The sequence below is a fragment of the Mycobacterium sp. NGS45 genome, from assembly GCF_059812645.1.
Genome location: NZ_JCALDB010000003.1, coordinates 168840 through 264069 on the forward strand (window position 1 = coordinate 168840; position 95230 = coordinate 264069).

Consider the following 95230-nt stretch of genomic DNA (forward strand, 5'->3'; position numbering starts at 1 on the left):
GGTCGTGGTGTGGGTTCGGCGGACAAGTTCTCCGTGGTCGAGGAGCTGGCCGACTCGCTCGGAGCCGCCGTCGGTGCCTCGCGTGCCGCGGTCGACTCCGGCTACTACCCGGGTCAGTTCCAGATCGGTCAGACCGGCAAGACCGTGTCGCCGCAGCTGTACATCGCGCTGGGCATCTCCGGCGCCATCCAGCACCGGGCCGGCATGCAGACCTCGAAGACCATCGTCGCCGTCAACAAGGACGAAGAGGCGCCGATCTTCGAGATCGCCGACTACGGCATCGTGGGTGACCTGTTCAACGTCACCCCGCAGCTGACCGAGGCGGTCAAGGCTCGCAAGGGCTGAGCACTTCGCACTGAACCGAAGTCTCCCATCTCCGAGCGTGGAGGTGGGGGACTTCGTTCTTGCGTTGACATAGAGCTGAGGTAGGCCTCCAGGCGCAGAACGCCTACCTGGACGCTGACTCAATGTGGGCGAAATGGTCACCTGACGCTCACCGACGCGTCACGCCGCGCTTGCCGCGTTGCCGGCTGGCTGCGTCAGCGTGCTGGCCATGAGCACAGCATCGGTACTCATCGCCCCCGATCGCCGCACCGTTTCGACCGCCGCGCCGCGCTACTCGCTGCTGCTGTCGACCGACCCCGAGCTGATCGTCGCCGCGCAGCGGCTGCGCCACGACGTGTTCTGCTCCGAGCCGGGATTCACCCTGGCCGGGGCCGCCGACGGCCTCGACGCCGACCGCTTCGACGAATTCTGCGACCACCTGCTGGTCCGCGAGGACGACTCCGGTGAGCTGGTGGGCTGCTACCGGATGCTGCCCCCGCCGGGCGCCATCGCAGCCGGCGGGCTCTACAGCGCAACCGAATTCGATCTGCGCGCCCTGGATCCGCTGCGGCCCTCGCTGGTCGAGATGGGCCGCGCGGTGGTGCGTGCCGACCACCGCAATGGTGCGGTGGTGCTGATGATGTGGTCGGGCATCCTGGCCTATCTGGACCGCTGCGGCTACGACTACGTGGCCGGCTGCGTCTCGGTGCCGGTGATCGACCCCACCGCGGTGACCGCGCCGGGCAGCCAGATCCGCGGGGTACGGGACCTGGTCAACCGGCGCCACCGCGCGCCGGCCGAACACACCGTATACCCGTACCGCCCGGTCATGTGGGACGGCCGCACCCTCGACCAGATCGCCGCACCGGCGCGACCGCAACTACCGGCACTGATGCGCGGCTACCTGCGGTTGGGCGCGCGGGTGTGTGGTGAGCCGGCCCACGACCCGGACTTCGGGGTCGGTGACTTCCCGGCGCTGCTGGGCAAGGCGACGGCCGATCAGCGCTACCTGAACCGGCTGCGCTCGGCGGCCGCGGCGGCCGAGGTCGCCCGATGAGCACCACACCGAGCCCGTGGCTGCCGCAGGCCAGCTGCGGTGAGCACTGCATGCGGGCCGGGGCCGCGCCGAGCGGTGGCCTGCTGCGGGTGACGTTGCGGGTGAGCCGTCGGGCCGCGGCGCTGGCCCTGCTGCTGCCGACCATGCCGATCCTGGCGATCCGGCTGCCCGGCCGGGTGCACGTGCAGCGCAGCTACTGCCGGTTGCTGTTGCGCGCGCTGGGGACCCGGATCTCGGTCGCGGGCGATCCGGTGCGCAATCTGCGCGGCGTGCTGGTGGTCAGCGACCACGTCTCCTGGCTGGACGTGTTCGTGGTCGGTGCGGTGCTGCCGGGTTCGTTCGTGGCCAAGGCCGAGCTGCTGGGCTGGACCGGCATCGGACGATTGGCGCGTTTGGTCCGGGTCATCCCGATCGAGCGGGCCAACCTGCGCCGGCTGCCCGAGGTGGTGGCGGCCGTGGCGAGCCGGCTGCACGGCGGGCACACCGTGGTGGCCTTCCCGGAAGGCACCACCTGGTGCGGGTTGGGTCACGGAACGTTCCGGCCGGCACTGTTCCAGGCTGCGGTGGACACCGGTCGTCCGGTGCAGCCGCTGCGGCTGAGCTACCGGCACGCCGACGGGCGCACCTCGACCGTGCCGGCCTATGTGGGACAGGACACGCTGGCGGCGTCCATCCGGCGGCTGTTGGTGGCCCAACGCACCGCGGTGCGCGTCGAGATCGCCCCACTGCAGTTGCCCGGCACCGATCGCCGGGAGCTGGCGCGCCGCTGTGAAACCGCGGTGGGCCGCCCGGTTGCCGCGCCGGTCGAGCATCAGCGCCCGGTGGCGGCCTGACCGCAGTCCCGGGTGGACCGGGCGGGCAAATCTGGATTCGGATCCGGCTCTGTGCTGCGGGTACCCTGGGTGAGCCATGAATCCCAGCCAGCCGGCGTATCTCGATCACGCCGCCACCACCCCGATGCATCCGGCCGCCATCCAAGCGATGGCGGAGGTCATGGGCACGGTGGGCAACGCGTCCTCGCTGCACACCTCCGGGCGTGCTGCGCGACGCCGGATGGAGGAGTCGCGCGAGAGCATCGCCGACGCGCTCGGCGCCCGCCCGTCCGAGGTGATCTTCACCGCCGGCGGCACCGAGAGCGACAACCTGGCGATCAAGGGCATCTATTGGGCGCGCCGGGACGCCGACGCCCGGCGGCGCCGGATCATCACCACGGCCGTTGAACATCACGCGGTGCTCGACGCGGTGAAATGGCTCGGCGAGCATGAGGGCGCCGAGATCACGCTGTTGCCCACCGAACCCGACGGGTCCGTCACCCCCGCGGCGCTGCACGCCGCGCTGCAGGTGCACGACGACGTCGCGCTGGTCTCGGTGATGTGGGCCAACAACGAAGTCGGCACCGTGCTGCCGATTCCGGACCTGGCCAAGGTTGCCGCGGATTTCGGTGTGCCGCTGCACACCGACGCGGTGCAGGCCGTGGGCCAGTTGCCGGTCTCGTTCGCCGACAGCGGCTGCGCGGCGCTGAGCGTCACCGCGCACAAGTTCGGCGGGCCCACCGGTGTGGGTGCCCTGCTGCTGCGCCGCGACACCGAATGCGTGCCGCTCGCGCACGGCGGCGGTCAGGAACGGGACGTGCGTTCCGGAACACCGGATGTCGCCGGCGTGGTGGGCATGGCCGCGGCGCTGCGGATCGCGGTGGACGGTGTGGACGCCCATGCCCGCCGGTTGCGTGTGCTGCGGGACCGGCTGATCGACGGTGTGCTCACCGAGATCGACGACGTGGTGGTCAACGGATCCCGCGAGCATCGGCTTCCGGGTAACGCGCACTTCACCTTCCGGGGTTGCGAGGGTGATTCGCTGCTGATGCTGCTGGACGCCAACGGCATCGAATGCTCGACCGGTTCGGCCTGCACCGCCGGGGTGGCGCAGCCGTCGCACGTGCTGTTGGCGATGGGTGCCGATCCGGACACCGCGCGCGGATCGATCCGGCTGTCGTTGGGGCACACCAGTGTCGACGGCGACGTCGAGGCCGCGCTGCGGGTGCTGCCGGCCGCCGTCGAGCGGGCCCGGCAGGCCGCGTTGGCCAGTGCGGGGCAGGTGCCCTGATGCGCGTCCTGGTGGCGATGAGTGGCGGCGTGGATTCTTCGGTGGCCGCGGCCCGCATGGTCGACGCCGGCCACGACGTCGTGGGCGTACACCTGGCGTTGTCCTCGGCGCCGGGCGCGTTGCGCACCGGATCGCGCGGGTGCTGTTCGCGGGAAGATGCCGGGGATGCCCGCCGGGTGGCCGACAAGCTCGGGATCCCGTTCTACGTCTGGGATTTCGCCGACCGGTTCGCCGAGGAAGTGATCGACGACTTTGTCGAGTCCTACGCCCGTGGCGAAACCCCGAACCCGTGCGTGCGGTGCAACCAGCGGATCAAGTTCGCGGCGCTGTCGGCGCGCGCGCTGGCGCTCGGCTTCGACGCGGTCGCCACCGGGCACTACGCACGGCTGCAGCAGGGGCGGCTGCGCCGGGCCGTGGACGCCGACAAGGATCAGTCCTACGTGTTGGCGGTGCTGACCGCAGAACAGTTGCGGCACGCGGCATTTCCGATCGGGGACACCCCCAAGGCGCAGATCCGGGCCGAAGCCGCCGAACGCGGCTTCGCGGTGGCGACCAAGCCGGACAGCCATGACATCTGCTTCATCCCGTCCGGTGACACCCAGGCGTTCCTGGGTGCCCGGATCGGGGTGCGGCCCGGCGCGGTGGTCGACGCCGCGGGCACCGTGCTCGCCGAACACCAAGGCGTGCACGAATTCACCATCGGACAGCGCAAGGGTCTGGGCATCGCCGGCCCGGGCCCGGATGGTCAGCCCCGCTACGTCACGGCGATCGACGCGGCCACCGGCACCGTGCAGGTGGGTTCGGCCGCCGACCTCGAGGTGGACGTGGTGGTCGGTGAAGCACCCATCTTCACCTCGGGTGCCCCCTTCGACGGTGTCCTGGACTGCCAGGTGCAGGTCCGGGCCCACGGTGGAATTGCCTCGGGCACAGCACGATTCGTCGACGGCAAGCTGCGGATGCAACTGGATTCGGCGCTGCGCGGGGTGGCGCCCGGGCAGACCATGGTGCTCTACCGTCCCGATCCGGCCGGCGACGAGGTGCTGGCCAGCGCCACCATCTGCTAACTGGCCGAGCGTCGTCGGATGCCGCGTTCCTGCGGCGTCAGAGCACCCCAGATGCCATAGGGTTCCTGCGCGGCCAGCGCATAGCTGCGGCATTGCTCCAGTACCGGACAGGCCCGGCAGATCGCCTTGGCGTTCTCCTGATGCTCGCGCCGGCGGCGCCCCAGATCGGCTTCGCCGGTGAAGAAGACATGGTCGGGCATGCCCCGGCAACGGGCCTGCAACTGCCATTCCCGGATGTCGGCGCTGGGCCCGGACGCGAGCATCGGCACTCCTTATTGGAAACGATTGTCATTAGTCCTCCGACCGTACCGCGCTGCGACGGCTTTGTCGAAAATCGTTTTCAATAAGCGTGCCCAGGTCGGGGCGGCTACGGCTGCACGGTCACCTTGATGGCTTCGCCGTTCTTCACGATCTGGAAGGCGTCGAGCACCCGGCTCAGCGGGATGTGCTCGGTGATCAGGTCCTTGACCGGCACCTGGCCGGTCGAGATGTACTGCAGTGCGCGCTTGTTGTGCTCGGGTGCCGAGCCGTTGGCGCCGTGGATGTGCAGCTGGCGGTAGTGCACCAGGTTGGAGTCGCAGGTGATGGTCGGATTGGTCTTGGGCAGTCCGCCGAAGAACGAGATCCGGCCGTTGCGCGCGGCCATCGCGATGGCCTGTTCCTGGGCGACGTTGGCTGCCGTCGCGGTGATCACCACGTCGGCACCGCGGCCACCGGTCAGCTCCAGCACCCGGGCCACCACGTCGACCTGCGAGCTGTCGATGATCTCGTCGGGGGAGACCGCCTGCGCCGACATCGCCAGCCGCTGCTCGTTGACGTCGACCAGATAGACCGGGCCGCAGTCATGTACGCCGCGGGCGATCCGGATGTGCATGCAGCCGATCGGACCGGCACCGAAAACCACTACGGTGTCCCCTTTTTCGATGCCCAACAGTTCCTGGGCGTTGATCGCGCAGGCGAACGGTTCGGCCGCCGAGGCCTCGTCGAACCCGACGTTGTCCGGGATCCGGTTCAGCCCATCGACTTTGAGCACCTGGCGGGGCACGATCATGTACTCGGCGAACCCGCCGTCGTACTGATAGCCCATCGAGGTCTGGTTCTGACACACCGCCATCCAGCCCTTGCGGCATTCGTGGCAGTCGCCGCACGGCACGGCCGCGATCACCTGGACCCGGTCGCCGGGCTTCCAGTCGCTGCCGTAAGTGGCGTTGACGTCGGCGCCCACCTCGACGATCTCGCCGGCGATCTCATGGCCGATGGTCCGCGGTGGGGTCAGGTTCTGGTGTCCGTTGTAGAAGATCTTGACGTCGGTGCCGCAGGTCGAACAGTTGCGGACCCGCAGCTTGACCTCGTCGGGTCCACACTGCGGTTCGGCGACCTCTTCGAGCCGGACGTCTTCGGGTGCGTAGAAGCGTAGGGCCTGCATGTGGGTCGTCCTTTCGTGGAGCTTGACCGGCCGCCGGGGGCCGTCGCAGTGCGGGTGGCTTTGTGCACTGTAACCCGCATCCGGTCATAAAACCACTAAATTCATTGCCCATATCTGCCCGAATGCTTGCATTGCTGCCCGGTTGTCCGGTTTACTAGGGCCCATCATGTGATCGGCATCACTTGTCGAGACCCGGAAGGTTCCCGCCATGTCGAAACCAGAAGTCAGTGCGCCACCCGCCGAGGACGCTGCGGCCAACTCCGCTACCGCGCGCACCGGAATGCGGGTCCGGGTGCAAAAGCTCGGCACCTCGCTGTCGAACATGGTGATGCCGAACATCGCGGCGTTCATCGCCTGGGGTTTGATCACCGCGCTGTTCATTGAGGCCGGCTGGCTGCCCGGGTTGTTCGACGCGCTGCGCGACCCGAACGGTCCGGTGGCCCGGATCGGCGGCTGGGGGGCCTACGCCGACGCCGGGATCGTCGACCCGATGATCGCCTACCTGCTACCCATCCTGATCGCCTATGCCGGCGGCCGGATGGTGCACGGCAACCGCGGCGCGGTGGTCGGCGCGATCGCCACCATGGGGGTGATCGCCGGCGCCGACGTACCGATGTTCATGGGCGCGATGATCATGGGACCGCTCGGCGGGTGGTTGATGAAGCGCTGTGATGCGCTGTGGGAGGGCAAGATCCGGCCCGGCTTCGAAATGCTGGTGGACAACTTCTCGGCCGGCATCCTCGGCATGCTGCTGTCGGTGTTCGGTTTCTTCGGCATCGGGCCGATCGTGTCCGGTTTCACCCGGGCGGCCGGTAGCGCGGTGAACTTCCTGGTCGACCACGACCTGCTGCCGCTGACCTCACTGTTCATCGAGCCGGCCAAGGTGCTGTTCCTCAACAACGCGATCAACCACGGTGTGCTCACCCCACTGGGCGCCAATCAGGCCCTGGAGACCGGCAAGTCGATCCTGTTCCTGCTGGAAGCCAATCCGGGACCGGGCCTGGGTCTACTGCTGGCGTTCACCGTGTTCGGCAAGGGTGCGGCGCGCGCCTCGGCGCCCGGCGCGGCGATCATCCAGTTCTTCGGCGGCATCCACGAGATCTACTTCCCGTACGTGTTGGCCAAGCCCAAGCTGATCGCCGCGACCATCCTGGGCGGCATGACCGGGGTGTTCCTCAATGTGCTGTTCGGTTCCGGGCTGCGCGCGCCGGCCGCACCCGGTTCGATCATCGCGGTGTACGCGCAGACCGCCAGCGGCAGCTTCCTGGGTGTCACGGTCTCGGTGATCGGGGCGGCCGCGGTGTCGTTCCTGGTGGCTGCGCTGCTGCTGAAGACCGACCGCGGCGCCGACGAGCCGGATCTGGCCGCGGCCACCGCCGAGATGGAGACGCTCAAGGGCAAGAAGTCATCGGTCGCCGGACTGCTGGGCAGCGCGGCCCCGCAACGACCGATCACCGCCATCGTGTTCGCCTGCGACGCCGGCATGGGTTCGTCGGCGATGGGAGCCTCGGTGCTGCGCAAGAAGATTCAGGCCGCCGGCTTCGCCGACGTCAAGGTCACCAACCAGGCGATCTCCAACCTCACCGACAATTACGGCCTGGTGGTCACGCACCGGGACCTGACCGCGCGGGCGACCCAGAAGACACCGTCGGCGATCCAGGTGTCCGTTGATGACTTCATGGCCAGCCCCCGTTACGACGAGGTGGTCGAGTTGCTCGGCCGGACCAACGGCCCGGCGACGGCCGCGCCCGTCGCGCACGAGCCGCCGGCGCCAGAGCCGGCCGCGGCGCCGGCCGAGGACGTGCTGGCGCTGCAGTCGATCGTGTTGCACGGCACGGCCCGAACGGCCGAGCAGGCCATCGAGGAGGCGGGCCGGTTGCTGGTGGCCGCCGGTGCGGTGGACGAGTCCTACGTCGCAGCCATGCACGAGCGGGAGAAGTCGGTGTCGACCTACATGGGCAACGGGCTGGCGATCCCGCACGGCACCAACGAGGCCAAGGGGGCGATCCGGCGCACCGGCATCTCGTTCGTCCGCTACCCCGAACCGGTGGACTGGAACGGCAAACCGGCCGAGTTCGTCGTCGGCATCGCCGGCGCCGGCAAGGACCACCTGGCCCTGCTCACCCAGATCGCGCAGGTCTTCCTGAACACCGACGAGGTGGCCAAACTGCGGACCGCGGACAGCCCCGAACAGGTCGCGGCGGTGCTGACCGTCGCCGATCCGGCGCAGTGAGGCGGCCGCGCAGCCGATACGGTTGACGCTCGTGAATGCCTTTGCGACGGCGACCGGGATCGGTTCCTGGCCGGGCACCTCGGCCCGGGAAGCCGCCCGGGTGGTGGTGGGGGAGCTCACGGTGCTGCCGCACCTGGTCGAGCTGCCCGGCCGCGGAGTGGGCGCGGACCTGATCGGGCGCGCCGGTGCGCTGCTGGTCGACATCGCCATCGACACCACGGTGCGCGGCTACCGGCTGGTGGCCCGTCCGGGGGCGGTGACGCGACGGGCGCGCAGCCTGCTCGACGAGGACGTCGACGCACTCGAGGAAGCCTGGGAGAGCGCCGGTGCCGCCGCGCGCACCGTCAAGGTGTCCGCACCCGGACCGGTCACGTTGGCTGCTGAACTCGAACTGCCCAACGGTCACCGCGCGCTCACCGATGCCGGTGCGCTGCGTGATCTGGCGGAGTCGCTGGCCGAGGGGGTGGCGGCGCACCGCGCCGAAATCGCCCGCCGGCTCGGGGTGCCGGTGGTGGTGCAGTTCGATGAGCCGTCGCTGCCCGCTGCGCTGGCCGGCCGGCTGTCGGGGGTGACCAGGTTCACCGGGGTGTCTCCGGTGGACGAGTCGGTGGCGGTGGAACTGCTCGATCTGTGCGCTGCCGGCCAGCCCGCCTCGGTGCACTGCTGCTCGGCCGACGTTCCCTGGAAGGTGTTGCAGCGCAGCACCATCCAGGCGGTGTCGGTGGACGCCGCCGGTTTGCGCGCGCAGGACCTGGACGGCATCGGCGAATTCGTCGAATCCGGCCGGACCGTGCAACTGGGCGTGCTGCCCACGCTGGCTCCGGCGCACCGGCCCGCGGTCGAAGAGGTGGCCAGAGCCGCCGCGGCCGTCACCGACCGGCTCGGCTTTGCGCGCGCAGTGCTGCGCGACCGGATCGGCATCACCCCGGCCTGCGGGTTGGCCGGCGCCACCGCGGCGTGGGCGCGCACCGCCGTCGGGCTGTGCCAGCAGGCCGCCGACGGTCTCGCGCAGGATCCCGACGCGATCTAAGGCGTCTCGAGCTGCTTGATCAGCCGCTTGGCGGCGGTCAGCCGGAACGAGGCGTCGAGTAGCTCGGCGACCTCGTCCCAGTCCACCTCGGCGGCGGTCAAGTCCAGGCCCAGCCAGCCGAACGGGCCGAAATATGCCGGGACGAAGAACCGGTGGTCCTGCTCGAGCGCCACCCGCTCGGAGTCGTCGACCTTGACCAACACAGAGTGCGGGAAGGCCACCATCTCGCCGGTGGCCTTCGAGTTGCCGCCGTACATCGCGAACATCTTCGGCACGCAGAACACCGGCCGGCCCCAGGAGACCTTCTCGAACACCTCGGGCAGCGCCAGCGCGATGCGGCGCACCTCGGCCAGCCCGAAGTCGTCGTCATGGAACATGATCGGATGCGGCACGTCGGCCAGCCTACGGTGGACAGCCCTGGTGGCTGCACCAGGCGCCGGCACCAGCACGTGTTGTCCGCCCGTTTCGCTAGCCTTTCAGGGTGAGCAGAGCCGACCGGGTGGATGGCGAGTCCGTCGAGGCAGACCAGGATGAAGCCGAGTTGCGCCGGCAGTGGCAGGAACTGGCCGACGAAGTGCGTGACCACCAGTTCCGCTACTACGTGCGCGACGCCCCGATCGTCTCCGACGCCGAGTTCGACGAGTTGCTGCGTCGATTGCAGCGCCTCGAGCAGGACCATCCCGAGCTGCTCACCCCGGATTCGCCGACTCAGCTGGTCGGCGGCGCCGGCTTCGCGACCGACTTCACCCCGGCCGCGCATCTGGAACGAATGCTGAGCCTGGACAACGTCTTCAACGCCGACGAGCTGGCCGCGTGGACGTCCCGGCTGCAGGCCGAGATCGGTTCCGACGAGCACTTCCTGTGTGAGCTCAAGATCGACGGGGTGGCGTTGTCGCTGGTGTACCGCGACGGCCGGCTGGAGCGGGCCGCCACCCGCGGGGACGGGCGCACCGGTGAGGACGTCACGCTCAACGCCCGCACCATCGAGGACATCCCGGCCAAGCTGACGCCCAACGGCGAATTCCCGATCCCGGCCGTGCTGGAGGTGCGCGGTGAGGTGTTCTTCCGGGTCACCGACTTCGAAGCGCTCAACGCCAGCCTGGTCGAGGCCGGCAAGCCCCCGTTCGCCAACCCGCGCAACAGCGCGGCCGGCTCGCTGCGGCAGAAGAACCCGGCGGTCACCGCGCGCCGGCGGCTGCGGATGATCTGTCACGGCCTGGGCCGCGCCGAAGGCTTCCGGCCGGACAGCTTGCACGACGCCTACCGGGCGCTGCAGGCCTGGGGGTTACCGGTGTCCGAGCACACCAGCCGGGTGCAGGGACTGGCCGCCGTCGAGGAGAAGATCGCCTACTGGGGTGAACACCGCCACGACGTCGAGCACGAGATCGACGGTGTGGTGGTCAAGGTCGACGAGGTCGCGCTGCAGCGCCGGCTCGGGTCGACGTCGCGGGCGCCGCGCTGGGCCGTGGCCTACAAATACCCGCCCGAAGAGGCCACCACCAAGCTGCTCGACATCCGGGTCAACGTGGGCCGCACCGGGCGGGTCACGCCGTTCGCCTACATGGAACCGGTCAAGGTGGCCGGCTCCACCGTCGGGCTGGCCACGCTGCACAACGCCTCGGAGGTCAAACGCAAGGGCGTGCTGATCGGCGACACCGTGGTGATCCGCAAGGCCGGCGACGTGATCCCCGAGGTACTCGGTCCGGTGGTCGACCTGCGCGACGGGTCCGAACGCGAATTCGTGATGCCCACAACGTGTCCCGAGTGCGGCAGCCCGCTGGCCCCGGCCAAGGAAGGCGACGCCGACATCCGCTGCCCGAACTCGCGGTCGTGTCCGGCGCAGCTGCGCGAGCGGGTGTTCCACATGGCCGGCCGCGGCGCCTTCGACATCGAAGGCCTGGGCTACGAGGCCGCGGTGGCGCTGCTGACCGCCGGGGTGATCAGCGACGAGGGCGACCTGTTCACCTTGACCGCCGAGGATCTGCGGCGCACCGAGCTGTTCACCACCAAGGCCGGTGAGCTGTCCGCCAACGGCAAACGACTGCTGGCCAACCTGGACAAGGCCAAGACCCAGCCGCTGTGGCGGGTGTTGGTGGCGCTGTCGATCCGACATGTCGGGCCCACCGCGGCGCGCGCACTGGCCACCGAATTCGGTGACCTGGACGCCATCGAAGCCGCCTCCGAAGAACAGCTCGCGGCGGTCGAGGGCGTGGGACCGACCATCGCCGCGGCCGTCGAGGACTGGTTCACCGTCGATTGGCACCGCGCGATCGTGGACAAGTGGCGGGCCGCCGGGGTCACCATGGCCGATGAACGCGACACCTCGATCGAACGCACCCTGGAGGGACTGTCGATCGTGGTCACCGGATCGTTGACCGGCTTCTCCCGCGATCAAGCCAAGGAGGCCATCCTGGCCCGCGGCGGCAAGGCCGCCGGTTCGGTGTCCAAGAAGACTGCCTTCCTGGTGGCCGGCGACGCCCCGGGATCCAAGTACGACAAGGCCGTCGACCTCGGGGTGCCGATCCTCGACGAGGACGGTTTCCGGCAACTGTTGGAGCAGGGCCCGCCGGCGGCGCCGGACGCCGACGCCGAAGGCTGAGTCAAGCCAGGATGGTCGCGACGATCCCGGCCAGGTAACCCAGCCGGGCCACCTCCGACGGCCGGAAGTCCGGACCGCCGGGACGACCCAGCACCAGCGCGGTGTGCGCATCGCCCAGCGGTGCGGCAGCCAGCGTGGTGTCCATCTGGCGCCAGCTGTCCGGCACCCACTCGGCCTCGCCGTCCAGTGCAGTGGCCTGCTGCAACGGCAGCCAGGGCGCCGAACCGGCCTGGGTCTCCGGAGCGCTGTGGCTGCCCGCCACCCGGCCCAGACCGTCCTCGCCCAGCCGGGTCACCACGGCCCAGCCGACCCGCAGCACCCGTGGGGCCTCGTCGACCAGGACCTGGAGTCGGGCTGCGCCGCTGGCCGCAGCGACGTGGTCGATCAGTTCGAGTTCCCGGTGGGCTTCCAGCAGGCCGGTGTGCGGCCGGATCGAATCCACCCGCACACCGGAAAGCGCTTCGGCGGCGGTGATCAGGACGTCGGGCATGGCACCGGCCGGCAGGTCGACCACCAGATCGTCGATCGCATAACCCGGTGCGCGTTCCACCACGTCCAGCGACAAGATGTCCGCGCCCACCGAGCCGAGCGCCACGGCCAACGAGCCCAGGCTGCCCGGTCGGTCCTCGAGTCGGACCCGCAGAAGGAAGGAACGCACGCGGACACCTTTCCACAGCCCGGCCCGACCAGCACGTTGGGTCCGGCGCGGTTCAGCGCCGCAGATGACCCGCGCACGGCGACGAGCGGCAGGCGAACACCGGTTCAAAAAGCTCGGCGTGCCGGCGCACGGCCCGGCCGGCAGCGGTGTCGTCACCGACGATCAACAACCGCACCCGCGGGTCGATGACCAGCTGTTCGACGTCGTCGTCGCCGGCGTCCGGCGGCACGAACAACACCCGGCCGGACAGGTCCGAGGGCCAGGCCAGATAGGGCAGGTCGGTGCCGACGTCGACCACCGTCAGCTCACCGGGCCCCACCTGCGCGACAGCATCCCGATAGCCGGCGGGGGAGCCGTCGGCACCGACCGCGCGCTGCCGCTGCGCGGGCGACATCGCCGGATAGTCGGACAGCGGCGGGCCCTCACCGGTCAAACCCGAATAGCTGAGCATCAGGTTGCCGGCCGCCACCGCGGCCAACCCCCAGAGCACCGCGACCTGCAGACGTGGTCGCAGCAGACTCAGCGCTGGGGCGGCCAGCGCCAGCACCAGACCCGCGAAGGCCAGCACGTAGCGCGCCACCGACGGGTCGGGCGTCGCCAGGGTCGCCGCCACACACGCCAACATCGGCACCGGCCGGGCGCGCAGCACGCACACCGCGGCCACCGGCAGCGCGATCAAGAACAGCAACCCCAAACCGCCGATCCGCATGTCGAACACCGGCGCCGGCGAGATCACCGTCGTCCAGGACTGCGCCACCCGACCGGCCAAGTTGCCTTGCGGACGTGGCGCATTCGCGCCCGCGGCCAACAGCTCGGCCAGCGGTTTGGGGCCGGGCAGCCGAACCGGACCGACCTCGACACGTACCGGCCACACCGGGTTGCCGTGCCGGATCCACAGCTGCAGGTAGCTGCGCGCACCCAACAGCAAGGCCACCAACCACGCGGCCGCAGTGGCCACCCGGGCCCGGGCGCGCCAGCCCAGCACGGCCAACACCACCAACAGCACCGCCGCGGCCGGCGGTGCCTGCGGCTTGGCGGCCAGGAACAAACCGATCGCGGTGCCGGTCAACAGGATCCGGTTGGGGTCCAGGTCGGAAAGCAGGAACGCGATCGCGGCCAACGCCAGCGCCGCGGCGGCCACGTCGGTGTAGTTCGTCGGCAGCTGCAGGAACACCGCGGGCAGCGTCAACCAGGCCGCGCCGATGGCAACCGCATGCGTGCTCGCAGCGCCGCGGTCGCGGCCGATCACCGCGATCGCGACCGCGCCCAGCAGGCCGAACGGCAGCTGACCCAGATCTACCAACCGGTCATCGGGCAGCAGCGCGCGCCAGGCCGTGAACACCCACTCGGTGGTGTGCGGATAGGTGGACAGGTAGGGCACGTCGGCCGGGACATCGGCCAGCCGGCCGTCTTGCAGCACCAGGTTGACGAACGGCAGGTGATAGCCCAGCGCATCCCACTGCCACACCGGCAGGTAGTAGGCCGCGAACGCGGCAAGCACCAGGGCGGCCGCGGCGACCAGCAGCAGCGGCGCGCCGGCCAGGTCCAACGCCGCGCGCCAGGACAGCTGCCAACGCATGCCCCGGCGCAGCGCCGAAACCCCGACGGCCGCGGCGGCCACCGCCCACAGGGCGAGCAGGGTCGCGGTGTTCAGCACGCCGACGGTCGCCAACAGCTCGGTGCTCACCACCACCAGCGCCACCGTCAGCACCGCACCGGCCAGCAGCCGAGTCAACCCGTCGGCGCGCGGCAACGCGAGCCCGCCCAGCCCCATGGTCAACCCGGCCAGCAGCGCAAGCCCCACCGCCAGCAGACCCCACGCCACGTGCAGCAGCTTTACACGCAGGCTCTAGGCTTGACGTCCGTGTCGCAAATCTCCCGAGACGATGTGGCCCACCTGGCCAGACTGGCGCGGTTGGCGCTGACCGACGATGAACTCGACAGCTATGCGGGCCAGCTGGACGCGATCCTCGAGCACGTCAGCCGGATCCAGGCCGTGGACGTCACCGGCGTCGAAGCCACCGACAACCCGCTGAAGGACGTCAACGTCACCCGTCCCGACGTCGTCGCGCCCAGCCTGACCCAGGACCAAGCCCTGGACCAGGCGCCGCGCGCCGCCGACGGCCGGTTCGAGGTTCCGCAGATCCTGGGGGAGGGCGAATGAGCGACATCATCCGGCTGAGCGCGGCCGAGCTGGCCGGCAAGATCGCCGGCAAGGACCTGTCCTCGGTCGAGGTCACCCAGGCCCACCTGGACCAGATCGCCGCCACCGATGCGCAGTACGGTGCGTTCCTGCACGTCGGGGCCGAGCAGGCGTTGGCCGCCGCGGCCGAGGTGGACGGTCTAATCGCCGCCGGCGAGGCGCTGCCCTCGGCGCTGGCCGGAGTGCCGCTGGCGCTCAAGGACGTGTTCACCACCACCGACATGCCGACCACCTGCGGATCGAAGATCCTGGAGGGGTGGCGTTCGCCGTACGACGCGACCGTCACCGAACGGCTGCGCGCGGCCGGCATCCCGATCCTGGGCAAGACCAACATGGACGAGTTCGCGATGGGCTCGTCCACCGAGAACTCGGCCTACGGACCGACCCGCAATCCGTGGGACACCGAGCGGGTGCCCGGCGGCTCCGGTGGCGGTAGTGCGGCGGCGCTGGCCGCGTTCCAGGCGCCGCTGGCGATCGGCACCGACACCGGCGGCTCGATCCGCCAGCCCGCGGCGCTGACCGCCACGGTCGGGGTCAAGCCCACCTACGGCACGGTCAGCCGCTACGGCCTGGTGGCCTGCGCGTCGTCGCTGGATCAGGGTGGGCCGTGCGCGCGTACGGTGCTCGACACCGCGCTGCTGCACCAGGTGATCGCCGGGCACGACCCGCGCGATTCCACGTCGGTGCAGGCCGCGGTGCCCGACGTGGTCGGCGCGGCCCGGGCCGGTGCCGGCGGTGACCTGAAGGGCGTGCGGGTCGGTGTGGTGGCCCAGCTGCACCGCGGTGAGGGGTATCAGCCCGGGGTGCTGGAGTCGTTCAACGCGGCCGTCGAGCAGCTGCGTGCACTGGGCGCTGAGGTCAGCGAGGTGGACTGCCCGCACTTCGACCACTCGTTGGCCGCCTACTACCTGATCCTGCCCTCGGAGGTGTCCAGCAACCTGGCCCGCTTCGACGCGATGCGCTACGGCCTGCGGGTCGGTGACGACGGCACCCGCAGCGCCGAAGAGGTGATGGCCCTGACCCGGGCCGCCGGTTTCGGTCCAGAAGTCAAGCGCCGCATCATGATTGGCACCTACGCGTTGTCGGCGGGCTATTACGACGCCTACTACAACCAGGCCCAGAAGGTGCGCACGTTGATCGCCCGCGACCTCGACGAGGCCTACCAGAAGGTGGACGTGCTCATCAGTCCGGCCACCCCGACCACTGCGTTCCGGCTCGGCGAGAAGGTCGACGATCCGCTGGCGATGTATCTGTTCGACCTGTGCACGCTGCCGCTGAACCTGGCCGGGCACTGCGGCATGTCGGTGCCGTCCGGACTTTCGGCCGACGACAACCTGCCGGTCGGCCTGCAGATCATGGCGCCGGCACTCGCCGATGACCGGCTGTATCGGGTGGGTGCGGCTTACGAAGCTGCGCGAGGACCGCTGCCAACCGCCGTCTAACCGGGTTAGATGGGCGCCATGCGAATTGGCGTGCTCACCGGAGGCGGCGACTGTCCAGGGCTCAACGCGGTGATCCGGGCCGTGGTCCGGACCTGCGATGCGCGCTACGGCTCTTCGGTGGTCGGCTTTCAGGACGGCTGGCGCGGCCTGCTGGAAGATCGCCGGGTGCAGCTGGTCAACGACGACCGCAACGACCGGCTGCTGGCCAAGGGCGGCACCATGCTGGGCACCGCGCGGGTCAACCCGGACAAATTGCGCGCCGGGCTGGACCAGATCAAGGCAACCTTGGACGACAACGGGATCGAATGCCTGATCCCGATCGGCGGTGAGGGCACGTTGACCGCCGCGCGCTGGCTCTCCGACGAGGGTGTACCGGTGGTGGGGGTGCCCAAGACCATCGACAACGACATCGACTGCACCGACGTCACTTTCGGGCACGACACCGCGATGCAGGTCGCCACCGACGCGATCGACCGGCTGCACAGCACCGCCGAGTCACATCAGCGGGTGATGCTGGTCGAGGTGATGGGCCGGCACGCCGGCTGGATCGCGCTGAACGCCGGCCTGGCCTCGGGCGCGCACATGACGTTGATCCCCGAGCAGCCGTTCGACGTCGAAGAGGTGTGCCGGCTGATCAAGCAGCGCTTCCAGCACGGCTCGTCGAGTTTCATCTGCGTGGTGGCCGAGGGCGCCAAACCAGCCGAGGGGTCGATGGAGTTGCGGCTCGGCGGCACCGACGAATTCGGGCACGAGAAGTTCACCGGCGTGGCCCAGCAGCTGGCGCTCGAGGTCGAGAAGCGGATCAAGAAGGACGTCCGGGTCACGGTGCTGGGACACGTGCAGCGCGGTGGCACCCCGACCGCCTACGACCGGGTGCTGGCCACCCGGTTCGGGGTCAACGCGGCCGACGCCGCACACGCCGGCGAGTACGGCATGATGGTCAGCCTGCGCGGCGAGAACATCGGTCGGGTGCCGTTGGCCGACGCCACCGCGCATCTCAAACTGGTGCCGCAGAGCCGCTACGACGACGCCGCGGCCTTCTTCGGCTGAGCGATTTCGGTGCGTTCAGGGGCGTGTGGCGCCCCCCAACGCACCGAAATCGCACTCACTAGGATCAAGGCATGACTGCTGCCGCAACCGCAGACCTGCTCGACTACGACGACGTGCTCGCCCGCTACGACCCGGTGATGGGTATGGAGGTGCACGTCGAGCTGTCCACCGCGACCAAGATGTTCTGCGGCTGCGCCAACCGGTTCGGCGGCGAGCCCAACACCCAGGTCTGCCCGGTGTGTCTGGGTCTGCCCGGCGCGTTGCCGGTGCTCAACCAGGCCGCGGTGGAGTCGGCGATCCGGATCGGGCTGGCGCTGAACTGCCAGATCGCGCCGTGGGGCCGGTTCGCCCGGAAGAACTACTTCTACCCGGACCAGCCGAAGAACTACCAGATCAGCCAGTACGACGAGCCGATCGCGGTGAACGGCTACCTCGACGTCCCGCTCGACGACGGCAGCACCTGGCGGGTCGAGATCGAGCGCGCGCACATGGAGGAGGACACCGGCAAGCTGACCCACCTGGGCAGCGACACCGGTCGGATCGCAGGTGCGACGACGTCGCTGGCCGACTTCAACCGCGCCGGGGTGCCGCTGATCGAGATCGTCTCCAAGCCGATCGTCGGGGCCGGCGAACGGGCCCCCGAGGTGGCCCGCGCCTACGTCACCGCGCTGCGGGATCTGCTGCGCGCGCTCGGGGTCTCCGATGTCCGGATGGATCAGGGCTCGATGCGTTGTGACTCCAACGTGTCGTTGATGCCCAAGGGGGCAACCGAATTCGGTACCCGCACCGAGACCAAGAACGTCAACTCGCTCAAGAGCGTCGAGGTTGCGGTGCGCTACGAAATGCGTCGGCAAGCCGCCGTGCTCGAAGCCGGCGGCAGCATTCGGCAGGAGACCCGGCACTTCCACGAGGACGGCTACACCAGTGAGGGCCGGGCCAAGGAGACCGCCGAGGACTACCGCTATTTCCCCGAGCCCGACCTGGAACCGGTGGCGCCCAGCGCGGACCTGGTGGAGCAGCTGCGCAGCACGATTCCGGAACTGCCGTGGTTGGCCCGCAAGCGGATTCAGCAGGACTGGGGCATCTCCGACGAGGTGATGCGGGACCTGGTCAACGCCGGGGCGGTCGAACTGGTCAGCGCGACCGTGGCGGCCGGTGCCCCCGCCGAAGCCGCCCGCGCCTGGTGGGGAAACTTCTTGGTGCAGAAGGCCAATGAGGCCGGCGTCGAGCTCGACGAACTGAACATCACGCCGGCCCAGGTGGCCGCCGTGGTCGGGTTGGTCGCCGACGGCAAGCTGTCCAACAAACTGGCCCGGCAGGTGGTCGAGGGCGTGCTGGCCGGTGAGGGTCAGCCCGAAGCGGTGATGACCGCCCGCGGCCTCGCGGTGGTGCGCGACGACTCGCTGATCCAGACCGCCGTCGACGAGGCACTGGCCGCCAATCCCGATGTCGCCGAGAAGATCCGGGGCGGCAAGGTGCAGGCTGCCGGCGCGATCGTCGGCGCGGTGATGAAGGCGACCAAGGGTCAGGCCGACGCCGCCCGGGTCAAGGAACTGGTACTGACCGCCTGCGGCCGAGCCTGATCGGCCAGGTCCTGATCAGTCCTTGTCGTCGTTGCGCGGGAACCCACCGCTCGGGAACAGCGGGAAGACGACGTCGTCGTGCTCGCCTGCGTCCGCGAAGCTGCGGTTGACCGTGGCGCCCCAGACATTGCCGTCCGGCGACAGCGCCATCGCCCAGGCGTGACCGTGCTGACCGTCGCGGACCACTTCTGGATCCCCGGTCACCGCACCGGTTTCCGGTGCCAACCGCACCGCCACGGTTTGCTTGGTGTTGACCAGGTTCACCAGCACGGTGCCGTCCATCGCGGTGCAACCGGCCACCCCGGGTTTGTCGGCCCAGATCCACACCGTGGAAGTCTTGGAGTCCTTGGTGATTCGCTGCAACCGGTCACCGGTGGGCGTGCGGTCGGTGATGTAGAGCGAGCCGTCGGCGGCGTCGACGCACATGCCGCCGGCCGAGCCCAGCCCGCTCAGCGCGGTGGTGTGCGGAGCCTGATCCACGGTGGTCGGCGCCTCGATGCGCAGCACCTTGCCCGCGGTGGAGTTGGGGTCGTTGGCCAGCGCCGGATCGCCGGCATCGCCGGTCTGCACGGTCAACGTGGTGGGGCTGGTGAAGATCAGCGCGCCGGCATTGCCGGTCGCGCCCTTCGGGATCCCGGTGAGCAGCGGCTTGGGGACGTCGCCGTCGGCGACCCGGACCACCCGGTTGTCGGTGGGCGTGCTGATGTAGGCGTACATCAGCCGATCCTGCTGATAGGTCGGTGACAACACGATGTCGAGCAGGCCGCCGTCGCCGGAGCCGTCGACCGGGATGACGGTCTTGACCTTGGGCTCGGCGGCGATCGCGATCTCCTTGACCGCGCCGGTGGTGCGCTCGCCGACCAACGCGTTCTTGGGGCTGCGCATGATCAGCCCGCTGGTGCTCTCCAGGCAGCCCTGCATCACCCCGGGCGCCGGGCAGGCCTTGGGGAACGGGGTGCCCGGCAGCGGCGGCGGCGGCGTGGTGGTCGTGGTGGTCATCGCACCACGCTCGGGTTCGGTGGTGAACGGCTGTGACATCGAGTCGTCGAACTGCGCGCACCCGGCGAAAGCGGGGATCAAGGCCAACGCAGCGGACGCCGCGGTCAGCGTTCTCCAGACCGAAGGGCGCATCAGCATGCAGCCAGGTTACGGATCGCGCGGCGATGCTTGCCACGCACGGTCGCCGCGGAACCGCTCAACTGGCGCATAACCATCTGATATACCTCGGCCAAAGCCGCCCGCAAATACCGGGTTATCTGCTCTGTTGGACCTACCCTGGCAGCTGTGACGAGTCCAACGCATGACCCACGCTGGCAGCGCCCGGAGGATTCGTCCTCAGCAGCCGGCTCGCCACCTGGCAGCGCACGCCTGGTCGACCCGGAAGACGACATGCCCTCAGACACCTACGGCGGCGACTTCGAGACCACCGCGATCCCGCCGTTCGACGCCGAACGATCGGCCCCGTCCGAAACCGGATACAGCCTGCTCAACGAGCCCGAACCGCTGCCCTACGTGGCGCCACAGCCGGATCGCGACGGCGGCGTCGGCCCGGCCGCGATCGAACCCGAGGACTACGACGGTGCGGTGCGCTCGGCCGGCCGGCGCGGAACCCAGGACCTGGGCCTGCTGCTGCTGCGGGTCGGCTTCGGTGCGCTGCTGATCGTGCACGGCCTGCAGAAGGTGTTCGGCTGGTGGGGCGGCCAGGGTCTGGGCGGCTTCAGCGACGGGCTGTCGGCGCTGGGCTACCAGCACGCCGACATCCTCGGGTACGTGGCGGCCGGCACCGAGATCGCCGCTGGGGTGCTGCTGGTGCTGGGCCTGTTCACCCCGCTGGCCGCGGCCGCCGCCCTGGCGTACCTGATCAACGGGCTGCTGGCCGGCGTCGCCAACCAGGAAGATCCCCGGCAGTTCGTGTTCTTCCTGCCCGACGGCCACGAGTTCGAGCTGACCCTGATCGTGGTGGCCGCCGCGATCATCCTGATCGGTCCCGGCCGCTACGGCTTCGACGGTGGCCGCGGCTGGGCACGCCGGCCGTTCATCGGCTCGTTCATGGCCTTGCTGCTCGGCATCGGCGTCGGCGTCGGCGTGTGGGTGCTGCTCAACGGGGTCAACCCGCTCGGCTGACCTGCTATTCGTACGGGTTGGGCACCCGGCCGCCGCTGGCTGCGGTGATCACCGGCAGCGTCGCGAACGTCACGGCCGGCAGCCGCACCTGACTACCGTCGTCGAGCTGGGCACGTCCCCAGCGGGAGCGGATGAACCGCAGCCCCTTGATCTGGGCCCACTGCATCCGGGTGCTGCCGAACACATCACGTGCGGTCAGCCCGTCGGCGTCGACCACGGTGCGCAACCGCACCACCAGCGCCGAGAACGCCAGCGGGAACACCAGCAACACACCCAGCCACGGCACCGCCGGCGTCATGGCCAACAGCAGGAAGGCCAGGAAGCCGGTACCGACATGGGCCATCGGCGAGATCTTGATGACCACCGGCCGGGACGGTTGCTCAGGGGATGCGGGCACACCAGCATCTTGCATCACCGCGCCGACGGGCCGAGTGTGCAGGTCAACGAATTTGACGTCTGTCCTGTGCGGGGGCTACCGTCATGTGCTATGACCACCCGCGGCATTCTCGTAGTACTTAGTCGGCGCGTTGGTGCCGCGTAGAAATCTGCGAGGCCTCCAACAGGCTTAGCCTACGAGCATCAACGCGCAACCCTCGTGCAGCCAAGACGCTGACGGGGGTTTTTTGTTGCCCCTAGCCGTCCATTCGCCCAGACCAGCAGAAGGATCCGACATCGTGAGCGCACCGACCACGCGACCACCCGCACAGACGGCGGTCCCCAAGCCCAGCAACGGGAAACCGGCCCCGGCCGGCAACCGCGTCGAGCCGCAGCAGATGACCGGAGCCGAGGCCGTCGTGCGCTCGCTCGAGGAACTGGGCGTCGACACCATCTTCGGCATCCCCGGCGGCGCGGTGCTGCCGGTCTATGACCCGCTGTTCGACTCCACGAAGCTGCGCCACGTGCTGGTGCGCCACGAGCAGGGCGCCGGGCACGCGGCCAGCGGCTACGCGCACGCCACCGGCAAGGTCGGCGTGATGATGGCCACGTCCGGCCCGGGCGCCACCAACCTGGTGACCCCGCTGGCCGACGCGCAGATGGACTCGATCCCGGTGGTCGCGATCACCGGCCAGGTCGGTCGCGGTCTGATCGGCACCGACGCCTTCCAGGAAGCCGACATCTCCGGCATCACCATGCCGATCACCAAGCACAACTTCCTGGTCCGCAGCGGCGACGAGATCGCGCAGGCGATCGCCGAGGCGTTCCACATCGCCGCCAGTGGACGGCCCGGCGCCGTCCTGGTCGACATCCCCAAGGACGTGCTGCAGGGTCAGTGCACGTTCAGCTGGCCGCCGGTGATGGACCTGCCCGGCTACAAGCCCACCACCAAGCCGCACAGCCGGCAGCTGCGCGAAGCCGCCAAGCTGATCGCGGCCGCCCGCAAGCCGGTGCTCTACGTCGGCGGCGGCGTGATCCGCGGTGCGGCCCACGAGGAGTTGCGTGAGCTGGCCGAGCTGACCGGGATCCCGGTGGTCACCACGCTGATGGCGCGCGGTGCGTTCCCGGACAGTCACCCGCTGCACATGGGTATGCCCGGTATGCACGGTGCGGTCGCCGCGGTGGCGGCACTGCAGCGCAGCGATCTGTTGATCGCGCTGGGCACCCGCTTCGATGACCGGGTGACCGGGCAACTGTCGACGTTCGCGCCGGAAGCCAAGGTGATCCACGCCGACATCGACCCGGCCGAGATCGGCAAGAACCGGCACGCCGACGTGCCGATCGTCGGCGACGTGAAGGCCGTCATCACCGACCTGATCGCGGCGCTGCGCCGCGACGAGGTGCCGGGCGCGCTGCAGATCGATCAGTGGTGGGAATACCTTTCCTCGGTGCGCGCCACCTACCCGCTGAGCTATGGCCCGCAAAGCGACGGCAGCCTGAGCCCGGAACTGGTCATCGAGCGGTTGGGTGAGATCGCCGGTCCGGACGCGGTGTACGTCGCCGGTGTCGGTCAGCACCAGATGTGGGCTGCGCAGTTCATCAAGTACGAAAAGCCGCGCACCTGGCTCAATTCCGGTGGTCTGGGCACCATGGGCTACGCCGTCCCGGCCGCGATGGGCGCCAAGATGGGCCGTCCGGACGCCGAGGTCTGGGCCATCGACGGTGACGGCTGCTTCCAGATGACCAACCAGGAGCTGGCCACCTGCGCCATCGAGGGTGTGCCGATCAAGGTGGCCCTGATCAACAACGGCAACCTGGGCATGGTGCGGCAGTGGCAGACGCTGTTCTACGAACAGCGGTACAGCCAAACCGATCTGGCCACGCACAGCGCGCGCATCCCGGACTTCGTCAAGCTGGCCGAGGCGCTGGGTTGCGTCGGATTGCGGTGCGAGCGTGAAGAAGACGTCGACGACGTCATCGCCCAGGCGCGCGAGATCAACGACCGGCCGGTGGTGATCGACTTCATCGTCGGCGCCGACGCCCAGGTCTGGCCGATGGTCGCCGCCGGCACCAGCAATGACGAGATCATGGCTGCCCGCGACGTCCGTCCCTTGTTCGACAACGAAGATCAGGTCTGAGGAACAGGTCCACGATGACGACTACCCACACCCTTTCGGTCCTGGTCGAGGACAAGCCCGGCGTGCTGGCCCGGGTGGCGGCGCTGTTCTCCCGGCGCGGCTACAACATCGAGTCGCTCGCGGTCGGTGCGACCGAGCACAAGAACATGTCGCGGATGACCATCGTGGTGTCCGTCGAGGACTTCCCGCTCGAGCAGATCACCAAGCAGCTCAACAAGCTGGTCAACGTGATCAAGATCGTCGAGCAGGACGAGGAGCAGTCGGTGTCGCGGGAACTCGCGCTGATCAAGGTGCGCGCCGATGCGGGCACCCGCGGCGAGGTGATCGAGGCAGTGAACCTGTTCCGCGCCAAGGTCGTCGACGTCTCCACCGAGTCGCTGACCGTCGAAGCCACCGGCACCCAGGAGAAGCTGGCCGCACTGCTGCGGATCCTGGAGCCGTACGGTATTCGCGAAATCGTGCAATCCGGCATGGTGTCGCTGGCCCGCGGTCCGCGCGGCATCGGCGTCAAATAGCGTGTAACCCGAGAAACGAGAAAAGGAAACAAACAAGTGGCAGTTGAGATGTTCTACGACGACGACGCGGACCTGTCGATCATCCAGGGCCGCAAGGTCGGCGTGATCGGCTACGGCAGCCAGGGGCATGCGCACTCGCTGTCGCTGCGTGACTCCGGCGTGCAGGTCAAGGTCGGCCTCAAGGAGGGCTCGAAGTCCCGGGAGAAGGTCACCGAGCAGGGCCTCGAGGTCGACACCCCGGCCGAGGTGGCCAAGTGGGCCGACGTGATCATGCTGCTGGCGCCCGACACCGCGCAGGCCGAGATCTTCAAGAATGACATCGAGCCCAACCTGCAGGACGGCAACGCGCTGTTCTTCGGTCACGGCCTGAACATCCACTTCGGTCTGATCAAGCCGCCGGCCAACGTCACCATCGGCATGGTCGCCCCCAAGGGCCCGGGCCACCTGGTGCGCCGGCAGTTCGTCGACGGCAAGGGTGTGCCGTGCCTGGTCGCCGTCGAGCAGGATCCCAAGGGCGAGGGCCTGGCGCTCGCGCTGTCCTACGCCAAGGGCATCGGTGGCGCCCGCGCCGGCGTCATCAAGACCACGTTCAAGGACGAGACCGAGACCGACCTGTTCGGTGAGCAGGCCGTGCTGTGCGGTGGCACCGAGGAGCTCATCAAGACCGGCTTCGACGTGATGGTCGAGGCAGGCTACGCGCCCGAGCTGGCCTACTTCGAGGTGCTGCACGAGCTCAAGCTGATCGTCGACCTGATCTATGAGGGCGGCATCGCCCGGATGAACTACTCGGTGTCCGACACCGCCGAGTTCGGTGGCTACCTGTCCGGCCCGCGGGTGATCGACGCCGACACCAAGAAGCGGATGCAGCAGATCCTGTCCGAGATCCAGGACGGCACCTTCGTCAAGCGCCTGGTCGCCAACGTCGAGGGCGGCAACAAGGAACTCGAAGGTCTGCGCAAGCAGAACGCCGAGCACCCGATCGAGGTCACCGGCAAGAAGCTGCGTGACCTGATGAGCTGGGTGGATCGTCCGATCACCGAAACCGCTTAGCCCCAACGCCTTTGCCGCTCTACCGTCTCCGTCCCGCTCTGCAGGCCCAGCGAGCGGGAGGTAGACGGTAGAGCGGCGATTGGCTGTCTAGGCGCCGAGCTCCGGCACCTCGAGACCGAATTCCCGTTTCAGCATGGTGCGCGCCGCGTGATAGCCGGCCATCCCGTGCACCCCGCCATTGGGTGGGGTGGCCGCCGAACACAGATAGGCCTTCGGAATGGGGGTGGCCCACGGATTCCAGCGCGGGGTGGGACCGGTGATGGCCCGCCACGCGCTGTTGCCGCCGGCGGAGATGTCGCCGCCGGGATAGTTCGCATTGTGCGCCGACATCTGCGCGGCCGGGATGCTGCGCGCGGCCAGCACCAGGTCACGGAATCCGGGCGCGAGCCGTTCCATCTGCGCGGTGACGGTCTCGGCCTGGTCCACCGGCGAATCGTGCGGCACGTGCACGTAGGTCCAGAACGGCCGTCGGCCTTGCGAATCGACGCGATTCGGGTCGGCGACGTGTGGGGAAGCGGCCAGCGTCATCGGCCAGTCGGCGTGCCGGCCGGCCGCGATCTCGGATTCGGCGTGGACCATCTGCGCGCGCGAGCCGCCCAGATGAAAGGTCGGGACCTCGGCCAGTCGCGGATCGGTCCACGGGATCTCACCGGACAGTACGAAGTCGACCTTGGCCACCCCGGGTCCGAACTTCACCCGGCGCAGCGCCTTGGCGTACCGGCTCGGTAGCGCCGAGCCGTAGATGTCCAGCAGCGCGGCTGCGGTGGTGTCGTACAGCACGACTCCGGGTGGCGGCGTGGTGACCTGTTCACCGAGCACCAATTCGCCTCCGAGACTGAGCAATTCGGCCATCAGTGCATCGGTGATGGCTTGGCTGCCACCCACCGGCACCGGCCAGCCCACGGTGTGGGCCAGGGTGGCCAGCATCATTCCCGCGCCGGCCGAGGTGAGCGACGGCATGGTCGAAATGGTGTGCGCGGCCACGCCGGTGAACAGCGCCCGGGCATCCTCACCGCGCAACGTGCCCCACAGCGGCGTGCCCTGCAGCAGCATCCGCAGTCCGAGGCGCAGCGCCACCACCGGGTCCGACGGCAACGAACGCTTGTCGCCCAGTACGAAGCCGACCGCGTCGTCGGCGTGCTCGACCATCGGGCCGAGCAGTCGACGCCAGGACTCACCGTGAGTCAATTCCGCGCTGGTGCGGTCCAGGTCGCGGTAGGCCAGCACCGCGGGCCGGCCGACCAGGGGACTGGCGTAGGAAATGTCGGGCACCGCCAACTCGATCCGTTCGGCCATGCCGAAGGACCGGAAGAACGGTGAGGCCAGCGCCAGCGGATGGATCGCCGAGCAGATGTCGTGCCTGACGTCGCCGAATTCCGGGTCGGTGAACGTGCGGGCACCGCCACCGGCGCTTGCCTGGGCTTCGATCACCCGGACCGACAAACCGGCCCGCGCGCAGAGCACTGCGGCACTGAGCCCGTTGGGGCCGCTGCCGACGACGGTGACATCCACGCTTCCAGTAGACCCGATCGCACCGGCGCGGGTCGACACCGCCCGCATGTGAGCGGGCCGACACCATTAGGCTGTCCGGGTGAGTTTGCCTGTTGTACTGATTGCCGACAAGCTGTCCGAATCCACCGTGGCCGCCCTGGGCGACCAGGTCGAGGTCCGTTGGGTGGACGGCCCGGACCGCGAGAAACTGCTGGCCGCGGTGCCGGACGCCGATGCGCTGTTGGTCCGCTCGGCCACCACGGTCGACGCCGAGGTGCTCGCCGCCGCGCCCAAGCTCAAGATCGTCGCGCGCGCCGGCGTCGGGCTGGACAACGTCGACGTCGGCGCCGCCACCGAGCGCGGCGTCCTGGTGGTCAACGCACCCACCTCGAACATCCACAGCGCCGCCGAACATGCGCTGGCGCTGCTGCTGTCGGCGGCCCGCCAGATCCCGGCCGCCGACGCCACGCTGCGCGACCGCACCTGGAAGCGGTCGTCGTTCTCCGGTACCGAGATCTTCGGCAAGACCGTCGGTGTGGTCGGGCTGGGCCGGATCGGGCAGCTGGTCGCCGGCCGGCTGGCCGCGTTCGGCACCGAGGTGATCGCCTATGACCCGTACGTGCCGCCGGCCCGGGCCGCCCAGCTCGGCATCGAGATGCTGCCGCTGGACGAACTGTTGGCCCGCGCCGACTTCATCTCGGTGCACCTGCCCAAGACGCCGGAGACCGCCGGTCTGATCGGCGCCGAAGCGCTGGCCAAGACCAAGCCCGGCGTGATCATCGTGAACGCCGCGCGCGGCGGTCTGATCGACGAGCAGGCGTTGGCCGACGCGATCCGCAGCGGCCACGTCCGCGGCGCCGGGTTGGACGTGTTCGCCACCGAGCCGTGCACCGACAGCCCGCTGTTCGACCTGCCGCAGGTCGTGGTCACCCCGCACCTGGGGGCCTCCACCGAAGAGGCCCAGGACCGGGCCGGAACCGACGTCGCCGCCAGCGTGCGGTTAGCGCTGGCCGGCGAGTTCGTGCCGGACGCGGTCAACGTGGCCGGCGGCCCGGTCGGCGAAGAGGTGGCGCCGTGGCTGGAGCTGGTGCGCAAACTCGGCGTGCTGGTCGGCAGCTTCTCCAAGGAACCGCCGGTGGGTGTGACCGTCACGGTGCGCGGCGAGCTGGCCTCCGAAGAGGTTGAGATCCTGCGGCTTTCCGCGTTGCGCGGGTTGTTCTCCACCGTGCTCGACGACCCGGTCACCTTCGTCAACGCCCCGGCGCTGGCTGAGGTGCGCGGCGTGGCCGCCGATCTGACCACGGCCAGCGAGAGCCCGAACCACCGCAGCGTGGTCGACGTCCGCGCGGTGCACGCCAACGGCACCGCCGTGAACGTCACCGGCACGCTGTCTGGGCCGAATCTGGTGGAGAAGGTGGTCGGTATCAACGGCCGCAGCTTCGACCTGCGCGCCGAGGGTTTCAACCTGATCATCAACTACTCCGACCAGCCGGGCGCGCTGGGCCGGATCGGCACCCTGCTGGGTGGTGCCGGGGTCAACATCGAGGCCGCCCAGCTGTCCCAGGACGCTGCCGGCGACGGCGCCACCATCATGCTGCGGGTCGACCGCGACGTGCCCACCGACGTCCGCGCCGAGATCGCCATGGCGGTCGCGGCCACCACCCTGGAAGTGGTTGATCTGTCATGAAACTCGCGATCATCCCCGGTGACGGCATCGGACCGGAAGTCATCGCCGAGGCCGTCAAGGTGCTCGACGTGGTGCTGCCGGGTGTGGAGAAGACCTCGTATGCATTGGGCGCCAAGCACTATCACGCCACCGGTGAGATCCTGCACGACGAGACCATCGCCGAACTTCGCGGCCGCGACGCCATCCTGTTGGGCGCCATCGGCGACCCGTCGGTGCCGCCGGGCCTGCTCGAGCGCGGTCTACTGCTCAACCTGCGCTTTGCCCTCGATCACCACGTCAACCTGCGGCCCTCGCGGCTGCATCCCGGCGTGGCGAGCCCGCTGGCCGGCGCCCCCGAGATCGACTTCGTCGTGGTCCGGGAGGGCACCGAAGGTCCCTACACCGGCAACGGTGGCGCGTTGCGGGTCGGTACCCCGCACGAGGTGGCCACCGAGGTCAGCGTCAACACCGCCTACGGCGTCGAACGCGTGGTGCGTGATGCGTTCACCCGTGCGCAGGCCCGGCGCAAGCACCTGACCCTGGTGCACAAGACCAACGTGCTGGCCTTCGCCGGGTCGCTGTGGTCGCGGATCGTGAAACAGGTGAGCGCCGAGTTCCCCGACGTCGAGGTGGCCTACCAGCACATCGACGCGGCCACCATCCATCTGGTGACCGACCCGAGCCGGTTCGACGTGATCGTCACCGACAACCTGTTCGGCGACATCATCACCGACCTGGCCGCCGCGGTGAGCGGTGGAATCGGGTTGGCGGCCAGCGGCAACATCGATGCCACCCGGACCAACCCGTCGATGTTCGAACCGGTGCACGGCAGTGCACCCGACATCGCCGGGCAGGGGATCGCCGACCCGACGGCGGCGGTGATGAGCGTCGCGCTGCTGCTCGCGCATGTCGGTGAGCACGAGGCGGCCGCCCGGGTGGACGGTGCGGTGGCCGAGCACCTGGCCACCCGCGGTGAGGCCACGCTGTCCACCGCCGAGACGGGCGACCGGATCCGCTCGCTGCTGTAGTCAGGCCGTCGCTGCCCGCAGGCCGTGCACGTAGGTGGTCAGGTACTCGTCGATGAACGGACCGCGAATCGGTTCGGGAACGGTGATCAGCAGCGCATAGAGCCCGACCAGGAACGAGATGCCGTTGTGCATCACGTCGACGTCGGCGGGGATCTCGCCGTCGTCGCGGGAGCGTTGCAGATCCTGCACCACCGCGACGATGAACGGATGGCTCTCCCATTCGTTGCTGGGCGGTCGGGTCGCCGAAAAGTGCAGGGCCAGAAAATCTTTGAAGAGGTGACTGCCCAGCCGAAGCTCCAGCTTCTGCAGCACCCGCACAGCCTGGCCCAAGGTGGTGCGAACATCGTGCGGGGCGGTCAGGGCCCGGGCGAGTTCGGCGGCCATCCGCTCCTGCTCGCGGCGCTCCAACTCCAGCAGCACATGCTCCTTGGTGGGGAAGTGGAAGAAGAACGTGCCGTGCGCGACGCCGGCCGCCGACACGATCGAGGCGATGTCGGCCGCGGCCATACCCGCGCGTTTGAACTCGGCGATCGCGGCGCCCAGTAGGCGTTCCCGGGTCTGCAGGCCCTTGCGGCTGCGTTCCGCGGTGGTGGGGGACTTCGGCACTGTGCTCGGCTCCGAATCTGGTGGGGGTACTTCCCGGCGCAGTCTACGACAGAAAACTGACCAGAATCAGAAATGCTCTTCCCATCCGGGGCCGCTGCGGTTACCGTGCCTGGTGACGGCGAAACTGGTCCTTGACAAGGTGATTGGGTCGGCATAGCTCCTGGGCCCAGATCACCGAGCGGGCCGCACAGCGGCGCGAAAACTCTGACCGGAGTCATATCGGAGGGTGTAGTGCAGATTCTCGAGCAGGTGCAGGACCTGCCGAAGGCCGGCAACGTGAAGGCCCAGTGGGTCAGCCTGTGGACCGGCCCGGCGGTGGGTGCGGTGCTGCTGATCGCCGCGCTGGCTTTCCCGGCCTTCTGGCCGCCGATGTCACCGACGCTCAGTGCCGAGCAGGTCGCCGCGTTCTACGCCGACAACACCGCGTGGATCCGGTTTTCTCAGGTGACCTTCAACCTGTGCGGGATCATGGTGGTGCCGTTCTTCATGGTGATTGTGGTCCAGATGAAGCGGATGAAGAACCAGAGCCACGTGTTCGCCTACTGCTTCCTGACCGCTGTGGTCAGCGGCGCCACCTTCTTCGCCTTGTCGAACATCTTCTTCCTGGTCGCCGCCTTCCGGCCGGGGCGTAACCCCGAGCTGATCCAGCTGCTCAACGATCTGGGCTGGATTGTGTTGATCGCGCCGGTCGGCATGCTGATCTCGCAGTTCGTGCTGCTGGGTCTTTCGGTGTACTTCGACGACCCGCAGGATCCGATCCTGCCGCGCTGGGTGGGGCACTACTCGATGGCCACGGCCGTGGCCATGGTACCGGGTGCGGCCGCGGCCGTCTTCCAGACCGGGCCGCTGGCCTGGGACGGGCTGCTGGCCTTCTGGTTGCGCAACGGCGCGCTGGCGTTGTTCGTGATCGTGATGTTCTTTGTGCTGCGCAAGGCAATTCACCGGCAGGCCGTCGACGACGGTGTGGTGGCCGGATGAGCGCACCGACCCTGCGGCGGGTGATTCCGTCGGCGCCGGGCGGCGGTAAGCGCGACGTCCGGTGGATGACGGTGTTCTTCCCGGCCTGGTACGCGGTGTTCGGGGTGATCATCTGCCTGCTGACCCGGGTGACCCCACCGCCGCGCCCCGACGTCGATACCGCCGGCAAGGTGGCCTTCTTCGAACAGCATCACACCACCATCCAGATCGGCTTCGTCCTGCTGCTGATCCTGCTGGGCGGCGCGGCCATGACCAACGGTCTGGTGGCCTACCAGATCAAGCGGATGTCGGTGGGCTCGGTGTTCGCCTACGGCTACATCGGCGGCATGGGAGTCGGCGCACTGCCGGGCTTCATGTTGGTCACGGTCTGCTTCCTGACCGCAGCGTTTCGCCCCGACCGGGACCCGGAGCTGATCGGCTTGCTCTACGACCTCGGAATGCTTTCCTACAACGGATCATTGGGCTGCTTCACGGCGGCCTACCTGGTGCTGGCCATCGCGATCCTCTACGACAAGAACGAGATCTTCCCGAAGTGGTTCGCCTACGTCTCGATCTGGCAGATCGTCACCGAGGTGATCGCCACCCAGATGTTCGTGTTCGACGCCGGCCCGTTCGCCTGGAACGGATCGCTGGCCTTCTGGCTGGCGGTCGTGGTGTTCTCGGTCTGGCTGGGCGCGCTGATCATGCTGCTGCGCAATGCCGCTGCTCGCGAGCCGGCTGACGCGCCGGCCCTGGACTGAGACCGACTCTGAGGAACCTTCGATGCCGCAAGCAGATTCACCCGCCTCGACCCAGACGGTCGAACAGGAGGTGAAAGCAGTACCTGCACAGCGCAGTTCCGGCCGGTTGCCCGGGGACCGCGACATGTGGGTGATGGTGCTCGGTGACCTGATCATCTTCGGCGGTTACTTCATCATCTTCATGATCTACCGCAGCATGGACCCGCGCGGGTTCCTGGCGGCCCAGCAGCATCTCGACATCAACATCGGTGTGGTCAACACCGCGATCCTGTTGACCAGCTCGTGGTTCATCGCGCGCAGCGTGCTGGCCGCACGCGCCGGAAACCACCGGCAGGCCATTGCGCTGGTGTACTCCGCCGGTGCGTGCGGGGTGGCGTTCATGGTGCTCAAGGGCTACGAGTGGGCCGCCAAGATCGGTGCCGGCCATACCAATTCGGACACCTTCTACTCGTTCTACTACGTGATCACCGGAGTGCACCTGACTCACGTGTTGATCGGACTGATCGTGCTCGGGGTGGTGGTCCGCGAACTGCGCAACCCGGCCCGGCGGCGCACCTCGATGGTCGAGATCGGTGCCACCTACTGGCACATGGTCGATCTGCTCTGGGTGATCATCTTCGGCCTGCTCTACGTGATGAGGTGACCATGACCACTGCCAAGACCGACGACAGCGGTACCGCCGCCACCGGCGAGCCGCACACCTCGGCGCGCGCCCTGGCCGGGGCCTGGATCCTGCTGCTGGCCGTCACCCTCGGATCGTGGTGGCTGGCGCCGGCGCACTTCACCGAGACCGTCGCCCCCAACACCGCCGTGACCGCACTGGTGCTGGTGCTCACCTACGTCAAATCCCGGGTGGTGATCCGGTACTTCATGGAGGTGCGCTCGGCGCCGCGTTGGCTGCGGGTCAGCACCGACGCTTGGTTGGCGGTTCTGCTAATCGCGGTATTTGTGATCTACCTGATTTGATCGGCCGAGCGCCGGGTGTCGGGGTGGGCATTGCGGACCGGATCGCCGTGCACCGGAACCAACGGCCAGGCGGCCAGCGGGAACAGGGCACACACCGCGAAGGCCACCGGGAAGCCGGCCGCCGCGATCAGCGCACCGAAGGCCGGCGGCACCACCCCGGTGGCGAACAGTTGGCTGGTGTTCTGCACACCCAGGGCGCGGCCGCTCCAGAACGGCCCGGCGATCTCGGCGATCGCGGTGAACGCCAATCCGTTGTCGGAGACCGTCAACGTGCTGGCGAACACCAGGATCACCACCGACACCGCCACCAGGTTCAACTGGTCGGTGAGCGCCAGCAGGCCCATCGCCACGGCCGCTGCCACCGCGATGATCCGGATCGGATGCAGCCGTGAGCCCACCACGTCCGACCATCGGCCGGCGGCGATCCGGCCGCCGGCGCCGCACAGCTGCGCGACGGTGACCATGGTCCCCGCGCTGGCTGCGGTCCAACCCCGGTCGGTCATCAGCCACACCAGGGTGAAGGTCCACAGCATCGACTGAGGGACCACCAGCAGGACCGAAACCACGTGGATGCGCCACAGCAAGCTCGATCCGCGGTAGGGGTTCGTCAGCTCGGCGGGCGCGGCGTCGCCGCGCGGCGGCCGGGGCGGGTCGAGTACGCCGAAGCCGGTGAGCACGGCGGCGATCGCACACACTACGGCCGGGAACAGCAGGGCGGCCGAGACACCGTGGGTTTCGGCCACCTGCGGAATCACCAAGGCGCCCAACCCGACCCCCAGCGGTTGCGCGGTCTGGCGGATGCCCATGGCCAGGCCGCGCTGTCCGGGGGGAAACCAGCCGACCACCACCCGGGCGCTGGCGGTGTTGCTGCTGGCGGCAGCCATCCCGCCGAGGAAGAGGAACACGCCGACGGCGACCAGCGAGTCGACCGAGGCGGCCGCGAATGCCGCGGCGGCGGTCAACGCCGATCCGAGCACGAGGACGAACCGTTCGCCGATCCGGTCCACCACGTAGCCCCAGGCGAACAGCGTGACCACCATGCCGAAGCTGGGCATCGACACCATCAGACCGGACTGGGCCAGATCCAATCCGCGTTCGCTGTGCAACGTCGGGATCAGGAACGCCGCACCGTTGATGAAGACATTGGCGAAAAGCGTGGCGGCCAGGGCAATTGCCAGCATCGACCACCGTCGCCCGGGGGAAAGCGTGGTGGCGGCCATACCACCATCCTGACACCGGTATCTCAGAACGTGAAATGCAATCTCAAAATATGAGAATCACCCGGTAGCGGCCAGTGTGTCGTGCCGGCGGTAGGTGCGGTCGCCGCCGACCTGGTCGACCGCGCGCTGCACCAGGGAGCGCCGGGTCCGCTGACCCAATTCCTCGCTGAGCCAAGTCATCCCGGGAATGACCCGGCGGTACTCGAGCACCCGGTTGATCGCCGAGGAGGCCAGTACCGCTGCCTGCAGCGGCTTGCTGTCGAGCAACCCGAGCTGGTCGGCGTTGGACTTGCCCAGGATCAGCCGACTGTAGGAAGACAGGTAGCCTCGCGCGAATTCGACGACGGGACCCTCGCCGCGGTCGGCGTGCAGCGCCTCGGCCAGCTTGCGAGAGTCCTCGTCGGGCAGGAATTCGGTGTCGGCCTCCAGCCAGAACAGCCGCCAGGTGTCGGCTTCGCTGGTGGGCACCAGCTCCGGGTGCACGCCCATCAGCAGACCGACGTAACGCCAGAAGTGGAACACCGCTTCGCGTTCCTTGTCCGAGAAGTGCATGCCCATGGCCTGACAGCCGGCCAGGTTTGCCAGTGAGAACAGCATCAGGGTGCCCGCCAACTGCACCTGGTTGACCGGGGTGTCCCACTCGTCGTAGTCCCAGTCCTCACGGCGGTGCATGGCCGCGCGAACCAGGACGTGCATCAAGCGCACCCGCAGCGTGCCGGTGAACCCGTCGGCGAACCGGTCCAGGCCGCCCGGCGAGGTGACGTCGATGTACCAGGTCGCGGTCTCGTTGAGCCGGCGCGGCGCCATCCGGCGCAGATCACCGGTACCCATCAGGGGTTTGTCGGCACGCGAGGCCAGATAGCCACCGGTCAGCGCCAAGCCGGGCAGCGCCAGGCCGATGCCCACCAGGCCGGTCCGCATGCTGACCCGGGCGGCCAGGTCGAGCTTGTCGTGATCCAGCCAGTACGGCTGCTCGTCGACCTGGTCGAAGAACGCCACCAACTCGGCGGGGGGATTCGGCACGGCCTCGATGCCCTCACTGACCGCGATCTCGAACATCCGGCGGCCCTCACCGGTGGGCAGCCGCTGGATCATCTCGACCAGACCGTCGGCCAGCGGGTCGCCCAGATCGGCCCACTTGCGGAACGACTGGCGTTGGCCGGCGGTGGCGCGGATGTCCCCGTCGGCCAGGAACCGGGTGAACAGGTTGAACGGAAACTCGGTCAGAGACTTGGGATTAGGCAGTTTGTCCTGGCGTGCAGCCATGTGCGCCGTCCTTTCGGGGCTCGCCAACCATCTGGTGACAGTGTTCACCAGATATCGGAGGCGGTCAAGAGTGCGACAGCGGCCACGCCGTCGACAGTGCGACAATGCCGGTATGTCGGCACGTGCCCGGACCTACGCCGGTGCCACCTCGAGTGAGCGTCGCAGCAAGCGGCGCGCTGCTCTGGTCGAGGCCGCGTTGGACCTGATCGCCGCCAACGGCGTCACCGGCCTGACCGTGCGCGGGGTGTGCAGCGCCGCGCGGCTCAACGATCGCTACTTCTATGAAAGCTTCCGCAGCACCGACGAACTGATGCTGGCCAGCTTCGACGAGCAGGTGCTGAACGCCTCGGCCGCGATGGTGGGCGCGATTGCCACCAGTCCGGCGGACCCGCTGCTGCGGGCGCGCGCGGCGATCGGGACCGGGCTGGCCTACCTCACCGACGATCCGCGCCGCGGCCGGCTGCTGGTGGAATCCCAAGCCACCGAGGCGCTGCGGGCGAGGCGCCGCGACGTGATCAGATCGCTCGCCCAGATCATGGCCGAGCAGGGCCGGGCGTTGTTGGCCGGGCAGGAAGCGCTGGATCCGGACCTGGATCTGGCCGCGCTGACCCTGGTGGCGGGTGGCTTCGATCTGGTGACCAGTTGGCTGCGCGGCGAGTTGGAGATCGACCGGGCGCACCTGGAGAACTTTCTGGTCGCGATGGTGACTGCGCGACGGGTGAATTGACCGCCCGCCGCTCCTGCGGCCCGTGCGCCGAGCCGAGCAGGGGAGTCTTGGGTCACATCACTACGCTGAACGAATGCGCCTGGGACGAATTGCCAGCCCCGACGGCGTCGCCTTCGTGAGCATCGAAGGTGACGAAGCGGAGGCCACCTGCCGAGAGATCGCCGAGCATCCGTTCGGTACCCCCACCTTCACCGGCCGGAGCTGGCCGCTGGCCGATGTCCGGCTGCTGGCGCCGATCCTGGCCAGCAAGGTGGTCTGCATGGGCAAGAACTACGCCGCGCATGCCGAGGAGATGGGTGGTGTGGCTCCCGAAGATCCGGTCATCTTCCTCAAGCCCAACACCGCGATCATCGGACCGAACGTGCCGATCCAGCTGCCCGCCGACGCCGATCCGGTGCACCACGAAGGCGAGCTGGCGGTGGTGATCGGACGGCCGTGCAAGGACGTCCCGGCTGCGCGGGCCGCCGAGAACATCCTGGGCTACACCATCGCCAACGACGTCTCGGCTCGCGACCAGCAGAAAAAGGACGGACAGTGGTTGCGGGCCAAGGGACATGACACCTTCTGCCCGCTCGGCCCTTGGATCGTCACCGATCTGGACGCGTCCAACCTGGACCTGCGCACCGAGGTCAACGGCCAAGTGCGCCAACACTCCAACACTTCGCTGATGATCCACGACGTGGGCAAGATCATCGAGTGGGTCTCGGCGGTGATGACGCTGCTGCCCGGCGACGTGATCTTGACCGGCACGCCTGAGGGCGTCGGCCCGCTCGAACACGACGACACCGTCGCGATCACCGTGTCCGGTATCGGCACCCTGTCCAATCCCGTTGTGCGCAAAGGAAGATGATGGCTTCGCAGAATCAACAGGTTCGGGTCCGGTTCTGTCCCTCACCGACCGGTACGCCGCATGTCGGGCTGATCCGCACCGCGCTGTTCAACTGGGCCTACGCCCGGCACACCGGCGGGGCGTTCGTGTTCCGGATCGAGGACACCGACGCCGCCCGGGACAGCGAGGAGAGCTACGCCGCGCTGCTGGACGCGCTGCGCTGGCTGGGCCTGGATTGGGACGAGGGTCCGGAAGTCGGTGGACCGTACGGTCCGTACCGGCAGTCGCAGCGCCGCGACGTCTACCTGGATGTGATCGACCGACTGTTGGCCGCCGGTGAGGCCTACGAGGCGTTCTCCACGGCCGAAGAGGTCGAGGCGCGTCACCTCGCGGCCGGGCGCAACCCGAAGTTGGGCTACGACAACTACGACCGCGACCTGACCGATGAGCAGCGCGCGGCCTTCCGCGCCGAAGGCCGCAATCCCGTGCTGCGGCTGCGGATGCCGGACACCGACCTGACCTGGGTCGATCTGGTGCGCGGCGAAACCACCTTCCCGGCCGGCAGCGTGCCGGACTTCGCGCTGACCCGGGGCAACGGTGATCCGTTGTACACCTTGGTCAATCCGGTCGACGACGCCTTGATGAAGGTCACCCATGTGCTGCGCGGTGAGGACCTGCTGCCGTCCACGCCGCGGCAACTGGCACTGTATGCGGCGTTGATCCGGATCGGGGTGGCCGAGGCCACGCCCGAATTCGCGCATCTGCCATCGGTACTCGGTGACGGCAACAAGAAGCTGTCCAAGCGCGATCCGCAGTCCAACCTGTTCCTGCATCGTGATCGCGGATTCATCCCCGAAGGCCTGCTCAATTACCTTGCGCTGCTGGGCTGGTCGATCGCCGACGACCGCGACCTGTTCTCGCTCGACGAGATGGTGGCCGCGTTCGACGTGGCCGACGTGAACTCCAACCCGGCCCGATTCGACCAGAAGAAGGCCGAAGCGATCAACGCCGAACACATCCGCCGGCTCTCCGAGGACGAGTTCACCGCCCGGTTGCGCGACTACTTCAGCACCCACGGCCACGACACCGGTCTGGACGACGCCGGTTTTGCCGAGGCGGCCCGGTTGGTGCAGACCCGGATCGTGGTGCTCGGCGATGCCTGGGGTCTGTTGAAGTTCCTCGACGACGCCTCGTTCGCGCTCGACGAGAAGTCGGCCGGTAAGGAACTCAAGGCCGAGGCGGTGCCTGTGCTCGAGGCCGCGGTCGCCGCCCTCGAGCAGGTGGAGCAGTGGAGCACCGCGAACATCGAATCCGCGCTCAAGGCGGCCTTGCTCGACGGTCTCGAGCTCAAGCCGCGCAAGGCGTTCGGGCCAATCCGGGTGGCAGCCACCGGGGCCTCGGTGAGCCCGCCGTTGTTCGAGTCGCTGGAGCTGCTGGGCCGAGAGCGCAGCTTGGACCGGTTGCGTGCCGGACGCGAACACGCGGCCGCTCGCGCCACCGACTGACACCGGAGCCGACCCGGCGAGCGCCGGGACCGGGGTTGGTAAAGCAGCCCGGAAATCTTTGGTAGTCTGCTCGTCGGTCCGGAAACGCTGCGGGTGATCCTCCAAGCCAGGAGGTGCTCACCCGGACGGGTTCCGGAAATGCCTTTGACCAGCGGTTACAGGCAGCCAATGGGGTATGGTGTAATTGGCAACACAGCTGATTCTGGTTCAGCCATTCTAGGTTCGAGTCCTGGTACCCCAGCCAACCGGAGCAACGTCGGCGATTAGGTCAACATGCACAGCTGAGCTATGCTGACGCTCCGGAAGTTCTAGCCCCCGTCGTCTAGCGGCCTAGGACGCCGCCCTCTCACGGCGGTAGCGTGGGTTCGAATCCCATCGGGGGTACACCACGAATCAGCCCCGCACTTCGGTGCGGGGCTGATTCATTTCTGTGGCCCCACCCGTCTTCGCTCTTCCGTCTACTTCCCGATCGCCGGGCCTGCAGAGCGGGAAGTAGACGGAAGAGCGAAAAAGCCAGGGCGCGGGGTTCAGTCGGACTTGGGTGCGGTGGACCCGGACAGCGGCATGGCCGGCATGCCGAGCTTGCGGTGATCCCAGGACCGGGTCCGGGCGCTGACCAACCGCACCGCGACGCGCTTGTTCATCATCATGTCGACCCCGTCCTTCATCTCATCGGTGTACGGGCCGGTGTAGCGCTCCCACACACTGACGCCGACCCGGAACAAGGTGTCGGGGTCGTCGATGATCTCGGCGGTGCCCTCGAACGACACCCCGCGCAGCGTGTCGTAGGTCTCGCCGGCTTCGATCAAGAAGGTGAACCGCGGATCTCGACGCAGGTTCACCGCCTTCTGTGACTTGGCCTTGGTCTCCAGGTAGATCTCGCCGTCGACGATGCCGAACCACATCGCCACCAGGTGCGGCTGTCCGTCGGCGCCGACGGTCGCCAGGGTGCCGGTGCGGCTGTTGGTGACGAACTCGGTGATCTCGTCCTCGGACATCACGATCTGTGCGCGTTGCTTGGTTCCCATGCCGGTCAGTGTGTCAGGCGGGTGCGGCGCCGGTGCACCGGACGTGGCGCCAGGTCACAGCCGCCGGGTGATCGCCTCGGCGGCGGCCAACAGATCGTTGGCCCAGCGCTCACCGGGACGCCGGCCCATTCGGTCGATCGGGCCGGACACCGAGATCGCGGCGATCACCACACCACGGGTGTCGCGCACCGGTGCCGAAATGCTCGCCACGCCGGGTTCGCGTTCGGCGGCACTCTGCGCCCAGCCGCGTTTGCGTACCTCACCCAGGGCGCGGTCGGTGAACTTGGCGGTGGGCAGCAGGGCCTGTTGGGTGGCGGCGTCGCTGTAGGCCAACAACACCTTGGCGCCGGAGCCGGCCGTCATCGGCAGCCGGGAGCCCACCGGCACGGTATCGCGCAGTCCCGCTGGCGGTTCCAGTGCCGCCACGCAGATCCGGGCGGTGCCCTCGCGTCGATACAGCTGCACGCTCTCGCCGGTGAGTTCACGCAGCCGGGGGAGCACCACGGCGCCCGCGGCCACCAGTGGATCGTTGACATGGGCGGCCAGTTCGGTCACCGCCGGACCCAACCGCCAGCGGCCCTCCGAGTCGCGGGCCAGCAGCCGATGGGTTTCCAGTCCGGCCGCGATCCGGTGCGCGGTGGCCCGGGGCAGCCCGGTGCGTTCGCACAGATCCACCAGCCCGCACGGGGACTCGGCGATCGCGTGCAGCACCCCCACCGCTTTGTCCAGCACGCCGATGCCGCTATCCTGTCTCACAGAGAGATACTAACGTCCCGCATGTTGAGATGGCTACTTCAGCCCCAGCCGTCATGCTGCGGGGGAATCGAGCACTGATGGCCACTCCGAACCAGCCCGCTGCCCGGCCACGCACCATGGCCGAGAAGGTGTGGGCCGACCACGTCGTCGCTTCCGGTGACGGTGAACCTGACCTGATCTACATCGATCTGCACCTGGTGCACGAGGTCACCAGTCCACAGGCCTTCGACGGGTTGCGGATGGCTTCCCGCCGGGTGCGCCGCCCGGATCTGACCATCGCGACCGAAGACCACAACGTGCCGACGGTCGACATTGACAAGCCGATCGCGGATCCGGTGTCACGCACCCAGGTCGAGACATTGCGGCGCAACTGCGAGGAATTCGGCATCCGGCTGCACCCGATGGGTGACGCCGAACAAGGCATCGTGCACATCATCGGACCGCAGCTTGGCCTGACCCAGCCGGGTACCACGGTGGTCTGTGGCGACAGCCACACCTCGACGCACGGTGCGTTCGGTGCACTGGCGATGGGCATCGGCACCTCGGAGGTCGAGCACGTACTCGCCACACAGACGTTGTCGCTCAAGCCGTTCAAGACCATGGCGGTCAACGTCGACGGCGACCTGCCCCCTGGGGTGAGCGCCAAGGACATCATCTTGGCGGTGATCGCCAAGATCGGTACCGGCGGTGGGCAAGGTCACGTCATCGAATACCGCGGCAGCGCCATCGAGGCACTGTCGATGGAAGGCCGGATGACGATCTGCAACATGAGCATCGAGGCCGGTGCGCGCGCCGGGATGGTGGCCCCGGATGCGACCACCTACGACTTCCTGCGCGGTCGTCCGCACGCCCCGACCGGCCAGGACTGGGATGACGCGGTGGCCGCCTGGGATCAGTTGCGTACCGACGAGGGCGCCGAATTCGACACCGAGGTCCACATCGACGCGGCATCGTTGAGCCCGTTCGTGACCTGGGGCACCAACCCGGGCCAGGGTGTGCCGCTGTCCGCTGCGGTGCCGGATCCGGAGTCGATGACCGACGACGACAGCAAGCAGGCCGCCGAGAAGGCACTGGCCTACATGGGATTGACGGCGGGCACGCCGATGCGCGACATCGCCGTGGACACCGTCTTCGTGGGTTCGTGCACCAACGGCCGGATCGAGGATCTGCGGGTGGTCGCCGAGGTGCTGCGCGGCCGCCAGGTGGCCGACGGGGTCCGAATGCTGGTGGTGCCGGGCTCGATGCGGGTGCGGGCCCAGGCCGAATCGGAAGGTCTGGGTGAGATTTTCACCGCTGCCGGGGCCGAGTGGCGGCAAGCCGGCTGTTCGATGTGCCTGGGCATGAACCCCGATCAGCTCTCGCCGGGTGAGCGCTGCGCATCGACGTCCAACCGCAACTTCGAAGGCCGGCAAGGCAAGGGCGGCCGCACCCACCTGGTCTCGCCGGCGGTCGCAGCCGCCACCGCGGTCCGGGGAACGTTGTCGTCGCCGTCGGATCTGCCGGCCAACTAAGAGTCAGAGGAGCCCAAGGATGGAAGCCTTCCACACCCACACCGGGATCGGCGTTCCGCTGCGCCGGTCCAACGTCGACACCGACCAGATCATCCCCGCGGTGTATCTGAAGCGGGTCACCCGAACGGGATTCGAGGACGGTCTGTTCGCGGCGTGGCGCACCGATCCCAGCTTCATCTTGAATTCAAGTCCCTTCGACCGGGGATCGGTTCTGGTGGCCGGACCCGACTTTGGCACCGGCTCCTCCCGCGAGCACGCCGTGTGGGCGCTGATGGATTACGGATTCCGTGTCGTCATCTCATCGCGATTCGCCGATATCTTCCGCGGGAATGCCGGCAAGGCCGGATTGGTCGCCGCCCAAGTCGCCCAGGATGACGTCGAACTGCTCTGGAAACTGATCGAGCAGAGCCCGGGGCTGGAAATCACTGTGAATCTTCAAGATCGGAATATCATCGCCGGAACGGTGGTGTTGCCGTTCAACATTGACGATTACACCGCCTGGCGGCTGCTCGAAGGGCTCGACGATATAGGCCTTACGCTGCGGAAACAGGATGCGATCGCAGAGTACGAGGCGGCCCGGCCGAGCTGGAAACCGCGCACCCTGCCGGCTCCCTGAGTCGGCCCAAGGGCCGAATCCGCGCTCCCCGAAGCCCCTTACCGACCCGGTATCCCACTATCCAAGCGCCCCAAAGGGTTCTGAAAATAGTTCGCCAGAATCACCGAAAATGCGCGTGGTTCTTGGAAATCAGCCTTGCTAGGGTTTACCGTGTCCACTAGTCGGTCCAGAGCGGACCACTGGCTTCGGAGGTTTCATTCATGAACAAAGCAGAGCTCATCGACGTACTCACGGAGAAATTGGGCTCAGATCGTCGACAGGCCACCGCCGCTGTCGAGCATGTTGTCGACACCATCGTGCGCGCCGTGCACAAGGGTGACAGCGTGACGATCACCGGCTTCGGTGTCTTCGAGCAGCGCAAGCGTGCGGCTCGGGTGGCGCGCAATCCGCGCACTGGCGAGACGGTCAAGGTGAAGCCCACCTCCGTGCCGGCATTCCGTCCGGGCGCGCAATTCAAGGCAGTTGTCTCTGGGGCGCAAAAGCTCCCGGCCGACGGTCCGGCTGTGAAGCGCGGCGCCGTGGGCGGTCCCGCCAAGAAGGCGGCCAAGAAGACCGCCGCCAAGAAGGTCGCCAAGAAGGCTCCGGCCAAGAAGGCGGCGCCGGCGAAGAAGACTGCAGCCAAGAAGGCTCCGGCCAAGAAGGCCGCGGTCAAGAAGGCAGCGGCGGCCAAGAAGACCGCAGCCAAGAAGGCCGCACCGGCCAAGAAGGCCGCAGTCAAGAAGGCCGCACCGGCCAAGAAGACTGCTGCCAAGAAGGCTCCAGCCAAGAAGGCCGCAACCAAGGCTCCGGCTCGCAAGGCCGCAGCCAAGAAGGCTCCCGCCAAGCGGGGCCGTCGCTAGATTCGAGCACGAATGCGCTGCGGGAACGCGATTCCCGCAGCGCATTCGCGTGTTCAGCCGCCGTTGGCCAGCGGGCTCGGGATGTGGTCGGCGGCGATCAAGGTCTCACCGGCCAGCGACATGACCCAGGTGCTGCCCTTGCGGTTGCGGGACTTATCCGGCTTGACTCCGGCCTGCTCGCACCACCATTCGATGAGGTCGGGGATCACCTTGCCTTGGCTGCACACCACCCGGGTGCCGGATTTGGCCGCGATCTGCTGGATTCGGCTGCGGGCCCGCTTCTTGTTGTCGGCGTAGGCCTCTTCAGTGAGCACGGGCTCGTCGTGGATGCTCACGCCGAGTTCGTCGGCGAGCGGTTCCAGGGTCTGCCGGCAGCGGGTGCGGGAGGCGGCATGCAGGTCGCTGGCCCCGAAGGCCAACAGCAAGCCGACCAAGGACTCGGCTTGCGCACGGCCGTGCTTGTCCAGCGGCCGCAGCCGGTCATCACCGCGGTACCGGCTCCGTCGGCCGGCCGTCGCGTGCCGCACCACCAGGACCGTGCGGGTATCAGCCGGCTTCTTGGCGAACTGCCGCAACACCTTCCGGTCCTGCGGATACTGCAGTTTGGCGAACGCGTCGTCGACCGGCAGCCAGCGCAGTTCGTCGACCTCGGGACCGGAGGTGAACTCACCGTCGTGGGCGCGCGCGGCCCAGTACTGCACCTGTTTGATGCCCTGCTCGACGGGATAGCGCACGGTCGGCAACGCCCGGCCGAGGACGGCGGCAAACCCGGTCTCCTCATTGATTTCGCGCACCGCGGCCACCGGCGCCGACTCGCCGGGGTCCAGCTTGCCCTTGGGCAGCGACCAGTCGTCGTAGCGCGGCCGGTGCACCACCGCGATGTGCGGATTCCGGGGCCCGTCGGGCCCGGGGCGCCACAGCACCGCCCCGGCAGCCAAGATCGTCGTTTGCTTCGGCAGGTCAACTCCTGTGGCGTGTTTCACCGTCGAGGATGCGATGTGCGGGGCGCGGCTAGTGTCGACGCTTTTCCATCATCGACACCTGGTGATCACGCACCTTCTGGCCGGCCTGCGGTCGTGCGGTCCAGGAGCCGTCGGAGCCGAGTTCCCAGCAGCGGGTGGCCGGATCCAGCGCCGAGGTGAACACGTCGGCGAGTTGGGCTGTCAACCGCGGATCCTTCACCTGCGCCATAACCTCCACCCTTCGGTCGAGATTACGATGCATCATGTCGGCGCTGCCGATCCAGAACTCATTGATGGCATTGAAGTGAATGATTCGGGAATGTTCGAGGAACCGCCCGAGAATTGAGCGCACCACGATGTTCTCGGACAGGTCTTCGGCGCCGGGGCGCAGCGCGCAGATGCCGCGCACCACCACCTCGACCCGCACGCCGGCCTGCGAGGCCCGGTAGAGCGCGTCGATCACCTGCTCGTCGACCAACGCGTTGGCCTTCAACCGGATCCGGCCCTCGGCACCGTCGCGGGCTGCGATCACCTCACGCTCGATGCGCTCGATGATGCCCTTGCGCACGCTGTGCGGGGCGACCAACAGATTGCGGTAGCTGACCTTGCGTGAATACCCGGTCAGCGAGTTGAACAGGTCGGTCAGGTCCGCGCCGATGTCCGGGGCGGCAGTCAGCAGACCGACGTCCTCGTAGAGTCGCGCGGTCTTGGGGTTGTAGTTCCCGGTACCGATGTGGCAGTACCGCCGGATGATCGAGCCCTCCCGACGCACCACCAGACAGGTCTTGCAGTGCGTCTTGAGCCCGATCAGCCCGTACACCACGTGCACCCCGGCCTGCTCCAGGGCGCGGGCCCACTGGATGTTGTTCTGCTCGTCGAAACGCGCCTTGATCTCGACCAGGGCCACCACCTGCTTGCCGGCCGCGGCCGCGTCGATCAGCGCGTTGACGATCGGCGAATCACCCGAGGTGCGGTACAGAGTCTGCTTGATGGCCAACACGTTCGGGTCGGCGGCGGCCTGCTCGATGAAGCGCTGCACCGTGGTGGAGAACGAGTCATAGGGGTGGTGTACCAGCACGTCGCCGTCGCGCAGCGTGGCGAAGATACTCTTCGGGGTCTCGCGTTCACCGAACGCCGGCGGGGTGGCCGGCACGAAAGTCGGGTCCTTGAGCGCGGTTCGGTCCACACCGTAGATCTGCCACAGCGACGACAAGTCCAGCAGACCGGGGACCTGGATGACGTCGCCGGGGTCGACATCGAGTTCGCGCAGCAGCAACTCGAGCATGTGCTCGGTCATGTCGTCGGCGACTTCCAGGCGCACCGGGGAACCGAACCGGCGCCGGGCCAACTCCCGCTCCAACGCCTTGAGCAGATCCTCGTCGCGATCCTCTTCGACTTCCATGTCGGCGTTGCGAGTGATCCGGAACGCGTGCTGCTCGACGATCTCGAGGCCGGGGAACAGCACCGGCAAAAAGTTCGCGATCAGCTCTTCCATCGGCAAGAAGCGGTAGCCGCGGCGGCCGTTCGCGGTTGGCGGGCCGGGCAATTCGACGAAGCGGTCGACGTTGTCGGGCACCTTGATGCGGGCGAAATGGGTGGTGCCGTCCTCGGGTTGGCGCACCGTGATGGCCAGGTTGAGGCTCAGCCCGCTGACGAACGGGAACGGGTGCGCGGGATCCACGGCCAGCGGAGTCAGCACCGGGAACACCTGCTCGTGGAAGTAGGTGGACAACTGGGTGCGCTCGTCCTCGTCCAGGTTGGCCCAGGTGACGATCCGGATGCTTTCCTCGGCCAGCGCCGGGGCCACCGACTCCAGGAACACCTCGGCGTGCTTGCTGGAGATCTGTTGGCTGCGTTCGGCGATCCTGCGCAGCTGCTCACGCGGGGACAGCCCGTCGGCCGAGCGCACCGACAACCCCATTTCGTCGCGACGCTTCAACCCCGCGACCCGGACCATGTAGAACTCGTCCAGGTTGGAGGCGAAGATGGCCAGGAACTTCAACCGCTCCAGCAACGGCAGCGACCGGTCGGCCGCCAACGCCAAGACCCGGGCGTTGAAGTCCAGCCAACTCAGTTCGCGGTTGAGGTAACGATCCTCGGGCAGGGCATCGACGTCCACCTCACTGGTGGCCGCAGGTGGTGCATCGGGGGTCGACGCAGCGAGCCCCGAACCGGCAGCGTCACCGTTCGACGGGCCGCCGGGGGCAGTCACGTCGGACTGGGCTGCCTCATCTGTCTTCGTCACGCAGTCGATCCTTCCCTATCCCGGTGGCCATCGCTACCGGGTTCGGCCCCGCGGCGCGGTGGCACGCCGGGTGGCCGGACCGACCCCGAGACGGTGTGCGACCCGCAAATCCTCTGGGGTGTCGATGTCACAGCGCAGCCCGGGCCAGGCGCCGGTCAGTTCGATGGCCCCCGAGCGGCGATGCCGGGCCGCCGAATCCGGGCCGAATGCGGGCTGCACGTCGACGCCGAACGCGAACAGCGCCGAGGTGCCGGTGCCATGCCGGTCGGCGACGAAACTGCGCGGGTGGGCGCGCGCGGAACCGATCGCCTCGGACAACTCGGCGGGGCTGAGTGCCGGTAGATCTCCTTGTAGCACAACGATGTTCGCAGTAACGGCGGCGAGCTCGACGGCTGCGGCGCGAATCGCGTTGTTCAACGGATCGGGGTGATCGGCCGGCGTGGGATCGAGCAGCACGCGGGCGCCGAGCCGTTCGGCGGCCGCCGCGGCGGTGTCATCCGGGGTGACCACCAACACGCTGTCGCAGGCCGGTACCCGCTGCGCGGCCCCGATGGTGTCCAGCAGCATCGCCAACACCACCCGCTCGCGGGTGTCGGCCGCGAACACCGGCGCCAGTCGGGTCTTGGCCGCGGTCAACCGCTTGACCGCGATCACCAGACCCACGCCACTCATGTCGGCCATCCTGCCAGCGTCGCTCGCTAGGCTAGCGGGCAACACATCCGACGCCGGCCGCCGCCGACGTCTCCAGCTGTCTCGAAGAGGGGGCCATGGCCAACACGGTAGGTACCGCCGCGGTGATGGGTGCCGGTGCATGGGGTACCGCGTTGGCCAAGGTGCTCGCCGACGCCGGCAACGAGGTGCGGCTGTGGGCGCGCCGCGGAGAGGTCGCCGAAGAGATCAACCGGGACCGCACCAACACCAACTACCTGGGCCAGGTCCGGCTGCCCGACGGCATCCGCGCCACCACCGACCCGGCCGACGCGCTGGCCGGCGTCACCACGGTGCTGCTCGCGGTGCCGGCCCAGTCGTTGCGCTCCAACCTGGAACCCTGGGCGCCGCTGATCGACCCGGACGCCACCCTGGTCAGCCTGGCCAAGGGCATCGAACTGGGCACGTTGATGCGGATGAGCCAAGTCATCATGGCGGTGACCGGCGCCGACCCGGCGCAGGTGGCGGTGCTGTCCGGGCCCAACCTGGCCAGTGAGATCGCGCAGGGCCAACCCGCGGCCACCGTCGTCGCCTGCACCGACTCGGGTCGGGCCGTGACGCTGCAGCGGTCGTTGAACACCGGCTACTTCCGCCCCTACACCAACGCCGACGTGGTCGGCACCGAGATCGGTGGCGCCTGCAAGAACGTCATCGCGCTGGCCTGCGGGATGGCCGCCGGAGTCGGGCTGGGGGAGAACACCGCGGCCGCCATCATCACCCGCGGCCTGGCCGAGATCATGCGGCTCGGCATGGCGCTGGGCGCCAAGGGCGCCACCCTGGCCGGTCTGGCCGGAGTCGGTGACCTGGTCGCCACCTGCTCGTCGCCGCATTCGCGTAACCGCACCTTCGGGCGTCGGCTCGGCCAGGGCGAGACCATCGAAGCCGCGCAACTGGCCACCGGTGGGCACGTCGCCGAAGGTGTCACCTCCTGTGAATCGGTGTTGGCGCTGGCCTCCAGCTACGACGTCGAGATGCCGCTGACCGAGGCCGTGCACCGGGTGTGCCATCGCGGCCTGTCGGTGGACGAGGCCATCGCGTTGCTGCTGGGTCGCAGCACCAAGCCGGAATGACCATGTTCGAGCCCTACGGTCCGTCCACTCGCAGCGTGAAAGCCGTGAGTTCGCAGGCGGTCCCGGGACAACCGGTGATGGCGATGCCGACACCGGTGGCCGCCTATCATCTTTCAGCCGACGAATCGGCCGACCTGGACACCTATGGCCGGGCCTCGAATCCGTCCTGGCGGCAACTGGAATCGGCGCTCGCCGAACTCGAGGGCGCTGCCGCGGCGTTGGTGTTCGGTTCCGGCATGGCCGCCATCACCGCGGTACTGCGCGCCCTGGTGCGGCCCGGCGGCGTCCTGGTGGTGCCCGCCGACGGTTACTATCAGGTGCGCGCATTCGCCGCGGAATCTCTTGCGCCACATGGAATCACGGTGCGCGAGGCGAGCTGCGCAGATTTGTTCGACGCCGTCGTCGGCGCCGACGTGGTGTTGGCCGAGACCCCGGCCAACCCGAGTCTGGACGTGGTGGACCTGCACGCGTTGGCGCTGGCCTGCCGCAGCGGCGGAGCGCGGCTGATCGTCGACAACACCGCGGCCACCCCGCTGGGTCAGCAGCCATTGTCGTTGGGCGCCGACCTGGTGGTGGCCAGCGCCACCAAGGCACTGTCCGGGCACAGCGACCTGCTGGCCGGCTATGTCGCCGGCAGCCAGCCGGAACTGCTGGCGGCGGTGGCGCGCGAGCGGCTGCTGACCGGCCCGGTGCTCGGGGCGTTCGAGGCGTGGCTGGTGCTGCGCAGCCTGGGCAGCGCGGGCCTGCGCCACGAACGCCAATGCGTCAACGCACAAGCCCTGGCCACCGTACTGGCCGGCCATCCCGCGGTGCGCGCGGTGCGCTATCCGGGTCTGCCCACCGACCCGGCGCATCCGGTGGCCGCCGCCCAGATGCGCCGCTTCGGCGGTCTGCTCTCGATCGAACTCGCAGATGCGTCGGCGGCCGTTGAACTGGTTCAACGCAGTGAACTGCTGGTCGCGGCCACCAGCTTCGGCGGGATCCACACCTCGGTGGACCGACGGGCCCGGTGGGGCGACGACGTGCCGGCCGGCTTCGTGCGGATCTCGGCCGGTATCGAGGACACCGACGACCTGGTGGCCGATATCGAGCGCGCCCTGGCAGCAGCGGGGCGGTAGCCTCTTGGAACTGTGAATTCTTCCCCCCGCGTCCGGGTCGCCGTGGTGTTCGGTGGCCGCAGCAGTGAGCACGCCATTTCCTGCGTATCGGCGGGCAGCATCCTGCGCAACCTGGACCCGGAGCGGTTCGACGTCATCCCGGTGGGCATCACCCCGGGCGGCAGCTGGGTGCTCTCCGATGCCACCCCGGACAGCTTGGCCATCGTCGACGGCACACTGCCCGAGGTCAGCGCGGCCTCCGGCGCGGAACTGGTGCTGGCCGCGGACCCGCATCGGCGCGGTGAGCTGGTGTCCCTGGACACCGCCGGCGCCGGTGCGGTGCTGGCCTCGGTGGATGTGGTGTTTCCGGTGCTGCACGGCCCCTACGGCGAGGACGGCACCATCCAGGGTCTGCTGGAACTGGCCGGTGTGCCCTACGTCGGTGCCGGGGTGCTGGCCAGCGCGGCCGGGATGGACAAGGAGTTCACCAAGAAGCTGTTGGCCGCCGAGGGTCTGCCGATCGGCGAGTACGTCGTGCTGCGGCCCCGGCAGCAGACCCTGGAACCCGAGCAGCGTGCGCGGCTGGGGTTGCCGGTGTTCGTCAAGCCGGCGCGGGCCGGCTCCTCGATGGGGGTCAGCCGTGTCACGTCGTGGGCCGAGCTGCCGGCTGCGATCGACGAGGCCCGCCGGCACGATCCGAAGGTGATCGTCGAGGCCGCCATCGCCGGGCGCGAATTGGAGTGCGGCGTACTGGAATTCCCGGATGGCCGGCTGGCGGCCAGCACGCTCGGCGAGATCCGGGTGGCCGGGGTGCGTGGACGCGAGGACGGCTTCTACGACTTCGCCACCAAGTACCTGGAGGACGCCGCCGAACTGGACGTGCCGGCCAAGGTCGACGACGACGTCGCCGACGAGATCAGGGCGCTCGCGATTCGGGCGTTCACCGCGATCGACTGCCAGGGTCTGGCCCGGGTGGACTTCTTCCTGACCGAGGACGGCCCACTGATCAACGAGATCAACACCATGCCGGGATTCACCACCATCTCGATGTATCCCCGGATGTGGGCGGCCGGCGGGGTGGACTATCCCACCTTGCTGGCGACCATGGTGGACACCGCGCTGGCCCGCGGCACCGGTCTGCGCTGACCGGCGGACTCAGCGCGGCGGAGCGGGATCGATCGGCTGGGCCGGCAACTCGGCGGCGATCACGCCCGACAGCTGTTGGATCGGAACCGAACCGGAGTCCTCGGGCAGTGTCAGCGCGATGTACACCGGGCGGTCCACCGCATACCAGGTGACCCGGCCACCCTCGGCGACCCGGAACCAGCTCACGTCGTCGACCATCTGGATCGGTGCGCCCACCACGAAGTCACCGGGCCGGTCCAATCCGCAGCGCAAGATCACCGGTTCGGCCGCCGGGTCCGCGCGCCAGGCTGCGGCCCCGGCCGGGGCCGGCTCGGCCAGCGGCGCACGCTGATGATCGCCGAGTTCGTCGGGCAGTGCGGCCGACAGCGCGGCGCACTCGGGGCCCTCGGCCTGCGGCGCGGGGATGCCGGCCACCGGCACCGGCGATTGCGCCGACGGCCGGCTGGCCGCGACCGCCAACACCACCAGTACCGCCGCCACACCCAAGATCAGCGCGGCGAGGTAGACCGCGCGCGGCGGGCCGTCGGATTCGGTCACGCCGGCTCGGCCACCGGGCAGGTCAACGTCCGGGTGATGCCGTCGACGGCCTGCACGCTAGACACCACGGTGGACTGCAGATCGGCCGGGTTCTCGGCGCCGACCCGGGCCACCACGTCGTAGGGGCCGGTCACGTACTCCGCGGACAGCACGCCGGGCAGGGCCGCGACCGCCTGGGCAACCAATTCGGCGCGACCGACCTCGGTTTGGATCAGCACGAAGGCCTCGGCCACGCAGCTCCTCCTGCTCTGTCTCCTACGATGGCCACGTCGCCGACCGACGCGGTACGAAAGAAAAAGGTACCGCAGGCTGCGACGGCACTCCGGACGAGCGAGGCGAAGGCGGCGCGTGAGATGGGCAACGGTTCCGATCCGACGCTGGGGGAGCTCGGCGAATTCGCGGTGATCGACCGGCTGGTCACCGGCCGTCGGCAACCCGAGTCGGTGCTGCTGGGTCCCGGCGACGACGCCGCCGTGCTGGCCGCCCCGGGTGGTCGGGTGGTGGTTTCCACCGACATGTTGGTGCAGGACCGGCACTTTCGCTGGGATTGGTCGGATCCGCATGACGTCGGGCGCAAGGCCATTGCGCAGAACGCCGCCGACCTCGAGGCGATGGGGGCGACGCCGACCGGGTTCGTGGTCGCGATCGCCGCGCCGTCCGACACGCCGGCCGCGCTGGTGACCGAACTCACCGACGGCATGTGGGACGAGGCGGGGCGCTGTGCGTCCGGGGTGGCAGGCGGCGACCTGGTCGCCGGGCCGGTGTGCGTGATCTCGGTGACCGCGCTCGGCGCACTCGAGCATCAGGCCATCACTCGCAGCGGCGCGCAACCCGGTGATCGGGTGGCCGTGGCCGGCCGGCTGGGCCACTCGGCGGCCGGATTTGCGCTGTGGTCGGCCGGTCACACCGGCTACCCGGAGCTGCGCCGCCGGCACCTGGTGCCGGAACCGCCCTACGGGCAGGGCGTGCGGGCCGCGGCGTCCGGCGCGACGGCGATGACCGACGTCTCCGACGGCTTGCTCGCCGACCTGGGGCACATCGCGGCGGCGTCCGGCGTCGTCGTCGACCTGCATCGGCAGGCGCTGACGCCCGACGTCGACCCGCTGGCCGCACCGGCCGCCGAGTTGGCCGAGTCGCCGTGGCAGTGGGTGCTCGGCGGCGGCGAGGACCACGCCCTGGTGGCCTGTTTCCCGGGCGAGCCGCCGGCCGGGTGGCGGGTGATCGGCACCGTCACCGAAGGCTCGGCCGCGGTGCTGCTCGACGGTCAACCGTGGACCGGATCCGCCGGCTGGCAGTCCTTCGATTAGGTTCTTGCTCCGTGGCTGCACAACCCCTGAGTGAACTCATCGATCCCGGTTGGTCCGAAGCCTTGGCGCCGGTCGCCGATCAGGTGGCGGCCATGGGCGAGTTCCTGCGGGCCGAGCTGGCCGCCGGGCACCGCTACCTGCCTGCTGGTGAAAACGTGTTGCGCGCCTTCACGTTTCCGTTCGAACAGGTGCGGGTGCTGATCGTCGGACAGGATCCCTACCCGACGCCCGGGCATGCGGTCGGGATGAGCTTCTCGGTGGCCCCGGACGTGCGACCGCTGCCGCGCAGCCTGGAGAACATCTTCACCGAGTACGTCGCCGACCTGGGGTTGCCCAAGCCGGCCAACGGCGACCTCAGTCCATGGTCGCAGCGTGGCGTGATGCTGCTGAACCGGGTGTTGACGGTGCGTCCGGGCACCCCGGCAGCACATCGCGGCAAGGGCTGGGAGGCGGTGACCGAGTGCGCCATCCGGGCCTTGGTCGCGCGGCCCCAACCCCTCGTGGCGATCCTGTGGGGCCGCGACGCCGGCACCCTCAAACCTATGCTCGGCGCCGAGTGCGGGGTGATCGAATCGGCACATCCGTCACCGCTGTCGGCGTCCCGCGGGTTCTTCGGTTCGCGGCCGTTCAGCCGCGCCAACGAGTTGCTCGTGCAGCGCGGAGCAGAACCGATCGACTGGCGGCTCTAACCGCGGCGCGTCACGGCACTTGGGGCAGCGGGATCTCGGTCGGCACCGTCACGGTCAGGCTGCCGTCGCCGCCCTCGGGCGGAGTCACCGTCACACCGGGATCGTCGGTGACCGTGGGTTCACCGGGAGTCGGCTCGCCGGGAGTGGGCTCACCGGCAGTGGGCTCGGCCGGAACGGTGGGTTCGACGGTAAGCGTCGGCTCGGTGGTGACCCCGGGCGCGACCGTCGTCGTGGTCACGGTCCGCTCGGAAGTCGGACTGTGCGTGGTGGTCGTGGCATCGGAGTCGGAACCGTTGTCGCCGCAGGCAGCCAGCACCAAACCGGCGGCCGCGGCAGCAGCCAACGTCAATGTGGGGCGTACGAATGTGCTCATGGTCGGTTCGGGTTGCCCAACCGGACCATGACTAAACCGCGGATGCGGAAAAATCAGCCGCGAACGACCTTGCCGGCCTTGATGCAGGAGGTGCAGGCGTTGATCCGCTTCTTGTTGCCACCCGGCTGCGCGGCATGCACGACCTGGATGTTCGGATTCCAGCGGCGGCTGGTCCGGCGATGGGAATGCGACACCGACTTACCGAAGCCGGGGCCTTTTCCGCAGACGTCGCACACGGCAGCCATCAGGCACCACTCCTCATCTAGAAGACATTCAAGTCAAGCTCTGGGGCCAACAACCCTGCTCAGGGTGACCCGACAACCTGACCAGGATACCGGCCCACCCGGTGATCACCAAAACGCTCCCCATCCGGCTGGCCGGGGCGCGCTGCACTGTCCGGGACGCGGACTAGGCTGACCCGCGCATGAGGCTGGTGGGACCAGGTTTACCTGAAGGGAGCAGGATGGCGGATCGTCGACTCGACGGCACCGCCCTGCGGGACTGGGCGCACACCTGTGTCGGTGACCTGATCACGCATACCGACGAGATCAACCGACTCAACGTGTTCCCGGTCGCCGACTCCGACACCGGCACCAACATGCTGTTCACCATGCGCTCGGCGCTGGCCGGGGTGGACGCGGTCGACGCGCCCAGCAAGGACGTCGTCGTGGTGGTGCGGGCGCTGGCCGCCGGCGCGCTGCACGGCGCGCGCGGCAACTCGGGGCTGATCTTGTCCCAGATCCTGCGCGGACTGGCCGAGGTGACGGTCTCGGCCGCGCAGGACGCCCGCGGCGAGCTGTCCGAGCTGTCCGGTGCGCTGCTGGCCGCCGCCTTCCGGCACGCGATCGGCCTGGTGGTCACCTCGATGGGTGGTGAGCTGGTCGAGGGCACCATCGTGTCGGTACTGCAGGCCGCCGCCGACGCCGCCGAACACGCCGCCGCCGAGGCCGCGGAACTGTCCACAGTGGTCGGCGCCGCCGCCGACGCCGCCGCGGTGGCGCTGGACCAGACCCCGACCCAACTCGACGTGCTGGCCGCCGCCGGTGTGGTGGATTCCGGTGGCCGCGGTCTGCTGGTGCTGCTGGACGCGCTGTGCAAGACGGTGTCCGGTCATGCCGCGCAGCGCAGGCATTACCCGCCGACCAGTCAACCGGCCGCCGCACCGTCCTCGGACAACCCGGAATTCGAGGTGATGTACCAGCTCACCGGGTGCGAGCCGGACCACGTCGAGCAGCTACGGACCCGGCTCGAGCAGCTCGGTGACTCGGTCGCCATCGCCGCAGCCCCCGACGTCGGCCACTCGGTGCATGTACACACCGACGACGCCGGAGCCGCGATTGAGGCCGGTCTGGCGGTCGGGTGGCCGAGCCGGATCCACATCTCCACCCTGCACGGCGGCGGCGCGGCACCGGGCAGCTGGATCCGCGACCGCGCGGTGCTGGCCGTTGTCGACGGCGACGGCGCAGCCCAGCTGTTCGCCACCGAGGGCGCCGCGGTGCTGCGGATCAACCCGCCCGGGCAGGTCCCGGCGGTCAGCGCGCACCAACTGCTGCGGGCCATCGTCGACACCGGCGCCGCGTCGGTGATGGTGCTGCCCAACGGCTACCTGGCCGCCGAGGAGCTGGTGGCCGGTTGCACCACTGCGGTCGGCTGGGGGATCGACGTGGTGCCGTTGCCCACTCGGTCGATGGTGCAGGGCCTGGCGGCGCTGGCGGTGCACGACCCGGCCCGCGAGGCCGTCGACGACGGTTACACCATGGCCGCCGCGGCCGGCTCGACCCGCTTCGGCTCGGTCCGGCAAGCCGAAGCCGAAGCCCTGACCTGGGCCGGCCCGTGCCGGCGCGGCGACGGCCTGGGTTTGGTGGGCGGCGAGATCCTGGTGGTGCGCCACGATGTCGCCGCGGCCGGCCGCGGCTTGATCGACCTGCTGCTCGGGGTGGGCGGTGAGCTGGTCACCGTGTTGATCGGTACCGGTCTGGGCACCGACGCCGACCGGATCGCCGTCGCGTTGACCGAACACGTCCGCCGGCACCACCTGGGCGTCGAACTGGTCACCTACGCCACCGGGCACGACGGCGACGTGCTGATGATCGGGGTGGAGTAGGTGGCAGCGCTGAGCGACCGACTGGACTTCGTGCTCGGCGCCAAGGCTGCCGAGAAGCTCAGCGAGGTGTTCGGCATCGTCACCGTCGACGATCTGCTGCGGCACTATCCACGCAAGTACGTCAAGGGCTCAACGGTGTTGGGCGCCGAGGACGAGCTCCCGGAGGCGGGGGAGCACATCACCCTGGTCGGTGACATCGAGAAGGTCGACGTGCGTTACGCCAAGGGGAACCGGCGACGCGAATACCTGGTGGTCACGCTTGACGCACCCAGGGTCACCGCAACGTTCTTTCACCCCAAGGTGATCAAGCACACCCTGGTCAAAGGTGCCCGGGTGATGCTCTCCGGGGAGGTCGGGTACTTCCGCGGAGCGCTGCAGTTGACCCACCCGGCCTTCCTGCGGCTGGATGCCGGCGGTCAGGCTCGGGGCAGCAAATCGCTGGCCGCGCTGGCGAATTCGACCCCGGACGGCGAGGTCGACCTGAGCATCTTCGAACGCGATGCCTTCCCGATCTACCCGGCCAGTGCCAAGCTGCAGAGCTGGGACATCTACAGCTGCGTGCGACAGGTGCTGGACGTGCTGGACCCGGTGGTCGACCCGCTACCGGAAGACGTCGTGCGGCAACGGGATCTGATCAGCGAGGATCAGGCGTTGCGGGCCGTGCACCTCAGTGAATCGGCCGACGAACGCGAGCGCGCGCTGGACCGGTTGCGCTTCGACGAGGCGATCGGTCTGCAGTGGGCGCTGGCGCAGCGCCGGTACAGTGCACTCGCCGAGACTGGGCCGGATGCGCCGATGCGTGCCGACGGGGTGCGCGCAGGTCTGCTCGACCGGCTGCCGTTCCAATTGACCAACGGTCAAATCGACGTGTTGGAAACGATTTCCGGCGAGCTGGCCGAGACCCGACCGATGAACCGGATGCTGCAGGGCGAGGTGGGTTCGGGAAAGACCGTGGTGGCGCTGCTGGCCATGCTGCAAATGGTGGATGCCGGGTATCAGTGCGCGCTGCTGGCGCCCACCGAGGTGCTGGCCGAACAGCATGCCCGCTCGATCCGAGATGTGCTGGGCCCGTTGGCGCTCGGCGGTCAACTCGGCGGCGCCGACGGTGCGATCGCGGTGGCGTTGCTGACCGGTTCGATGCCGGCCGGCGTCAAGCGTGCGGTCCGCGCCGAGGTGGCCTCGGGCCGCGCCGGGATCGTGATCGGCACGCATGCGCTGCTGCAGGACGCCGTCGAGTTCGACCACCTCGGGCTGGTGGTGATCGACGAGCAACACCGCTTCGGTGTCGAACAGCGAGATCAGTTGCGCGCCAAGGCCCGCCCCGGTGTCACACCGCACCTGCTGGTGATGACCGCAACGCCGATCCCGCGCACGGTGGCACTGACGGTGTACGGCGACCTGGAGGTCTCCACGCTGCGTGAGTTGCCGCGCGGCCGCCAACCGATCGCCACCAACGTGATCTTCGAGACCGTGCATCCGAGCTGGATGGCGCGGGCCTGGCAGCGGGTCCGCGAAGAGGTTGCTGCCGGGCGACAGGCCTACGTGGTCACGCCGCGGATCGACGACGACGGTCCCGAGACCGGCCAGCAGGACGAACCACCCGAGGGCGAACCGCCCGAGGACGAACGGACCCGCAAGGCCGCCACCGCGGTGGGGGTGTTCCAACGGCTGCAGGCCGGTCCGCTGCCCGACCTGCGGCTCGGACTCATGCACGGCCGGCTGTCCGCCGAGGAGAAGGACGCCACGATGGCCGGGTTCCGGGACGGCCGGATCGATGTGCTGGTGTGCACCACCGTCATCGAGGTCGGGGTCGACGTCCCCAATGCGACCATGATGGTGGTGATCGACGCCGATTGGTTCGGCATCAGCCAGTTGCATCAGTTGCGCGGCCGGATCGGTCGCGGCAGCCACCCCAGTCTGTGCCTGCTGGTGACCCAACTGCCGGAAGCCAGCAAGGCCGGGGCCCGGCTTCGCGCGGTGGCCTCCACGCTGGACGGTTTCGAGCTCGCCGACCTGGACCTCGACGAGCGGTCCGAGGGAGATGTGCTGGGCCACACCCAGTCCGGACGCCCGATCGGGCTGCGGCTGCTCCAACTCCGCGCCCACCAGGGCATCATCGAAGATGCGCGTGCGTGCTGTGATCAGCTGTACGCCCGAGATCCGCAAGATCGCGGGATGGCGCTGCTGGCCGCACCGTTCACCATCAGTCAGAGCGTCGAGTTCCTGGACAAGTCGTGAAATCCTCCTCGCTGCTGTGGCTGGCCGGGGTGGCTGCGGTGACCGTGCTGGTGGCCGCGCAGGTGCTGGCCAGCACCGCCGACCAAGCCGGCGCGGTCCGGGAGCAGATGCCCACGGTGGCTGCCGATGTCGATCCGCTCGCCGGAATCACGTTGGCGCCCAAGCGGGTTCGGGGCAACGACTATCGCCGCGCGGCGTTCGGTGAGGCCTGGGACGACGACAACGACGCGCCCGGTGGGCGCAACGGGTGCGATACCCGCAACGACATCTTGAACCGGGACCTGGTGGACATCACCGTCGTCGCGATCAAGCGGTGCCCGACCGCGGTCGCCACCGGAACCCTGCGCGACCCGTACACCAACGGCACCGTCGCCTTCGCGCGTGGCAATCAGACCGGGGCGTCAGTACAGATCGACCACATCGTGCCGCTGGCCTACGCGTGGGACATGGGTGCCCGGGACTGGACCGACGCCCAGCGGCTGCGGTTCGCCAACGATCCGGCGAACCTGCTGGCCGTCGATGGTCAGGCCAATCAGGACAAGGGGGATCAGCCGCCCGGCAGCTGGATGCCACCCAACCGTGCCTTCGGCTGCCAGTACGCGGTGCAGTTCATCGAGGTGCTGCGCGGCTATCAGTTACCCGTGGATCAGGCCTCGGTGCCGGTGCTGCGGGAGGCCGTGGCCAGCTGTCCGCACCGCTGAACCCGTCCGGTTCAGGTTCCGGCGTAGGTCTGCGGATCCGGGCGGTACCGGGTGCCGTCGTCGAGGCCGTTGAGCGTTTCCAAATCGGCGGCGCTGAGTTCGAAGTCGAAGACGTCGAGGTTGGCCGCGATCCGCTCGGGCGACTTGGACCGCGGGATCACCACGTTGCCCAGCTGCAGGCTCCAGCGGATCAGCACCTGCGCCGGTGACTTGCCGTAGCCCTCGGCCACCTTGGTGATCGCCGGGTGGTCGAGCAGGTTGCCGACGCCCAGCGGACTGTAGGCCTGGGTGACGATGTTGCGTTCGGCGTTGACCGCGCGCAACTCCGCCTGGTTGAGCAGCGGGTGTAGCTCGATCTGGTTGACCGCGGGCGTGACGTAGGTCAGGTCGATCAGATCGGAGAGGTTCTCCGGGGTGAAGTTGCACACCCCGGCTGACCGCACCAGCCCCAGCTCGCGGCAGCGCAGGATGCCGGCGAAGCTGTCGATGTACTTGCCCTGCGCGGCGTTGGGCCAATGCACCAGGTAGAGGTCGACGTAGTCCAGGCCGAGCCGCTCCAAGCTGGCCTTCACCGCGTCCTGAGCAGACCCGAAACCGTGATCGCTGGTGGCCAGCTTGGTGGTCACCACGATCTCGGCGCGCGGAATCCCGGACTCCCGGATCGCCTTGCCGACCGCGGCCTCGTTGCCGTAGGCGGCGGCGGTGTCGATCAGCCGGTAGCCCAGCTCGAGCGCGGTCGCCACGGCGTGCTCGGTCTCGGCCTCCGACAGCTCCCCGACGCCCAGGCCGACCACCGGAATCGTGTTTTCGTCGTTGAGCCCGATCGAAGGAACGGTCATCGCAATCCTGCCTGTGGAGAGAAGGTCCGGCGGACCCGGTCATCGTTGTAGGAAAATCAGCCTATTACCCCGCCTCACCTGCCCGGTAACCGCCCACCCGAAGACCCGGACGAGCGGGCACGGCGGCCACGGCCGACCCGGCCCCGCGGCGCCGGTACGCTGGGGAGGCCCTCTTTCACCCGAGTACGAGGAATCGACGAACCTGTGGCCAAGTCATCGAAACGCCCCGCCAAGTACGACCTGAAGGCGGCTGACCGCAAGCGCAACCTGGCCATCCAGATCGGCTTGACCGCCGTCGTCGTGCTGTTCGCTGTGGGCCTGGTGCTGTGGATCGTCACCAAGGGGGACAAGGCGCAGCCCGGCGACGTCCTCGCGGTGCGCGCTGCAAGTGCCGAGGTGCTGACCCAACCGGTGGCGCCCGCCGACGGTGCCGAGGGCGGCGAAACCGGCGAGTCCGGTGAAGCCACAGCCGACGGGGCCACCGAACCCAAGTTGGTGATGTCGATCTACGAGGACTTCGCCTGCCCGCACTGCCGGGATTTCGAGGCCGAACTCGGGCCCACCATCTCGAAGCTGATCGATAACGGCGTGATCGCCGCTGACTTCTACATGGTCGACATCTTCGGCCGGGCCAACAACGGCTACTCGCAGCGCGCCGCCAACGCGGGCTACTGCGTCGGCAAGGAAGACACCAGTCCGACCAAGGAGGCGTTCCGGCGCTTCCACGCCGGGGTGTTCGCCCAGCAGCCGATGGAGTCGGCCGGTTTCGGCCCGGACAACAAGGCCTTGATCGAGGTCGCGCGTCAGGCCGGCGTGACCGGTGACGTGGCCGGCTGCATCAACGGCGGCAAGTTCAACGACATGGTGGCCAGCCTGGCGAAGTCGGCCGGTATCCAGGGCACTCCGACGGTCAAGATGAACGACGAGGAGTTCAGTGTCTCCAAGCCCGGCGGCGGCCTGATCTCACCCGAGGACCTGGTCGCCAAGGTCCGCGAAATCGTGGGCGACGTGCCCGGCCTGGTGGTGGCGCCGCCGAGCAACCCGGGATCCTGAGCATGACCGCCGAACCGGCTGCCGAATCGGACTCGCCGGAGGCCGGGCGGGTGGCGGTCGGCCGACCCAGCGCGCTGTGGGTGCTGATCGGCGGCATCGTCGGCCTGGTGGCGTCGTTCACGCTGACGGTCGAGCGGATCGAACTCCTGCTGGACCCGTCCTACGTGCCGAGCTGCAGCCTGAACCCGGTGCTGTCCTGCGGTTCGGTCATGGTGACACCGCAAGCCGGCCTGTTCGGCTTCCCGAACCCGTTGCTGGGGATCGTGGCGTTCACCGTCGTGGTGGTCACCGGTGTGCTTGCGGTGGCCAAAGTGCGTCTGCCGCAGTGGTATTGGGTCGGTATGGCAGTCGGGCTGCTGCTCGGCACGGTGTTCGTGCACTGGTTGATCTTCCAGAGCCTGTACCGGATCAACGCGCTGTGCCCGTATTGCATGGTGGTGTGGGCGGTCACCATCCCGCTGTTCGTGGTGGCGTTGTCGATTGCGCTGCGGCCATTGGCAGGAAACGCGGTGTTACATACGCTTTACGTGTGGCGATGGTCACTGGTCACTTTGTGGTTCACCGGGTTGATCTTGCTGGTCCTGGAGCGATTCTGGACCTATTGGTCGACACTGCTCTAGAGGGCCCCAGCGGTTCTGCGGGTTGGCACCATTTGCCAAGCCTGGTGCCAATCTGTGTGGTAGCCCATCATGGACGGCGTTCACAGCGCGCGGGTCCGCCGGTTGCCCGGCGCGGAAGAAGGAGTTTGTGGTGATCTCGAAGGTCCTGGTTGCCAATCGCGGTGAGATCGCGATTCGGGCATTCCGCGCTGCATACGAATTGAGCATCCAGACCGTCGCGGTCTACCCGTATGAGGACCGCAACTCGGTGCACCGGCTCAAGGCCGACGAGTCCTACCAGATCGGCGAACAGGGCCACCCGGTTCGGGCCTACCTGAACCCGGAACAGATCGTGGCGACCGCCAAGGCCGCCGGAGCCGACGCCGTCTACCCCGGCTACGGCTTCCTGTCCGAGAACCCCGAGCTGGCCGCCCGCTGCGCCGCGGCCGGCATCACCTTCGTCGGCCCCACCGCCGAGGTACTGGAACTGACCGGCAACAAGGCCCGCGCCATCGCGGCCGCGCGGACCGCGGGACTGCCGGTGCTGGACTCGTCGGAGCCGTCGTCGTCGGTGCCGGAGCTGCTGGCGGCCGCAGAGAACATGCAGTTCCCGCTGTTCGTCAAGGCGGTCGCCGGCGGCGGTGGCCGCGGCATGCGCCGGGTCGCCGAACGCGGCGATCTGGCCGAGGCGATCGAGGCGGCCTCCCGGGAAGCCGACGCTGCCTTCGGTGATCCGGCGGTGTTCCTCGAGCAGGCCGTCGTCAACCCGCGGCACATCGAGGTGCAGATCCTGGCCGACAACCACGGCAACGTGATCCACCTCTACGAGCGCGACTGTAGCGTGCAGCGTCGGCACCAGAAGGTCATCGAGTTGGCACCCGCGCCCAACCTGGATCCCGAACTGCGGGACCAGATCTGCTCGGACGCCGTCGCCTTCGCGCGGCAGATCGGATACACCTGCGCCGGCACCGTGGAGTTCCTGCTCGACGAGCGAGGCAATCACGTGTTCATCGAGATGAACCCCCGGATCCAGGTCGAGCACACCGTCACCGAGGAGATCACCGACGTCGACCTGGTCTCCGCACAGCTTCGGATCGCTTCCGGTGAATCCCTGGAAGACCTTGGCCTGCGCCAGGATTCGATCGTCCCGCACGGTGCCGCGCTGCAGTGCCGGATCACCACCGAAGACCCGGCGAACGGTTTCCGGCCGGACACCGGACGGATCAGCGCCTATCGCACGCCCGGCGGCGCCGGCATCCGACTCGACGGTGGCACTCACCTGGGTGCCGAGGTCAGCGCGCACTTCGATTCGATGCTGGTCAAATTGACTTGCCGGGGACGCGATTTCGCGACCGCGGTGCGCCGGGCCCGGCGAGCGGTCGCGGAGTTCCGAATCCGTGGTGTCTCGACGAACATCCCGTTCCTGCAAGCTGTGCTCGACGATCCGGACTTCCTGGCCGGCCGGGTCACCACCAGCTTCATCGACGAACGCCCGCAACTGCTGACCGCGCGCAGCAGCGCTGACCGTGGCACCAAGATCTTGAACTACCTGGCCGATGTGACGGTCAATCAGCCGCACGGCCCGCGACCGTCGACGGCCTACCCGCACGACAAGTTGCCGGCGATCGATCTGAAGGCGCCGCCGCCGGCCGGCTCCAAGCAGAAGCTGGTCGAACTGGGTCCGGAGGGATTCGCCCGCTGGATGCGGGACTCCAAAGCGCTGCTGATCACCGAGACCACGTTCCGCGATGCCCATCAGTCGTTGTTGGCCACCAGGATTCGCACCAACGGCTTGATGATGGTGGCCCCCTACATCGCGCGGATGACCCCGCAGCTGCTGTCGATGGAGTGCTGGGGCGGTGCGACTTACGATGTGGCGCTTCGGTTCTTGAAGGAAGACCCGTGGGAGCGGCTGGCGTCGCTGCGCGAAGCGTTGCCGAACATCTGCCTGCAGATGCTGCTGCGGGGCCGAAACACGGTGGGTTACACGCCGTATCCGGAGCTGGTCACGCACGCGTTCGTCGCGGAGGCTACCGCTACCGGGGTGGACATCTTCCGGATCTTCGACGCGTTGAACAACGTCGATTCGATGCGGCCGGCCATCGATGCCGTGCGGGAAACCGGCACTGCGGTAGCCGAAGTCGCGATGTCCTACACCGGAGACCTGTCCGATCCGAACGAGAAGCTGTACACGCTGGACTACTACCTGCGGCTGGCCGAGCAGATCGTCGAGGCCGGTGCGCACGTGCTGGCGATCAAGGACATGGCCGGCTTGCTGCGGGTGCCTGCGGCCCAGACCCTGGTCGCGGCGCTCAAGGAGCGCTTCGACCTGCCGGTGCACGTGCACACCCATGACACCCCGGGCGGTCAGCTGGCCACCTATGTGGCCGCTTGGCACGCCGGCGCCGACGCAGTCGACGGTGCCGCCGCTCCACTGGCCGGTACCACCAGTCAGCCGGCGTTGAGCTCGATCGTGGCGGCCTCCGGGCACACCGAATACGACAGCGGGCTCTCCTTGGATGCGGTCTGCGAACTGGAGCCGTACTGGGAGGGGTTGCGAAAGGTCTACGCGCCGTTCGAATCCGGACTGCCCGCGCCGACCGGTCGGGTGTACACCCATGAGATTCCCGGTGGGCAGTTGTCGAACCTGCGGCAGCAGGCCATCGCGCTCGGCCTGGGTGACCAGTTCGAACAGATCGAAGCCAACTACGCAGCAGCCGACCGGGTGCTGGGCCGGCTGGTCAAGGTGACCCCGTCGAGCAAGGTGGTGGGCGATCTGGCGCTGGCGTTGGTGGGTGCCGGTATCAATGCCGACGAGTTCGCTGCCGACCCGGCTCGCTACGACATCCCGGACTCGGTGATCGGATTCCTGCGTGGCGAACTCGGTGATCCACCCGGTGGCTGGCCAGAACCGTTGCGCACCAAGGCTCTCGAAGGTCGCGGCCCGGCCAAACCCGTCGAGGAACTCTCCGACGAGGACCAAGCCCTGCTGGCCAACCCGGGACCCAAACGTCAGGCCACGCTGAACCGGCTGCTGTTCCCCGCTCCGACCCGCGAGTTCGAAGCGCATCGCGAGGAATATGGCGACACCACCAGTTTGTCGGCCAACCAGTTCTTCTACGGTCTGCGTCGAGGCGAGGAGCACCGGGTCAAGCTGGAGAAGGGCGTCGAGTTGCTGATCGGCCTGGAGGCCGTCTCCGAGCCCGACGAGCGCGGCATGCGCACCGTGATGTGCATCATCAACGGACAGTTGCGTCCGGTGTTGGTCCGGGATCGCAGCATCGCGGCCGACGTCCCGACCGCCGAGAAGGCCGACCGGGCCAATCCGGACCATGTGGCGGCGCCGTTCGCCGGTGTGGTGACCGTTTCGGTGGACACCGGCGACGAAGTCGAGGCCGGTCAGACCATTGCGACCATCGAAGCGATGAAGATGGAGGCCGCGATCACGGCGCCCAAGGCCGGCACCGTGGCGCGCACCGCCGTCTCGGCCACCGCGCAGGTCGAAGGCGGTGACCTGTTGGTGGTGATCAGCTGACCCGGATCATCGCCGGAGCCGCACGGGGACGGCGAATTTCGGTGCCGCAGCAGCGTTCCGGATCCGGGACCCGACCGACCACCGACCGGGTACGCGAATCATTGTTCAACGTGCTGACGGCGCGGCTGGACTTTGACGGCTGCGCGGTGCTGGATCTGTACGCCGGGTCGGGTGCGCTGGGGCTGGAAGCGCTGTCGCGTGGCGCTGCTTCGGCGCTGTTCGTCGAGGCCGACGCCCGGGCTGCAGCGGTGATCGACAAGAACATCAAGGCGGTGGGGCTGGGTGGCGCTTCGGTGCACCGTGGCACCGTGGCCTCCGTGCTTTCCGGTCCCGCACCGTCGGCGTTTGATCTGGTGTTCGCCGACCCGCCGTACGAGGTCGAGGCGGCGGAGCTCGAAGGCGTATTGCAGTTGCTGACCGAAAATGCTTGGGCCGCAAGGGGAGCGGTGGCAGTCCTGGAACGAGCCGCGGCCGGCCCGGCGGTTCGCTGGCCAGATGGCTGGGAGGTGCTGCGGGAACGGCGCTATGGCGATACCCGGTTGGAGATGGCCGAACTCCTCGGCTGAGCTGATGCGTCAGGCTGGTGCCCGCGCTGGACAGTTGCGGGCATCTGAACTGAATACGCGATCGCGTGAGTGAGCCGTCCCGCTGGTCTGCACGCGCGCACGGTTGAGTGAGGCAACGAATCACCCAGGCGCGCACTTGCCGTGAGGCAACCGGCTCCTGGAGTCCGCCGGCGGCGGCCCTCGCCCGCCGGCGGAGCTCCCGGCTCGCCGGCGGAGTTCCCGGCTCGTCAACCCCTTTTTACCTGCGCGAATCCTGTTCGCTGGTGGGGTTATGCACAGTTCGTGTTTCATCCCCAGATCGGGGTTCGGATTGTCACGCGTGTCCGACGCCGAACCTAGAATCGAAAGTATGTTCGAACTCCTGGATCGGGACGCGTTACGGCAATCTGATGACGCCGCGCTGATCACCGCGATCGAGGACACCACCCGCTTCGAGGCCGCCGCCGCAGCCGCCCGCCTGCAAGCCATCGCCGAGTTCGCCGCCCGCCACCTCGACACCCCCGAGGACGACACCGCCCGGTGGGCCTGCGACGGCTTCGACTACACCGCCGCCCATGTGGCCGCGGCGATGAACCTCACCCACCGCCGCGCCGCCAACCAACTCCACTTGGCCCTCTCGCTCAAAGAGCGCCTACCCAAGACCGCCGAATTGCTGCGTCGGGGCGATATCAGTGCCCGCAGCGCTGCGACCATCTCCTATCGCACCCGCAACGTCACCGAGGACGCCATCGCGGCCGTGGATGCCGAGGTCGCCAAGGTCGGTGAGCAGTTCGGCCGGCTCTCCGACGGTGCGGTCGACAATGCCATCGACACCATCATCACCGCCCACGATCCCGACGCCGCCGAGCTCTACGAGCGCGCTGAACTGCGCCGTGACATCAAGTTCGGCAAACCCCACGATGAGACCGGCCTGACCTCCATCTACGGGGCGCTGCTGGGTCCGCACGCCCAACTGCTCGGCGACCGCATCACCGCGCTGACCAAGACCGTGTGCCGCGACGACCCGCGCACCGCCGGGCAGTTGCGCTCCGATGCGCTGGGAGCGATCGCCGCCAAAGCCGACCACCTGACCTGCCAATGCGCAAACCCGGACTGCGCCAAAACCCGCCCCGACCCGGTCGCCGCCGAAGCGGTGGTGATCCACATCCTGGCCCAAGCCGCCGCGATCACCCAAGCCGAACAACACAACACCGACCGCGCCCAGCACCTGGCTGGCCAACGCGACTGGCGCGACACCACCCACACCACCATGGCCGACACCGCCCACGCCCAGACACCAGCCCAGACACCAGCCCGAGCAGCCGAGGCCGCCGAGCCTGCCGAACCGGCTGTCGAACCCGATGCCGGCATCCGCGATCGGAGCGACTCGACCCGAACACCGCCCCGCTACCCGAACCTCGCTGCACCCCCACCGCAGGACCCACTGCCACCGGAGCCGCCGCCGGACGACGATGGAGACGATGGAGGCGCGCCCCCACCACCACCAGAACCACCACCGCCACCGCCGCCACCGCCGCCGCGGCCGGCGATTGCCCTGGGCGGCGCGATCATCCCGCCGGCACTGCTGGCCGCGCTGCTACGCGCCGGGGCCACGATCAAAGAGCTACGCACCCCCGATGAGGAACCCGAACCGCGGTATCGGCCGTCGCGCAAACTGGCCCGCTACATCCGGATGCGCGACCTGACCTGCCGCTTCCCCGGCTGCACCGCCAAAGCCTGCGACATCGACCACGCCACCCCGTATCCGGGCGGGCCCACCCACCCCGCCAACCTGCGCCAACTATGCCGAAAACACCACCTATTGCGCACCTTCTGGACCGACTGGACCGACCGGCAACTGCCCGACGGCACCATCATCTGGACCAGCCCCACCGGCCACCAATACCGAACGATTCCAGGCTGCCGCCTGCCGCTACCGGACTTCGACACCACCACACCGGCACCGACCAACTATCAACCACCGCCGACCACCCCCAGCCAGGGCGACCGCGGGCTCAGGATGCCCACCCGCCGACGCACCCGTGCCGCCGAAACCGCCCAACGCCGCAAAACCGAACGCGCCCACAACAACGCCACCCGCAAGAAATACCGAACACCACCGGCACCGCCACCACCACCGGACTACAAACCCACCAACCCCGAAGACCCAGCCTTCTAACCGGGCGGAGAACGAACATGCATCGACAAGCCAAGGCGCGAACTTTGCTCGGATGCGAATTGTGTTTGGGTAATAGGGGATTCCGCACCGGCCTGCCTGTGCCGGCGCGACCGCGGGGCCTTTCGATGACGACCTGCACACGTCCATGTCGCCGGCGGGCCGGAACTGCTACCGTCGTCAGCCATGAGTGGCGCCGTCTGCCCAGGTTCCTTCGATCCCGTGACGCTCGGCCACATCGACGTCTTCGAACGCGCAGCCGCGCAGTTCGACGAGGTGATCGTGGCCGTGCTGGTGAACCCCAACAAGAAGGGGACCTTCACGGCCGAGGAGCGCATCGAGTTGATCGAATCCGCCACCGGGCATCTGCCCAATCTGCGCGTAGAGGCGGGCCAGGGACTGGTGGTGGACTTCGTCAAGGCGCGCGGGTTCACTGCGATCGTCAAGGGGCTGCGTACCGGCACCGACTTCGAATACGAATTGCAGATGGCCCAGATGAACCGCCATGTCGCCGGCGTGGACACGTTCTTCGTGGCGACCGCCCCGCAGTACTCGTTCGTGTCCTCGTCGCTGGCCAAGGAGGTGGCCGGGCTCGGCGGTGACGTGTCCAAGTTGCTGCCGGACGTGGTCAACCAGCGACTGGCGGAGAAGTTGCGCGGCTGACTTGATCGCGACACACCGGGCCGGGCAACCGAGTCACAGAGGTAACACCAGGCACACTGGTAACAACGACTAGGCCTGGAGGGTGCATCGTGTACCGAGTCTTTGAAGCGCTCGACGAGTTGGGTGCGATTGTCGAGGAGGCGCGTGGCGTCCCGATGACCGCGGGTTGCGTAGTGCCCCGCGGTGACGTGCTGGAACTGATCGACGACATCAAGGACGCCATCCCCGGCGAACTCGACGACGCCCAGGACGTGCTGGACGCCCGGGACGGCATGCTGCGCGACGCCAAGGCGCACGCCGACGGCATGGTGGCATCGGCCACCGCCGAGGCCGAATCCACGCTGGGGCATTCGCGCGCCGAGGCCGACCGGTTGCTCGCGGACGCGAAATCCCAGGCTGACCGGATGGTCGCCGAAGCCCGCGCGCACTGCGACCGGATGGTCACCGAAGCACGCGAGGAAGCCAGCCGGCTGTCCGCCAACGCCAAGCGGGAATACGAGACCGCGGTAAGTCGGGCCAAGGCCGAAGCCGACCGGCTGGTCGAGAACGGCAACATCTCCTATGAGAAGGCCGTGCAAGAAGGCATCAAGGAGCAGCAGCGACTGGTCTCGCAGACCGAGGTGGTCACGGCCGCCAACGCCGAGGCGACCCGCCTGGTCGACGCAGCACACGTCGAAGCCGACCGGCTGCGCGGTGAATGCGACATCTACGTCGACAACAAGCTCGCGGAATTCGAGGACTACCTCAACGGCACACTGCGCTCGGTCAATCGTGGCCGCCATCAGCTGCGCACCGCCGCCGGAACCCACGACTACGTGCAGCGCTGAGAGGTCTGCACTCGGGAACGCCCCGAGATCGTAGACTGGGGGAATGGGCAGGACCAATAGCGGAGCAGCGCACCGACATCCGACCTCTGCGCTGTCGCTGGATGTGTCCAGGCTGGGCCGTCGGCCCGGAACGATCCGAACCGTGACCGAAACCGTGCCGGCACCCGCCCGCATCGGTCTGGATCTGATCGCCATCCCGGAAGGCGCACCCATCGAGCTGGACATGCGGCTGGAGTCGGTGTCGGAAGGGGTGCTGGTCAGCGGCACCGCCACCGCGCCGCTGACGGGTGAATGTGCGCGCTGCCTTTCGCAGTTCGACGACGACATCACGCTTGATCTGACCGAACTGTTCGCGTATCCGGGCAGCATCACCGAAGCCACCGCCGAGGCCGACGAAGTAGGTCACGTCGTCGACGACCGGGTCGACATCGAACAAACCCTGGTCGACGCCGTCGGCCTGGCGTTGCCGCTCTCACCGTTGTGTTCGCCGGACTGCCCGGGACTGTGTCCGCAATGCGGTGTCGCGCTGGCAACCGCCGGGCCCGAGCACTCCCACGAGCTGATCGACCCACGCTGGGCCAAGCTGGCAGAGCTGAAACTTCCCGAGAAGCCCGAGGATTCGCGGTGAGTGAAGGTCGTCAACGGTTACTCGAAGAGTTGGGGGTAGAGCTTGCCGACGATCTGCTCACCCTTGCGCTGACCCACCGCAGCTACGCCTACGAACACGGCGGGCTGCCCACCAACGAACGGCTGGAGTTTCTCGGCGACGCGGTGCTCGGGCTGACCATCACCGACGAGCTGTTCCACCGCTACCCGGAACGTTCCGAAGGTGACCTGGCCAAGCTGCGCGCCAGCGTGGTCAACACCCAGGCGTTGGCCGGCGTCGCCCGCGGGCTAGCCGGCGGGCTGGGCGCTTGTCTGCTGCTCGGCCGCGGCGAGGTCAACACCGGCGGCGCCGACAAGGCGAGCATCCTGGCCGATGGGATGGAGTCGCTGCTGGGAGCGGTGTACTTGCAGCACGGCATCGAGGTGGCGCGCGAGGTGATCCTGCGGTTGTTCGGGCCGCTGCTCGACACCGCGGTCACGCTGGGCGCCGGCCTGGATTGGAAGACCAGTCTGCAGGAATTGACCGCCGCCCGCGGTCTGGGGCCGCCACACTACCACGTCACCTCGACCGGACCCGACCACGACAAGCAGTTCACCGCAACCGTGGTCGTCACCGACATCGAGTACGGCTCCGGGGTCGGACGGTCCAAGAAGGAGGCCGAGCAGAAGGCCGCCTCGACCGCCTGGATGGCGCTGGACCAGCAAGACTGATGCCCGAACTGCCCGAGGTCGAGGTGGTTCGGCGTGGTCTGGCCGAGCACGTGGTCGGCCGCACCATCACCGCGGTGCGCGTGCACCACCCCCGCGCGGTGCGTCGGCACATCGGGGGAGCGACTGATCTGACCGGCCGGCTGCTCGACGCGCACGTCACCGGCACCGGTCGGCGCGGCAAGTTCCTCTGGCTGCTGCTCGATGGCGGCGACCAAGCCCTCGTCGTGCACCTCGGGATGAGCGGGCAGATGCTGATCGGCCCGGTGGCGCGCGAAGAGCACGTCCGCATCAGCGCACTGCTCGACGACGGCACCGCGCTCAGTTTCGTCGACCAACGCACCTTCGGCGGCTGGATGCTGACCGAACTCACCGAGGCCGACGACCACTCCGGCCAGTTGGTGCCATCCCCGGTCGCGCATATCGCGCGGGATCCCCTGGACCCGCTGTTCGACCGCGATGCAGTGGTAAAACTGTTGCGGCGCAAGCATTCTGAGATCAAGCGTCAACTACTGGATCAGACCGTGGTCTCCGGGATCGGCAACATCTACGCCGACGAGGCGCTGTGGCGGGCCAAGGTGCACGGGGCGCGACTGGCCGGCAAGCTGACCAAACCCAAACTGGCCGAACTGCTCGACGGTGCGGCCGACGTCATGCACGATGCGCTGGCCCAAGGTGGGACCTCGTTCGATTCGCTATATGTCAACGTCAACGGTGAATCCGGCTACTTCGAGCGGTCCCTGGACGCCTATGGCAGAGAAGGCGAACCGTGCCGGCGCTGCGGGGCGATCATGCGCCGGGAGAAGTTCATGAACCGATCGTCGTTCTACTGCCCGAAATGTCAACCCAGACCGCGTAGTTGATGACTCGCTATCAGCCACGGCCCCGGCCGAAGTTCCACCTCACCCCGCTGGTCGTGGTACTGGGTGCGATCACGTTAGTGCTGCTGATCGGGGCGTTGCTCGGGATCATCGGGGCTGTCCGCGGCGACGAGTTCGATGGCTTGTGGGTTTTCTTCGGGGTGCCGGCAGTGGCAGGCCCGTACGGGTTCGCCACTTTCCGGTCGGCTCTGGTCGGGCCGAGACCAAGTGGGCGTCTGCCGGACGGTGTGGCCGAGGCAGCCCTGGTGCAGGTGCGAAGTCGGTTCGGTCTGGTGTTCTGGCTGATGACCGCGGCGACGGTGCCGGCGGTCTGGCTGGTGGTCGCGGGGCTGCAGCGGCTGGCCGAGTTCACCCCGGAACAACGCCTCGACAAGCTCGAGGCCACCGGCCTCGCAGCGGTCGGTACGGCGATCCTGTTGATCGGTGTAGCGACGCTGCCGGCGCTGGCGCTGGGTGCGCTTCCGGTGCGGATCCTGCGTGCGCGCAACCGGGTGCACATGTACCTGACCGCGGATGGAATCGGCTGGCCACCAACCGATGACAATCCGGGCTTCCTGCTCTGGCGCGAGGTCCACCGGATCGTGCACTTTCCCAACGAGGTTTCCGGCGGGATCGCCTACACCCATGTCTGGCGGATCTTCTACCAGGGGGCTCGGCAGCCGCACATCATCAGGTACCCGGCCGGAGCGACACCGCGACCTCGCTCGATCGCCAAGCGGATGCGTGAATTAGCCTCAGACATCGATGTTTATCTGGGCTAGCGCACGATCGTCGGGAGAATGAGACAAATGACCGAACTGTGGGTCGAACGCACCGGCACCCGCCGCTACACCGGACGCAGCTCTCGGGGCGCGGAGGTGCTGGTGGGCTCCGAAGACGTCGACGGCGTCTTCACCCCCGGCGAGCTGATGAAGATCGCGTTGGCCGCCTGTAGCGGCATGGCCAGCGATCAGCCACTGGCGCGCCGGCTCGGCGACGACTACGCAGCCACGCTGACCGTGTCCGGTGCGGCCGACCGGGAGCTCGAAATCTATCTGCACCTGGACGAGACGCTGCGCATCGACCTGTCCGGTCTGACCGAGGCCGAGGCCGAGCGGGTGCGCACTGTGGTCGGGCGGGCGATCGACCAGGTCTGCACGGTGGGCCGGACGCTGAAGTCGGGCACCGAGGTCAGCTTTCAGATCGACGACGGACGCTCGTGATCCGGCTCACCGCGTGGGTGCACGGCCGCGTCCAGGGGGTGGGTTTCCGCTGGTGGACCCGCTCCCGGGCACTGGAGCTCGGGCTCACCGGTTACGCCAAGAACCAGCCCGACGGGCGGGTGCTGGTGGTGGCGCAGGGCCCCCGAGCGGCCTGCGAGAGCCTGCTGGACCTGCTGAACGGGCCGACGCCGCCGGGCCGAGTGGACAAAGTGGTGGCCGATTGGACCGACGATCCGGAGCCAATCGCCGGGTTCGTTGAGCGGTAGCCGAGCTCTCAGCCGGTACGCTGGCACGCCATGCACCTCAAGAGTCTGACGCTGAAGGGCTTCAAGTCCTTCGCTGCGCCGACGACTCTGCGGTTCGAACCGGGGATCACCTGCGTCGTCGGGCCCAACGGGTCGGGCAAATCCAACGTGGTGGACGCGCTGGCCTGGGTGATGGGCGAACAGGGCGCGAAAACCCTGCGCGGCGGCAAGATGGAAGACGTCATCTTCGCCGGCACGTCCTCGCGCGCGCCGCTGGGCCGCGCCGAGGTCACGCTGACCATCGACAACTCCGACAACGCGCTGCCGATCGAGTTCTCCGAGGTGTCGATCACCCGCCGGATGTTCCGGGACGGCGCCGGCGAGTACGAGATCAACGGCTCCAGCTGCCGCCTGATGGACATCCAAGAGTTGCTCAGCGACTCCGGCATCGGCCGCGAGATGCACGTCATCGTCGGGCAGGGCCGGCTCAGCCAGATCCTGGAGTCCCGCCCGGAGGACCGGCGTTCGTTCATCGAAGAGGCCGCCGGGGTGCTCAAGCACCGCAAACGCAAGGAAAAAGCCGTTCGCAAGCTGGACGCGATGGCGGCCAACCTGGCCCGGCTGACTGACCTGACCACCGAGCTGCGCCGCCAGCTCAAGCCGCTGGGCCGGCAGGCCGAGATGGCGCGTCGGGCAGCCACCATCCAGGCCGATCTGCGCGACGCGCGGCTGCGGTTGGCCGCCGACGACCTGGTCACCCGGCAGACCGAGTTCGCCGGCGTCGGTGGCACCGAGGCCGCGCTGCGCCGTGAGCACGACGAGGTAGCCAGCCGATTGGCCGTGGCCGCGGAGGAACTCGCGGCCCACGAGGCCGCCGTCGAAACCCTCAGCGAGCAGGCCGAACGCGCTCAGCAGACCTGGTTTTCGCTGTCCGCGCTGGCCGAACGGGTCAGCGCAACCGTGCGCATCGCCAGCGAGCGCGCCCAACATCTGGACGCCGAGCCGGTGAGCACCGGCGGACGCGATCCCGACGAACTCGACGCCGAAGCCGAGCAGGTGGCCGCGCTCGAAGAAGAGCTGCTGGGTGAGCTCGAGCAGGCCCGGATCCGGCTGGACGCCACCCGCGCCGAGCTGGGCGAGGCCGAGCGGGTGGCCGCCGACGCCGAGAAGGCGCACCTGGCCGCGGTGCGGGCCGAGGCCGACCGCCGAGAAGGGCTGGCCCGACTGGCCGGTCAGGTGGAGACCATGCGGGCCCGGGTGGAGTCGATCGACGAGCGGGTGAACCGACTCTCGGAGGGCATCGAGGACGCGGCGGCGCGCGCACAGCACGCGCAGGCCGAGTTCGAGACCGTGCAGAGCAAGGTCGGCGAGCTGGACCAGAGCGAGGTCGGCCTCGACGAACATCATGACCGCACCGTGGCCGCATTGCGGGTCGCCGACGAACGGGTGGCCGAACTGCAGGCCGCCGAGCGCGGCGCCGAACGTCTGGTCGCTTCGCTGCAGGCCCGCATCGATGCGTTGTCGGTCAGCCTGGACCGCAAGGACGGTGCCGCCTGGCTGGTCGAAAACCACGGCGAGACCGGACTTTTCGGTTCGGTCGCGACACTGCTCAAGGTTCGGCCAGGTCACGAGGTGGCGCTCGCCGCGGTGCTGGGTTCAGCCGCCGACGCGCTGGCCGCCGATGATCGCGACGCCGCCCGACGCGCAATCGAGGCGCTCAAGTCGGCCGACGGTGGGCGCGCGGCGATCGTGCTGGGGGACTGGCCGCAGCGACCGCGCCACAACGTTGCGTTGCCGGCCGGTGCGCAGTGGGCTTTGGACCTGGTCGACCCGGCGCCGCGGCTGCGCGGCGCGATCTCTGCGCTGCTGACCGACGTTGTGGTGGTTTCCGAGATCGGCGCGGCGCTGCAAGTGGTGGCGGCCGAGCCGACGCTGCGGGCGGTCACCGCCGACGGCGACCTGGTGGGCCCGGGCTGGATCCAGGGTGGCTCGGACCGCAAACCGTCCACGCTGGAGATCACCTCGGCGATCGAGGCCGCGCGCGCCGAGTTGGCCGCCGCCGAACAGCAGGGCGAGGAGCTGTCCGCTGCGCTCTCCGGCGCGCTGGCCGAGCAGACCGCGCGCCAGGACGCCGCCGAGCAGGCGTTGGCTGCGCTCAACGAGTCCGATGCCGCGATCTCGCAGATCTACGAGCAGTTGGGCCGGCTGGGCCAGGAAGCCCGGATCGCCAACGAGGAGTGGAAGCGTCAGCAGACCCAGCGCGACGAGCTCGAAGCCAGCCGTGAGCAAACCGTCGCCGAACTCGGTGAGCTCGAGGCCCGGTTGCACAACGCGCAGGCCGCCCCGAGCGTGGCGACCGAGGGGCCGGTGGACCGGGAGCGTTTCGCCGCTGCCGCCGAGGCTGCGCGCACCGCCGAGGTGGAGGCCCGGCTGGCCGTGCGCACCGCTGAGGAACGCGCCAATGCCGTTCGGGGACGGGCTGATTCACTGCGCCGAGCGGCTGCGGCCGAGCGCGAGGCGCGGTTGCGCGCGCAACGAGCTCGGGCCGCACGTGAGCATGCCGCGGCCGTCGCCGCTGCGGTGGCCGAGTCCGGCCGAGGGGTCGCCGAGCGGTTGGCCGCCGTCGTCGCGGTGGCTTCGAGCACCCGCGATCGGCTCGCCGAGCAACGTCGCCAGCAGAACACGGCGCTGACCGCAGCCCGGGAAGAGGTGGAGGGGCTCAACGCCCGGATCACCGCGCTGACCGATTCGCTGCACCGCGACGAGGTGGCCAAGGCGCAGGCCGCGATGCGCGTCGAGCAACTCGAACAGCAGGTGCTCGAGCAATTCGGCATGGCCCCGGCAGACCTGATCGCCGAGTACGGGCCGGAGGTGCCGTTGCCGCCCACCGAACTCGAGCTGGCCGAGTACGAGCAGGCCCGCGAGCGTGGTGAGCAGGTGACCGCACCGGCGCCGATGCCGTTCGACCGGCCCACCCAGGAACGGCGCGCCAAACGCGCCGAGCGGGAGCTGGGCGAATTGGGCCGGGTCAACCCGCTGGCGCTCGAGGAGTTCGCCGCGCTCGAGGAGCGCTACAACTTCCTGTCCACGCAGCTCGAGGACGTCAAGGCGGCGCGCAAGGATCTGCTCGACGTGGTCGAGGAAGTCGACGCGCGCATCCTGCAGGTGTTCACCGAGGCCTACAACGACGTGGAACGTGAGTTCAGTCAGGTGTTCTCCTCGCTGTTCCCGGGCGGTGAGGGCCGGCTGCTGCTGACCGATCCGTCGGACATGCTGACCACCGGCGTCGAGGTCGAGGCCCGACCACCGGGCAAGAAGGTCAAACGGCTCTCGCTGCTGTCCGGTGGGGAGAAGTCGCTGACCGCGGTGGCGATGCTGGTCGCGATCTTCCGGGCCCGGCCGTCACCGTTCTATGTGATGGACGAGGTGGAGGCCGCGCTCGACGACGTCAACCTGCGCCGGCTGATCGGATTGTTCGAGCAGCTGCGGGAGAAGTCGCAGTTGATCGTGATCACCCACCAGAAGCCGACCATGGAGATTGCCGACGCGCTCTACGGCGTCACCATGCAGGGCGACGGCATCACGCAGGTGATCTCGCAGCGGATGCGCGGGCAGGAGCTGGCCGGCACCGGCTGAGTCCAGGTCACACCGGCGCGGCTGGAAGAATGGCCGGATGCCAACCGAAGCCTGGATCGCGATAGCCGTAGTCGTCGCCGCACTGCTCATCACCGCACTGGTGATCGGCCTGGTGCGGTACCGCCGCAGCCGGATCAGCCTGGTCGAGGACGAGACCAAGTCGCTGGACCGCTCGGGCGGGTACACCGCGTCGTCGGGTATCACGTTCAGTCGCACCGAGGATCAGGCCCCCTCGGTCGGCGACGACGCCGAGGTGCCGCGTGATTCGCCCAAGCGCACCATTTCCAACGTCTACCTGCCCGAAGCCGATACGGCGCCGCCGGCCGAGGTCGTGCAACCCGAGCCGCAGCCCGAGCCGGAGCCTGCGCCGGAGCCCGCGCCCGGGCCGGAGCCGGTGCCGGAGCCGGCACCGGAACCTGAACCTGAACCTGCGGTCCCGGCACTCGATGAGATCGCGCCGATCGAAGGCCGGCTGGACCGCCTGCGTGGTCGGCTGGCCAAGTCGCAGAATGCGTTGGGCCGCAGTGTGCTGGGCCTGCTCGGCGGTGGCGACCTGGACGAGGACTCCTGGGACGAGGTCGAGGAAACCCTGCTGATCGCCGACCTCGGTCCGACAGTCACCGCAGCGGTGATGACCCAGCTGCGCGCCAAGCTGGTCGCCAGCGGTGCGCGCACCGGTGCCGATGCCCGCGCGGTGCTGCGCCAGGCGCTGATCGACGAACTGCACCCGGAATTCGACCGCTCGATCCGGGCGCTGCCGCACGATGCGGCGCCGTCGGTGCTGCTGGTGGTCGGCGTCAACGGCACCGGCAAGACCACGACGGTCGGCAAACTGGCCCGAGTCCTGGTCGCCGACGGTCGACGCGTGGTGCTGGGCGCGGCCGACACCTTCCGGGCGGCCGCCGCCGATCAGTTGCAGGCTTGGGCGTCCCGGGTGGGTGCCGAGGTGGTGCGTGGGCCGGAGGGCGCCGATCCGGCGTCGGTGGCCTTCGACGCGGTCGACAAGGGCATCGAGAACGGGGCCGACGTTGTGGTGATCGATACCGCCGGACGGTTGCACACCAAGACCGGCCTGATGGACGAGCTGGGCAAGGTCAAGCGGGTGGTCAGCAAACGCGCCGCGGTCGACGAGGTGCTGCTGGTGCTCGACGCCACGATCGGGCAGAACGGTCTGGCGCAGGCCAAGGTGTTCGGCGAGGTGGTCGACATCACCGGCGTGGTGCTGACCAAGTTGGACGGTACGGCCAAGGGCGGCATCGTGTTCCGGGTGCAGCAGGAGCTCGGTGTGCCGGTCAAGCTGGTCGGCTTGGGCGAGGGGCCCGATGACCTGGCACCGTTCGAGCCGGGCGCGTTCGTCGACGCTCTGTTGGGCTGAGCGCGGCGCGGAGCATCAACCGCACCGCGTGAAACATGAGCGTAACGGCACCGGGAAACCCGTTCACGCGCAAGAAACACAACAGAATCACCGGTGAAACCGCGGCAAAAGAACCTTCTCGGGAGGCCGATCTCGTCGGCGTACTTCGCAAGGAGGTTCACACAAAGTGGTCTTTGCCCTATCGGATGTCGTGCTGGCACTGCCAGACGATGCCTTCAAGCCCTTCGGGCCAGACGGCCTGAGCGCCGGTGATACTGCGTGGGTGCTGGCATCTGCCGCGCTGGTGCTGCTGATGACTCCCGGCCTGGCGTTCTTCTACGGCGGCCTGTCCCGGCAGAAGTCCGTCCTCAACATGATGATGATGTCGTTCGGCTCGATGGGCCTGGTCAGCATCATCTACGTGCTGTGGGGATACTCGATGTCGTTCGCGTCGAGTCACACCGGCGGCAGCGACTTCCTGGGCATCTTCGACAATCCGTTCACGCTGTTCGGCGTCAACCAACTGATGGACACCCAAGAGGTCGGCGACGTCACCTCGTATGTGGCCGGTGGATTCGGTTCGGTGCCGGCAATCGTGTGGGTCGCCTTCCAGCTCACCTTCGCGGTCATCACGGTTGCGCTGATCAGCGGTGCGGTGGCCGAGCGGATGAAGTTCGGCACCTGGCTGGTATTCGGCGGCGTTTGGGTGACCCTGGTGTATTTCCCGCTGGCCCACATGGTTTGGGGTGGCGGCCTGCTGTCGGGTGCTGAAGGTGGGATCGCCGCGAAGATCTTCGGCACGGTCACCGACGACGAAGGCAATGTCTCGGCCGCGGTCAGTCCGATCGACTTCGCCGGTGGCACAGTGGTTCACATCAACGCCGGTATGGCCGCGCTGATCCTGGCCATCCTGCTGGGCAAGCGTGCCGGGTTCGGCCGCACCGCGTTCCGCCCGCACAACATTCCGTTCGTGATGCTCGGCGCGGCCCTGCTGTGGTTCGGCTGGTTCGGCTTCAACGTGGGTTCCGAGGGTGCCGCAGACGCGGCTGCCGGCCTGGTCTGGGTCAACACCACCGCGGCCACCGCGGCAGCGATGATGGGCTGGTTGCTGGTCGAGCGGTTGCGCGACGGTCACGCCACCAGCGTGGGCGCGGCCTCGGGCATCGTCGCGGGCTTGGTCGCCATCACGCCGGCCTGTGGCAATCTCACCCCGATCTGGTCGTTGGTGGTCGGCGCGATCGCCGGTGCGCTGGCCTCGCTGGCGGTCGCACTGAAGTACAAGCTGGGCTACGACGATTCACTCGACGTGGTTGGCGTGCACCTGGTGGCCGGCCTGTGGGGCACCGTGTCGCTGGGCTTCTTCGCCACCGAAACCGGTCTGTTCACCGGCGGTGACTACAAGCAGTTGGTGGTGCAGATCGTCATCGCACTGTCGGCCGTGGTGTTTACTGCGATCATGACCGCGATCATCGCCTACGCCGTCAAGCCGTTGGGCTGGCGAATCAGCAAGGAAGACGAACACACTGGCATCGATGAAACCGTGCATGCAGAAACTGCTTATGAGCTCGCCTGATCGGGAAGAATCGACAGTGTCTTGGAAGGAAGCGACTAAATGAAGTTGATCACGGCGATCGTCAAGCCATTCACGCTCGAAGACGTCAAAACCGGCCTGGAGCAGACTGGCATCCTCGGTATGACCGTAAGTGAAGTCCAGGGTTACGGCCGGCAGAAGGGACACACCGAGGTCTACCGCGGTGCCGAGTACTCGGTGGATTTCGTGCCCAAGGTGCGCGTTGAGGTCGTCGTCGACGATTCCGCGGTCGACAAGGTGGTCGACGTGATCGTGCAGGCTGCGCGCACCGGCAAGATCGGCGACGGGAAGGTCTGGGTCAGCCCGGTCGACACCGTCGTGCGGGTGCGCACCGGCGAGCGCGGCAGCGACGCCCTTTGATTCCCAACGGTTTCTAGTCGTCCTCACCGGGGCTGCCCCGGTGGCACCGATCGGATACCAACCCTGGGAGGACGATATGAAGCAGACACCAGATTCGGCCGCCGGAGCCGCCCGTTGGCAGGCTCCGGCGGAGGTGTCGAACAAACCCGCCACCGACCTGACCAAGGCGGTCGCCGCGCTGATGAGTGGCGTTGCCCGGCAACTGGATTCAGCCGCATTGCGCGACGCGCTGCTGGACCTGCACGAATTCTGGCTCACCAGCAAGGCCACCGAGCTGAACATCACCGCCACCAGTGGCTTCGCCATCGTGGCGACCGGCGGCCTGGGCCGGGGCGAACTGGTGCCCTACTCCGACCTGGATTTGACGCTGCTGCATGACAACATGCCCACCGACGTCGTCTCCCAGGTCGCCGAAATGCTGTGGTATCCGTTGTGGGACGCCAACATTCGACTCGACCACAGTGTGCGCACGGTGCCCGAGGCGTTGCGGGTGGCCAACGACGACATCTCGGCCGGCCTGGCCATGCTCGAAGTCCGGCACATCGCCGGAGATGCCGAACTGTCCGGGTTGCTGACCGGCGGGGCCCGTAGACAGTGGCGAACCGGCATCGCGCCGCGGTTCGCCGAGCTCGTCGAACACACCAAGGCACGTTGGCAGCGCAGCGGCGAGATCGCGCACCGCGCCGAGCCGGATCTCAAATGCGGTCGCGGCGGACTGCGGGACATCCAGCTGCTCAATGCGTTGGCCATCGCCCAGCTCGCCGACGTCTATCCCAACCAGTCGTTGGCTTCGCCCACCGGCTCGCTGGGCGAGGCGCACATGACCCTGCTCAATGTCCGCACCGAGTTGCATCGGGTGGCCGGCCGCGGGCGCGACGTGCTGCTGGCCCAGCACGCCGACGAGATCGGCGCCGCGTTGCGCATCGGCGACCGGTTCGACCTGGCCCGTGCGCTCTCCGACGCCGCCCGCACGATCAGCTACTACGTCGACGCCGGCCTGCGCACGGCCGGCAACGCGCTGCCCAGACGGGGACTGTCGGTGCTGCGCCGCCCGGTGCGCCGACCGCTGGACGAAGGCGTGGTGGAGTTCAACGGCGAAGTGGTGCTGGCCCGCGAAGCCCGACCCGAACGCGATCCGGGCCTGATCCTGCGGGTGGCGGCGGCGTCGGCCACCACCGGCCTGCCGATGTCGGCGTCCACGCTGAGTCGGCTGGCCGCATCCGCGCCCGAGCTGCGCGCCCCGTGGCCGCGGCCGGCGCTCAAGGATCTGCTGGTGATGCTCAGCGCGGGACCCACCGCGGTCGCCACGGTCGAGGCACTGGACCGCACCGGACTGTGGGGCCGGCTATTCCCGGAGTGGGGCGCGGTCCGCGACCTGCCGCCGCGCGACGTCGTGCACATCTGGACGGTGGATCGGCACCTGATCGAAACCGTCTCGCGAGCAAGCGCTTTCACCACCCGAGTGTCGCGACCGGACCTGTTGGTGCTGGGTGCGCTGTGTCACGACATCGGTAAGGGTCGCGGCGGCGACCACAGTGTGATCGGTGCCGAGCTGGCCACCCAGATCGGCACCCGGCTGGGTTTGTGGCCCTCGGACGTCGAGACGCTGTCGGCGATCGTGCGCTACCACCTGCTGCTGCCCGACACCGCCACCCGCAAGGACCTCGATGACCCGGACGTCATCGCCGGCGTCGTCGAGGCGCTGGGCCGCGACCTGGTGCTGCTGGAACTGCTGGATGCGCTGGCCGAGGCCGACTCGCGGGCCACCGGGCCCGGGGTGTGGGGAGATTGGAAGGCGTCGCTGATCGGTGATCTGGTACGCCGGTGCCGGTTGGTGATGTCCGGTGAGCCGCTGCCGCAGGCCGACCCGATCGAACCGCGGCTGTTGGAGCTGGCCGCCGGCGGCGGCGTGCACGTCGAACTGTCGCCGGGCGACGGTGTGCACGTCTACAACGTCACGATGATCGCACCGGACCGGCGCGGCGCACTGTCCAAGGCCGCCGGCGTGATGGCGCTGAACTCGCTACGGGTGCATTCGGCGTCGGTCAACAGCCATGCCGGAGCGGCCGTCGACACGTTCGTGGTGTCGCCGCACTTCGGTTCGCCGCCGGCCGCCGAGTTGCTGCGCCAGCAGCTGGTCTTGGCGCTGCGCGGCCAGCTGGACGTGATCGCCGCGTTGCAGGCGCGCGAACATGAGGCGGCCCGGAACGGACCGCTGGTGGGGGAACCGCAGGCCAGTGTGCCGATCGCGGTCACCCAGGCGCCGCCCCGAATCCTGTGGCACCGGGCCGGGCCGGGGCAGCTGCTGGTCGAGATCCGCTCCACCGACCGGCGCGGTCTGCTCGCGGAGTTGACCGGCGTGTTCGAGCGGTCCGGCGTGGACGTGTCCTGGGCCAAGGTGACCACGCTGGGTTCCTCGGTGATCGACGTGTTCTGCCTGGAGGTGCCCGACGAGCGCTCCGACGACGTGCGCACCGAACTGGAGCGCGCGCTGTACCGGGTGCTGCCCAGCCCGCCGCCGGCCAAACCGGCGGAAGCCGCCGGCTGAGCCGCGTCCATTAGGCTGACTGCGTGTTTGAATCCCTGTCCGACCGGTTGACCGGTGCCCTGGCCGGATTGCGCGGCAAGGGCCGGCTGACCGACGCAGATATCGACGCCACCGCCCGCGAGATCCGTCTGGCGCTGCTCGAGGCCGACGTTTCGCTGCCCGTGGTGCGCGCGTTCATCGCGCGGATCAAGGAGCGCGCCCGCGGCGCCGAGGTCTCCGGTGCGCTGAACCCGGCGCAGCAGGTCGTCAAGATCGTCAACGAGGAGCTGATCGGCATCCTCGGCGGCGAAACCCGTCCGCTGGTGTTCGCCAAGAACCCGCCGACCGTGATCATGCTGGCCGGTCTGCAGGGTGCAGGTAAGACCACGCTGGCCGGCAAGCTGTCGAAATGGCTTAAGGATCAAGGGCATACCCCGTTGCTGGTGGCCTGTGACCTGCAGCGGCCGGGCGCGGTCAATCAGCTCCGGATCGTCGGTGAGCGCGCCGGTGTCGCGGTGTTCGCGCCGCACCCGGGCACCGCCGCCGATGCCGCCGAGACCGAGGGAGCCGGCCCGGGTGACCCGGTGTCGGTGGCCGGCGCCGGTCTGGCCGAGGCCAAGGCCAAGCACTACGACGTCGTGATCGTCGACACCGCGGGCCGGTTGGGTATCGACGACGTGCTGATGGCGCAGGCCGCGGCCATCCGTGACGCCGTGCAGCCCGATGAGACGCTGTTCGTGCTGGACGCGATGATCGGTCAGGACGCGGTGACCACGGCCGAGGCGTTCGGCTCCGGGGTCGGCATCACCGGCGTCGTGCTGACCAAGCTGGACGGCGACGCGCGCGGCGGCGCCGCGCTGTCGGTGCGCGAGATCACCGGCGTGCCGATCCTGTTCGCCTCCACCGGCGAGAAACTCGAGGACTTCGACGTCTTCCACCCCGACCGGATGGCGTCGCGCATCCTGGGCATGGGCGACGTGCTGAGCCTGATCGAGCAGGCCGAGCAGGTCTTCGACGCGCAGAAGGCCGAAGAGGCCGCCGCCAAGATCGGCTCCGGCGAGTTGACGCTGGAGGACTTCCTCGAGCAGATGCTGGCCATCCGCAAGATGGGGCCGATCGGCAACCTGCTGGGCATGCTGCCCGGCGCCGGTCAGATGAAAGACGCGTTGGCCGCCGTCGACGACAAACAACTCGACCGGCTGCAGGCCATCATCCGCGGTATGACGCCGGCCGAACGGGCCGACCCGAAGATCATCAACGCCTCGCGGCGGCTGCGCATCGCCAACGGTTCCGGTGTGGCGGTGTCCGAGGTCAACCAGCTGGTGGACCGGTTCTTCGAGGCCCGCAAGATGATGTCCTCGATGGCCGGGCAGTTCGGCTTCCCGGGCTCGGGGATGCGAAAGTCCAAGAGCCGCAAGGGCGGTAAGAACGCCAAGGGCAAGAAGGGGCGGGCCAAGGGCAAGGGGCCGACGCAGCCGAAGGCGCCCAATCCGCTGGGCTTGCCGGGCGGTTTCCCGGACTTGTCGCAGATGCCGGCCGGGCTCGACGAGTTGCCGCCCGGTCTGGCCGATTTCGACCTGTCCAAGCTGAAGTTCCCGGGCAGGGGTTAGTGCGGCTGCACCTGCGCGGCATCGGGTTGCCCGACGGGCAACCCGTGCAGTGGTGGGTGATCGACGGCCGGCTCAGTGCCGAACCGGTCGCCGACGCAACCACGGTGTTCGACGGCGGCTGGATCATCCCCGGCCTGGTCGACGCGCACTGCCACGTCGGGCTGGGCCCGCACGGAGCCACGTCGCTGGACGAGGCGGTGCAGCAGGCCGAAACCGAGCGCGACGTCGGTGCGCTGCTGTTGCGCGATGCCGGATCCCCGGTCGACACCCGCAGCTTCGACGAACGTGAGGACCTGCCGCGGATCATCCGCGCCGGCCGGCATCTGGCCCGGCCCAAGCGCTACATCGCCGGTCTGCCGATCGACATCGAAGACGAGACCGAGCTGCCCCGCTACGTCGCCGAGCAGGCCCGGTACGGCGACGGCTGGGTCAAGTTGGTGGGGGACTGGATCGACCGGTCGGTCGGGGACCTGGCTCCGCTGTGGTCCGACGACGTCCTGGTCGCGGCAATCGAGGCCGCGCACGCCGAAGGTGCCCGGGTGACCGCGCACGTGTTCGGCGAGGACGCGCTGCCGGGCCTGATCAAGGCCGGTATCGACTGCATCGAACACGGCACCGGCCTGACCGACGACACCATCGCGCTGATGCTCGAACACGGCACCGCGCTGGTGCCCACGCTGATCAACATCGAGAACTTCCCCGGTATCGCGGCCGGGGCGAGCAAGTACCCGGCCTACGCCGCGCACATGCGGGAGCTGTACGAGCGCTGCCATCAGCGGGTCGGGGCTGCACACGAGGCCGGGGTGCCGATCTTCGCGGGCACCGACGCCGGCGGGATGATCACGCACGGCCGGATCGCCGACGAGGTGGCCGCATTGCGCAGCGTGGGGCTGTCGGCCGACGAGGCGCTGGGTGCGGCGTCCTGGACGGCGCGGGACTGGCTGGGTCGCCCCGGGCTCGAGCACGGCGCGTCGGCCGACCTGGTCTGCTATGGCGCCGACCCGCGTGAGCCGGGTGTGCTGCAGCATCCGGAGTTGGTGCTGCTGCGCGGCCGCGCCTACCGGAGCTGAGCGCTAGCGCGGCTGGGAAAAGCCCCAGTCCAGCAGCGCCATCGCCTGGTCATACAGGTCGGAGTTGCTCTTCATCTGCACCACGACCAGTCGGCGGCCGTTGCGTTGGGCGGCGCCGACGAAGGTCTCGCCGGCCAGGTTCGTGAAGCCGGTCTTGCCGGCCAGGGTGCCGGGGTAGCGGTCGAGCAGCTTGTTCTGGTTGGTCAGGGTCTTGTAGCCGGTGCGGGTGGGGAACTGCGCGGTGCGCTGGCCGAAGATCTGGGCGAGCACCGGGTAGCGCAGGGCGTGCCGGTAGATGATGGCCAGATCGTGCGGGGTGGTGACCGATTCCCAGCCCGGACCGTCCAGGCCCGACGGCGACATCGCGCGGGTGCTGCGGGCGCCCAGGCTCGCGGCCTTGGCCGTCATCGCGTTGATCGCGACGCGGTACCCGCCGAGCATGTCACCGAGCAGATTGGCGGCGTCGTTCCCGGACACCATCAGCAGCGCATCGAGCAACTGGCGTGCGGTGTACACCTGGCCGGGAACCACGCCGGCGCAAGAACATTCGACCTTGTTGTGGTTGGCGTTGGCCCGCACCGCGGTGGCCGGGTTGATGTGGTCGAGCACCACCATGGCCAGCAGCGCCTTGATGGTGCTGGCCGGCGCGTAGCTGCCGTACGGGTCCTTGCCGCCGAGAATCTGACCGGTGTCCAGATCGGCGACCAACCAGGCCCGGGCCGGACCGTCGGGTGCGGTGGCGACGTTGATGGCCTGGGGTTCGGCCGACGTCGGCGCGGCGGTGCCGAGCAACATCGCGGCCAACACCGGGGCGAGCAGGGTCGCGAGGCCCGCCAGTGCGCGCGGCCGTTTTCCAGGCACGAGCGCCGAGCCTAACCACCGCGCATCTAGGACCGGACCCGCTGCGGTATCGAATCGGTTGCGGCTCTACAACATTCCGACGTTGTCGTGCCCGCCCTGGGCGAAACCCCAATCCAGCAGGGTGGCGGCCTGATCCCAGTAGGTCGGGCCGCCTTCGCGGACCAGGCCGTACATCATGGCGACCACGAGCCGGCGGCCGTCGCGTGCCGCGGCCCCGACGTAGGTCTTGCGGGCCAGGTCGGTGAAACCGGTCTTGCCGCCGATCATGCCGGGATAGCGGTTCAGCATCTCGTTCTGGTTGACCAGCACCCGCTGCCCGGTTTTGGTCGGGAAGATGGCCGACGGCTGTGCGGTGATCTCGGCGAAGACCGGGTAGCTCATCGCGTTGCGGAAGATCACCGCCAGGTCGTGCGGCGTGCTCCACATCGGCATCCCGGGCGCGTCCAGACCCGAGGTGCTGCCGGCGTTGGTGCCGTAGGCGCCGATCAAGGCGGCCTTGGCGTTCATCTTGGCCACCGCGGCCTCGGTGCCGCCGAGCATCCGGGCCAGCGTGTTGGCCGCGTCGTTGCCGGACGCCAGCAGCAGCCCGTCCAGTAGTTGGCGGGTGCTGTAGCTGCGGCCCGGGGCCACCCCGGCGCAGTTGCATTCCACCGCGGTGTCGGCGGGAATGGCCTCGATGGTGGCGTCCAGCGGCAGTTCGTCGAGCACCACCTGGGCCAGCAGCGTCTTGATCGTGCTGGCCGGCGGGGTCTGCGCCTCGATGTTGGCGCCCGCGAGTACCTCGCCGGTGTCCAGGTCGGCGATGATCCAGTTCGGCGCCGGACCGTCCGGGATGGGTGTGCTGCCGGGCGGTCGCAGTTCGGCGTCAGCGGAGGCGATCGGCGCCGTCACGCCCATCGCCAACGTGACCGTCATCGCCAGGGCCGCCAAGAGTCGGTGCATGACTCGTCAGAGTAAGCCACCGGCCCAGCTGTCGCGCAGGTCAGTACACGTCGCGCAGGTAGCGGTGATCCTTGATCAGTTCGTTGACGTAGCTGTGGGCGGCCAAAGCGTCCATCTCGCCGGCCGCGGCGATGATCTCGTGCAACGTGCGGTCGACGTCCTTGGCCATCCGCTCGGCGTCACCGCAGACATAGAGATGGGCGCCGTCGCGCAACCAGGCGTACAACTCAGCGCCGTGCTCGGCCATCAGGTGCTGGACGTAGACCTTGTCCGGCTGATCGCGGGAGAACGCCAGGTCCAGCCGGGTGAGCACGCCGGCGTCGAGGAATCCCTGCAGTTCGTCGCGGTACAGGAAGTCGGTTCCGCGGCGGCGGTCGCCGAAGAACAGCCAGTTGCGTCCGCCCGCCTGCCGGGCCTGGCGTTCGTGCAGGAACGCCCGGAACGGAGCGATGCCGGTGCCCGGACCGATCATGATCACCGGCACGTCATCGGCCGGCAGTCGGAAGCTGTGGTTGGGCCGCGGATGCACCTTGACCAGCTCGCAGCGGTCCGCCAGATAGGTCGAGGCCACCCCACCGCGGTCCCGGCCCCGCGCGCAGTGCCGGATGGTCGCCACGGTCAGGTGCACGTGGTTGGGATGGCAGGTCGGTGTGGAGGCGATCGAGTAGTCCCGGAACTGCAAGGGGCGCAGGCTTTCCACCACCTCTTCGACGGTCAGGACGGCGGGGTCGACCAGCTCGAGCAGGTCCAGCACGTCGCGGCCGTAGAGCCAATCAGCCAGGGCCGCAGTGTCTTCGGAGGTCAGCATCCGGGCGGCGTCGGCGTCCTTGGTGCGGTCGGCGATCAGCGATTGCAGCGCGGCCGCCGGCGTCCGGATCTCCAGGTGTTCGGCCAGCAGCACGCCGAGTGGCTCGTCGTAGTCGGCCAGTCGGTGCTCGGCTGTGACACCGAGGCGGGCCAGGATCGCTGTGACCAGAGCCGGGTCGTTGACCGGATGCACGGCGATCGAGTCACCGGCCTGATAGTCGATGCCGGAATCGCCGAGGTCCAACTCGTAGTGCCGGACCTCCTTGTCGGAATCGGCGGCGGTCAGCAACCGGCTGCTCAGCACCCGCGCAGTGAACGGATTCTTCCGGTCCCACGGTGAATGCTGCTGTTGCGGTGCGTCCTTGGTGACGACGACGGGTGCCGCGCTGCCCCCGGCGGCGTCGCGGGCGGCCTCGAGCAGTTTGACCACGTCGGCGGTCCAGGCGGCGGCTTCGCTTTCGAAGTACACGTCGCAATCCACCCGCTCGGCGATCCGGGTGCCGCCGAGTTCCTCGAGCCGTTCGTCGAGGAGTTTGCCTGCGTTGCAGAACAACTCGTAGGACCGGTCGCCGAGCGCGAGCACCGCGAAGTTCAGGCCGTCGAAGCGGCCGGCATCGTCGGCGGCCAGCGTCTCCCAGAACACCGTGCCGTCGTCGGGGAACTCGCCATCGCCGAAGGTGGAGGCGATCCCGATGAAATGCGATGCGGCGCGCAGGTCGTCCAGGGAGAGGTCGTTGAGCTCTTTTTCCTTGACGTCGATCCCGATCTCCCGGGTGGCATTGGTGAACAGCTCGGCGAGCCACTCGGCACTGCCCATATCGGTCGCATAGCCGACGATCAACGAGAAGGGGCGTGGATCGGGCACGGGCGGGTCTTCTTTCTGCGTCGGCCGATAGGTAAGGGTGACCTTACTTAAATCGGTCGTCGCAGTGGGGGCTCCCTTTCTGGCCGCCGCAGCTGAAAGTAGTCAGACCACCCGGTCGAAGCACTTGGTCTCGACCCGCCGGGTCATCCGCCAGCCGGCCGGGGTGCGGATGAATTCGTCGTCGTACCACAGTCCGCAGAACAGCACCTGACCTTCGCCGCCGAGCACCATCGGGTTGAAGCACAGCGTTCGGGCGGCCGCGGTGTCGCCGTCGATGCGGACGTCGAAGTTGCCGAGCAGATGGGCATAGGCCGGGAAGTTGGGCAGCACCTCGGCCAACCAGGCCTTGACCTCGGGGAAGTGGCCGTCGATGCCGCCCATGGCGCGATAGTCGATGTAGGCATCGGGGGTGAAGACCGCGTCCAGGTCGTCGAATCGGCGGGTGTCGATCGCCGTGGAGTAGTCGACCAGCAGCTGCTGGATTTCCAGACGGTCCGAGATCTCCTGCAGGCTCAGCACAGCCTGATTTTAGGTGTGGGCCGGGTTCTGGCAGAATATCCGGCTGTCTGTCCTCGGCCACGGCCGTACGACGGTCACACACGTGAGGCAAAACCGGATCCCGGCAACCCGCTCGGATCGCTGAATTGCAGCGTGGCATCCCAACAGGAGTTTCTAGATGGCTGTCAAGATCAAGCTCACCCGGCTTGGCAAGATCCGCAACCCCCAGTACCGCATCATCGTCGCCGACGCGCGCACCCGTCGCGACGGTCGGTCCATCGAGGTCATCGGCCGCTACCACCCCAAGGAAGAGCCGAGCCTGATCGAGATCAACTCCGAGCGCGCGCAGTACTGGCTGAGCGTCGGCGCCCAGCCCACCGAACCGGTGCTGGCGCTGCTGAAGATCACCGGCGACTGGCAGAAGGCCAAGGGCCTGCCGGGCGCCGAGGGCACGCTGAAGGTCAAGGAGCCCAAGCCGTCCAAGCTGGATCTGTTCAACGCAGCGCTGGCCGAGGCCGAGGGCGGGTCCACTTCGGACGCCGTCACCCTCAAGAAGAAGAAGGCGCCGAAGAAGGGCGAGGCCGAAGCCGAGGCCGCTGAGGCTGCAGCCACCGAGGCCCCGGAAGCCGCCGCCGAGGCCGCCGAGACGCCAGCCGAATGAGCACCGTCGTCGTCGACGCCGTCGAGCACCTGGTGCGCGGAATCGTCGACAATCCCGAGGACGTTCGCGTCGACATGGTGACCAGTCGCCGTGGCCGCACCGTCGAGGTGCACGTGCACCCCGATGACCTGGGCAAGGTGATCGGCCGCGGCGGCCGCACCGCGACGGCGTTGCGCACCCTGGTCGCCGGGATCGGCGGCCGCGGTATCCGCGTCGACGTGGTGGACACCGACCAATAGTGGAGTTGGTCGTCGGGCGCGTCGCCAAAGCGCACGGCATCGGCGGCGAAATCGTCGTCGAGGTCCGCACCGACGATCCAGAGCGTCGTTTCGAGCGCGGTGCCACGGTGCGGGCCAGACCCGCCCGTGGCGGCGCCGAACGGCAGTTCCAGATCGAATCCGTTCGCCCGCACGGTCCTCGGCTGCTGCTGCGGCTGGCCGGGATAACCGATCGCAATGCCGCGGATGCGCTGCGCGGCCTGTTGTTCATCGTCGATTCCGCTGACCTGCCGCCGATTTCCGAGCCCGACGAGTACTACGACCATCAGCTCGAAGGTTTGCAGGTGCGCACCGTCGACGGGCAGCCGATCGGGGTGGTGGCCGAGGTGCTGCACACCCAGGGCGGTGAATTGCTCAGTGTGCGAACCGAAGCCGACGCAGAAGTGCTGATTCCGTTCGTCGCTGCCATCGTCCCGACGGTGTCGCTGGCCGACGGTGTCATCGAGGTGGACCCACCGGACGGTCTGCTGGATCCGGAGTGATCATGCGCATCGACGTCATCACGATCTTTCCGGCCTACCTGGATGCGCTGCGGCAGGCGTTGCCGGGCAAGGCGATCGAGGCCGGGCGGGTACGACTCGGCGTGCACGATCTGCGGGACTGGACCCACGACGTACACCGTTCCGTCGATGACTCGCCGTACGGCGGCGGGCCGGGCATGGTGATGCGTGCGCCGGTGTGGGGCGCGGCGCTCGATGACATCTGCACTCCGGAAACACTTTTGGTGGTGCCCACGCCCGCGGGCCGGCTGTTCGACCAGGCCACCGCGCAGGACTGGGCCACCGAGCAGCACCTGGTGTTCGCCTGCGGTCGCTACGAAGGCATCGACCAGCGCGTGGTCGAGGACGCGGCCCGGCGGATGCGGGTGGCCGAGGTGTCGATCGGCGACTATGTACTCAACGGCGGCGAAGCCGCGGTGCTCGTGATGCTCGAGGCCGTCATCCGGTTGCTGCCCGAGGTGCTGGGCAATCCAGCTTCGCACCAGCAGGATTCGCATTCCGAACACCACGCAGGTCTGCTGGAGGGACCCAGCTACACCCGGCCGGCCAGTTGGCGCGGGCTCGAGGTGCCCGAGGTGTTGCTTTCCGGTGATCACGCCCGGATCGAAGCCTGGCGCGCCGAACAGTCCCGGCAGCGCACTGTCGAGCGCCGGCCGGATCTGTTGGCCGACTAGTTGATCTTGCCGCCCGGGAACATGCTCTTGACCGCCTCGGTGACGGTGGCGCGGGCGGTGGCGTCGTCGGATGGTTGCAGCGCATAGACCACCATCACGTACCGGCGATCCGGCCCGATGATGCCGCTGGACAGATGCATCCAGTCCGGGCCGATGCAGCACATCCAACCCTGTTTGACCGCAACGGGTTCGGCGTAGAGACCTTCGGGGATGCCGAAATGCTGCGGGTAGCCGTCGATCCCGATCGGGGTGGACTGTGCCAAGTTGCTGATGATCTGGTTGGCGCGCTCGGGCGGTAGCCCACCGGAAGCGGTGAGCAGCATGTCGTAGTAGCGGACCAGCTCCTGCGGCGAGATCGTGGTGTTCCACCACTTGCCGTCGTCGGGATGGCCGAGGGTGTCCAGCCGGTAGCGGCGAGCCACCCGATCCAGGATGTCGGTTTCGCCGCCGCGTTCCCAGAACGTATTCGCGGCGTTGTCGTCGGAGGACTGCAGCATCACGTCCAGTGACTTGCGGTCCTCGGCGGACAGTTCGGGCTCCCGCAACAGCAGATCGTCGGCGATGAACAACTTGGCCACCGATGCGGTGGCCATCCGACTGGCCGGTCCGGCGGTCGCGCGCTGTCCGGTTTCGCGGTCGAGGAGCGCAATGGTCACCTCGGCGCCGTTGGCGGCGGCCTGCTCGCTGGCCTGCTCGGCGCGCACATCGAGATCAACGATCGCGGCCGGCGGCTGGATCGGGGCCTCGGGCGTGGCGTCCTCGGGGGCCTGCGGCGCGACGGTCAGCTGGGGTCCGGCCGGGCGGTTCGGCGGGGAGCCGTAGACGCGCGCCTCACAGCCGGCCAGGCTGCCCAGCAGCACGATGCCGGCGACTCCCGCGGCGGCCCTGACCAGGGCCGATCGCCGCCTGTGCATGCTGCTCCTCGGAAGCCGATACCGGATAGGGGGTCAGGCTGGCTGCGCTGCCGTCGCCCGTTTGATCAGACTAACCTCTGGCCCCGGTGCACACGTAGCGAGGCGCGCGCGGCGCAGCGCAACGCGCGTGGCCGAAGCCGATTTCTCTCTGGCGGGCCCGGTCTGGCACAATTGAGCAGTTGTCCGCGCGGGCTGGGTCCCTTTCGCCTGCGCCGGAAGAACCAAGAAGACCCCGATAAGCCCGAATTTCGGCCCGGCACGTCTCGCGCGTCCCGCGCCGGGACCACGATGTGCACGGACCGTGACGCAAGGAAGAGGCACCGATGAACACGCTGGACTTCGTCGACCAGGCGTCGCTGCGCGACGACATCCCGGAATTCGGCCCCGGTGACACCGTGAACGTGCACGTGAAGGTCATCGAGGGCGCCAAGGAGCGCATCCAGGTGTTCAAGGGCGTCGTGCTCCGTCGCCAGGGCGGCGGCGTCCGGGAGACCTTCACGGTGCGCAAGGAGAGCTACGGCGTCGGCGTCGAGCGCACCTTCCCCGTGCATTCGCCCAACGTGGACCGCATCGAGGTGCTGACCCGCGGTGACGTGCGCCGGGCCAAGCTGTACTACCTGCGCGAACTGCGCGGCAAGAAGGCCAAGATCAAGGAAAAGCGCTGACCCGCTGCCTCGTGCAGGTCGTGGCATCAGCAGCCGGCCTGACTACGCTGGCCTCGTGACCGACACCCCGGACCGGACCGACTCACCCGCCGAGCAGCCAGAGGATCCAGCTCAGGACGCCACGAAGCCGGCCGACAAGGGCGACAAGGGCGACGGCAAGAAGGGTTCGGCGCTGCGCGAAGGCGTGATCCTGATCTCGATCGCGCTGGTGCTCTACTACGTCATGTTGACGTTCGTGGCGCGGCCCTACCTGATTCCCTCGGAATCCATGGAGCCGACCCTGCACGGCTGCGACGGCTGCACCGGCGACCGGATCATGGTCGACAAAGTCAGCTACCGGTTCACCGAACCGAGGCCGGGCGACGTCGTGGTGTTCAAGGGACCGCCGAACTGGAGCCTGGGCTACAAGTCGATCCGCTCGGACAACACCGCGGTGCGGTGGGTGCAGAACGCGTTGAGCGTGATCGGGTTCGTACCGCCGGATCAGAACGATCTGGTCAAACGGATCATCGCGGTCGGTGGACAAACCGTGCAGTGCCGCACGGACACCGGATTGACGGTCGACGGCAAACCGCTCAACGAGCCGTATCTGGACCCGGCGACGCTGGGTTACGACCCCGCCGAATACCCGTGCCTGGGACCCGAGTTCGGCCCCGTCGAGGTGCCCGAGGGGCGGCTGTGGGTGATGGGGGACAACCGCACGCATTCCGGTGATTCGCGCCGGCATTGCAATGGCGCGACGCCGAGCCCCGACGACCCCAACCGGATGGTGATCTGCACCGGCGACCCCGAGGACGGCACCATCCCGGTGGAGAACGTGATCGGCAAGGCGCGGTTCATCGCCTGGCCCCCCGGACGCTGGGGTGGTGTGGACTCGGTCAACCCGCAGTTGGGCGGATAGGTGTCCACCATCTGGCCGCCGCGTACGGTGATCCGCAGATCCTCTGGGCTGCGCACGCTGGAATCGGCGCTGTATCGCAGTGGGTTGGGTCCGGTCGCCGGGGTCGACGAGGTCGGGCGCGGTGCCTGCGCGGGCCCGTTGGTGGTGGCGGCCTGCGTGCTGGGGCCGAACCGGTTCGGCAGCCTGTCGCTGTTGGACGACTCCAAAAAGCTCACCGAGGTGGAACGGGAACGCCTGTTCCCGTTGATCAAGCGGTACGCGCTGGCCTACCACGTGGTGTTCATCCCGTCGGTCGAGGTGGACCGCCGCGGGGTGCATGTGGCCAACATCGAAGGTATGCGCCGCGCGATCGCCGGGTTGTCGGTGCGGCCCGGCTATGTGCTGTCCGACGGGTTCCGGGTGCCAGGTCTGCCGGTGCCGTCGCTGCCGGTGATCGGCGGCGACGCGGCCGCGGCCTGCATTGCGGCGGCCAGCGTGTTGGCCAAGGTCAGCCGGGATCGGCTGATGGTCGAAATGGACGGCGAGTTCCCCGGTTACGGCTTCGCCGAGCACAAGGGGTACAGCACGTACGCGCACACCACGGCGCTGGCCGCGCTCGGCCCGTGCAGCCAGCACCGGTTTTCCTTCATCAACGTGCGGCGGGCCGCGCAGGCGTGCGAACCTGAGGCGCGCAGCGAAAACGGGTAGGGGAAGATGGACTCCACCGACGACAAGGATTGCTGGACCGATGAGTGCTGAAGATCTCGAAAAGTATGAAACCGAGATGGAGCTCTCGCTGTATCGCGAGTACAAGGACATCGTCGGGCAGTTCAGCTATGTGGTCGAAACCGAGCGACGGTTCTACCTGGCCAACAGCGTCGAACTGATTCCGCGCAACGCCGACGGCGAGGTGTACTTCGAGCTGCGGTTGGCCGACGCCTGGGTGTGGGACATGTACCGGCCGGCGCGTTTCGTCAAGCAGGTCCGGGTGATCACGTTCAAGGACGTCAACGTCGAAGAAGTGGAGAAGCCCGAGCTGCGGCTGCCGGAATGAGTTCGGCCGGCCTGTGCATGAACTGCTGACTGTGCACAACTAGGCGCGCACCGCGGTTTTCCGACCGTCGCTGCGCCCACCGTGTCGGCGGGTTGGCCCAACCTGACGGGCATGACTACATGGACACGGGCGCGGCTGGGCGCCCTCGGCGAGCAGGTGGCCGTCGATCACCTGCTCGGCCTCGGACATCGCATCCTGGTGCGCAACTGGCGCTGCCGGTACGGCGAACTCGACGTCATCGCCGTCGATGAGCAGACCGACACGCTGATCTTCGTCGAGGTCAAGACCCGCACCGGTGACGGTTTCGGCGGGCTGGCCGAGTCGGTGCCACCGGACAAGGTGCGTCGGTTGCGACGGCTGGCAGCGCTGTGGCTGGCCGCCCAGGACGGCCATTGGGCGCAGCTTCGGATGGACGTGATCGGCGTCCGGATCGGTCGGGTGCGGGGGCCGGAAGTGTTGCACCTGAAGGGGATTGGGTGATGGCGCTCGGGCGGGCCTTCTCGATCTCGATGAGCGGTCTGCGCGGCGACGTGGTGGAGATCGAGGCCGATATCGCCTCGGGGCTACCGGGTGTGCACCTGGTCGGGCTGCCCGACGCGGCGGTGTCGGAATCCCGCGACCGGGTGCGCTCGGCGATCACCAACAGCGGACATCAATGGCCGCAGTCGCGGGTGACGCTGGCGTTGTCGCCGGCGACGCTGCCGAAGATGGGTTCGGTCTTCGACATCGCCTTGGCGGCCGCGGTGCTGTCGGCCGGCGCCAAGAAGTCCTGGCCGGTGCTGGACAAGGCCGTGCTGCTCGGTGAGCTCGCCCTCGACGGACGGGTGCGTCCGGTGCGCGGGGTGCTGCCCGCGGTGCTGGCCGCCCGCCGGGAGGGTTGGACGACGGCGGTGGTGCCGGTGGCCAATCTGGCCGAGGCCAGCCTGGTCGACGGCATCGAGGTGCTCGGTGTGGCGACGCTGGGACAGTTGCACGATTGGCTGCTCGGGCGCGGGCGGTTGGCTGAGCGGGTCGACTCGGCGCGCGGCGGTGCGGTGGCCGATCCCAGCGCTGATGCCTCCGACGGTGACCTGGCCGACGTGCTGGGCCAGGAGCAGGCGCGGTACGCCGTCGAGGTGGCCGCTGCCGGCGGACATCATCTGTTGCTCACCGGCCCGCCCGGAACCGGGAAGACCATGCTGGCCCGTCGGCTGCCCGGGTTGCTGCCGACGCTCACCGACGCCGAGGCGCTGGAGGTGACCGCCATCCACTCGGTGGCCGGGATGCTGTCCGGGGACACCCCGCTGATCACCACACCGCCGTTCGTCGCCCCGCACCACGCCTCGTCGGTCGCTGCGCTGGTCGGGGGCGGAGCCGGGATGGCGCGCCCGGGTGCGGTCAGTCGCGCGCACCGCGGCGTGTTGTTTCTCGACGAGTGCGCCGAGATAGCCGTCTCGGTGCTGGAAGCATTGCGAACACCGTTGGAGGAAGGTGAGATTCGATTGGCGCGTCGCGACGGCGTGGCCCGCTATCCGGCCCGGTTCCAGTTGGTGCTGGCGTCCAACCCGTGCCCGTGCGCCCCGGCCAACCCGGCCGACTGTCAGTGTCCGGGCGCGGTGCGCCGACGCTATCTGGGCAAACTGTCGGGCCCGCTGCTGGACCGGGTGGACCTGCGGGTGCAGATGAATCCCGGCCGGGTGGG

At 68.6% G+C, this 95230-nt stretch carries 90 protein-coding genes, 2 tRNA genes and 2 pseudogenes (1 of these 94 running past the window's edge); 68 read left to right on the forward strand and 26 right to left on the reverse strand.

Going from position 1 to position 95230, the window contains the following annotated elements:
• From AC5Y3P_RS04610 to mnmA, 5 genes are all read left to right on the forward strand, one after another.
• A protein-coding gene (locus tag AC5Y3P_RS04610) for an electron transfer flavoprotein subunit alpha/FixB family protein (RefSeq protein WP_500044706.1) crosses the window boundary here: on the forward strand, positions 1 to 345 show its end. The gene continues 612 nt to the left of window position 1, outside the view; the window shows 345 of its 957 coding nt (coding positions 613-957); its start codon lies off the left edge, out of view; it ends in the stop codon at positions 343 to 345.
• 208 nt (positions 346 to 553) lie between these two features.
• Positions 554 to 1381, forward strand: a complete 828-nt coding sequence (locus AC5Y3P_RS04615) for a GNAT family N-acetyltransferase (protein WP_500044707.1) — start codon at positions 554 to 556, stop codon at positions 1379 to 1381.
• The gene (locus AC5Y3P_RS04620; protein WP_500044708.1) at positions 1378 to 2214 is read left to right on the forward strand and encodes a lysophospholipid acyltransferase family protein; all 837 of its coding nucleotides are present in this window, start codon (positions 1378 to 1380) and stop codon (positions 2212 to 2214) included. The genes AC5Y3P_RS04615 and AC5Y3P_RS04620 overlap by 4 nt, the downstream gene beginning before the upstream one ends.
• A gap of 76 nt (positions 2215 to 2290) precedes the next feature.
• Positions 2291 to 3484, forward strand: coding sequence for a cysteine desulfurase family protein (locus AC5Y3P_RS04625; protein WP_500044709.1), 1194 nt, complete (start codon positions 2291 to 2293; stop codon positions 3482 to 3484).
• A complete protein-coding gene (gene mnmA, locus AC5Y3P_RS04630; protein WP_500044710.1) occupies positions 3484 to 4548 on the forward strand; it encodes a tRNA 2-thiouridine(34) synthase MnmA in 1065 nt (354 codons plus the stop codon). The genes AC5Y3P_RS04625 and mnmA overlap by 1 nt, the downstream gene beginning before the upstream one ends.
• Here mnmA and AC5Y3P_RS04635 read toward each other — a convergent pair.
• Both AC5Y3P_RS04635 and AC5Y3P_RS04640 read right to left on the reverse strand, forming a co-directional pair.
• Positions 4545 to 4811, reverse strand: a complete 267-nt coding sequence (locus tag AC5Y3P_RS04635) for a WhiB family transcriptional regulator (protein WP_500044711.1) — start codon at positions 4809 to 4811, stop codon at positions 4545 to 4547. The genes mnmA and AC5Y3P_RS04635 overlap by 4 nt on opposite strands.
• A 104-nt stretch (positions 4812 to 4915) precedes the next feature.
• Positions 4916 to 5974, reverse strand: a complete 1059-nt coding sequence (locus AC5Y3P_RS04640) for a zinc-dependent dehydrogenase (RefSeq protein ID WP_500044712.1) — start codon at positions 5972 to 5974, stop codon at positions 4916 to 4918.
• A gap of 208 nt (positions 5975 to 6182) precedes the next feature.
• Between AC5Y3P_RS04640 and AC5Y3P_RS04645 the strand changes: the two genes are divergently transcribed.
• Together AC5Y3P_RS04645 and AC5Y3P_RS04650 are read left to right on the forward strand one after the other, a co-directional pair.
• Complete coding sequence (locus AC5Y3P_RS04645) at positions 6183 to 8207, forward strand: PTS mannitol transporter subunit IICBA (protein WP_500044713.1); 2025 nt, start codon at positions 6183 to 6185, stop codon at positions 8205 to 8207.
• A 31-nt stretch (positions 8208 to 8238) separates the two neighbouring features.
• Positions 8239 to 9237 (forward strand): uroporphyrinogen decarboxylase/cobalamine-independent methonine synthase family protein, encoded by a 999-nt coding sequence (locus AC5Y3P_RS04650; protein WP_500044714.1) that lies wholly within the window; start codon positions 8239 to 8241, stop codon positions 9235 to 9237.
• Here the strand turns inward: AC5Y3P_RS04650 and AC5Y3P_RS04655 are convergent.
• Entirely contained in the window at positions 9234 to 9629 is a 396-nt protein-coding gene (locus AC5Y3P_RS04655; protein ID WP_500044715.1) for an MmcQ/YjbR family DNA-binding protein, read from the reverse strand. The two genes, AC5Y3P_RS04650 and AC5Y3P_RS04655, sit on opposite strands and share 4 nt — an antisense overlap.
• A 107-nt stretch (positions 9630 to 9736) precedes the next feature.
• Between AC5Y3P_RS04655 and ligA the strand changes: the two genes are divergently transcribed.
• A complete protein-coding gene (gene ligA / locus AC5Y3P_RS04660) occupies positions 9737 to 11836 on the forward strand; it encodes an NAD-dependent DNA ligase LigA (RefSeq protein ID WP_500044793.1) in 2100 nt (699 codons plus the stop codon).
• 1 nt (position 11837) lies between these two features.
• Here ligA and AC5Y3P_RS04665 read toward each other — a convergent pair whose 3' ends face one another.
• On the reverse strand, positions 11838 to 12494 hold the full coding sequence (locus AC5Y3P_RS04665) for an ACT domain-containing protein (protein WP_500044716.1): 657 nt from the start codon (positions 12492 to 12494) through the stop codon (positions 11838 to 11840).
• A 52-nt stretch (positions 12495 to 12546) separates the two neighbouring features.
• Positions 12547 to 14319, reverse strand: a complete 1773-nt coding sequence (locus AC5Y3P_RS04670; RefSeq protein ID WP_500044717.1) for a hypothetical protein — start codon at positions 14317 to 14319, stop codon at positions 12547 to 12549.
• 39 nt (positions 14320 to 14358) lie between these two features.
• On the opposite strand from AC5Y3P_RS04670, the gene gatC reads away from it, so the two are divergent.
• The 4 genes from gatC to gatB all read left to right on the forward strand — a co-directional run bounded on the left by gatC (position 14359) and on the right by gatB (position 18772).
• A complete protein-coding gene (gene gatC, locus AC5Y3P_RS04675) occupies positions 14359 to 14658 on the forward strand; it encodes an Asp-tRNA(Asn)/Glu-tRNA(Gln) amidotransferase subunit GatC (RefSeq protein WP_500044718.1) in 300 nt (99 codons plus the stop codon).
• Entirely contained in the window at positions 14655 to 16139 is a 1485-nt protein-coding gene (gene gatA, locus AC5Y3P_RS04680) for an Asp-tRNA(Asn)/Glu-tRNA(Gln) amidotransferase subunit GatA (RefSeq protein ID WP_500044719.1), read from the forward strand. The genes gatC and gatA overlap by 4 nt, the downstream gene beginning before the upstream one ends.
• Positions 16140 to 16157: 18 nt before the next feature.
• Entirely contained in the window at positions 16158 to 17189 is a 1032-nt protein-coding gene (locus tag AC5Y3P_RS04685) for an ATP-dependent 6-phosphofructokinase (RefSeq protein ID WP_500044720.1), read from the forward strand.
• A 71-nt stretch (positions 17190 to 17260) separates the two neighbouring features.
• A complete protein-coding gene (gatB, locus tag AC5Y3P_RS04690) occupies positions 17261 to 18772 on the forward strand; it encodes an Asp-tRNA(Asn)/Glu-tRNA(Gln) amidotransferase subunit GatB (RefSeq protein ID WP_500044721.1) in 1512 nt (503 codons plus the stop codon).
• A 15-nt stretch (positions 18773 to 18787) separates the two neighbouring features.
• Here the strand turns inward: gatB and AC5Y3P_RS04695 are convergent, their stop codons facing one another.
• The gene (locus AC5Y3P_RS04695) at positions 18788 to 19909 is read right to left on the reverse strand and encodes a PQQ-dependent sugar dehydrogenase (RefSeq protein WP_500044722.1); all 1122 of its coding nucleotides are present in this window, start codon (positions 19907 to 19909) and stop codon (positions 18788 to 18790) included.
• Positions 19910 to 20056: 147 nt separating this feature from the next.
• On the opposite strand from AC5Y3P_RS04695, the gene AC5Y3P_RS04700 reads away from it, so the two are divergent.
• A complete protein-coding gene (locus tag AC5Y3P_RS04700; RefSeq protein WP_500044723.1) occupies positions 20057 to 20896 on the forward strand; it encodes a DoxX family protein in 840 nt (279 codons plus the stop codon).
• Between the two features lie 4 nt (positions 20897 to 20900).
• Here the strand turns inward: AC5Y3P_RS04700 and AC5Y3P_RS04705 are convergent, their stop codons facing one another.
• On the reverse strand, positions 20901 to 21293 hold the full coding sequence (locus tag AC5Y3P_RS04705; protein WP_500044724.1) for a PH domain-containing protein: 393 nt from the start codon (positions 21291 to 21293) through the stop codon (positions 20901 to 20903).
• Between the two features lie 277 nt (positions 21294 to 21570).
• Here AC5Y3P_RS04705 and AC5Y3P_RS04710 point away from each other — a divergent pair, with 277 nt between their 5' ends.
• The 3 genes and pseudogenes from AC5Y3P_RS04710 to ilvC all read left to right on the forward strand — a co-directional run.
• Positions 21571 to 23409: an acetolactate synthase large subunit gene (locus tag AC5Y3P_RS04710; protein WP_500044725.1), complete on the forward strand. Its 1839-nt coding sequence runs from the start codon at positions 21571 to 21573 to the stop codon at positions 23407 to 23409.
• 14 nt (positions 23410 to 23423) lie between these two features.
• Positions 23424 to 23924: an acetolactate synthase small subunit gene (gene ilvN, locus AC5Y3P_RS04715; RefSeq protein WP_500044726.1), complete on the forward strand. Its 501-nt coding sequence runs from the start codon at positions 23424 to 23426 to the stop codon at positions 23922 to 23924.
• 15 nt (positions 23925 to 23939) lie between these two features.
• Positions 23940 to 24974 (forward strand): annotated as a pseudogene (ilvC, locus tag AC5Y3P_RS04720) (ketol-acid reductoisomerase); the annotation flags it as partial.
• 87 nt (positions 24975 to 25061) lie between these two features.
• Here ilvC and AC5Y3P_RS04725 read toward each other — a convergent pair.
• On the reverse strand, positions 25062 to 26486 hold the full coding sequence (locus AC5Y3P_RS04725; protein ID WP_500044727.1) for a phytoene desaturase family protein: 1425 nt from the start codon (positions 26484 to 26486) through the stop codon (positions 25062 to 25064).
• Between the two features lie 79 nt (positions 26487 to 26565).
• Between AC5Y3P_RS04725 and serA the strand changes: the two genes are divergently transcribed.
• Positions 26566 to 28152: a phosphoglycerate dehydrogenase gene (gene serA, locus AC5Y3P_RS04730; RefSeq protein WP_500044728.1), complete on the forward strand. Its 1587-nt coding sequence runs from the start codon at positions 26566 to 26568 to the stop codon at positions 28150 to 28152.
• Positions 28149 to 29159 (forward strand): 3-isopropylmalate dehydrogenase, encoded by a 1011-nt coding sequence (locus AC5Y3P_RS04735; RefSeq protein WP_500044729.1) that lies wholly within the window; start codon positions 28149 to 28151, stop codon positions 29157 to 29159. The genes serA and AC5Y3P_RS04735 overlap by 4 nt, the downstream gene beginning before the upstream one ends.
• Here the strand turns inward: AC5Y3P_RS04735 and AC5Y3P_RS04740 are convergent, their stop codons facing one another.
• Positions 29160 to 29765, reverse strand: coding sequence for a TetR family transcriptional regulator (locus tag AC5Y3P_RS04740; protein ID WP_500044730.1), 606 nt, complete (start codon positions 29763 to 29765; stop codon positions 29160 to 29162).
• Between the two features lie 231 nt (positions 29766 to 29996).
• On the opposite strand from AC5Y3P_RS04740, the gene AC5Y3P_RS04745 reads away from it, so the two are divergent.
• The 4 genes from AC5Y3P_RS04745 (at position 29997) to AC5Y3P_RS04760 (ending at position 32449) form a co-directional block, all read left to right on the forward strand.
• Complete coding sequence (locus AC5Y3P_RS04745) at positions 29997 to 30743, forward strand: hypothetical protein (RefSeq protein WP_500044731.1); 747 nt, start codon at positions 29997 to 29999, stop codon at positions 30741 to 30743.
• Complete coding sequence (locus tag AC5Y3P_RS04750; protein WP_500044732.1) at positions 30740 to 31483, forward strand: hypothetical protein; 744 nt, start codon at positions 30740 to 30742, stop codon at positions 31481 to 31483. The genes AC5Y3P_RS04745 and AC5Y3P_RS04750 overlap by 4 nt, the downstream gene beginning before the upstream one ends.
• Positions 31484 to 31607: 124 nt before the next feature.
• Positions 31608 to 32126: a cytochrome c oxidase subunit 3 gene (locus AC5Y3P_RS04755; RefSeq protein WP_500044794.1), complete on the forward strand. Its 519-nt coding sequence runs from the start codon at positions 31608 to 31610 to the stop codon at positions 32124 to 32126.
• Positions 32127 to 32128: 2 nt separating this feature from the next.
• Positions 32129 to 32449, forward strand: coding sequence for a cytochrome C oxidase subunit IV family protein (locus AC5Y3P_RS04760; protein ID WP_500044733.1), 321 nt, complete (start codon positions 32129 to 32131; stop codon positions 32447 to 32449).
• On the opposite strand, the gene AC5Y3P_RS04765 is transcribed toward AC5Y3P_RS04760, so the two are convergent.
• Positions 32437 to 33669, reverse strand: coding sequence for an MFS transporter (locus tag AC5Y3P_RS04765; RefSeq protein WP_500044734.1), 1233 nt, complete (start codon positions 33667 to 33669; stop codon positions 32437 to 32439). The genes AC5Y3P_RS04760 and AC5Y3P_RS04765 overlap by 13 nt on opposite strands.
• A 57-nt stretch (positions 33670 to 33726) precedes the next feature.
• Positions 33727 to 34935, reverse strand: a complete 1209-nt coding sequence (locus AC5Y3P_RS04770) for an oxygenase MpaB family protein (protein ID WP_500044735.1) — start codon at positions 34933 to 34935, stop codon at positions 33727 to 33729.
• A gap of 112 nt (positions 34936 to 35047) precedes the next feature.
• Between AC5Y3P_RS04770 and AC5Y3P_RS04775 the strand changes: the two genes are divergently transcribed.
• From AC5Y3P_RS04775 to AC5Y3P_RS04795, 5 genes are all read left to right on the forward strand, one after another.
• A complete protein-coding gene (locus AC5Y3P_RS04775; protein WP_500044736.1) occupies positions 35048 to 35662 on the forward strand; it encodes a TetR/AcrR family transcriptional regulator in 615 nt (204 codons plus the stop codon).
• A gap of 73 nt (positions 35663 to 35735) precedes the next feature.
• Positions 35736 to 36512 carry a fumarylacetoacetate hydrolase family protein gene (locus tag AC5Y3P_RS04780; RefSeq protein ID WP_500044737.1) on the forward strand — a complete coding sequence of 259 codons (777 nt, stop codon included), beginning with the start codon at positions 35736 to 35738 and terminating at the stop codon, positions 36510 to 36512.
• Positions 36512 to 37996 (forward strand): glutamate--tRNA ligase, encoded by a 1485-nt coding sequence (gene gltX, locus AC5Y3P_RS04785; protein ID WP_500044738.1) that lies wholly within the window; start codon positions 36512 to 36514, stop codon positions 37994 to 37996. Before AC5Y3P_RS04780 ends, gltX begins: the two co-directional genes overlap by 1 nt.
• Before the next feature lie 169 nt (positions 37997 to 38165).
• Positions 38166 to 38240: transfer RNA gene (locus tag AC5Y3P_RS04790), tRNA-Gln, on the forward strand.
• Between the two features lie 67 nt (positions 38241 to 38307).
• Positions 38308 to 38380 (forward strand) — tRNA-Glu (locus tag AC5Y3P_RS04795).
• A gap of 143 nt (positions 38381 to 38523) precedes the next feature.
• Here AC5Y3P_RS04795 and AC5Y3P_RS04800 read toward each other — a convergent pair.
• Both AC5Y3P_RS04800 and AC5Y3P_RS04805 read right to left on the reverse strand, forming a co-directional pair.
• Positions 38524 to 39024 (reverse strand): PPOX class F420-dependent oxidoreductase, encoded by a 501-nt coding sequence (locus AC5Y3P_RS04800; protein WP_500044739.1) that lies wholly within the window; start codon positions 39022 to 39024, stop codon positions 38524 to 38526.
• A 54-nt stretch (positions 39025 to 39078) separates the two neighbouring features.
• Positions 39079 to 39780, reverse strand: coding sequence for an IclR family transcriptional regulator (locus AC5Y3P_RS04805; protein WP_500044740.1), 702 nt, complete (start codon positions 39778 to 39780; stop codon positions 39079 to 39081).
• Positions 39781 to 39857: 77 nt separating this feature from the next.
• On the opposite strand from AC5Y3P_RS04805, the gene leuC reads away from it, so the two are divergent.
• The 3 genes from leuC to AC5Y3P_RS04820 all read left to right on the forward strand — a co-directional run bounded on the left by leuC (position 39858) and on the right by AC5Y3P_RS04820 (position 42746).
• Positions 39858 to 41291: a 3-isopropylmalate dehydratase large subunit gene (gene leuC / locus AC5Y3P_RS04810; RefSeq protein WP_500044741.1), complete on the forward strand. Its 1434-nt coding sequence runs from the start codon at positions 39858 to 39860 to the stop codon at positions 41289 to 41291.
• A gap of 19 nt (positions 41292 to 41310) precedes the next feature.
• Positions 41311 to 41907: a 3-isopropylmalate dehydratase small subunit gene (gene leuD / locus AC5Y3P_RS04815; RefSeq protein ID WP_500044742.1), complete on the forward strand. Its 597-nt coding sequence runs from the start codon at positions 41311 to 41313 to the stop codon at positions 41905 to 41907.
• Positions 41908 to 42107: 200 nt separating this feature from the next.
• Entirely contained in the window at positions 42108 to 42746 is a 639-nt protein-coding gene (locus tag AC5Y3P_RS04820; protein ID WP_500044743.1) for an HU family DNA-binding protein, read from the forward strand.
• A gap of 53 nt (positions 42747 to 42799) precedes the next feature.
• On the opposite strand, the gene mutT1 is transcribed toward AC5Y3P_RS04820, so the two are convergent.
• From mutT1 to cofC, 3 genes are all read right to left on the reverse strand, one after another.
• Entirely contained in the window at positions 42800 to 43729 is a 930-nt protein-coding gene (gene mutT1, locus AC5Y3P_RS04825) for an 8-oxo-(d)GTP phosphatase MutT1 (protein ID WP_500044744.1), read from the reverse strand.
• A gap of 28 nt (positions 43730 to 43757) precedes the next feature.
• Positions 43758 to 45920 carry an RNA degradosome polyphosphate kinase gene (locus AC5Y3P_RS04830; RefSeq protein WP_500044795.1) on the reverse strand — a complete coding sequence of 721 codons (2163 nt, stop codon included), beginning with the start codon at positions 45918 to 45920 and terminating at the stop codon, positions 43758 to 43760.
• A 66-nt stretch (positions 45921 to 45986) separates the two neighbouring features.
• Positions 45987 to 46634 (reverse strand): 2-phospho-L-lactate guanylyltransferase, encoded by a 648-nt coding sequence (gene cofC, locus AC5Y3P_RS04835; protein WP_500044745.1) that lies wholly within the window; start codon positions 46632 to 46634, stop codon positions 45987 to 45989.
• 86 nt (positions 46635 to 46720) lie between these two features.
• On the opposite strand from cofC, the gene AC5Y3P_RS04840 reads away from it, so the two are divergent.
• From AC5Y3P_RS04840 to AC5Y3P_RS04850, 3 genes are read left to right on the forward strand one after another with little or no spacing between them, the layout of a single operon-like run.
• Complete coding sequence (locus AC5Y3P_RS04840) at positions 46721 to 47731, forward strand: NAD(P)H-dependent glycerol-3-phosphate dehydrogenase (protein WP_500044746.1); 1011 nt, start codon at positions 46721 to 46723, stop codon at positions 47729 to 47731.
• A gap of 2 nt (positions 47732 to 47733) precedes the next feature.
• Positions 47734 to 48849 carry a cystathionine gamma-lyase gene (locus AC5Y3P_RS04845; protein ID WP_500044796.1) on the forward strand — a complete coding sequence of 372 codons (1116 nt, stop codon included), beginning with the start codon at positions 47734 to 47736 and terminating at the stop codon, positions 48847 to 48849.
• A 12-nt stretch (positions 48850 to 48861) separates the two neighbouring features.
• Positions 48862 to 49974, forward strand: coding sequence for a D-alanine--D-alanine ligase family protein (locus AC5Y3P_RS04850; protein ID WP_500044747.1), 1113 nt, complete (start codon positions 48862 to 48864; stop codon positions 49972 to 49974).
• A gap of 9 nt (positions 49975 to 49983) precedes the next feature.
• Here the strand turns inward: AC5Y3P_RS04850 and AC5Y3P_RS04855 are convergent, their stop codons facing one another.
• Both AC5Y3P_RS04855 and AC5Y3P_RS04860 read right to left on the reverse strand, forming a co-directional pair.
• On the reverse strand, positions 49984 to 50511 hold the full coding sequence (locus AC5Y3P_RS04855) for a DUF3515 domain-containing protein (protein WP_500044748.1): 528 nt from the start codon (positions 50509 to 50511) through the stop codon (positions 49984 to 49986).
• A complete protein-coding gene (locus tag AC5Y3P_RS04860; protein WP_500044749.1) occupies positions 50508 to 50744 on the reverse strand; it encodes an Lrp/AsnC family transcriptional regulator in 237 nt (78 codons plus the stop codon). Before AC5Y3P_RS04860 ends, AC5Y3P_RS04855 begins: the two co-directional genes overlap by 4 nt.
• A 120-nt stretch (positions 50745 to 50864) precedes the next feature.
• On the opposite strand from AC5Y3P_RS04860, the gene AC5Y3P_RS04865 reads away from it, so the two are divergent.
• Positions 50865 to 51818, forward strand: a complete 954-nt coding sequence (locus AC5Y3P_RS04865; protein ID WP_500044750.1) for a thiamine-phosphate kinase — start codon at positions 50865 to 50867, stop codon at positions 51816 to 51818.
• An 11-nt stretch (positions 51819 to 51829) separates the two neighbouring features.
• Positions 51830 to 52507 (forward strand): uracil-DNA glycosylase, encoded by a 678-nt coding sequence (locus tag AC5Y3P_RS04870; RefSeq protein ID WP_500044751.1) that lies wholly within the window; start codon positions 51830 to 51832, stop codon positions 52505 to 52507.
• A 10-nt stretch (positions 52508 to 52517) separates the two neighbouring features.
• Here the strand turns inward: AC5Y3P_RS04870 and AC5Y3P_RS04875 are convergent, their stop codons facing one another.
• Both AC5Y3P_RS04875 and rpmB read right to left on the reverse strand, forming a co-directional pair.
• Positions 52518 to 52880 carry a hypothetical protein gene (locus AC5Y3P_RS04875; protein WP_500044752.1) on the reverse strand — a complete coding sequence of 121 codons (363 nt, stop codon included), beginning with the start codon at positions 52878 to 52880 and terminating at the stop codon, positions 52518 to 52520.
• Positions 52881 to 52933: 53 nt separating this feature from the next.
• The gene (gene rpmB / locus AC5Y3P_RS04880) at positions 52934 to 53125 is read right to left on the reverse strand and encodes a 50S ribosomal protein L28 (protein ID WP_500044753.1); all 192 of its coding nucleotides are present in this window, start codon (positions 53123 to 53125) and stop codon (positions 52934 to 52936) included.
• 218 nt (positions 53126 to 53343) lie between these two features.
• On the opposite strand from rpmB, the gene AC5Y3P_RS04885 reads away from it, so the two are divergent.
• The 3 genes from AC5Y3P_RS04885 to AC5Y3P_RS04895 are packed head-to-tail and all read left to right on the forward strand — an operon-like array spanning position 53344 to position 57923.
• A complete protein-coding gene (locus tag AC5Y3P_RS04885; RefSeq protein WP_500044754.1) occupies positions 53344 to 54984 on the forward strand; it encodes a DAK2 domain-containing protein in 1641 nt (546 codons plus the stop codon).
• On the forward strand, positions 54985 to 57222 hold the full coding sequence (recG, locus tag AC5Y3P_RS04890; RefSeq protein WP_500044755.1) for an ATP-dependent DNA helicase RecG: 2238 nt from the start codon (positions 54985 to 54987) through the stop codon (positions 57220 to 57222).
• Positions 57219 to 57923: an HNH endonuclease family protein gene (locus AC5Y3P_RS04895; protein ID WP_500044756.1), complete on the forward strand. Its 705-nt coding sequence runs from the start codon at positions 57219 to 57221 to the stop codon at positions 57921 to 57923. The genes recG and AC5Y3P_RS04895 overlap by 4 nt, the downstream gene beginning before the upstream one ends.
• 11 nt (positions 57924 to 57934) lie before the next feature.
• Here AC5Y3P_RS04895 and AC5Y3P_RS04900 read toward each other — a convergent pair whose 3' ends face one another.
• Positions 57935 to 58762 (reverse strand): aldo/keto reductase, encoded by an 828-nt coding sequence (locus tag AC5Y3P_RS04900; RefSeq protein WP_500044757.1) that lies wholly within the window; start codon positions 58760 to 58762, stop codon positions 57935 to 57937.
• A gap of 204 nt (positions 58763 to 58966) precedes the next feature.
• Here AC5Y3P_RS04900 and AC5Y3P_RS04905 point away from each other — a divergent pair, with 204 nt between their 5' ends.
• The 20 genes from AC5Y3P_RS04905 to AC5Y3P_RS05000 all read left to right on the forward strand — a co-directional run bounded on the left by AC5Y3P_RS04905 (position 58967) and on the right by AC5Y3P_RS05000 (position 83950).
• Positions 58967 to 59815 carry a DsbA family protein gene (locus tag AC5Y3P_RS04905; protein WP_500044758.1) on the forward strand — a complete coding sequence of 283 codons (849 nt, stop codon included), beginning with the start codon at positions 58967 to 58969 and terminating at the stop codon, positions 59813 to 59815.
• Positions 59816 to 59817: 2 nt separating this feature from the next.
• Positions 59818 to 60435, forward strand: coding sequence for a vitamin K epoxide reductase family protein (locus tag AC5Y3P_RS04910; protein ID WP_500044759.1), 618 nt, complete (start codon positions 59818 to 59820; stop codon positions 60433 to 60435).
• A gap of 130 nt (positions 60436 to 60565) precedes the next feature.
• On the forward strand, positions 60566 to 63949 hold the full coding sequence (locus tag AC5Y3P_RS04915; RefSeq protein WP_500044760.1) for a pyruvate carboxylase: 3384 nt from the start codon (positions 60566 to 60568) through the stop codon (positions 63947 to 63949).
• The gene (gene rsmD, locus AC5Y3P_RS04920; RefSeq protein ID WP_500044797.1) at positions 63946 to 64515 is read left to right on the forward strand and encodes a 16S rRNA (guanine(966)-N(2))-methyltransferase RsmD; all 570 of its coding nucleotides are present in this window, start codon (positions 63946 to 63948) and stop codon (positions 64513 to 64515) included. The genes AC5Y3P_RS04915 and rsmD overlap by 4 nt, the downstream gene beginning before the upstream one ends.
• A gap of 349 nt (positions 64516 to 64864) precedes the next feature.
• On the forward strand, positions 64865 to 66673 hold the full coding sequence (locus AC5Y3P_RS04925) for an HNH endonuclease signature motif containing protein (protein ID WP_500044761.1): 1809 nt from the start codon (positions 64865 to 64867) through the stop codon (positions 66671 to 66673).
• Positions 66674 to 66856: 183 nt separating this feature from the next.
• Positions 66857 to 67333, forward strand: coding sequence for a pantetheine-phosphate adenylyltransferase (gene coaD / locus AC5Y3P_RS04930; RefSeq protein WP_500044762.1), 477 nt, complete (start codon positions 66857 to 66859; stop codon positions 67331 to 67333).
• A gap of 89 nt (positions 67334 to 67422) precedes the next feature.
• Entirely contained in the window at positions 67423 to 68160 is a 738-nt protein-coding gene (gene sepIVA, locus AC5Y3P_RS04935; RefSeq protein ID WP_500044763.1) for a cell division protein SepIVA, read from the forward strand.
• 43 nt (positions 68161 to 68203) lie between these two features.
• Positions 68204 to 68788 carry a YceD family protein gene (locus tag AC5Y3P_RS04940; protein ID WP_500044764.1) on the forward strand — a complete coding sequence of 195 codons (585 nt, stop codon included), beginning with the start codon at positions 68204 to 68206 and terminating at the stop codon, positions 68786 to 68788.
• A complete protein-coding gene (rnc, locus tag AC5Y3P_RS04945; protein WP_500044765.1) occupies positions 68785 to 69477 on the forward strand; it encodes a ribonuclease III in 693 nt (230 codons plus the stop codon). The genes AC5Y3P_RS04940 and rnc overlap by 4 nt, the downstream gene beginning before the upstream one ends.
• On the forward strand, positions 69477 to 70337 hold the full coding sequence (gene mutM / locus AC5Y3P_RS04950; RefSeq protein WP_500044766.1) for a bifunctional DNA-formamidopyrimidine glycosylase/DNA-(apurinic or apyrimidinic site) lyase: 861 nt from the start codon (positions 69477 to 69479) through the stop codon (positions 70335 to 70337). Before rnc ends, mutM begins: the two co-directional genes overlap by 1 nt.
• The gene (locus AC5Y3P_RS04955; RefSeq protein WP_500044767.1) at positions 70337 to 71116 is read left to right on the forward strand and encodes a hypothetical protein; all 780 of its coding nucleotides are present in this window, start codon (positions 70337 to 70339) and stop codon (positions 71114 to 71116) included. Before mutM ends, AC5Y3P_RS04955 begins: the two co-directional genes overlap by 1 nt.
• A 27-nt stretch (positions 71117 to 71143) precedes the next feature.
• Positions 71144 to 71557: an OsmC family protein gene (locus AC5Y3P_RS04960; protein ID WP_500044768.1), complete on the forward strand. Its 414-nt coding sequence runs from the start codon at positions 71144 to 71146 to the stop codon at positions 71555 to 71557.
• A complete protein-coding gene (locus tag AC5Y3P_RS04965) occupies positions 71554 to 71823 on the forward strand; it encodes an acylphosphatase (protein WP_500044769.1) in 270 nt (89 codons plus the stop codon). The genes AC5Y3P_RS04960 and AC5Y3P_RS04965 overlap by 4 nt, the downstream gene beginning before the upstream one ends.
• Before the next feature lie 30 nt (positions 71824 to 71853).
• The gene (gene smc / locus AC5Y3P_RS04970) at positions 71854 to 75438 is read left to right on the forward strand and encodes a chromosome segregation protein SMC (protein WP_500044770.1); all 3585 of its coding nucleotides are present in this window, start codon (positions 71854 to 71856) and stop codon (positions 75436 to 75438) included.
• 37 nt (positions 75439 to 75475) lie between these two features.
• Positions 75476 to 76813 (forward strand): signal recognition particle-docking protein FtsY, encoded by a 1338-nt coding sequence (gene ftsY, locus AC5Y3P_RS04975; protein ID WP_500044771.1) that lies wholly within the window; start codon positions 75476 to 75478, stop codon positions 76811 to 76813.
• Between the two features lie 262 nt (positions 76814 to 77075).
• Positions 77076 to 78365, forward strand: coding sequence for an ammonium transporter (locus AC5Y3P_RS04980; protein WP_500044772.1), 1290 nt, complete (start codon positions 77076 to 77078; stop codon positions 78363 to 78365).
• A 39-nt stretch (positions 78366 to 78404) separates the two neighbouring features.
• The gene (locus tag AC5Y3P_RS04985; protein WP_102142927.1) at positions 78405 to 78743 is read left to right on the forward strand and encodes a P-II family nitrogen regulator; all 339 of its coding nucleotides are present in this window, start codon (positions 78405 to 78407) and stop codon (positions 78741 to 78743) included.
• Positions 78744 to 78819: 76 nt separating this feature from the next.
• Positions 78820 to 81291: a [protein-PII] uridylyltransferase gene (locus tag AC5Y3P_RS04990; RefSeq protein ID WP_500044773.1), complete on the forward strand. Its 2472-nt coding sequence runs from the start codon at positions 78820 to 78822 to the stop codon at positions 81289 to 81291.
• Between the two features lie 23 nt (positions 81292 to 81314).
• Positions 81315 to 82880 carry a signal recognition particle protein gene (gene ffh / locus AC5Y3P_RS04995; protein ID WP_500044774.1) on the forward strand — a complete coding sequence of 522 codons (1566 nt, stop codon included), beginning with the start codon at positions 81315 to 81317 and terminating at the stop codon, positions 82878 to 82880.
• Entirely contained in the window at positions 82880 to 83950 is a 1071-nt protein-coding gene (locus AC5Y3P_RS05000; RefSeq protein WP_500044775.1) for an amidohydrolase family protein, read from the forward strand. The genes ffh and AC5Y3P_RS05000 overlap by 1 nt, the downstream gene beginning before the upstream one ends.
• 3 nt (positions 83951 to 83953) lie before the next feature.
• Here the strand turns inward: AC5Y3P_RS05000 and AC5Y3P_RS05005 are convergent, their stop codons facing one another.
• The 4 genes from AC5Y3P_RS05005 to AC5Y3P_RS05020 form a co-directional block, all read right to left on the reverse strand.
• Positions 83954 to 84745 (reverse strand): D-alanyl-D-alanine carboxypeptidase family protein, encoded by a 792-nt coding sequence (locus tag AC5Y3P_RS05005; RefSeq protein ID WP_500044798.1) that lies wholly within the window; start codon positions 84743 to 84745, stop codon positions 83954 to 83956.
• A 132-nt stretch (positions 84746 to 84877) separates the two neighbouring features.
• On the reverse strand, positions 84878 to 85753 hold the full coding sequence (locus AC5Y3P_RS05010) for a D-alanyl-D-alanine carboxypeptidase family protein (protein ID WP_500044776.1): 876 nt from the start codon (positions 85751 to 85753) through the stop codon (positions 84878 to 84880).
• A gap of 40 nt (positions 85754 to 85793) precedes the next feature.
• Entirely contained in the window at positions 85794 to 87377 is a 1584-nt protein-coding gene (locus tag AC5Y3P_RS05015) for a diflavin oxidoreductase (RefSeq protein ID WP_500044799.1), read from the reverse strand.
• 150 nt (positions 87378 to 87527) lie between these two features.
• On the reverse strand, positions 87528 to 87944 hold the full coding sequence (locus AC5Y3P_RS05020; protein WP_500044777.1) for a nuclear transport factor 2 family protein: 417 nt from the start codon (positions 87942 to 87944) through the stop codon (positions 87528 to 87530).
• Between the two features lie 157 nt (positions 87945 to 88101).
• Between AC5Y3P_RS05020 and rpsP the strand changes: the two genes are divergently transcribed.
• Genes rpsP through trmD form a run of 4 tightly spaced genes read left to right on the forward strand, consistent with a single transcriptional unit; the run spans position 88102 to position 90036 of the window.
• Positions 88102 to 88584 (forward strand): 30S ribosomal protein S16, encoded by a 483-nt coding sequence (gene rpsP / locus AC5Y3P_RS05025; protein ID WP_500044778.1) that lies wholly within the window; start codon positions 88102 to 88104, stop codon positions 88582 to 88584.
• Positions 88581 to 88823 carry an RNA-binding protein gene (locus AC5Y3P_RS05030; RefSeq protein WP_085102554.1) on the forward strand — a complete coding sequence of 81 codons (243 nt, stop codon included), beginning with the start codon at positions 88581 to 88583 and terminating at the stop codon, positions 88821 to 88823. Before rpsP ends, AC5Y3P_RS05030 begins: the two co-directional genes overlap by 4 nt.
• Positions 88823 to 89344, forward strand: a complete 522-nt coding sequence (rimM, locus tag AC5Y3P_RS05035) for a ribosome maturation factor RimM (protein ID WP_500044779.1) — start codon at positions 88823 to 88825, stop codon at positions 89342 to 89344. The genes AC5Y3P_RS05030 and rimM overlap by 1 nt, the downstream gene beginning before the upstream one ends.
• Positions 89345 to 89346: 2 nt before the next feature.
• Positions 89347 to 90036, forward strand: a complete 690-nt coding sequence (trmD, locus tag AC5Y3P_RS05040) for a tRNA (guanosine(37)-N1)-methyltransferase TrmD (RefSeq protein WP_500044780.1) — start codon at positions 89347 to 89349, stop codon at positions 90034 to 90036.
• Here the strand turns inward: trmD and AC5Y3P_RS05045 are convergent.
• Positions 90033 to 90950, reverse strand: a complete 918-nt coding sequence (locus AC5Y3P_RS05045) for a serine hydrolase (RefSeq protein ID WP_500044781.1) — start codon at positions 90948 to 90950, stop codon at positions 90033 to 90035. The genes trmD and AC5Y3P_RS05045 overlap by 4 nt on opposite strands.
• Before the next feature lie 323 nt (positions 90951 to 91273).
• On the opposite strand from AC5Y3P_RS05045, the gene rplS reads away from it, so the two are divergent.
• The 6 genes and pseudogenes from rplS to AC5Y3P_RS05075 all read left to right on the forward strand — a co-directional run.
• Positions 91274 to 91615, forward strand: coding sequence for a 50S ribosomal protein L19 (rplS, locus tag AC5Y3P_RS05050; protein WP_500044782.1), 342 nt, complete (start codon positions 91274 to 91276; stop codon positions 91613 to 91615).
• A 55-nt stretch (positions 91616 to 91670) separates the two neighbouring features.
• On the forward strand, positions 91671 to 92516 hold the full coding sequence (gene lepB / locus AC5Y3P_RS05055; RefSeq protein WP_500044783.1) for a signal peptidase I: 846 nt from the start codon (positions 91671 to 91673) through the stop codon (positions 92514 to 92516).
• Positions 92517 to 93255, forward strand: a pseudogene (locus tag AC5Y3P_RS05060) (ribonuclease HII); the annotation flags it as partial.
• Positions 93244 to 93549 carry a DUF2469 domain-containing protein gene (locus tag AC5Y3P_RS05065; protein ID WP_500044800.1) on the forward strand — a complete coding sequence of 102 codons (306 nt, stop codon included), beginning with the start codon at positions 93244 to 93246 and terminating at the stop codon, positions 93547 to 93549. The pseudogene AC5Y3P_RS05060 and the gene AC5Y3P_RS05065, both read left to right, overlap by 12 nt.
• A gap of 111 nt (positions 93550 to 93660) precedes the next feature.
• Entirely contained in the window at positions 93661 to 94029 is a 369-nt protein-coding gene (locus AC5Y3P_RS05070) for a YraN family protein (protein WP_500044784.1), read from the forward strand.
• On the forward strand, positions 94029 to 95230 hold a 1202-nt coding region (locus AC5Y3P_RS05075; RefSeq protein ID WP_500044785.1), incomplete at its 3' end, for a YifB family Mg chelatase-like AAA ATPase. The genes AC5Y3P_RS05070 and AC5Y3P_RS05075, both read left to right, overlap by 1 nt.

Coding starts and splice junctions, on each gene's coding strand:
- rpsP (WP_500044778.1), top strand. CDS start 88,102: ATGGCTGTCAAGATCAAGCTCACCCGGCTTGGCAAGATCCGCAACCCC.
- AC5Y3P_RS04845 (WP_500044796.1), top strand. CDS start 47,734: ATGTTCGAGCCCTACGGTCCGTCCACTCGCAGCGTGAAAGCCGTGAGT.
- AC5Y3P_RS04875 (WP_500044752.1), bottom strand. CDS start 52,880: ATGAGCACATTCGTACGCCCCACATTGACGTTGGCTGCTGCCGCGGCC.
- AC5Y3P_RS04985 (WP_102142927.1), top strand. CDS start 78,405: ATGAAGTTGATCACGGCGATCGTCAAGCCATTCACGCTCGAAGACGTC.
- AC5Y3P_RS04820 (WP_500044743.1), top strand. CDS start 42,108: ATGAACAAAGCAGAGCTCATCGACGTACTCACGGAGAAATTGGGCTCA.
- AC5Y3P_RS04780 (WP_500044737.1), top strand. CDS start 35,736: ATGCGCCTGGGACGAATTGCCAGCCCCGACGGCGTCGCCTTCGTGAGC.
- mutM (WP_500044766.1), top strand. CDS start 69,477: ATGCCCGAACTGCCCGAGGTCGAGGTGGTTCGGCGTGGTCTGGCCGAG.
- mnmA (WP_500044710.1), top strand. CDS start 3,484: ATGCGCGTCCTGGTGGCGATGAGTGGCGGCGTGGATTCTTCGGTGGCC.
- AC5Y3P_RS04960 (WP_500044768.1), top strand. CDS start 71,144: ATGACCGAACTGTGGGTCGAACGCACCGGCACCCGCCGCTACACCGGA.
- gatA (WP_500044719.1), top strand. CDS start 14,655: ATGAGCGACATCATCCGGCTGAGCGCGGCCGAGCTGGCCGGCAAGATC.
- AC5Y3P_RS04990 (WP_500044773.1), top strand. CDS start 78,820: ATGAAGCAGACACCAGATTCGGCCGCCGGAGCCGCCCGTTGGCAGGCT.
- ftsY (WP_500044771.1), top strand. CDS start 75,476: ATGCCAACCGAAGCCTGGATCGCGATAGCCGTAGTCGTCGCCGCACTG.
- trmD (WP_500044780.1), top strand. CDS start 89,347: ATGCGCATCGACGTCATCACGATCTTTCCGGCCTACCTGGATGCGCTG.
- AC5Y3P_RS04620 (WP_500044708.1), top strand. CDS start 1,378: ATGAGCACCACACCGAGCCCGTGGCTGCCGCAGGCCAGCTGCGGTGAG.
- AC5Y3P_RS04685 (WP_500044720.1), top strand. CDS start 16,158: ATGCGAATTGGCGTGCTCACCGGAGGCGGCGACTGTCCAGGGCTCAAC.
- rpmB (WP_500044753.1), bottom strand. CDS start 53,125: ATGGCTGCCGTGTGCGACGTCTGCGGAAAAGGCCCCGGCTTCGGTAAG.
- AC5Y3P_RS05015 (WP_500044799.1), bottom strand. CDS start 87,377: ATGGGCAGTGCCGAGTGGCTCGCCGAGCTGTTCACCAATGCCACCCGG.
- AC5Y3P_RS04750 (WP_500044732.1), top strand. CDS start 30,740: ATGAGCGCACCGACCCTGCGGCGGGTGATTCCGTCGGCGCCGGGCGGC.
- AC5Y3P_RS04760 (WP_500044733.1), top strand. CDS start 32,129: ATGACCACTGCCAAGACCGACGACAGCGGTACCGCCGCCACCGGCGAG.
- AC5Y3P_RS04735 (WP_500044729.1), top strand. CDS start 28,149: ATGAAACTCGCGATCATCCCCGGTGACGGCATCGGACCGGAAGTCATC.
- AC5Y3P_RS04765 (WP_500044734.1), bottom strand. CDS start 33,669: ATGGCCGCCACCACGCTTTCCCCCGGGCGACGGTGGTCGATGCTGGCA.
- coaD (WP_500044762.1), top strand. CDS start 66,857: ATGAGTGGCGCCGTCTGCCCAGGTTCCTTCGATCCCGTGACGCTCGGC.
- smc (WP_500044770.1), top strand. CDS start 71,854: ATGCACCTCAAGAGTCTGACGCTGAAGGGCTTCAAGTCCTTCGCTGCG.
- cofC (WP_500044745.1), bottom strand. CDS start 46,634: ATGGCCGACATGAGTGGCGTGGGTCTGGTGATCGCGGTCAAGCGGTTG.
- AC5Y3P_RS05005 (WP_500044798.1), bottom strand. CDS start 84,745: ATGTTGCTCGGCACCGCCGCGCCGACGTCGGCCGAACCCCAGGCCATC.
- AC5Y3P_RS04800 (WP_500044739.1), bottom strand. CDS start 39,024: ATGGGAACCAAGCAACGCGCACAGATCGTGATGTCCGAGGACGAGATC.
- AC5Y3P_RS04625 (WP_500044709.1), top strand. CDS start 2,291: ATGAATCCCAGCCAGCCGGCGTATCTCGATCACGCCGCCACCACCCCG.
- AC5Y3P_RS05010 (WP_500044776.1), bottom strand. CDS start 85,753: ATGCACCGACTCTTGGCGGCCCTGGCGATGACGGTCACGTTGGCGATG.
- leuC (WP_500044741.1), top strand. CDS start 39,858: ATGGCCACTCCGAACCAGCCCGCTGCCCGGCCACGCACCATGGCCGAG.
- AC5Y3P_RS04955 (WP_500044767.1), top strand. CDS start 70,337: ATGACTCGCTATCAGCCACGGCCCCGGCCGAAGTTCCACCTCACCCCG.
- AC5Y3P_RS05070 (WP_500044784.1), top strand. CDS start 93,661: ATGACTACATGGACACGGGCGCGGCTGGGCGCCCTCGGCGAGCAGGTG.
- AC5Y3P_RS04695 (WP_500044722.1), bottom strand. CDS start 19,909: ATGCTGATGCGCCCTTCGGTCTGGAGAACGCTGACCGCGGCGTCCGCT.
- leuD (WP_500044742.1), top strand. CDS start 41,311: ATGGAAGCCTTCCACACCCACACCGGGATCGGCGTTCCGCTGCGCCGG.
- AC5Y3P_RS04640 (WP_500044712.1), bottom strand. CDS start 5,974: ATGCAGGCCCTACGCTTCTACGCACCCGAAGACGTCCGGCTCGAAGAG.
- AC5Y3P_RS04885 (WP_500044754.1), top strand. CDS start 53,344: ATGGCGGATCGTCGACTCGACGGCACCGCCCTGCGGGACTGGGCGCAC.
- AC5Y3P_RS05045 (WP_500044781.1), bottom strand. CDS start 90,950: ATGCACAGGCGGCGATCGGCCCTGGTCAGGGCCGCCGCGGGAGTCGCC.
- AC5Y3P_RS05030 (WP_085102554.1), top strand. CDS start 88,581: ATGAGCACCGTCGTCGTCGACGCCGTCGAGCACCTGGTGCGCGGAATC.
- AC5Y3P_RS04645 (WP_500044713.1), top strand. CDS start 6,183: ATGTCGAAACCAGAAGTCAGTGCGCCACCCGCCGAGGACGCTGCGGCC.
- ilvN (WP_500044726.1), top strand. CDS start 23,424: ATGACGACTACCCACACCCTTTCGGTCCTGGTCGAGGACAAGCCCGGC.
- AC5Y3P_RS05065 (WP_500044800.1), top strand. CDS start 93,244: ATGAGTGCTGAAGATCTCGAAAAGTATGAAACCGAGATGGAGCTCTCG.
- gatB (WP_500044721.1), top strand. CDS start 17,261: ATGACTGCTGCCGCAACCGCAGACCTGCTCGACTACGACGACGTGCTC.
- rplS (WP_500044782.1), top strand. CDS start 91,274: ATGAACACGCTGGACTTCGTCGACCAGGCGTCGCTGCGCGACGACATC.
- AC5Y3P_RS04925 (WP_500044761.1), top strand. CDS start 64,865: ATGTTCGAACTCCTGGATCGGGACGCGTTACGGCAATCTGATGACGCC.
- AC5Y3P_RS04840 (WP_500044746.1), top strand. CDS start 46,721: ATGGCCAACACGGTAGGTACCGCCGCGGTGATGGGTGCCGGTGCATGG.
- AC5Y3P_RS04770 (WP_500044735.1), bottom strand. CDS start 34,935: ATGGCTGCACGCCAGGACAAACTGCCTAATCCCAAGTCTCTGACCGAG.
- AC5Y3P_RS04755 (WP_500044794.1), top strand. CDS start 31,608: ATGTGGGTGATGGTGCTCGGTGACCTGATCATCTTCGGCGGTTACTTC.
- AC5Y3P_RS04775 (WP_500044736.1), top strand. CDS start 35,048: ATGTCGGCACGTGCCCGGACCTACGCCGGTGCCACCTCGAGTGAGCGT.
- gltX (WP_500044738.1), top strand. CDS start 36,512: ATGGCTTCGCAGAATCAACAGGTTCGGGTCCGGTTCTGTCCCTCACCG.
- AC5Y3P_RS04615 (WP_500044707.1), top strand. CDS start 554: ATGAGCACAGCATCGGTACTCATCGCCCCCGATCGCCGCACCGTTTCG.
- AC5Y3P_RS04910 (WP_500044759.1), top strand. CDS start 59,818: ATGACCGCCGAACCGGCTGCCGAATCGGACTCGCCGGAGGCCGGGCGG.
- AC5Y3P_RS04865 (WP_500044750.1), top strand. CDS start 50,865: ATGGGCAACGGTTCCGATCCGACGCTGGGGGAGCTCGGCGAATTCGCG.
- AC5Y3P_RS04940 (WP_500044764.1), top strand. CDS start 68,204: ATGGGCAGGACCAATAGCGGAGCAGCGCACCGACATCCGACCTCTGCG.
- AC5Y3P_RS04900 (WP_500044757.1), bottom strand. CDS start 58,762: ATGACCGTTCCTTCGATCGGGCTCAACGACGAAAACACGATTCCGGTG.
- AC5Y3P_RS04635 (WP_500044711.1), bottom strand. CDS start 4,811: ATGCTCGCGTCCGGGCCCAGCGCCGACATCCGGGAATGGCAGTTGCAG.